106 protein-coding genes and 4 pseudogenes (2 of these 110 running past the window's edge) are annotated in these 113,192 nt (G+C 59.9%); 60 read left to right on the top strand and 50 right to left on the bottom strand.

The annotated features are described in order from the left end of the window. From cobS to fdxA, 3 genes are all read left to right on the top strand, one after another. Nucleotides 1-686, top strand: partial view of a cobaltochelatase subunit CobS gene (cobS, locus tag K2U94_RS01925; RefSeq protein ID WP_243065598.1) — the 3' portion only. It extends 310 nt beyond the left edge of the window; only the last 686 of its 996 coding nucleotides appear in the window; its start codon lies beyond the left edge, outside the window; it ends in the stop codon at nucleotides 684-686. Between the two features lie 46 nt (nucleotides 687-732). Then, nucleotides 733-2,592, top strand: a complete 1,860-nt coding sequence (gene cobT / locus K2U94_RS01920) for a cobaltochelatase subunit CobT (RefSeq protein WP_243065597.1) — start codon at nucleotides 733-735, stop codon at nucleotides 2,590-2,592. A 121-nt stretch (nucleotides 2,593-2,713) separates the two neighbouring features. Beyond that, a complete protein-coding gene (gene fdxA / locus K2U94_RS01915) occupies nucleotides 2,714-3,049 on the top strand; it encodes a ferredoxin FdxA (RefSeq protein WP_243065596.1) in 336 nt (111 codons plus the stop codon). Nucleotides 3,050-3,163: 114 nt separating this feature from the next. Here the strand turns inward: fdxA and K2U94_RS20710 are convergent, their stop codons facing one another. Next, nucleotides 3,164-3,682, bottom strand: coding sequence for a hypothetical protein (locus K2U94_RS20710; RefSeq protein WP_425332496.1), 519 nt, complete (start codon nucleotides 3,680-3,682; stop codon nucleotides 3,164-3,166). On the opposite strand from K2U94_RS20710, the gene K2U94_RS01910 reads away from it, so the two are divergent. Next, nucleotides 3,666-4,223 (top strand): CarD family transcriptional regulator, encoded by a 558-nt coding sequence (locus tag K2U94_RS01910; protein WP_425332495.1) that lies wholly within the window; start codon nucleotides 3,666-3,668, stop codon nucleotides 4,221-4,223. The two genes, K2U94_RS20710 and K2U94_RS01910, sit on opposite strands and share 17 nt — an antisense overlap. A gap of 112 nt (nucleotides 4,224-4,335) precedes the next feature. Here the strand turns inward: K2U94_RS01910 and secB are convergent, their stop codons facing one another. Next, entirely contained in the window at nucleotides 4,336-4,812 is a 477-nt protein-coding gene (gene secB / locus K2U94_RS01905; protein ID WP_243065594.1) for a protein-export chaperone SecB, read from the bottom strand. A 292-nt stretch (nucleotides 4,813-5,104) separates the two neighbouring features. Here secB and K2U94_RS01900 point away from each other — a divergent pair, with 292 nt between their 5' ends. From K2U94_RS01900 to K2U94_RS01885, 4 genes are all read left to right on the top strand, one after another. Then, entirely contained in the window at nucleotides 5,105-5,752 is a 648-nt protein-coding gene (locus K2U94_RS01900) for a Tim44/TimA family putative adaptor protein (RefSeq protein ID WP_243065593.1), read from the top strand. Further along, the gene (gene mltA, locus K2U94_RS01895; RefSeq protein WP_243065592.1) at nucleotides 5,749-6,969 is read left to right on the top strand and encodes a murein transglycosylase A; all 1,221 of its coding nucleotides are present in this window, start codon (nucleotides 5,749-5,751) and stop codon (nucleotides 6,967-6,969) included. Before K2U94_RS01900 ends, mltA begins: the two co-directional genes overlap by 4 nt. A gap of 11 nt (nucleotides 6,970-6,980) precedes the next feature. Further along, on the top strand, nucleotides 6,981-7,571 hold the full coding sequence (locus K2U94_RS01890) for a Smr/MutS family protein (protein WP_243065591.1): 591 nt from the start codon (nucleotides 6,981-6,983) through the stop codon (nucleotides 7,569-7,571). A 63-nt stretch (nucleotides 7,572-7,634) separates the two neighbouring features. Further along, complete coding sequence (locus K2U94_RS01885) at nucleotides 7,635-8,660, top strand: adenosine kinase (RefSeq protein WP_243065590.1); 1,026 nt, start codon at nucleotides 7,635-7,637, stop codon at nucleotides 8,658-8,660. A gap of 42 nt (nucleotides 8,661-8,702) precedes the next feature. Here K2U94_RS01885 and purH read toward each other — a convergent pair whose 3' ends face one another. From purH to K2U94_RS01870, 3 genes are all read right to left on the bottom strand, one after another. Continuing rightward, nucleotides 8,703-10,292, bottom strand: a complete 1,590-nt coding sequence (gene purH / locus K2U94_RS01880) for a bifunctional phosphoribosylaminoimidazolecarboxamide formyltransferase/IMP cyclohydrolase (protein WP_425332494.1) — start codon at nucleotides 10,290-10,292, stop codon at nucleotides 8,703-8,705. Nucleotides 10,293-10,490: 198 nt separating this feature from the next. Continuing rightward, complete coding sequence (locus tag K2U94_RS01875) at nucleotides 10,491-12,212, bottom strand: heparinase II/III family protein (RefSeq protein WP_243065588.1); 1,722 nt, start codon at nucleotides 12,210-12,212, stop codon at nucleotides 10,491-10,493. Nucleotides 12,213-12,307: 95 nt separating this feature from the next. Beyond that, entirely contained in the window at nucleotides 12,308-13,714 is a 1,407-nt protein-coding gene (locus tag K2U94_RS01870; RefSeq protein ID WP_243065587.1) for an RsmB/NOP family class I SAM-dependent RNA methyltransferase, read from the bottom strand. A gap of 124 nt (nucleotides 13,715-13,838) precedes the next feature. Here K2U94_RS01870 and K2U94_RS01865 point away from each other — a divergent pair, with 124 nt between their 5' ends. Together K2U94_RS01865 and gluQRS are read left to right on the top strand one after the other, a co-directional pair. Further along, entirely contained in the window at nucleotides 13,839-14,051 is a 213-nt protein-coding gene (locus K2U94_RS01865; protein WP_243068784.1) for a DUF1674 domain-containing protein, read from the top strand. A 3-nt stretch (nucleotides 14,052-14,054) separates the two neighbouring features. Next, nucleotides 14,055-14,960, top strand: a complete 906-nt coding sequence (gene gluQRS, locus K2U94_RS01860; protein WP_243065586.1) for a tRNA glutamyl-Q(34) synthetase GluQRS — start codon at nucleotides 14,055-14,057, stop codon at nucleotides 14,958-14,960. A 22-nt stretch (nucleotides 14,961-14,982) separates the two neighbouring features. Here the strand turns inward: gluQRS and K2U94_RS01855 are convergent, their stop codons facing one another. The 3 genes from K2U94_RS01855 to K2U94_RS01845 form a co-directional block, all read right to left on the bottom strand. Continuing rightward, a complete protein-coding gene (locus K2U94_RS01855; RefSeq protein WP_425332493.1) occupies nucleotides 14,983-15,513 on the bottom strand; it encodes a L,D-transpeptidase in 531 nt (176 codons plus the stop codon). Between the two features lie 222 nt (nucleotides 15,514-15,735). Further along, the gene (gene acs, locus K2U94_RS01850; protein WP_243065585.1) at nucleotides 15,736-17,673 is read right to left on the bottom strand and encodes an acetate--CoA ligase; all 1,938 of its coding nucleotides are present in this window, start codon (nucleotides 17,671-17,673) and stop codon (nucleotides 15,736-15,738) included. Nucleotides 17,674-17,830: 157 nt separating this feature from the next. Further along, nucleotides 17,831-18,460 carry an invasion associated locus B family protein gene (locus K2U94_RS01845; protein WP_243065584.1) on the bottom strand — a complete coding sequence of 210 codons (630 nt, stop codon included), beginning with the start codon at nucleotides 18,458-18,460 and terminating at the stop codon, nucleotides 17,831-17,833. A 171-nt stretch (nucleotides 18,461-18,631) separates the two neighbouring features. Between K2U94_RS01845 and K2U94_RS01840 the strand changes: the two genes are divergently transcribed. The 4 genes from K2U94_RS01840 to K2U94_RS01825 all read left to right on the top strand — a co-directional run bounded on the left by K2U94_RS01840 (nucleotide 18,632) and on the right by K2U94_RS01825 (nucleotide 21,750). Beyond that, complete coding sequence (locus K2U94_RS01840) at nucleotides 18,632-19,609, top strand: NADPH:quinone oxidoreductase family protein (protein WP_243065583.1); 978 nt, start codon at nucleotides 18,632-18,634, stop codon at nucleotides 19,607-19,609. 104 nt (nucleotides 19,610-19,713) lie between these two features. Further along, nucleotides 19,714-20,310: a LemA family protein gene (locus K2U94_RS01835; protein WP_243065582.1), complete on the top strand. Its 597-nt coding sequence runs from the start codon at nucleotides 19,714-19,716 to the stop codon at nucleotides 20,308-20,310. A gap of 10 nt (nucleotides 20,311-20,320) precedes the next feature. Beyond that, on the top strand, nucleotides 20,321-21,136 hold the full coding sequence (locus K2U94_RS01830; RefSeq protein WP_243065581.1) for a TPM domain-containing protein: 816 nt from the start codon (nucleotides 20,321-20,323) through the stop codon (nucleotides 21,134-21,136). After that, nucleotides 21,136-21,750 (top strand): TPM domain-containing protein, encoded by a 615-nt coding sequence (locus K2U94_RS01825; RefSeq protein ID WP_243065580.1) that lies wholly within the window; start codon nucleotides 21,136-21,138, stop codon nucleotides 21,748-21,750. The genes K2U94_RS01830 and K2U94_RS01825 overlap by 1 nt, the downstream gene beginning before the upstream one ends. A gap of 2 nt (nucleotides 21,751-21,752) precedes the next feature. Here K2U94_RS01825 and K2U94_RS01820 read toward each other — a convergent pair whose 3' ends face one another. The 6 genes from K2U94_RS01820 to rplS all read right to left on the bottom strand — a co-directional run bounded on the left by K2U94_RS01820 (nucleotide 21,753) and on the right by rplS (nucleotide 26,759). Beyond that, a complete protein-coding gene (locus tag K2U94_RS01820) occupies nucleotides 21,753-22,931 on the bottom strand; it encodes a lytic murein transglycosylase (RefSeq protein WP_243065579.1) in 1,179 nt (392 codons plus the stop codon). A 45-nt stretch (nucleotides 22,932-22,976) separates the two neighbouring features. Then, entirely contained in the window at nucleotides 22,977-23,582 is a 606-nt protein-coding gene (gene leuD, locus K2U94_RS01815; RefSeq protein WP_243065578.1) for a 3-isopropylmalate dehydratase small subunit, read from the bottom strand. A gap of 77 nt (nucleotides 23,583-23,659) precedes the next feature. Beyond that, complete coding sequence (locus K2U94_RS01810; protein ID WP_243065577.1) at nucleotides 23,660-24,085, bottom strand: metallopeptidase family protein; 426 nt, start codon at nucleotides 24,083-24,085, stop codon at nucleotides 23,660-23,662. Beyond that, on the bottom strand, nucleotides 24,085-24,603 hold the full coding sequence (locus K2U94_RS01805) for an OsmC family protein (RefSeq protein WP_243065576.1): 519 nt from the start codon (nucleotides 24,601-24,603) through the stop codon (nucleotides 24,085-24,087). Before K2U94_RS01805 ends, K2U94_RS01810 begins: the two co-directional genes overlap by 1 nt. A 14-nt stretch (nucleotides 24,604-24,617) precedes the next feature. Further along, nucleotides 24,618-26,036 (bottom strand): 3-isopropylmalate dehydratase large subunit, encoded by a 1,419-nt coding sequence (gene leuC / locus K2U94_RS01800; protein ID WP_243065575.1) that lies wholly within the window; start codon nucleotides 26,034-26,036, stop codon nucleotides 24,618-24,620. Between the two features lie 333 nt (nucleotides 26,037-26,369). After that, nucleotides 26,370-26,759, bottom strand: a complete 390-nt coding sequence (gene rplS, locus K2U94_RS01795) for a 50S ribosomal protein L19 (RefSeq protein WP_336606143.1) — start codon at nucleotides 26,757-26,759, stop codon at nucleotides 26,370-26,372. 540 nt (nucleotides 26,760-27,299) lie between these two features. On the opposite strand from rplS, the gene K2U94_RS01790 reads away from it, so the two are divergent. Next, entirely contained in the window at nucleotides 27,300-28,991 is a 1,692-nt protein-coding gene (locus K2U94_RS01790; protein WP_243065574.1) for an AMP-binding protein, read from the top strand. Further along, nucleotides 28,988-29,647 carry a class I SAM-dependent methyltransferase gene (locus tag K2U94_RS01785; protein WP_243065573.1) on the top strand — a complete coding sequence of 220 codons (660 nt, stop codon included), beginning with the start codon at nucleotides 28,988-28,990 and terminating at the stop codon, nucleotides 29,645-29,647. The genes K2U94_RS01790 and K2U94_RS01785 overlap by 4 nt, the downstream gene beginning before the upstream one ends. A gap of 3 nt (nucleotides 29,648-29,650) precedes the next feature. On the opposite strand, the gene K2U94_RS01780 is transcribed toward K2U94_RS01785, so the two are convergent. Then, the gene (locus K2U94_RS01780; RefSeq protein ID WP_243065572.1) at nucleotides 29,651-30,112 is read right to left on the bottom strand and encodes a MaoC family dehydratase; all 462 of its coding nucleotides are present in this window, start codon (nucleotides 30,110-30,112) and stop codon (nucleotides 29,651-29,653) included. Between the two features lie 82 nt (nucleotides 30,113-30,194). Beyond that, nucleotides 30,195-31,109 carry a TIGR01459 family HAD-type hydrolase gene (locus K2U94_RS01775; protein ID WP_243065571.1) on the bottom strand — a complete coding sequence of 305 codons (915 nt, stop codon included), beginning with the start codon at nucleotides 31,107-31,109 and terminating at the stop codon, nucleotides 30,195-30,197. 208 nt (nucleotides 31,110-31,317) lie between these two features. Between K2U94_RS01775 and hisS the strand changes: the two genes are divergently transcribed. From hisS to hisG, 3 genes are all read left to right on the top strand, one after another. Further along, nucleotides 31,318-32,817: a histidine--tRNA ligase gene (gene hisS, locus K2U94_RS01770; RefSeq protein WP_243065570.1), complete on the top strand. Its 1,500-nt coding sequence runs from the start codon at nucleotides 31,318-31,320 to the stop codon at nucleotides 32,815-32,817. 95 nt (nucleotides 32,818-32,912) lie between these two features. Next, nucleotides 32,913-34,028 (top strand): ATP phosphoribosyltransferase regulatory subunit, encoded by a 1,116-nt coding sequence (locus tag K2U94_RS01765; RefSeq protein ID WP_243065569.1) that lies wholly within the window; start codon nucleotides 32,913-32,915, stop codon nucleotides 34,026-34,028. After that, nucleotides 34,029-35,000 carry an ATP phosphoribosyltransferase gene (gene hisG / locus K2U94_RS01760; RefSeq protein WP_243065568.1) on the top strand — a complete coding sequence of 324 codons (972 nt, stop codon included), beginning with the start codon at nucleotides 34,029-34,031 and terminating at the stop codon, nucleotides 34,998-35,000. It begins immediately after the preceding gene. Here the strand turns inward: hisG and draG are convergent. Further along, nucleotides 34,974-35,864, bottom strand: coding sequence for an ADP-ribosyl-[dinitrogen reductase] hydrolase (gene draG, locus K2U94_RS01755; protein WP_243065567.1), 891 nt, complete (start codon nucleotides 35,862-35,864; stop codon nucleotides 34,974-34,976). The genes hisG and draG overlap by 27 nt on opposite strands. Then, nucleotides 35,861-36,727 carry an NAD(+)--dinitrogen-reductase ADP-D-ribosyltransferase gene (locus K2U94_RS01750; protein WP_243065566.1) on the bottom strand — a complete coding sequence of 289 codons (867 nt, stop codon included), beginning with the start codon at nucleotides 36,725-36,727 and terminating at the stop codon, nucleotides 35,861-35,863. Before K2U94_RS01750 ends, draG begins: the two co-directional genes overlap by 4 nt. 143 nt (nucleotides 36,728-36,870) lie before the next feature. On the opposite strand from K2U94_RS01750, the gene K2U94_RS01745 reads away from it, so the two are divergent. Next, nucleotides 36,871-37,758 carry an MBL fold metallo-hydrolase gene (locus K2U94_RS01745; protein ID WP_243065565.1) on the top strand — a complete coding sequence of 296 codons (888 nt, stop codon included), beginning with the start codon at nucleotides 36,871-36,873 and terminating at the stop codon, nucleotides 37,756-37,758. 171 nt (nucleotides 37,759-37,929) lie between these two features. Here the strand turns inward: K2U94_RS01745 and K2U94_RS01740 are convergent, their stop codons facing one another. The 6 genes and pseudogenes from K2U94_RS01740 to dnaK all read right to left on the bottom strand — a co-directional run bounded on the left by K2U94_RS01740 (nucleotide 37,930) and on the right by dnaK (nucleotide 44,550). Further along, nucleotides 37,930-38,553 (bottom strand): 2,3-bisphosphoglycerate-dependent phosphoglycerate mutase, encoded by a 624-nt coding sequence (locus K2U94_RS01740; protein ID WP_243065564.1) that lies wholly within the window; start codon nucleotides 38,551-38,553, stop codon nucleotides 37,930-37,932. Nucleotides 38,554-38,595: 42 nt separating this feature from the next. Beyond that, a complete protein-coding gene (dapB, locus tag K2U94_RS01735; protein WP_243068781.1) occupies nucleotides 38,596-39,393 on the bottom strand; it encodes a 4-hydroxy-tetrahydrodipicolinate reductase in 798 nt (265 codons plus the stop codon). Between the two features lie 289 nt (nucleotides 39,394-39,682). Then, on the bottom strand, nucleotides 39,683-40,384 hold the full coding sequence (gene pyrF, locus K2U94_RS01730) for an orotidine-5'-phosphate decarboxylase (RefSeq protein WP_243065563.1): 702 nt from the start codon (nucleotides 40,382-40,384) through the stop codon (nucleotides 39,683-39,685). 242 nt (nucleotides 40,385-40,626) lie between these two features. Then, nucleotides 40,627-41,196: pseudogene (locus tag K2U94_RS20705) on the bottom strand (class I SAM-dependent methyltransferase); the annotation flags it as partial. A gap of 134 nt (nucleotides 41,197-41,330) precedes the next feature. Continuing rightward, the gene (gene dnaJ, locus K2U94_RS01720; protein WP_243065561.1) at nucleotides 41,331-42,467 is read right to left on the bottom strand and encodes a molecular chaperone DnaJ; all 1,137 of its coding nucleotides are present in this window, start codon (nucleotides 42,465-42,467) and stop codon (nucleotides 41,331-41,333) included. Between the two features lie 181 nt (nucleotides 42,468-42,648). After that, nucleotides 42,649-44,550, bottom strand: a complete 1,902-nt coding sequence (dnaK, locus tag K2U94_RS01715; RefSeq protein WP_243065560.1) for a molecular chaperone DnaK — start codon at nucleotides 44,548-44,550, stop codon at nucleotides 42,649-42,651. Nucleotides 44,551-44,980: 430 nt separating this feature from the next. Here dnaK and K2U94_RS01710 point away from each other — a divergent pair, with 430 nt between their 5' ends. Further along, nucleotides 44,981-45,787, top strand: coding sequence for an OmpW/AlkL family protein (locus K2U94_RS01710; protein ID WP_243065559.1), 807 nt, complete (start codon nucleotides 44,981-44,983; stop codon nucleotides 45,785-45,787). Nucleotides 45,788-45,897: 110 nt separating this feature from the next. Continuing rightward, nucleotides 45,898-46,794, top strand: coding sequence for a hypothetical protein (locus K2U94_RS01705; RefSeq protein WP_243065558.1), 897 nt, complete (start codon nucleotides 45,898-45,900; stop codon nucleotides 46,792-46,794). A 24-nt stretch (nucleotides 46,795-46,818) separates the two neighbouring features. Here K2U94_RS01705 and K2U94_RS01700 read toward each other — a convergent pair whose 3' ends face one another. From K2U94_RS01700 to K2U94_RS01685, 4 genes are all read right to left on the bottom strand, one after another. Then, nucleotides 46,819-48,903: an ABC transporter ATP-binding protein/permease gene (locus K2U94_RS01700; RefSeq protein ID WP_243065557.1), complete on the bottom strand. Its 2,085-nt coding sequence runs from the start codon at nucleotides 48,901-48,903 to the stop codon at nucleotides 46,819-46,821. 90 nt (nucleotides 48,904-48,993) lie between these two features. Next, a complete protein-coding gene (locus K2U94_RS01695) occupies nucleotides 48,994-49,947 on the bottom strand; it encodes a bifunctional riboflavin kinase/FAD synthetase (protein ID WP_243065556.1) in 954 nt (317 codons plus the stop codon). 76 nt (nucleotides 49,948-50,023) lie between these two features. Next, a complete protein-coding gene (locus tag K2U94_RS01690; RefSeq protein WP_243065555.1) occupies nucleotides 50,024-50,173 on the bottom strand; it encodes a hypothetical protein in 150 nt (49 codons plus the stop codon). Between the two features lie 93 nt (nucleotides 50,174-50,266). Further along, nucleotides 50,267-51,052, bottom strand: coding sequence for a 3-hydroxybutyrate dehydrogenase (locus K2U94_RS01685; protein ID WP_243065554.1), 786 nt, complete (start codon nucleotides 51,050-51,052; stop codon nucleotides 50,267-50,269). Between the two features lie 176 nt (nucleotides 51,053-51,228). On the opposite strand from K2U94_RS01685, the gene ispG reads away from it, so the two are divergent. From ispG to K2U94_RS01650, 7 genes are all read left to right on the top strand, one after another. Continuing rightward, entirely contained in the window at nucleotides 51,229-52,527 is a 1,299-nt protein-coding gene (ispG, locus tag K2U94_RS01680; RefSeq protein ID WP_243065553.1) for a flavodoxin-dependent (E)-4-hydroxy-3-methylbut-2-enyl-diphosphate synthase, read from the top strand. Between the two features lie 335 nt (nucleotides 52,528-52,862). Further along, entirely contained in the window at nucleotides 52,863-54,167 is a 1,305-nt protein-coding gene (rho, locus tag K2U94_RS01675) for a transcription termination factor Rho (protein ID WP_243065552.1), read from the top strand. A 74-nt stretch (nucleotides 54,168-54,241) separates the two neighbouring features. Further along, the gene (mnmE, locus tag K2U94_RS01670; RefSeq protein ID WP_243065551.1) at nucleotides 54,242-55,588 is read left to right on the top strand and encodes a tRNA uridine-5-carboxymethylaminomethyl(34) synthesis GTPase MnmE; all 1,347 of its coding nucleotides are present in this window, start codon (nucleotides 54,242-54,244) and stop codon (nucleotides 55,586-55,588) included. Between the two features lie 12 nt (nucleotides 55,589-55,600). Beyond that, nucleotides 55,601-57,496, top strand: a complete 1,896-nt coding sequence (gene mnmG, locus K2U94_RS01665) for a tRNA uridine-5-carboxymethylaminomethyl(34) synthesis enzyme MnmG (RefSeq protein ID WP_243065550.1) — start codon at nucleotides 55,601-55,603, stop codon at nucleotides 57,494-57,496. After that, nucleotides 57,493-58,131, top strand: coding sequence for a 16S rRNA (guanine(527)-N(7))-methyltransferase RsmG (rsmG, locus tag K2U94_RS01660; RefSeq protein WP_243065549.1), 639 nt, complete (start codon nucleotides 57,493-57,495; stop codon nucleotides 58,129-58,131). The genes mnmG and rsmG overlap by 4 nt, the downstream gene beginning before the upstream one ends. A 10-nt stretch (nucleotides 58,132-58,141) precedes the next feature. Next, complete coding sequence (locus K2U94_RS01655) at nucleotides 58,142-58,960, top strand: ParA family protein (RefSeq protein WP_243065548.1); 819 nt, start codon at nucleotides 58,142-58,144, stop codon at nucleotides 58,958-58,960. A gap of 37 nt (nucleotides 58,961-58,997) precedes the next feature. Further along, nucleotides 58,998-59,861, top strand: coding sequence for a ParB/RepB/Spo0J family partition protein (locus K2U94_RS01650; RefSeq protein ID WP_243065547.1), 864 nt, complete (start codon nucleotides 58,998-59,000; stop codon nucleotides 59,859-59,861). A gap of 18 nt (nucleotides 59,862-59,879) precedes the next feature. Here the strand turns inward: K2U94_RS01650 and holA are convergent, their stop codons facing one another. The 3 genes from holA to leuS are packed head-to-tail and all read right to left on the bottom strand — an operon-like array spanning nucleotide 59,880 to nucleotide 64,079. Beyond that, entirely contained in the window at nucleotides 59,880-60,923 is a 1,044-nt protein-coding gene (gene holA / locus K2U94_RS01645) for a DNA polymerase III subunit delta (RefSeq protein ID WP_243065546.1), read from the bottom strand. After that, nucleotides 60,923-61,405 (bottom strand): LPS assembly lipoprotein LptE, encoded by a 483-nt coding sequence (locus tag K2U94_RS01640; RefSeq protein ID WP_243065545.1) that lies wholly within the window; start codon nucleotides 61,403-61,405, stop codon nucleotides 60,923-60,925. Before K2U94_RS01640 ends, holA begins: the two co-directional genes overlap by 1 nt. A 52-nt stretch (nucleotides 61,406-61,457) precedes the next feature. Then, a complete protein-coding gene (gene leuS / locus K2U94_RS01635; protein ID WP_243065544.1) occupies nucleotides 61,458-64,079 on the bottom strand; it encodes a leucine--tRNA ligase in 2,622 nt (873 codons plus the stop codon). 165 nt (nucleotides 64,080-64,244) lie between these two features. On the opposite strand from leuS, the gene K2U94_RS01630 reads away from it, so the two are divergent. Then, the gene (locus K2U94_RS01630) at nucleotides 64,245-64,949 is read left to right on the top strand and encodes a YggS family pyridoxal phosphate-dependent enzyme (protein WP_243065543.1); all 705 of its coding nucleotides are present in this window, start codon (nucleotides 64,245-64,247) and stop codon (nucleotides 64,947-64,949) included. 35 nt (nucleotides 64,950-64,984) lie between these two features. Here K2U94_RS01630 and K2U94_RS20700 read toward each other — a convergent pair. After that, nucleotides 64,985-65,539: pseudogene (locus K2U94_RS20700) on the bottom strand (L,D-transpeptidase family protein); the annotation flags it as partial. A gap of 59 nt (nucleotides 65,540-65,598) precedes the next feature. On the opposite strand from K2U94_RS20700, the gene K2U94_RS01625 reads away from it, so the two are divergent. Both K2U94_RS01625 and K2U94_RS01620 read left to right on the top strand, forming a co-directional pair. Then, nucleotides 65,599-66,285 carry a response regulator transcription factor gene (locus K2U94_RS01625; protein WP_243065542.1) on the top strand — a complete coding sequence of 229 codons (687 nt, stop codon included), beginning with the start codon at nucleotides 65,599-65,601 and terminating at the stop codon, nucleotides 66,283-66,285. 44 nt (nucleotides 66,286-66,329) lie between these two features. Then, nucleotides 66,330-66,791, top strand: coding sequence for a cyclic nucleotide-binding domain-containing protein (locus tag K2U94_RS01620; RefSeq protein WP_243065541.1), 462 nt, complete (start codon nucleotides 66,330-66,332; stop codon nucleotides 66,789-66,791). Between the two features lie 8 nt (nucleotides 66,792-66,799). On the opposite strand, the gene K2U94_RS01615 is transcribed toward K2U94_RS01620, so the two are convergent. Then, the gene (locus K2U94_RS01615; RefSeq protein ID WP_243065540.1) at nucleotides 66,800-67,042 is read right to left on the bottom strand and encodes an endonuclease/exonuclease/phosphatase family protein; all 243 of its coding nucleotides are present in this window, start codon (nucleotides 67,040-67,042) and stop codon (nucleotides 66,800-66,802) included. A gap of 93 nt (nucleotides 67,043-67,135) precedes the next feature. Between K2U94_RS01615 and K2U94_RS01610 the strand changes: the two genes are divergently transcribed. Continuing rightward, nucleotides 67,136-68,394, top strand: a protein-coding gene (locus K2U94_RS01610; RefSeq protein ID WP_243065398.1) for an IS3 family transposase whose coding sequence is annotated in 2 segments (ribosomal slippage) — nucleotides 67,136-67,475 and nucleotides 67,475-68,394 — 1,260 coding nt in all. Because the reading frame shifts where the segments join, the coding sequence is not laid out codon by codon here. 14 nt (nucleotides 68,395-68,408) lie between these two features. Here the strand turns inward: K2U94_RS01610 and K2U94_RS01605 are convergent. The 3 genes and pseudogenes from K2U94_RS01605 to K2U94_RS01595 form a co-directional block, all read right to left on the bottom strand. After that, nucleotides 68,409-68,951 (bottom strand): annotated as a pseudogene (locus K2U94_RS01605) (exodeoxyribonuclease III); the annotation flags it as partial. Nucleotides 68,952-69,051: 100 nt separating this feature from the next. Next, nucleotides 69,052-69,738 carry an outer-membrane lipoprotein carrier protein LolA gene (locus K2U94_RS01600; protein ID WP_243065539.1) on the bottom strand — a complete coding sequence of 229 codons (687 nt, stop codon included), beginning with the start codon at nucleotides 69,736-69,738 and terminating at the stop codon, nucleotides 69,052-69,054. Between the two features lie 133 nt (nucleotides 69,739-69,871). After that, nucleotides 69,872-72,352, bottom strand: a complete 2,481-nt coding sequence (locus K2U94_RS01595; RefSeq protein WP_243065538.1) for a DNA translocase FtsK — start codon at nucleotides 72,350-72,352, stop codon at nucleotides 69,872-69,874. A gap of 260 nt (nucleotides 72,353-72,612) precedes the next feature. Between K2U94_RS01595 and K2U94_RS20395 the strand changes: the two are divergent. After that, nucleotides 72,613-73,149 (top strand): annotated as a pseudogene (locus tag K2U94_RS20395) (ISAs1 family transposase); the annotation flags it as partial. Between the two features lie 19 nt (nucleotides 73,150-73,168). Next, nucleotides 73,169-73,729, top strand: a complete 561-nt coding sequence (locus K2U94_RS20390) for an ISAs1 family transposase (RefSeq protein ID WP_336606142.1) — start codon at nucleotides 73,169-73,171, stop codon at nucleotides 73,727-73,729. Between the two features lie 134 nt (nucleotides 73,730-73,863). On the opposite strand, the gene ccrA is transcribed toward K2U94_RS20390, so the two are convergent. Beyond that, nucleotides 73,864-75,267, bottom strand: coding sequence for a crotonyl-CoA carboxylase/reductase (ccrA, locus tag K2U94_RS01585; RefSeq protein ID WP_243065537.1), 1,404 nt, complete (start codon nucleotides 75,265-75,267; stop codon nucleotides 73,864-73,866). 321 nt (nucleotides 75,268-75,588) lie between these two features. Here ccrA and K2U94_RS01580 point away from each other — a divergent pair, with 321 nt between their 5' ends. Beyond that, complete coding sequence (locus K2U94_RS01580; protein WP_243065536.1) at nucleotides 75,589-77,571, top strand: protein meaA; 1,983 nt, start codon at nucleotides 75,589-75,591, stop codon at nucleotides 77,569-77,571. An 83-nt stretch (nucleotides 77,572-77,654) separates the two neighbouring features. Beyond that, complete coding sequence (locus K2U94_RS01575; protein ID WP_243065535.1) at nucleotides 77,655-78,530, top strand: undecaprenyl-diphosphate phosphatase; 876 nt, start codon at nucleotides 77,655-77,657, stop codon at nucleotides 78,528-78,530. A gap of 25 nt (nucleotides 78,531-78,555) precedes the next feature. Here the strand turns inward: K2U94_RS01575 and clpB are convergent, their stop codons facing one another. From clpB to htpG, 4 genes are all read right to left on the bottom strand, one after another. Then, entirely contained in the window at nucleotides 78,556-81,177 is a 2,622-nt protein-coding gene (gene clpB / locus K2U94_RS01570) for an ATP-dependent chaperone ClpB (RefSeq protein WP_243065534.1), read from the bottom strand. Nucleotides 81,178-81,369: 192 nt separating this feature from the next. After that, entirely contained in the window at nucleotides 81,370-82,290 is a 921-nt protein-coding gene (locus K2U94_RS01565) for a DUF4167 domain-containing protein (RefSeq protein WP_243065533.1), read from the bottom strand. 373 nt (nucleotides 82,291-82,663) lie between these two features. Further along, nucleotides 82,664-83,551 (bottom strand): peptide chain release factor N(5)-glutamine methyltransferase, encoded by an 888-nt coding sequence (gene prmC / locus K2U94_RS01560; RefSeq protein WP_243068780.1) that lies wholly within the window; start codon nucleotides 83,549-83,551, stop codon nucleotides 82,664-82,666. Beyond that, a complete protein-coding gene (gene htpG, locus K2U94_RS01555; protein WP_336606175.1) occupies nucleotides 83,548-85,365 on the bottom strand; it encodes a molecular chaperone HtpG in 1,818 nt (605 codons plus the stop codon). The genes prmC and htpG overlap by 4 nt, the downstream gene beginning before the upstream one ends. Before the next feature lie 98 nt (nucleotides 85,366-85,463). Between htpG and K2U94_RS01550 the strand changes: the two genes are divergently transcribed. Beyond that, on the top strand, nucleotides 85,464-85,727 hold the full coding sequence (locus tag K2U94_RS01550; protein ID WP_243065531.1) for a hypothetical protein: 264 nt from the start codon (nucleotides 85,464-85,466) through the stop codon (nucleotides 85,725-85,727). Nucleotides 85,728-85,868: 141 nt separating this feature from the next. Continuing rightward, a complete protein-coding gene (locus tag K2U94_RS01545) occupies nucleotides 85,869-86,204 on the top strand; it encodes a DUF2794 domain-containing protein (RefSeq protein WP_243068779.1) in 336 nt (111 codons plus the stop codon). Nucleotides 86,205-86,210: 6 nt separating this feature from the next. Here K2U94_RS01545 and coaA read toward each other — a convergent pair whose 3' ends face one another. The 7 genes from coaA to hisB are packed head-to-tail and all read right to left on the bottom strand — an operon-like array spanning nucleotide 86,211 to nucleotide 90,848. After that, a complete protein-coding gene (gene coaA / locus K2U94_RS01540) occupies nucleotides 86,211-87,200 on the bottom strand; it encodes a type I pantothenate kinase (RefSeq protein ID WP_243065530.1) in 990 nt (329 codons plus the stop codon). Nucleotides 87,201-87,227: 27 nt separating this feature from the next. Beyond that, on the bottom strand, nucleotides 87,228-87,551 hold the full coding sequence (locus tag K2U94_RS01535; protein ID WP_243065529.1) for a phosphoribosyl-ATP diphosphatase: 324 nt from the start codon (nucleotides 87,549-87,551) through the stop codon (nucleotides 87,228-87,230). After that, complete coding sequence (gene hisF, locus K2U94_RS01530; protein WP_243065528.1) at nucleotides 87,548-88,339, bottom strand: imidazole glycerol phosphate synthase subunit HisF; 792 nt, start codon at nucleotides 88,337-88,339, stop codon at nucleotides 87,548-87,550. Before hisF ends, K2U94_RS01535 begins: the two co-directional genes overlap by 4 nt. 14 nt (nucleotides 88,340-88,353) lie before the next feature. Next, complete coding sequence (gene hisA, locus K2U94_RS01525) at nucleotides 88,354-89,103, bottom strand: 1-(5-phosphoribosyl)-5-[(5-phosphoribosylamino)methylideneamino]imidazole-4-carboxamide isomerase (RefSeq protein ID WP_243065527.1); 750 nt, start codon at nucleotides 89,101-89,103, stop codon at nucleotides 88,354-88,356. Next, the gene (gene hisH / locus K2U94_RS01520) at nucleotides 89,091-89,741 is read right to left on the bottom strand and encodes an imidazole glycerol phosphate synthase subunit HisH (protein WP_243065526.1); all 651 of its coding nucleotides are present in this window, start codon (nucleotides 89,739-89,741) and stop codon (nucleotides 89,091-89,093) included. Before hisH ends, hisA begins: the two co-directional genes overlap by 13 nt. Continuing rightward, a complete protein-coding gene (locus tag K2U94_RS01515) occupies nucleotides 89,738-90,238 on the bottom strand; it encodes a DUF2628 domain-containing protein (RefSeq protein ID WP_243065525.1) in 501 nt (166 codons plus the stop codon). The genes hisH and K2U94_RS01515 overlap by 4 nt, the downstream gene beginning before the upstream one ends. A gap of 19 nt (nucleotides 90,239-90,257) precedes the next feature. Then, nucleotides 90,258-90,848, bottom strand: a complete 591-nt coding sequence (hisB, locus tag K2U94_RS01510; protein ID WP_243065524.1) for an imidazoleglycerol-phosphate dehydratase HisB — start codon at nucleotides 90,846-90,848, stop codon at nucleotides 90,258-90,260. A gap of 242 nt (nucleotides 90,849-91,090) precedes the next feature. Between hisB and hslV the strand changes: the two genes are divergently transcribed. The 15 genes from hslV (at nucleotide 91,091) to trmB (ending at nucleotide 105,752) form a co-directional block, all read left to right on the top strand. Further along, nucleotides 91,091-91,660, top strand: coding sequence for an ATP-dependent protease subunit HslV (gene hslV / locus K2U94_RS01505; protein ID WP_272884833.1), 570 nt, complete (start codon nucleotides 91,091-91,093; stop codon nucleotides 91,658-91,660). Nucleotides 91,661-91,694: 34 nt separating this feature from the next. Further along, nucleotides 91,695-92,996, top strand: a complete 1,302-nt coding sequence (gene hslU, locus K2U94_RS01500) for an ATP-dependent protease ATPase subunit HslU (protein ID WP_243065523.1) — start codon at nucleotides 91,695-91,697, stop codon at nucleotides 92,994-92,996. A 492-nt stretch (nucleotides 92,997-93,488) separates the two neighbouring features. Continuing rightward, nucleotides 93,489-94,523 (top strand): tryptophan--tRNA ligase, encoded by a 1,035-nt coding sequence (gene trpS / locus K2U94_RS01495; protein WP_243065522.1) that lies wholly within the window; start codon nucleotides 93,489-93,491, stop codon nucleotides 94,521-94,523. A gap of 101 nt (nucleotides 94,524-94,624) precedes the next feature. Then, the gene (locus K2U94_RS01490) at nucleotides 94,625-95,182 is read left to right on the top strand and encodes a NifU family protein (protein ID WP_243065521.1); all 558 of its coding nucleotides are present in this window, start codon (nucleotides 94,625-94,627) and stop codon (nucleotides 95,180-95,182) included. Nucleotides 95,183-95,225: 43 nt separating this feature from the next. Next, on the top strand, nucleotides 95,226-95,915 hold the full coding sequence (tsaB, locus tag K2U94_RS01485) for a tRNA (adenosine(37)-N6)-threonylcarbamoyltransferase complex dimerization subunit type 1 TsaB (protein WP_243065520.1): 690 nt from the start codon (nucleotides 95,226-95,228) through the stop codon (nucleotides 95,913-95,915). Further along, nucleotides 95,912-96,397, top strand: a complete 486-nt coding sequence (locus tag K2U94_RS01480; protein ID WP_243065519.1) for a GNAT family N-acetyltransferase — start codon at nucleotides 95,912-95,914, stop codon at nucleotides 96,395-96,397. The genes tsaB and K2U94_RS01480 overlap by 4 nt, the downstream gene beginning before the upstream one ends. 57 nt (nucleotides 96,398-96,454) lie before the next feature. Beyond that, nucleotides 96,455-97,285: a lysophospholipid acyltransferase family protein gene (locus tag K2U94_RS01475; RefSeq protein WP_272884832.1), complete on the top strand. Its 831-nt coding sequence runs from the start codon at nucleotides 96,455-96,457 to the stop codon at nucleotides 97,283-97,285. A 44-nt stretch (nucleotides 97,286-97,329) separates the two neighbouring features. Beyond that, nucleotides 97,330-98,778, top strand: coding sequence for a tRNA (N6-isopentenyl adenosine(37)-C2)-methylthiotransferase MiaB (gene miaB, locus K2U94_RS01470; protein WP_272884831.1), 1,449 nt, complete (start codon nucleotides 97,330-97,332; stop codon nucleotides 98,776-98,778). 2 nt (nucleotides 98,779-98,780) lie between these two features. Continuing rightward, nucleotides 98,781-99,851 carry a PhoH family protein gene (locus K2U94_RS01465; protein WP_243065517.1) on the top strand — a complete coding sequence of 357 codons (1,071 nt, stop codon included), beginning with the start codon at nucleotides 98,781-98,783 and terminating at the stop codon, nucleotides 99,849-99,851. A 53-nt stretch (nucleotides 99,852-99,904) separates the two neighbouring features. Continuing rightward, nucleotides 99,905-100,351 (top strand): rRNA maturation RNase YbeY, encoded by a 447-nt coding sequence (gene ybeY / locus K2U94_RS01460; RefSeq protein ID WP_243065516.1) that lies wholly within the window; start codon nucleotides 99,905-99,907, stop codon nucleotides 100,349-100,351. After that, nucleotides 100,308-101,387: a hemolysin family protein gene (locus tag K2U94_RS01455; RefSeq protein WP_425332492.1), complete on the top strand. Its 1,080-nt coding sequence runs from the start codon at nucleotides 100,308-100,310 to the stop codon at nucleotides 101,385-101,387. The genes ybeY and K2U94_RS01455 overlap by 44 nt, the downstream gene beginning before the upstream one ends. Nucleotides 101,388-101,592: 205 nt before the next feature. Continuing rightward, on the top strand, nucleotides 101,593-103,158 hold the full coding sequence (gene lnt / locus K2U94_RS01450; protein WP_243080223.1) for an apolipoprotein N-acyltransferase: 1,566 nt from the start codon (nucleotides 101,593-101,595) through the stop codon (nucleotides 103,156-103,158). A gap of 55 nt (nucleotides 103,159-103,213) precedes the next feature. Continuing rightward, nucleotides 103,214-103,627, top strand: a complete 414-nt coding sequence (locus K2U94_RS01445) for a helix-turn-helix domain-containing protein (protein WP_243065514.1) — start codon at nucleotides 103,214-103,216, stop codon at nucleotides 103,625-103,627. Nucleotides 103,628-103,833: 206 nt separating this feature from the next. Beyond that, nucleotides 103,834-105,030 (top strand): methionine adenosyltransferase, encoded by a 1,197-nt coding sequence (gene metK, locus K2U94_RS01440; RefSeq protein WP_243065513.1) that lies wholly within the window; start codon nucleotides 103,834-103,836, stop codon nucleotides 105,028-105,030. Between the two features lie 110 nt (nucleotides 105,031-105,140). Beyond that, nucleotides 105,141-105,752 (top strand): tRNA (guanine(46)-N(7))-methyltransferase TrmB, encoded by a 612-nt coding sequence (trmB, locus tag K2U94_RS01435; RefSeq protein WP_336606141.1) that lies wholly within the window; start codon nucleotides 105,141-105,143, stop codon nucleotides 105,750-105,752. On the opposite strand, the gene K2U94_RS01430 is transcribed toward trmB, so the two are convergent. Both K2U94_RS01430 and mutM read right to left on the bottom strand, forming a co-directional pair. Next, nucleotides 105,739-106,554, bottom strand: a complete 816-nt coding sequence (locus K2U94_RS01430) for a M48 family metallopeptidase (protein WP_243065511.1) — start codon at nucleotides 106,552-106,554, stop codon at nucleotides 105,739-105,741. The genes trmB and K2U94_RS01430 overlap by 14 nt on opposite strands. A 21-nt stretch (nucleotides 106,555-106,575) precedes the next feature. Further along, nucleotides 106,576-107,448 carry a bifunctional DNA-formamidopyrimidine glycosylase/DNA-(apurinic or apyrimidinic site) lyase gene (mutM, locus tag K2U94_RS01425; protein WP_243065510.1) on the bottom strand — a complete coding sequence of 291 codons (873 nt, stop codon included), beginning with the start codon at nucleotides 107,446-107,448 and terminating at the stop codon, nucleotides 106,576-106,578. 88 nt (nucleotides 107,449-107,536) lie between these two features. Between mutM and ubiE the strand changes: the two genes are divergently transcribed. The 6 genes from ubiE to K2U94_RS01395 all read left to right on the top strand — a co-directional run. Next, complete coding sequence (ubiE, locus tag K2U94_RS01420) at nucleotides 107,537-108,328, top strand: bifunctional demethylmenaquinone methyltransferase/2-methoxy-6-polyprenyl-1,4-benzoquinol methylase UbiE (protein WP_243068775.1); 792 nt, start codon at nucleotides 107,537-107,539, stop codon at nucleotides 108,326-108,328. Between the two features lie 18 nt (nucleotides 108,329-108,346). After that, nucleotides 108,347-109,906 (top strand): 2-polyprenylphenol 6-hydroxylase, encoded by a 1,560-nt coding sequence (ubiB, locus tag K2U94_RS01415; RefSeq protein WP_243065509.1) that lies wholly within the window; start codon nucleotides 108,347-108,349, stop codon nucleotides 109,904-109,906. A gap of 11 nt (nucleotides 109,907-109,917) precedes the next feature. Then, nucleotides 109,918-111,150, top strand: a complete 1,233-nt coding sequence (coaBC, locus tag K2U94_RS01410) for a bifunctional phosphopantothenoylcysteine decarboxylase/phosphopantothenate--cysteine ligase CoaBC (RefSeq protein WP_243065508.1) — start codon at nucleotides 109,918-109,920, stop codon at nucleotides 111,148-111,150. A gap of 1 nt (nucleotide 111,151) precedes the next feature. Continuing rightward, entirely contained in the window at nucleotides 111,152-111,613 is a 462-nt protein-coding gene (dut, locus tag K2U94_RS01405; protein ID WP_243065507.1) for a dUTP diphosphatase, read from the top strand. A gap of 105 nt (nucleotides 111,614-111,718) precedes the next feature. Continuing rightward, complete coding sequence (gene cysK / locus K2U94_RS01400) at nucleotides 111,719-112,690, top strand: cysteine synthase A (RefSeq protein ID WP_243065506.1); 972 nt, start codon at nucleotides 111,719-111,721, stop codon at nucleotides 112,688-112,690. A 62-nt stretch (nucleotides 112,691-112,752) separates the two neighbouring features. Further along, on the top strand, nucleotides 112,753-113,192 hold the 5' portion of the coding sequence (locus K2U94_RS01395; RefSeq protein ID WP_243065505.1) for an enoyl-CoA hydratase. It continues 334 nt past the right edge of the window; only the first 440 of its 774 coding nucleotides appear in the window; its start codon is at nucleotides 112,753-112,755; its stop codon lies beyond the right edge, outside the window.

Genomic DNA, 113,192 nt, shown 5'->3' with positions numbered 1-113,192 from the left:
CCCGCATCGATCTCGTCGGCAAGGATGCGATCGTCTTGCACGAGGGCAAGCAGGTGACGGAATTCCGGGACGGCATTCTGCCCTGGGCCCTACAGCACAATATCGCGCTCTGTTTCGATGAATATGACGCCGGTCGTCCCGACGTCATGTTCGTCATCCAGCGCGTGCTCGAGGTTTCCGGCCGGCTCACTCTGCTCGACCAGAATCGGGTGATCAGTCCTCATCCGGCGTTCCGGCTTTTCGCGACCGCCAATACGATCGGCCTCGGCGACACATCCGGCCTTTACCATGGCACCCAGCAGATCAATCAGGGCCAGATGGATCGCTGGTCGATTGTCACCACCTTGAACTATCTCCCCCACGACAAGGAGGTCGACATCGTCCTGGCCAAGGTCAAGCGCTTCCAAAAGGACAAGGAAGGCGTCGAAACCATCGGGAAAATGGTGCGCGTCGCGGACCTGACCCGCAACGCCTTCATGGGCGGCGATCTCTCGACGGTCATGAGTCCGCGCACCGTCATCACCTGGGCCGAAAATGCGGAAATTTTCGGCGATATCGGTTTTGCCTTCCGCCTGACCTTCCTCAACAAATGCGACGAGCTCGAACGGCCGCTGGTGGCCGAATTCTATCAGCGCTCTTTCGGCAAGGAATTGCCGGAAAGCGCGATCAATGTCGCTTTGAGCTGAAGGCTGCGCCGTCCTCACTCTTCCTTCCCAGGATTGGATTCGCAGGGTGTCTCCGTCCAACGCCAAGCCGCCTTCGCCGCGCGACGCGCCGCACGAACCCTTCAAGCGCGCAGTCATAGGATGTCTGCGCGCCATGGCGCGGACGCCCGATCTCGAAATATCCTTCACGCCCGAGAAGGCCGGGGCGGGTGGCCAGGCTGAAGGCGGAAGGATCCGTCTTGCCGAGCCGCCGCGGCATATAACCGAGCGTGACGCCGCGATTCTCCGCGGGCAGGCGGACGCTTTGGCGTTGAAGCTCGCCTGCCACGACGTGGAAACCCATCGGCGCTGGGCGCCGCAGGCGAAATTGGGGCGTGCGATTTTCGACGCCATGGAGCAGGCTCGCGTCGAGGCCATCGGGTCGCGGCGCATGCTCGGCGTTTCGAAAAATCTGGCCGCGGCGCTGGAGAATCGCTATGAGCGCGGCCCCTATGCCGAAATTCGTCAGCGCGCGGACGCGCCGGTCGAGGACGCGCTGGCGCTTCTGGTTCGCGAGAAGCTGACAGGCGCGCCGCCGCCGCGCGCCGCTGAAGCGCTCGTCGATTCATGGCGCGAAACTTTGGAAACCCGCGCCGGGGGGCGCCTGTCCCAGTTGCTCGAAACGATCGAGGATCAAAAGGCCTTCGCCAAATTGTCGCGCAAGATATTGTCGGACCTCGACTTTGCGGAGGAGGGCGAAGCCGACGATCAGGACGAAGACAATAGCGAAGAGGCTCCGTCAGCGGAGGACAGCGACGAGACAGGCGGCGGCGAGCGGGATGAAAGCCCTGAAGAGGACCGAACCGAGCGCGTCGAGGAAACGGCCGAGGAGAGCCTGGAAGGACAGGAACAATCCGTCGAAGGCGCCCCGGGCGACGAGGCTGACGATCTCGATCTCGGCGACGGCGACGAAGCCGCGACAGCTTTGCGGCCGCCGGTCTCCGGCTCGAATCTCGCGAACGGCGAATATCGCGCCTTTTCGACCCAGTTCGACGAGATCGTCCGCGCCGAGGATCTTTGCGACCCCGAAGAGCTTCAGCGCTTGCGGGCCTATCTCGACAAGCAGTTGCAAAACCTTTCCGCGGTGGTTGCGCGCCTGGCCAATCGCCTGCAGCGGTTGTTGATGGCTCAACAAAATCGCGCCTGGGAGTTCGATCTCGAAGAAGGCGTCCTCGATCCGGCCCGGCTGTCGCGGGCGATCGTCGATCCGCAGTCGCCGCTGTCGTTCAAGCGCGAAAAGGATTCCAATTTCCGCGATACGGTGGTGACCCTGTTGATCGACAATTCCGGGTCGATGCGGGGTCGGCCCATTACCATCGCCGCGACCTGCGCCGATATTCTCGCCCGGACCCTGGAGCGTTGCGGCGTCAAGGTCGAGATCCTGGGTTTCACGACGCGGGCATGGAAGGGTGGCCAGTCGCGCGAGGCTTGGCTCCAGGCCGGTAAGCCGGTCAATCCCGGGCGTCTAAACGACCTGCGGCATATTATCTACAAGGCGGCCGACGCTCCCTGGCGGAGGACGCGCAAAAATCTGGGTCTGATGATGCGTGAGGGCCTGTTGAAGGAGAATATCGACGGCGAGGCGCTCGACTGGGCCCATCGGCGGCTCCTAGGGCGTCCAGAGCAGCGCAAAATCCTGATGATGATTTCGGACGGCGCGCCCGTGGACGATTCCACCTTGTCGATCAATCCGGGCCATTATCTCGAACGCCATTTGCGGCAGAAGATCAGTGAAATCGAGACGGCTTCGCCGGTTCAACTCATCGCGATCGGCATTGGCCATGATGTGACCCGCTATTACCGGCGCGCGGTCACGATCACCGACGCCGAAGAGCTCGGCGGCGTGATGACCGAGAAGCTTGCGGAATTGTTCAGCGAGACGGCGTGACGGAATGGCTCGGTCGCTGGCCCGCGCTGGACGTAACGACTTGCAAGCCCGCGTTAAAAGCGCTAGCTAGCGACCGCATCGGTTTCATCCTACGGTTTCGGGGCCGCGCCCGGGGAAGAAAATGACCTACGTCGTCGTCGAGAACTGCATCAAGTGCAAATATACGGATTGCGTCGAGGTCTGTCCGGTCGATTGCTTTTACGAAGGCGAGAACATGCTCGTCATTCATCCCGATGAATGCATCGATTGCGGCGTTTGCGAACCGGAATGCCCGGCCGAGGCAATCAAGCCGGACACCGAACCTGATCTGGAGAAATGGTTGGCGCTGAACGCTGAATATGCTCAGCTTTGGCCGAATATCACAATCAAGCGCGACGCCTTGCCCGAAGCCAAGGAGTTCGACGGACGCTCCGGCAAATCGGATCTTTTCAGCAAGAATCCCGGGCAGGGCGATTGATCGCCAGATTAGACGCGGTCAGCGTCAGGCGGCCCATTTAACCATTTGCCGGGCGCGATTTCGCCGCGAATCAATAATTCTTTGATTCGCGCGTTAATTTGTGCTATCCGAATCCTACATCAATCGGCAATCGATCAATCGCTTCTGGATGAGATCAACGGCTCCCGCTCTGGCGTGGAGCCTGTTTTTACCTAAATGGACAATGTTCGAATGCTGGCTTCGAACGCCGGCCTTTGACGTCCCCAGACGCGTGACGATCCGATGGCCGGCCTGAATCGACGCGCAGGGATCGGTTGCGTTTTCATTCTCGTTCCGGCGAGAAATCACCATAGGGTGGGGACGTCTCTGCAATAGCTCCAGACATAGGCACAGGGTTTGGCGGTCCCCCAAAACGCCGGCCATGGCGAATGGATCATTCGTTTTGGCGCGAAGTCGGTTGGCTACGGCAGCGGTCGGACCAACCAAAAACGTTGAACCTCGAACCATCAGCGATTGGACCAAGGTGACGCAGAAAAAATCTTCCTCGGCGGCCATTGCCGCTTCGCCCGCTCCTCGTTCCTCTGATCCGAGCAAGATTGCCGTGTCCTCGTCAAAATCGTCAAGCAAAACGCCTGCCATGAAGATCGGCTTCAAGACCAGCGAATTTATCGTTTATCCCGCTCACGGCGTCGGCCAGATCGTTGCGATCGAAGAGCAGGAAGTCGCCGGCTTCAAACTCGAGCTTTATGTGATTTCCTTCGTCAAGGACAAGATGACTCTCAAGGTGCCGACCCCGAAGGTCGCCGCCGTCGGCATGCGCAAGCTGGCGGACGCCGATGTGGTCAAAAAGGCGCTCGACACCCTGACTGGGCGCGCGCGCGTCAAGCGCACGATGTGGTCGCGCCGGGCGCAGGAATATGAAGCCAAGATCAATTCAGGCGATCTTGTCGCGATCGCGGAGGTCGTGCGCGATCTGTACCGTTCCGATGTTCAGCCGGAGCAATCCTATTCGGAGCGTCAGCTTTACGAAGCGGCGCTTGACAGAATGGCGCGCGAACTCGCCGTCGTGCAGAAAATCAGCGATCTCGATTCCTTCAAGCTGATCGAGGCGCAGCTGGCGAAAAGCCCGCGTCGGTCCGGCAAGGCGGAGGAACCCGCCGTCGCCGAAGAAAGCGACGTCGACGAAGCAGCCTGAGACTCTTGCTGATAGAGTTCAAAACCCCGCCTCATCGGCGGGGTTTTCGTTTCCGGCCTTGCCCGGGAAGAGGTTGGGGCGCCGGATCGGCGCCCCAAGAAGGGCGTTCCCCTCAGGAGAACTGGGTCGGCTGCACGCCCTGCGTCTGTTGCAGACGCTGGGCATAAAGCGTGGCGAAATCGATTGGATCGAGATAGAGCGGCGGGAAGCCGCCGTTGCGGATCGAATCCGCGATGATCTGCCGCGCGAAGGGAAAAAGCAGCCGCGGGCATTCAATCATCACGACGAGATGCGTCTGTTCCTCGGGAATGTTGACCAAGCGGAACACGCCCGAATAGGTCAGTTCGAATTTGAAGAGCAGATTGGCGGCCTCGCCTGCGGAGCCCTCGATGAGGAGCTCGACCTCGAAATCCTGGTCCGCGAGCGGTTTCGCGTTGACATTGACCTGAACATTGATGTTCGGGCTTTTTTCCTGGGGGCCGAGCGAGCGCGGGGCGTTGGGATTTTCGAATGAAAGATCCTTGCAATATTGAACGAGGCAGTTCAGCGCCGGGGCGGCGTTGGCTTGCCCACCATTGGAATCCGTCATGAAAAACTCCCGCGAAAGCTTGGAATGACGGAGCAGGACCGCCATTTCTCGTTGTGTCTTGTCGCGCACGAAGGCTTTCGCATCGGGGCTTTGGCGCCTTCGAAACCGTTCGACAAGACGCGTCGGCGGTAGCATGAAACCTCTGGTGAAAACAAGCTCCGGGATGATCTGGAGAAAACGCCGCGCCAAGCTTCGCCTTGCCGGGCTCTGGCGGCGATGCTACCCATCGGCGACGGACTGATTTTGTTGGACGCGAGCCCGGGATCGCTCTCCCGCTGAAGCGAGGCCATTGATGCAACTGGATCCGGCCATTATCATTTTCGCCCTGTTGGCGCTTTTCGTCCTATGGAAACTGCGTTCCGTCCTGGGCGAGCGTACGGGCTACGAACAAAGAAGCGACTTTTCCCCCGTTTCGCCTTCCGCCGCCGCGCCGCAGGCCCGCATCGTCGAGGACGCGCGCTGGCAGGATTTCGCCGAAAGGGGAAGCCCCGTTTGGCAGGGGCTTGACGCGGTCGCCAAGGCGCAGCCGGATTTTGACGCTCGCGCCTTCCTGGATGGCGCCCGCGAGGCCTATAAAATGGTGGTGCAAGCCTTCTCCGCGGGCGACGACGCCACTTTGCGCTCGCTGGCGAGCGACGAAGTCTATGGCAGCTTCAAGAGCGCTCTGACGGAGCGAGCCGAACGCGGCGAGACGCTCGAGACAAATTTCGTCGCCTTCAACGAGGTCAAGATCGTGAGCGCGGCCGCAGACCCGGTCGGAGTCAGGATTGCGGTCAGCTTTGACGCTCAGTTCATCACGGCGACGCGCGACAAGGCCGGCGAGATTGTCGAGGGTGATCCGAACAAGCCTTCCGACATTGTCGATGTCTGGACATTCGCCCGGCGACACGACGCCAGCGGTCCCAACTGGCTGCTGGTGGCGACCGCTCCTGTCCAATGAGCGGGACGCGGCCGCAGAATTTCTTTGTTTGCGTGCGCCGCCACGCCCTTGCCCTCGCCTGTTTCCTTGGCGGGGCGCTCGCGCCCGGCGCGCTCCGATGCGAGACGCCGGCCTATCGGCTTCAACCGGCATCCTTTGCCGATCTTCCCGGCTTTGCCCAGGATCGGCTCGCAGAGGCGCTGAAAATCTTTGCAAAGACTTGCGACAGACCGCTCCGCGCATCGGTTCATGTCGAAAAGTTCGACCGAAAAGCCCAGGCCGAAGTCTGCGGGGCGGTCCGTAACGGCGAGGGCCGGACGAACGCGCTGGCTTTTTTCCAACGCCGCTTCCAACCCTTTCGTATCGTCGCCAATGCATCCGGCGACGCTTTTTTCACGGGCTATTATCAGCCGGAAATCGCCGGCTCACTTGCGCCAAGCGCAGCCTTTCCGACGCCGGTTTACGGCGTGCCGCCCGATCTGGTCGTTTTGCCGCCTGGGAAACGCACGGGCGCATTGGCGGGTCTGACGGCGGCTCGACGGGAGCTCAACGGCGCTTTGGCGCCTTTTCCCGATCGCGCCGCCATCGAGGATGGCGCGTTGGAACAGGCGCGGGTCGTCCGCAAGCTCGTCTATCTGAGGGACAATGTCGATCTCTTCCTGGCTCAGGTCCAGGGTTCTGCCCGGGTGCGCCTGACGGATGGCCGCGTGCTTCTGCTGACTTTTGCGGGTCGGAACGGCCAACCCTATACGGCGCTGGCGCGCGTTCTCGTTCAGCGCGGAATCACCACGCCGTCGGAAATGACCATGACCAGGCTTACGGCATGGATCAGGGCGCATGGCGTCGGCCGGGGTCAGCCGGGCGACGATCTGCTCCGGCTCAACCGGTCTTTCGTGTTTTTCAACGCCCGCATCGAAAAAGGGCCGGAGTCCCAGCCGCGCGGCGGCAGCGGATCGGCCTTGACGCCCTTGCGCTCGATTGCCGTCGATAAGCACGTCTGGCCTTACGGTCTGCCTTTTTTCATCGATTCCGCAATGCCTTGGCGAAGTGCGGCGCCGGAGCCGTTCCGCCGCGTGGTGGTTGCGCAGGATACGGGCTCGGCGATCGTCGGGCCGGCGAGGGCGGATATCTATTTTGGACTCGGCGACCTCGTGGGCGCGCGCGCCGCCGAAATTCGGCATCACGGTCAATTCTTCATTCTCCTGCCGATCCCGAACCGGGATCGGATCGAGCCCTAGGGGAGCGTGGAATGAAAGGCGGCGGCGAGACCAAACGCGCAGCGCGCGCCCGGCTCCTCACGCGCGAGGAGTTGGCCCTCTGGCGGCATGCCACGGCGGACGTGAAGCCGCACGACGCCAAGCGTGTCCCGGCTCCTGACGTCCCGGCGCTTGCCCCCTCGGCGCCCGGAAAAGCGTCCGCGCCGGTTTTGCTTCCTCCCGGGCCGCCGCCCGCCGAGACGGCCAAAAGATCAAGCGCCTTGCCGCCGCTCGCGCCATTGGAAAAGCGCCTGAAACGGCGCTTGGGATCGGGCAAGACGCAGGTTGATGACGTCCTCGACCTACATGGCATGACCCAGGCGCAGGCGCATCGCGCGCTCAATAATTTCCTTTGGCGCTCCGCCGAGAACGGAGCGAAGCTGATTCTCGTCATCACTGGCAAGGGGTCGTCTGCGGCCGAAGGGGCCGGCGTGACGGAGCGTGGCGTTTTACGCCGCAATGCGCCGCACTGGCTTCGGGCGCCCGAAATGCGCGCCATTGTTCTTTCAGTGGAAGAGGCGGCGCGGCCGCATGGCGGCGCCGGGGCGCTCTATGTGCGGCTGCGGCGGCGGGTTCCAAGCTGATAAAGAACTTGACCGCTCTCCGATGGGCGGGCAAGACCCAAGGCGCATCTGGAAAGGGACCCCATGTCCACGCATCAATTTGACGTCCTTGGCCTTGGCAATGCGATCGTGGATGTGATCGCGCCGGTGCATGACGAGTTTCTCGTCAAGGCTGGCCTCCACAAGGGCTCGATGCAGCTTGTCGACGAAGCGAGGGCCCAATGGCTTTACGACGCGATGGGCGCAACCACGATTATGTCTGGCGGATCGGCGGCGAATACCATTGCGGGGCTGGCGAGCCTCGGCGGCAAGGGCGCCTTCGTCGGCAAGGTCGCCGCCGACGAAGCGGGCCACGCCTTCGCCCATGACATTCGCGCGACCGGAGTGCATTTCGCAACCGCGCCTGCGGCCGATGGGCCTTCGACGGCGCGCTGCCTCGTCCTCGTCACGCCGGACGGCCAAAGGACGATGAACACTTTTCTCGGCGCCTGCCAGAATCTGACCAGCGCCGATCTGGACCCGGTCGAGGTCGCGTCCGCGCGGATTTTATATCTCGAAGGCTATCTCTGGGATCCGCCGGCCGCGAAACAGGCCTTTATCGACGCATCGCGCATTGCCCACGGGGCGGGGCGCGAAGTGGCGCTCACTTTGTCCGACGTCTTTTGCGTCGATCGCCACCAGCAGGAATTCCTGGGACTGATGCGCGATGGCGTGATCGACATTCTGTTCGCCAACGAGTCGGAACTCCACGCGCTCTACCAGACCTCGGATTTTGCAACCGCGGTCGCGGCGCTGCGCCAGGAAAAGATTCTCGCCGCGGTCACGCGCTCCGAAAAAGGCGCAATCATTGTGCAGGGCGAGAGGACCTGGGAAGTTTCCGCAGCCCCGATCGACAGTCTCGTCGACACGACCGGCGCCGGCGACCTATTCGCCGCGGGCTTTCTCGCGGCCTATACCCGTGGGCGGCCTTTGGACTATTGCGCCCGGCTCGGAGCCCTTTCGGCGAGCGAAATCATCCAGCATTTCGGCGCCCGGCCGGAGGTCGAGCTTTCGCTTCTTGCGGAACAAAGCCTTTATTTGCGAGAGGCTGAAGCGCCGCAGCGCGCCTGACGGCGGCGGCGGGCGCGCCGACGCCGCGTCAAGGCTCAAGCGTCAATGCCGGAAGTGACGGAAGCCCGTCATCACCATCGCGAGGCCGGCTTCGTCGGCGGCCTTGATCACCTCGTCGTCGCGCACGGACCCGCCGGGCTGGATCACTGCAGTCGCGCCGGCATCGGCGGCCGCCAGCAGACCGTCGGCGAAGGGAAAGAAGGCGTCGGAGGCGACGACCGAACCTTTAGCCCAGCTCTCGGCCGCGCCAGCCCCCTTGGCGGCCTCTGCCGCCTTCCAGGCGGCAATGCGCGAGGAATCGACCCGGCTCATCTGTCCGGCCCCGATGCCGACCGTCGCGCCCCCTTTGGCATAGACGATGGCGTTGGATTTCACATGTTTGGCGACACGAAAGGCGAATTTGAGGTCCGCAAGTTCCTGCTCTGTCGGCGCGCGCCGGGTGACGATCTTGAGCGGCATGTCGTCAACCACGGCATTGTCGCGCGATTGGAACAACAGACCGCCGGCGACGGAACGCACGGCGAGACCCGCTGCGCGCGGGTCGGGAAGTCCGCCGGTCAGCAGCAGTCGCAGGTTCTTCTTCGACGCGACCAAAGCGATCGCTGCTTCGTCGGCGTCGGGCGCGATGATGACTTCCGTGAAAATCTTGACGATTTCGGCGGCCGCCTCGGCGTCGAGTCTGCGGTTCAAGGCGACGATGCCGCCGAAAGCGGAAATGGGATCGCAGGCCTGGGCCCGGAGATAGGCTTCCTTCAAACTTCCGCCTTCCGCGACGCCGCAAGGGTTGGCGTGCTTGATGATCGCGACGGCCGCGGTCCGGTTTGGGTCGAATTCGGCGACCAGTTCGAAAGCGGCGTCGGTGTCGTTGACATTGTTGTAGGAGAGTTGCTTCCCCTGCGCCTGGCGCGCCGTGGCTACGCCGATGCGCTTCTCGCCGGTTGAATAGAAGCCCGCATGCTGGTGCGGATTTTCACCGTAGCGCATCGGCTCGGACAGTCTGCCGCCGACAGCCCGATATTCCGGCGTCTCGACCCCGATTTCCTTCGCGAGCCAGTTGGAAATCGCGGCGTCATAGGCGGCGGTGCGGGCATAGGCCTTTTGCGCCAGTTTTTTGCGCAGCGAGAGCGGGGCGCCGCCGCCGGACGCGTCCATGGCGTCGAGAATCTCCTGGTAATCGGCGACATCGACCACAACTGCGACGTCCTCGTGATTTTTGGCGGCGGCGCGGATCATCGCCGGTCCGCCGATGTCGATATTCTCGATCGTTTCCTCCCAGCCGGCCTGCCGGGCGACGGTCGCCTCGAAGGGGTAAAGATTGACGACAAGCAGATCGATCGGCTCGATGCCATGGGCGAGCATCGCAGCCTCGTGTTCGGGATTTTCCCGGATCGCGAGCAGGCCGCCATGCACTTTCGGGTGCAGGGTCTTGACCCGGCCGTCCATCATTTCGGGAAAGCCGGTGACGTCCGAGACGTCCGTGACGCCGACGCCGGCGTCGGCGATGGCCTTGCGTGTGCCGCCGGTCGAAATGAGGGTGACGCCGCGTTGCTCGAGCGCGCGCGCGAAATCGATGAGGCCGGTCTTGTCGGAAACGGAAAGCAGCGCACGTTTGATGGCGCGGATATCGGACATGAGCATACTCGTTTGCGGATTGGCGTGGTCCCGGCGGCAAAGCCGAACGGCCGATTTTTCGATGTCGGGCTGGGGCGTCACATTCGTTCGAAGCGGGACAGGCGCCGGTTGGAGCCTCGTCGCCGCGCGGATTAGCATGTTTCTACGTCGACGAAAATGCGCGGGGCGACATGAAAACAGGCAAATGGTCGAAAACCGTCAAGCCGGAACGGCGGCGGCCTGCAGCGAGAAGGACCAATCGATCTCATCAATGTCGGCGGATGCGCCATAGATGACGATCTGTTCGCAGGCGCGCGGTCCTTCGGGCGCGGCGAAAAAAATGCTTTCCTCGATAGCCAGCGGAAGCCCTCCGGCGTCAAAGACCAGATTTGCGCCGCTCGGCGTTTCGAGAAGGATGGCGGCGCCGTCCGAAACGAGCGTGAGCGTGACCGATGGATGGATATGAAAGCGGATCACATAATCGACATTTGCGATCGAATCCTCGTTTGCGCGGATCAGGCGATCGCGTCCCGTTAGCCGTGCGCCGTCGGCTTCGAGGCGCCATCGTCGTTCATGGAACAGCCCGTAGCTGCGCAAATAGCCGTCGTGAGACGCCAGCACTTGCGAGCCTTGCGCATCATCTTCGCGGGCGACGGGAACGTTTCGCGGGCCGGAGAGAAGCTTGTCGCTGAGCCAGCCCGGCGCGCGGGTCTGGAAACCGAACAAGCAGGAGGAGGCGTCGTCGAGCGAGAGCGTCGAATGGGCGGCGGTGGTGCGCGCGCTCGTCCGCAAATCCTTGCGTCGCGGCCCCGGATTGCCACAATTGACGACGATGCGCTCGGTCCCAAGCGAAAATTCGAAGGAAAGACAGCCGGCGTGGGCGGAGCGGGAATAGAGCGGCGGCGGCGGCGGCCCGGCGTCGATCAGGATGAGGGCCTCGCCGCCTTCGAGCCTCTGGTAGCCGGAGCAGCGCGCATTGAAGATCGGCTGCCCCCGCGTTTCTTCGTAAGACAAGCCGATCGCGACCCGGTCGGGCGCGGTGACGCCCATGCCATTGAACAGGGCGAGCGAGCCGTCGCCGTGACGAAACATGCGTAGTGCGGGGATCATGCGGTCGATCGCCCGGAGCAGTTCCGGCGGCGGCGCCTGCCCGCGCGCGGCGAAGGCCTGCCGCAAAGGCAGAAGATCGAAAAGCAGGTCAACCAGGGTCTGGGGATTTCTGTCTGTGGCGCCGCCGTCCGGCAGAATCTGCCGGCTCAGCTGATCGTTGAGGGTCTTGATCGTCTTTTTGAGCAGCGACGCTCCGCCTTGCGCGCATAGAGCGTAGGTTGTCATGGCGATGGCCGCATTCAGGCGCGCCTCGCCGGGCCACGCCGAGTCGATGCGGCGCTGCAACAGCCAATAGCCCTTGGTCAGGACGCGAAGAAAGCGGCGATAAAATTCATGATCGACTCCCTCGAGCAGCATGGGGGACTGGCTGAGCCAGGACGACGTCCGCCGCGCGACGACGTCGACGTCCCAGGCCGGGCCCCGGCGGGGCGTCGCCATCCGGGATATGAATTCCTTCACCAGCGAACGCGCATTGGCGCGGGCCAGAGCGGATTCGGCCGCGCGCATGTGTCGAAGCCAGCCAAAACCATGCAGGGCCTTCGCCCATTCCGAGGAAGGCGGCGGCAAATTGAAGGGCGATCGGCCATGCGCATTGACGATCTTGCCGCCGAAGGCGAAATAACCGCCATAAATGTCTTCGGCTATGGTGGGATCGCCGGTTCGAATGTCCTGCGGCGCGATCAGCAGGCTCTCCGGCTGACGGAAACGCCATTCGTTGAAGACGAAGACAGGCCATTTGAGCGCGGCGCGCAATTTTTCGGCGGCGCGGGCGGCGAGCAGACCGAGGAGTCGCAGACGTTCGGCGAAGGGCAAAGCGCGCGATCTCGTCAAGGGCTGTGCACACTCCCAAGGGCAGGGGCGCAAGGGTCGCTGCGGCATCGCCGCAACCCCGCGTCCGACCTTGGCCGAACATGGTTAACGATTGGCTAATCGAGGCGTTTCAGACGTGCGATGAAGAATCCGTCGAGGCCCCTCTGTCGGGACTGGTCGTGAAAGAAAAAATAGGGAAGCAGGCGCAGTTCGCCGTCGGCGTTTGCGGCCTCCGGCGGGAGGCCGAAGCATGAGGGATCGATGGGGTCGCGCGCGGCGTCGGGATTGCGCCGGAGCAGCGCTGCGATTTGCGCTTCGCCTTCTTCCGGTTCGAGCGAGCAAACGCAATAGACCAGGGCCGCGCCGGGCTTGAGCAGGGTGAAAGCACGATCGAGGATTTTGGTCTGGATGGCGGTAAGGGCCGCGATGTCGCCGGGCTTTTTGGTCCACAGCACATCGGGGCTCCGCCTGATCGTGCCGGTCGCCGAACAGGGCGCATCAAGGAGAATGGCGTCGAAGGGTTCGGCTTTGTAGGAGGCGGCGTCGCCAACCGCGATGGAGGCTTCGAGTTGGAGACGGGCGAGATTGGCGGACAAAGTCTTGAGCCGTTCGGCGGAGCGGTCAAGCGCGGTGACGCGCGCGCCGGCGGCCGCCAATTGCGCGGTCTTGCCGCCCGGCGCGGCGCATAGGTCGAGCACGCGCTGTCCCGGCTTGACCGCGAGAATGCGCGCGGGCAGCGCCGCCGCCGCGTCCTGGACCCACCAGGCGCCCTCGCCGTAGCCAGGCAATTCAGGGATCGGCGCATGCGTTTCGAGGCGGATCGAGCCCGTCGGCAACAGGCGCCCGCCCAATCTTTCGGCCCAGCTCGCGGCGTCAGCCTTTACGGTCAAGTCGAGCGTCGGCTCGTCGCGAAAGGCGGCGGCGATGGAATGGGCGCGGTCTTCGCCGTAAATGCGCCGCCATCGCGCGGCCATCCAATGCGGCGTGTCGTCATCCAGCGGGTCGGACTGGCTCAAGAACTCGTCGCGCCGCCGGATCAGATTGCGCAGGACGCCATTGACGAGATTGGCGAAAGGGGCGCTTTTCGAATCGAGTCGGGCGGCGCGGACGGCGAGATCGACCGCGGCGTGGTCCGGCGTGTCGAGAAAGAGAAGCTGGGCTCCGCCCGCGATCAGAATCCATTCCAGCGTTCCGCAATTTCGCGGCAGGCCTTTCTCCACCAGTTGGCTCAGTGCGAGCCGGATCGTGCCGAGCCTGCGCAAGGCGACGGTCACAATGGAGCGCGCGAGGTCGCGGTCGCGGCTGCTGAGACCGCCAAGCCGGCTCGGCGCGGCGTCAGGCGAGAATTTTTCGTCGAGCGTGTGCCCGCCGTGAATGATATCGCTGATGATCGCGGCGGCCGCGACCCGCGCGGCGAGGCCGGGATGGGCCAGCGCTTCCGCCTGCGTTTGATCCGGATGACGTTTTGCAGACGACTTCTGCTTCCCGGAGCGGCCGAAGGCTCTGTCGAAATTATTGTTCATTCGCCCCGTCACCGGATCGGAGTTGCAAGAAGGCGGGTTTAAACTAAAAGAATCGGCCTGAAACAATTTTTACCATAATGGCGCGCCCTTAGAAATGCAGGTTGGCGCGCATGGGGAGCGAGCGATGGCTGAACAGGAAAATCGCCCGGCCGGGATGGCGTCCTCCGAACGAAAGAAAACGCTCTCGCCCGAAGCGCAACGCGCCTTGGTGGAAGCAGAAGAACGGCGTCGCCGCGCGGAGGCCGTCGCCTTGCCGGAGGAGGTCAACGGTCCGCAAGGCCCCGAGCCGGTCCGCTACGGCGATTGGGAGCGCAAGGGCATTGCCAGCGATTTCTGATCGATGAAAGAGCGGAGCGAGGACGCCGACCCGGAATGCCGGTCCGTTTTCCGATTTGCGCCTTCGCCCAACGGCTATCTTCATCTGGGCCACGCCTATTCGGCCCTTTTCAACGTCAAATTGGCGCAAGCCTGCGGCGGAAAAATGCTCCTGCGCATCGAGGACATCGATTCGGAGAGGTCGCGCCGCTCGTTCGAAGCCGCCTTGATCGAGGATCTTCGCTGGCTCGGCTTCAACTGGACCGGAGCCCCTCGCCGGCAATCGGAACATATGGCGGATTATCGCGCGGCATTGGATCGATTGGCGCGAAGGGGGCTTGCTTATCCCTGTTTCTGTTCCCGCGGCGAAATCGCGAGGGCATGCGCCGCCAGGACGAATTGGCCGCGGGATCCCGACGGCGTTTTTCTCTATCCGGGGGCGTGCCGCGATTTGTCGGTTGGGGAACGAAACGCCCGTATCGAGGCGGGAGCCCGATGGTCGTTTCGCCTCGACATGGAAAAGGCTTTGATCGAGATCGGCAAGCCGCTGACCTACATGGAATTCCATGAAGGCGACGCGGGCGTAAAGGTCACGGCCGAACCTTCAGCCTGGGGCGACGCCTTGATCGGGCGCCGCGACGCCCCAGCCTCCTATCACATTGCCTGCGTCCTCGACGATCACGCCCAGGGCGTTACCGATGTGGTTCGCGGCCTCGATCTCGACGCCGCGACGGGATTGCATCGGCTGTTGCAAGCGCTTCTCGGCCTGCGAACGCCGCAATATCATCATCATCGTCTGGTGCTCGACGACCAGGGACGAAAATTGTCCAAGAGCAAATCATCGCCAAGCTTGCGCGACCTGCGCGCGCGCGGGGTTTCGGCCGCGCAAATCCGCGAGGAATTGTCGCGCCAGATGCAGATCGCGCTCTGACCGCGCCGAAGAAACCGGTCGGTCAGGGCTGCATCACGACCGGCGTGCCGACTTCGACGCGATCGTAAAGGTCAGCGACATCCTCATTGTACATGCGGATGCAGCCATAAGAGGCGCGGGTCCCGACCGAGGCGCGCATGTGCCGGGTGGTGCCGTGAATGGCGATCTGATCGCGGTCGAGCACTATGGCGGCGACGCCCATCGGATTGCGCGGCGACCCGCCGGGGATGAGATTCGGCAGATTCGGGTGGTCGTGTTTGACGCTCGCGGGCGGCGACCAGGCGGGATCGGTATATTTGCCGGCGACCGAGGCGGCGCCGAGCCATTCCTTGCCGGGCTTGGCCACAGCCACCGGATATTGAATCGCGCGGCCGTCAGCGAGCACATAATACAGTCTTCGCTGGCTCATGCTGATTACGATCGTGCCGGCCTCGTAAGAGGAATGGAAGGAAACCAGCCTTGTATGCGCATTCGCCGCGCCGCTGGGCATGGACAGGCCGAAGAGCGCGGCGCCAAGCAACGCCGCGGCCCGCATGCTCTTGAAATGAAACATATTCATTCTCCGACAGGGAAGTTCGTCCGACCCGACGATTCTTGGCGACCTGCCGTCAAATGGCCGTTAAAACAAGCGCCCCGCCGCCACATTTTGCCGGAATCTTGCCGGTTTGGTAAAATTTCAGCGATTTAAAATCGTTAAATTTTACGGGGATCAAAAAGTGCGAGCCGGACGAAGAATCGTCCGGCTCCATATCGAGGGCTATGTGGCAAGCTAAGCTTAGCCGCCGCGGTTCTGGATCAGGTCGTCGACCACGGTCGGATCGGCCAGGGTCGAGGTGTCTCCGAGCGATCCGAACTCGTTTTCGGCGATCTTGCGCAGGATGCGGCGCATGATCTTGCCGGAGCGGGTCTTGGGCAGGCCGGGCGCGAACTGGATGATGTCCGGGGTCGCGATCGGGCCGATCTCCTTGCGGACCCAGGCGACGAGCTCCTTGCGCAGAGCGTCGGTCGGCTCGACGCCTTCCATGACCGTGACATAGGCATAAATGCCCTGACCCTTGAGATCATGCGGATAGCCGACCACGGCGGCCTCGGAGACCGCCGGATGGGCGACCAGCGCGCTTTCGACCTCGGCGGTGCCCATGCGGTGGCCGGAAACGTTGATGACGTCGTCGACGCGACCGGTGATCCAGTAATAGCCGTCGGCGTCGCGACGGCAGCCGTCGCCGGTGAAATATTTGCCTGGATAGGTCGAGAAATAGGTCTGCTGGAAACGCTCGTGGTCGCCATAGACCGTCCGCATCTGGCCAGGCCAGGAATCGGCGATCACGAGATTGCCTTCGCAAGGACCTTCGATGACATTGCCCGAAGGGTCAACCACCTGGGGCTGAACGCCGAAGAAGGGACGGGTTGCCGATCCCGGCTTCAAGGCGGTCGCGCCCGGCAGAGGGGTGATGAGGATGCCGCCGGTTTCGGTCTGCCACCAGGTGTCCACGATCGGGCAGCGGTCGTCGCCGACGACGCGATAATACCATTCCCAGGCTTCCGGGTTGATCGGCTCGCCGACCGAGCCGAGCAGGCGCAAAGTCTTGCGGGAGGTCCTCTTCACCGGATCTTCGCCGGCGCCCATCAGTGAGCGAATCGCGGTCGGGGCGGTATAGAAGATATTGACGCCGTGCTTGTCCACCACGTCCCAGAAACGGGAGATCGACGGGTAGTTTGGAATGCCCTCGAACATCAGGGTCGTGGCGCCGTTGGCCAGAGGGCCATAGACGATATAGGAATGGCCGGTGACCCAGCCGACGTCGGCGGTGCACCAATAGATGTCGCCATCATGATAGTCGAAGACATATTGATGGGTCATCGCCGCATAGACGAGATAGCCGCCCGTCGTATGCACAACGCCCTTGGGCGCGCCGGTTGAACCCGAAGTGTACAGGATGAACAGCGGGTCTTCCGCGTCCATCTCGGTCGGGGGGCAATCGGTCGAAACCTTCGCGGTCTCTTCGTGCAGCCAACAGTCGCGGCCTTCCTTCCAGCCGACCTTGCCGCCGGTGCGCTGCACGACGATCTGGGTCTTGACGATGTCTCCGGTTTTTTCGATGGCAAGATCGGCGTTGGCCTTCAGCGGCACTTTGCGGCCGCCGCGCAAACCCTCATCGGCCGTGATGATGACCTTGGACTTGCAGCCCTCGATGCGGCCAGCGAGCGAATCGGGCGAGAAGCCGCCGAAAACGATCGAATGGATCGCTCCGACGCGGGCGCAGGCCAGCATGGCGTAGGCCGCTTCGGGGATCATCGGCATATAGATCGAAACCGTGTCGCCCTTGCCGACGCCCTTGGCCTTCAGCACATTGGCGAAGCGGCTGACCTCTTCATGGAGCTGCTTATAGGTGATTTTCTTGGAATCGTCGGGATTGTCGCCTTCCCAGATGATGGCGACCTGGTCGCCGCGGGTGGCGAGGTGGCGGTCGATGCAGTTCATCGACACGTTGGTCGTGCCGTCTTCGAACCATTTGATCGAGACATTGTGCGGATCGTAGCTGGTGCTTTTCACCTTGGTAAAGGGTTTGATCCAGTCAATGCGTTTGCCATGTTCGGCCCAAAAGCCTTCGGGATCAGCAACCGAGCGCGCATACATCTCCTTGTACTTGGCGTCGTTGATAAACGCTCGGCTCTCCCAATCCGTCGGAACGGCGTAAACTTTCTCCGACATTGACGTCCTCCCAAACAAAATACGGCCGCCGCCGGTTTGCCGCGGCGTGCGCCGTTCGATCACGCCGCATTATGGACCAACGGTTTGAAATCCCACAAGCGCTTGCGCGTCACACTTTGGTCCTGCGACCTTGGGGGCAAGGACCGGCGCCCGGCGGCTATCGGCATTCCTTGCGGACCTTGTCGAGCGCCTGGCCGAGTCCGGACAACACATAAGTGTCTGTCGTCGTCTTGCCCTTGGTCGAGGTCGCCTTCACCGTCAATCTGGAATGTCTTTTCATCGCCTCGATCAGGCGGCCTTCCTCGGCCGGATTCTTGACCCAGGCGTCGGATCCCTTGGCGATCAGGCTGAAAGACGATGAGCCGACTTCCGCCCGCGCCTCGGCGCCGTCCTTCATCGGGAAGCCCATGATGAAAGAGATCTCGCTTTTTACATTTTCCGCCGGCCGGGTCGAAATGAAGATATAGGCGGGATTGCGCTTAACCGACGCTGGCTCGCGGGTCTTGGGCTGGGCGAGGGCGTAACAGGTTTTGGATTTGCCCTGGGTCGCATAGGCTCCCCATTCGCCGAAGGTGCCCAGTTGTACGGCCTTGCTTTGTTCGGATTTGCCCGATTTGGCGCTCGTTTCCTTGCCCTTGGCTTTTTTGCCGTCTTCTTTCTTTTGAGTCTTGGCGTGGCTCGTTTTCTCCCTGGCCTGGACCGAGTGACCGGGGCCAAGCGCGAAAACGAAGGCCATGGCGGCGCCGACGAACAAAATGCGCGCGCGTTGATGAGCGGAGGCGATCATGAAGCGACCATTGGCTGAAGGTGGAGGGACGAATCAGTCGAGCGGATCATAGCGCCATCCCTGCGCTGCAGAAAAACGGCGGCGCTGGCATTATGCGGACAAACAGGCGAAAATCCGACTCTCGTGATCGGCGGACGCCGGACAAACTGCCTCGATTTGGGAAGAATTTCAATGATCGCAGCACTTTGTGAGCATTATGGTCCGCCGGAAAATCTGGTGCTCCGCGAATTGCCCGATCCGGCGCCAGGTCCCGGCGAAGTTCTCGTTGAGCCATCGCGCGTGGCGCTGAATTTTTTCGACACCCTGATCATAGAGAACAAATATCAAGTCAAACCGGACCTTCCCTTCTCGCCGGGCGGTGAATTTTGCGGAAAAGTCATGGCGTTGGGCGAGGGGGTCGAAGGCTTGGCGGCCGGCCAGCGCGTCGCTGGCTATTGCTCCTATGGCGCGGCGCGGTCGCGCGTCGTCCTGCCGGCCTCCCTCCTGACCCCGGTTCCAGACGCCCTGAGCGACGACCGGGCGGCGGGGCTCTTCATAACTTATGGAACGACCATGCACGCACTGGTCCAGCGCGCTGATTTGCAGAAGGGTGAAACTCTTGCCGTTCTGGGCGCCTCGGGCGGCGTCGGCCTCGCGGCGGTGGAGATCGGAGCCGCAATGGGCGCGCAGGTCATCGCCTGCGCCTCCTCGCGGGAAAAGCTTGATTTCGCGCAACGCCACGGCGCCCATGAGGGCCTGAACTATTCGAGCGAAGATCTCAAGGAAGGTTTGAAAAGGCGGACCGGCGGCAAGGGCGTCGACTGCATCTACGACGCCATCGGCGGCGCTTTCAGCGAGGCGGCCTTGCGCGCCATGGCCTGGAAGGGACGATTTCTGGTCGTGGGCTTCGCCTCGGGCAAGATCCCCAAAATTCCGCTCAATCTTACGCTGCTGAAAGGCTGCGCCATTCTCGGCGTCTTCTGGGGCGAATTCGTCAGGCGCGAGCCCGAGGCGCATCGGCGCAACATGGCGCGGATTTTCGATTGGGCCGCTCGGAGCGCAATTTCCGCTCATGTGGACGACGTCCTGCCGCTCCATGACATCGCGAAGGGCTTGAATCGACTCAAGGAGCGCAAGGCCCAGGGAAAAATCCTGCTTTCGATTCCCTGATCGAACCGTTTTGCGTTGGCTTGGTCGCCAAAGCCTGCCTAAATTGACGCTGTTTCGCAGCACAAGCTCCGCACCCGGCGCCTGGATTTTGAGGAAGAGCCGCCATGTCCTTTTCGTCACGCCTGCGTAATCTTGTGGCTGTCGCCCTGGTCGGCCTGAGCCTGTCCGCCTGCGGCTACAACACCATTCCAACCGCCGAGGAAACAGCCAAGGCGCGTTGGGCCGACGTCCAGAACAATTATCAGCGCCGCGCCGATCTGATCCCCAATCTGGTCGCGACCGTTCAGGGCTACGCCAAACAGGAGAAGGACGTCCTGACCAGCGTCATCGAGGCGCGGGCCAAGGCGACCCAGGTCCATGTCGACGCCTCGCAACTCACCGACCCGGACAAGCTGAAGCAGTTCCAGGCCGCCCAGAACCAGCTGACGGGCGCCTTGGGCCGCCTGCTCGCGGTCAGCGAGAATTATCCCGAGCTGAAATCGAATCAGAATTTCCTGGCGCTGCAATCGCAGCTCGAAGGAACCGAGAACCGGATCGCGGTGGCGCGGCGCGATTATATCGCCGCCGTGCGCGATTATAATCTGACGCTCGAAACCTTCCCCACCATGCTGTGGGCGATGACGGTGTTTCGCGGCAAAAAGCCGTTGGCGACCTTCACCGCGGCCGATGACGCGCAGAAGCCGCCGCAGGTCAAATTCTGACGGGGCGCTCATGGCGGGGACGAAACCGCAAAACGCTCAAGCCGACGGCGGCTTGAGACTTTGGCTGTTCGCCGTCCTGTTTTTCGCCCTGGCGCTTGTCCCGGCGGCGTTGCGCGCCGATGCGCCGGCCTTTCCGGCGCTTACAGGCCGCGTGGTCGATCAGGCCAATCTTCTGCCGGCCGAGGTCAAGCAGAAGCTCGAAGCCAAGCTCGCGAATCTTGATGAGAAATCGGGCATCCAATTCGTCGTCGCCACCGTCGATTCCCTCCAGGGCGAGGAGATCGAATCTTACGCCAATGAACTGTTCCGCCATTGGCAATTGGGGGAAAAGACCAAGAACAATGGCGTGTTGCTGCTGGTCGCGCCGAAGGAAAGGAAGGTCAGGATCGAGGTCGGCTACGGGCTCGAGGGCACGCTGACCGACGCTCTGTCGAAGATCGTCATCATCAACGCCATTGCGCCACGGTTCAAGGCGGGGGATTTCGCCGGCGGGATCACCCGGGGCGTGGACGACGTCATCACCATCCTGACGACTGATTCCAGCGAATGGACGAAAAAGCCGCAAATTCGCCCCGACAATTCCGACAGCGATTTTGATGCGATCCTTCCTTTCCTGATCGTTGCGCTGGTCATTCTCGTGATCTGGCGCAGCAGTCGCGGCGGCGGCGGACGTCGCGGCGGCGGGAACGGCGGGCCGTTCATCATCCTGCCGGGGCCCGGTTGGTCTGGCGGCGGCGGCTTTTCTTCGGGGTCCGGGGGTGATTGGGGCGGCTTTTCCGGCGGCGGCGGCTCGTCGGGCGGCGGCGGTGCTTCGGGAGACTGGTGATGGCGCAGCGAGTGGACGAGAATGCGGTGGTCGCTGCGGTGCGGGCGGCCGAATCACGCACCAGCGGGCAGATCGTTTGTGTCCTGGCGCGGCAATCCAGCGATCCCGCCGCTTTTGTCATGCTCTACGCCGCGGCGCTGGCTTTGATCGCGCCCTGGCCGTTGCTCGAATGGACCCAGGCGTCGGCGCAACTGGTATTCGCCGCCCAGATCGGCGTTTTCGTTCTCGTCCTCGCCGCTCTGGGATGGACCCCTCTCGGCGTCGCGCTCACGCCGCGGGTAGTGAAGCGCCGTCAGGCTTACGGCGTCGCCCTCGAACAATTTTTCGCGCACGGCTTGGGAAGAACGCGAAGCCGGGCGGGCGTGCTCATTTTCGTCTCCATCGCCGAACATTATGCCCGGATCATCGCGGACCACGCCCTGGACGACAGAATTTCCGATCGGGATTGGCGCGCCGCCGTCGAGGAAATGACGGCGCATTTGCGCGAGGGCCGCGTCACCGAAGGTTTTATCAGCGCAATTATCCGCAGCGCCGATCTTTTGGCGCGCGCAGCGCCGCCGGACGGTGGCGATGGCGGTAATGAACTGCCCGACAATCTCGTTCGCCTGAACTGAGCTTATTTTCCGGTGCGCAAGGCGGAGAGCAATTTCACGCCGGCGCGGCCGTCGGGCTTCATTCCAATGCGGCGCTGATAGGCGGCGATCGCCTCGCGGGTTTTCGTTCCCATCACGCCGTCGAACTTGCCGCCAATGTCATAGCCGCGCTGGGCGAGCATCGCTTGTACCTCCCGGCGCTCGACCCGCGGAATGCCGGGGTCGTCGGTTGGCCAGGGCGTCCTGATGCCCGGCCCGCCCTTGATCCGGTCCGACAAAACGCCAATCGCCAAGGCATAGGATTCGGCGGCATTGTAGGAATAGAAGGCGTCGAAATTCCGCGACACCAGAAAGGCGGGGCCATGCGGTCCCGATGTCAGGAACAGGCCATAGGAGCCGCCGCCCGCGAGCGGAGCGCCGTTGACATGGGTCAAGCCGCGGGCTGTCCAGAACGACAAAGGCCTTTTCGCACGCCAGCTCGAGGGGCCGTGATAGCCGGCGGGCAGCTTCACCTCGAAGCCCCAGGGCAGGCCTGGAACCCAGCCGGCGCGATGGAGGAAATTGGCGGTCGAGCCGAGCGCGTCGGGAACCGAACTGATCACGTCCCTGTTGCCGTCGCCGTCCATGTCCACAGCGAGCCGCAGGAACGTCGAAGGCATGAACTGGGTGTTGCCAAAGGCGCCCGCCCAGGAGCCGTTGAACTCCTCAAGCTTGACGTCGCCGCGATTGAGGATTTTGAGTGCCGCCATCAGCTCGCCGCGAAAATAATGGGACCGCCGATTGGGCGTGCAGGCCAAAGTGGTCAGGGACTGGATGATCGGCCGTCCGCCGAACTTGCGGCCGAAATCGGATTCGACGCCCCAGACGGCGACCACCGCCGCGGCGTCGACGCCGAAACGACGCTGGGCCGCGAGCGCGGCGTGGCGATATTCCGCGAAGCGGGCCCGCCCGTCACGCACCCGCTCGTCATCGACGAGGCCCGCCATGTAATCCCAGATCGGCGTGGTGAATTCGGGCTGGACGCCAAGAAAGCTCACCGCGTCATTGGGCTGAAGCCCGTCCAGCGCCCGGGCGAGGGTTGCGTGCGACACGCCTTCAGCGGCCGCCTGCGCCTTGATCTGCGCTTTGCAAGACGAAAAGTCGGCGCGGGCCGCCTGGCCTAGCGCGAGAACGAGCGAAAGAGCGAGAATCCCGATTTTCATGGCCGGAGCCTAGCGTGATTCTCGACCGTAAAGAACCAAAAAGCGTCAGATCCAGGGGCGGGCACTGGCCATCCGGGTCTCAAAATCGGCGATCTTCGGCGCCTTGACCAGGGTCTGGGCGATGTCGTCGAGGCCTTCGAGCAGGCAGTGCTTGCGATGAGGATCGATGTCGAATTTCACCACGCCGCCGTCCGGGCCGCGAATTTCCTGGGCTTCGAGATCGATCGTCAGGGTCGCGTTGGCGCCGCGCTCGGCGTCGTCCATCAGCTTGGCGAGGTCCTCCTTGGACACCTTGATCGGCAAAATGCCGTTCTTGAAGCAATTATTATAGAAAATATCGGCGAAGCTGGTCGAGATGATCGCGCGGACGCCATAATCGAGCAAAGCCCAGGGCGCGTGTTCGCGCGAGGAGCCGCAGCCGAAATTGTCCTCGGCGACCAGGATCTGCGCCTTGCGGTACGCGGGCTTGTTCAGGACGAAATCCGGGTTTTCCGAGCCGTCCTCGCGATAGCGCAATTCCGAAAACAATCCCTTGCCGAGGCCGGTGCGGTGAATCGTCTTCAGATATTGCTTCGGGATGATCATATCCGTGTCGATATTGGTGATCGGCATCGGCGCGGCGACGCCGGTCAATTTGGTGAACTTTTCCATATCGTGTCTCTTGCCTGAATTTGACACAGAACCGGCGATTTGATCCTGGGTTTAACTAAGGTGGGGCGGCGGGCAAATCAATCGGCTTCGCGCTCGATCCGCTCCATGTCCGCGTCGGAGAGGCCGAAATGATGGCCGATTTCATGAATCAGCACGTGACGGATCAGGTCGCCGAGGGTTTCCTCGCCTTCGGCCCAAATGTCGAGGATGGGGCGGCGGTAGAGATAGACCATATTGGGGAATTGCCCGGTAAGGGCGCCCTCGCTTTGCGCAAGGCCCCGGCCGCGAAACAGGCCGAGGAGCTCGAATTCCGAATTCGCGTCGAATTCCTCCAACACCTCGTCGTCAGGAAAATCCTCGATCCGGATAACCAGGCCTTCGCAGGCCTGACGAAAGCGCTTGGGCAGGCGGCGGAAGGCGGCGTCGGCGATCGTTTCGAAATCCTCCAGCGACGGCGCGATGCGTGAAATCCAGTCCCACGGCGGCGGGCGGACGCTTCCCATCAGCTCGCGGCCTCTGTTGTCACCGAGAGCGCGAGTTTCGGCGGCCGGTTCAGGGTTTGGAAGACCACGCAATAACGCTCGGTCAGTTTTGCCAGCGCGTCGATCCGCTCCTGCGGTTCGTCGGTGTCGAGATCGAAGGAGAGACGAATCTCGGCGAATCCGACCGGTGCGTCCTTGGCGACGCCAAGCGTGCCGCGAAAGTCGAGATCGCCTTCGGCGCGAACCGTCCCGCCCCTGAGGCGGAAATCGAGCGCCGTGGCCACCGCCTTCAGCGTCACGCCGGCGCAGGCGACGAGCGCTTCGAGCAGCATGTCGCCCGAACAGGCCTGGAGGCCGGTCCCTCCGGTCGCGGGGTGCAGGCCCGCCTCGATCAGCGCCCGGGAGGTCGAAACCTTGCAGGCGAGGCCGTCGCCCGAGAGATCGCCTTGCGCCTTCAAGGTGACGAGGGCGGCGCCCGCGTCGGACTTGTATTTTTCCTTCAGAGGCGCCTGAAGGGCGCGCAATTCATTGGGGTCCATCGAGACCTCCAAGCTCATTGGAGTTTACGGACATCCACAAAATGGCCGGTTACCGCCGCCGCCGCGGCCATGGCGGGCGAGACGAGATGAGTTCGGCCCTTGAAACCCTGGCGGCCTTCGAAATTGCGGTTGGAGGTCGAAGCGCAGCGTTCTCCCGGCGCCAGCCGATCGGGATTCATCGCCAGACACATCGAGCAGCCCGGTTCGCGCCATTCGAAGCCGGCGTCGATGAAAATCTTGTCGAGCCCCTCGGCTTCGGCCTGCGCCTTGACCAGCCCCGAGCCCGGGACGACCATCGCATTGACATGGGGCGCGACCTTGCGCCCTTCCGCGATTTTCGCGGCGGCGCGCAAATCCTCGATGCGGCCATTGGTGCAGGAGCCGATGAAGACGCGGTCGATCTTGATATCGGTGACGCTTTCGCCGCCCTTCAGGCCCATATAGTCCAGCGCGCGTTGAATTTTGGCGCGCTGCGCGTCGGTCTTGCCGGCGTCAACGGTCGGGACGACGCCATCGATGGCGATGACGTCCTCGGGGCTTGTGCCCCAGGTGAGGACGGGCGGCAGGTTCCCGGCGTCGAGTTCGACCACTGCGTCGTAATGCGCGTCGGCGTCGCTCGTAAGTTGCTTCCAATAATGCAGGGCCCGCTCCCAGGCCTCGCCCTTGGGCGCCATGGGGCGGCCCTTGATATAGTCGAAGGTTTTTTGGTCCGGCGCGATCAGACCGGCGCGGGCGCCCGCCTCGATCGACATGTTGCAGACCGTCATGCGGCCTTCCATCGACAGGGCTTCGATGGCCTCGCCGGCATATTCGATGACATAGCCGGTGCCGCCGGCAGTCCCGATCTTACCGATGATCGCCAGCACGATGTCCTTGGCTGTGACGCCCTCGCCAAGCTTCCCATTGACCTTGACCAGCATGTTCTTGGCCTTGGCCTGGATCAGGGTCTGGGTCGCGAGCACATGTTCGACTTCCGATGTGCCGATGCCATGAGCCAGCGCCCCGAAGGCGCCGTGGGTCGAAGTATGGCTGTCGCCGCAGACGATGGTTGCGCCTGGCAGAGTAAAACCCTGTTCGGGACCGATGATATGGACGACGCCCTGGCGGCGGTCATGTTCGTTGAAATATTCAACGCCGAAATCGTTGGCGTTGATCGCCAATTGCTCGACCTGCGCCTTGCTTTCGGGATCCTCGATCGGCTTGGAGCGGTCGGTCGTCGGCACATTATGATCGACCACCGCAAGGGTTTTCTGCGGAGAATGGACCTTGCGGCCGGCCAGACGCAGACCTTCGAAGGCCTGCGGGCTCGTCACCTCATGGATGAGATGGCGGTCGATGTAGATAAGGGCAGTGCCGTCGGGCTGGATATCGACCACATGGTCGTCCCAGATCTTGTCATAAAGGGTGCGCGGCTTGGCCGTGGTCTCAACCATTGTTTTCATCCCCGACCGGGCCCGGGCGGCGCGCCGCAGGCCGGTTGCCTAGAGCATGATCCCGGAAAGCGCACTCCGGATTTGGGAAAGATCACGCTCAAACAAAGAATTTAATGCAGAACGCGTTTCCGTGGAAACGCATTCTCTCCCTGACGAGATAGAGCCATTTTCGCGTCGCGCAAGAATCCCGCCGGCGCGAAACCGCGTTTGAATGCGAGAAGGCCGCGCTGAATCTTCCTGATTTCGCAGCGTCTTCGCGAAAACCGGTTTCCGTTTTCGCGCGCCGCTTTGGCCCGTCCTGCGACGGGCCAAGCGCGCCCCGAAAGACGGCGCTTACTTGGCTTTGGCGGCCTTGGCCTTGTAATCCGAACGTTCGGCGATACGCGCGGATTTGCCGCGACGGTCGCGCAGGTAATAGAGCTTGGCGCGACGAACCTTGCCGCGACGGACGACCTTGATCGAATCGATCAGCGGGCCGTAAACCGGGAACACGCGCTCGACGCCCTCGCCATAGGAAATCTTGCGGACGGTGAAGCTTTCGTTGAGGCCGCCGCCGTTGCGGGCGATCACCACGCCCTCATAGGCCTGGACGCGGGCGCGGTCGCCTTCCTTGACCTTGACATTGACGATCACGGTATCGCCCGGCGCGAATTCCGGAATGGTCTTGTTGGCGGAAAGCTTGGCGATCTGCTCGGCTTCGAGCTGCTCGATGATGTTGGGCACTTCTGTCTCCGTTTCGCCTTATGGCGAGCGTTTCGGAACGCTGTTTTGAATTGGGGCCGCGGGCGCGCCCGCGGCCGTCCTCTCCCCTGGGAGGGAAGGAAGGCGGCCCTATACTGAATTTTGCATCGCTTGTCGAGCGTCGTCGCCGTCAGACGTAGGGGAATCGGGCCGGTGACCTCCGGAACAGGCCATCTCAAAAGCCGCCGATGAGCAAAACGGGGCGTTGCGGTCCCCTGGACTTTCATACCTTCCGACCGGCGAAGTTTCGGGATTGCGCCCAGCGCCTGTCGCCTTGTGTTCGAAGCCATGATCGCGCGTCGTCGCTTGGCTTTGACGAAGTGAAGACAAACGTTGCATTGAACAGGAGCGAAGCAAGAATAGAGTTCCATGATTCTTGAGCGCTATCCCCCTAGAGAGGCCGAGACGAGGCGTCGGCAGCTCAGATGACGACAACTAACCGGGGAAAGCGGCTTGCCAGATCTGGGCAGAGTAGTTCATAACTAAACTAATGACGTAAAATGTGGCAGGTGGAGGAAACGAATGGCTTTTTCGGAGGAGCTTTTCGCTCAGCGACCGTGGATCGCCCATTATCCACCCGGCGTGCCCGCCGAAATTGCGCCTGAACCCGATTTGACGCTGGTGGAAATGTGGCGGCAAAGCCGGTCGCGTCATGGCGCGCGACTGGCGCTCGAAAGCTTCGGCGCGCGAATGACATACGAGGAGTTGGGCGCTGCGGCCGATCTTGTGACGGTATGGCTTCAGGAGGCGGGTCTCGCCAAGGGCGATCGTGTCGCGATCATGTCGCCAAATGTCATGGCCTATCCGGCCATTCTTCTTGGAATACTCCAGGCCGGTGGCGTCGCAGTCAATGTTAATCCGCTTTATACCTCCCGCGAACTCGAGTTCCAGATCGTCGATTCAACGCCGCGTTTTCTCTTCGTCCTCGAAAATTTCGTGGCGACCGTCGCCGCCGTCGTCGACCGGCTGAAGCTCGAACGCATTGTTTTGGTTGCGCCGGGCGATCTGCTCGGCGCTAGGGGCGCGCTGATCAATTTTGTGTCGCGCCGGATCAAGAAGGCCGTTCCGAAAGTCGCCTTGCCCAAGGCTGTCGCCTTTTCCGCGGCCTTGCGCGCCGCGCGAGGAAAAAGGCCGCGCGCCGTTTCAATTTCCGAAAATGATCTCGCCATTCTCCAATATACCGGCGGCACCACGGGGTCGGCAAAAGGCGCGATGCTGCTTCACCGCAACCTTGTCGCCAATATTGTGCAAAGCGTCGCGTGGTTCGCGCCGCAACTCGAGGGCAAGGGAGCGACCATTATGGTTACAGCTTTGCCTCTTTATCATATTTATGCTCTGACGGCTTGTTTCTGGTTTCAAATGCGGGTCGGCGGCGCCTGCCTGCTCATCGCCAATCCGCGCGACATTCCAGGTTTCGTCAAAACTTTGCGCAAAAGCACCTTCCATATTTTCGCGGGTGTAAACACTCTATACAACGTCCTCGCCGATCATCCCGATATAGGGAAAGTCGACTTCAGCCGCGTGCTGTTTTGCATTGCCGGGGGCATGGCGATGCAGCCGGCCGTCGCCCGCAAATGGCGCAAGCTCACCGGCAAGGCGATCATCGAAGGCTATGGCCTTTCCGAAACCTCGCCCGTGGTCTGCGCCAACCGGCCAGATATAGAAGAATTTTCCGGCACGGTCGGCTATCCCCTTCCGTCGACGGAAATTTCCATCCGCAATTCTGCGGGCGAGTCCGCGCCATTGGGAGAGGCTGGCGAAATTTGTGTGCGGGGGCCGCAGGTCATGGCCGGCTATTGGGACCGGCCTATGGCCACCGAAGGGGCGATGACCGCGGATGGATTCTTTCGCACCGGAGATGTCGGGGTGATGCTTCCCGACGGACAAATCAAGATCGTCGACCGGCTCAAGGACGTCATTATCGTCTCGGGCTTTAATGTCTATCCGAACGAGGTCGAGGAAGTTCTGGTCGAACATCCCATGGTGCGCGAAGCTGCGGTGATCGGCCGTCCGTTCGGCGCGAGCGGCGAGGAAGTTGTCGCTTTCGTCGTTCCGCGCGAGCAGGGCGTAACTGAGCAGGATCTGCGCCATTTTTGCCGCGAGCGGCTGACTGGTTACAAGATGCCGCGTGAATTCATCTTCCGCGAGGAATTGCCAAAATCCAACGTGGGCAAGGTCTTGCGCCGCAGTTTGAAGGAATCCCTCTCGAATTGACGCAGATATTGGATAGGGAGGCGTTCATCCGCGCGCACACGCGGTTGCTGCCGGCGCCCCATGCTCCGGAAATCTTGCTCCATCTCGCGGACGAAGCCACCGAATTGTGGCAAAAGACCGAGGAGGAGCTCGGCGAGATTGGTCTGCCGCCGCCGTTCTGGGCCTTTGCCTGGGCAGGCGGACAGGCGCTGGCCCGTCATATCCTTGACCATCCCGAACTCGTCGTCGCCAAGACGGTTCTCGACGTCGCCTCGGGCTCCGGTCTCGTCGCCATAGCGGCCGCGAGGTCGGGCGCAAGGCAAGTGGAGGCCTGTGACATCGACAACTTCGCCGGCGTCGCCATGCGGCTCAACGCCGAGGCCAACGGCGTCGTGCTTCATCCTCGGATCGAGAATTTGATCGGCCGTGACGAGGGATGGGATGTGGTTGTCGCGGGCGACGTTTCCTACGAGCGCGACATGGCGGAAAGCGTCACCGATTGGCTCGCCGCCCTTCGCCGGCGCGGCGCCGACGTTCTGATCGGCGATCCGGGAAGAACCTATCTCGCGCGCGAGAGGCTGGTGGCGATCGCCGAATATCGCGTGCCGGTCACGCGCGCATTGGAGGATTGCGAGATCAAACGCGCGGCGGTCTGGCGATTCCAGGGCGCTGGGTGAAGCTCAACTCGCGGCGGCAGCTTTCGGCTGCGCCGATTCCCGCGAGGGAACCATCACGGTCGCTTCGCCATCGAGCACGACCTTGCCGTCAACTGTCGCCTCGCAGTGCAGCTTGCAGCGTCGGCCCTTTTCCACCAGTTCGGTGACTTCGACGCTGATGGTGACCACATCGCCGATCTTGACCGGCCCCTTGAAATTCAGGGTCTGGTGCAGGTAGACCGCGCCGGGCCCAGGCAGATACATGCCCAGAACGGCGGAGATCAAGCTGGCTGTATAGAGGCCGTGGGCGATGCGCTCGCCGAAGCGGGTCTTCTTGGCGAAATGCTCCGACAAGTGGATCGGGTTATGGTCGCCCGACAATTCGGCAAAGCCGACGACATCCTCATTCATGACGGTTTTCATCAAGGATTCGCGCATGCCAACGCTGAGATCCTCGAAATAATAGGTCTTGAACGGCTCGGACATTTTCGGCTTTCCATCAGCAGGCTTGGCGCGAGAGCGACAGAAAGGCGCCGTCTCGCATATGTCTATAGGCCATTGTGAGAGGTCACCAGACGAGTCGGCTCATCCGATAGACGGGGGTCACGCCGTGACTTTCGACGAATTGTTTGTAGGCTTCCGTGTCGAGGGCGCCGGAATTGGGGCCATGCAGCTCGGTGCGATGGATGCCTTGCGTGATCAGGAGGCTGTCGAGGCCCATGGTCGCGGCTCCGGCGATGTCGGTGTGGATCGCGTCGCCGATTGCAAGGATACGATCGATGTCGAGGGGTTTTCCCTTTGCCCGCTCCAGGAGCCCGATCGCCATCCGGTAGATCGGAGCATATGGCTTGCCGGCTTGCTCGACCTCCCCGCCGAGCTCCACGTAACGTTCGGCCAGAGCGCCGGCGCAATAGACCAATTGGTCGCCGCGATAAACGACAAGGTCCGGATTGGCGCAGATCATGGGCAGGTTTTTCGCCCGGCAGTCGACGAGGACGTCCTCATAATCGGCGGGGGTTTCCTGCGTGTCTTCGACCAGCCCGGTGCAAACCACGAAATCCGCCTCCGCCAGCGCGACCGGCGCGACATCTTGCATGGTCAGAGCGCCGGCCGCCGCGAAAACCGGCCGGTCGCGTTCGGGACCAATATGGAAAGGCCGCCGCGGCGCGCGCTCGGCGATCGCCCGGGCGCAAACGTCGCCCGACGTCGCGATGGCGTCATAGCAATTGGGGTCTATTCCAAGGGCGGCCAGTTGCTCCGCCACTTCGCCCTTGGGGCGGGGGGCGTTGGTGATGAGCGTCACCGCCTTGCCGCGTCGGCGCAATTCGCGCAGCGTCGTGGCGGCGGGCGCGAAGCCGTGCTCGCCGTTGTGCAGCACCCCCCAGATGTCGCACAGAAAGGCGTCGTAACGATCTTGCGCTTGGGCGAGACCGGTCAGAGCGATAGCGTCCGCCGACTCGCGATTTTTCCAATTTCCGGTCATGGCGAGCGGCTATAGGCGTGGTGAAGGCGGAGTCAAGCCAAATTTGGCGGTCAGCCTCGGCTGCCGGTTCAGTCCGGCAGCGTCGAAAGTCGAGAGGGTTTCGCTGCGCCCGACGGCGCGCCGGCTTCGCGCCCGGCCGCGGGCGCCATCGAGACTTGTCCGCGCTCGTGCGCCCGCTTATGACAGCGCAGCCTAACGGAACGAAGCCATGAACCAATCGAAAGCCGCCTCCACTCTCGTCAAAGCCCGCCTGCCGCGCGGTCTCGCCGATCGCGGCGCCGACGAAATCGCCGCGGTGGACACCATGCTCACGGCGATCAGGCGAATTTACGAGCTTTACGGATTCGACGCCGTCGAGACCCCGGCGCTGGAATATACCGAAGCGCTGGGCAAGTTCCTGCCCGACCAGGACCGTCCCAATGAGGGCGTATTTTCGTTTCAGGACGACGATGAGCAATGGCTCTCGCTGCGTTACGACCTGACCGCGCCGCTGGCCCGCCATTTCGCGGAAAATTACGAGAATTTGCCCAAGCCTTATCGCTCTTTTCGCGGCGGCTATGTTTTCCGCAACGAGAAGCCGGGGCCCGGCCGCTTCCGACAGTTCCTGCAATTCGACGCCGACACGATCGGCTCGGCAAGTCCCGCCGCTGACGCCGAGCTTTGCATGATGGCCGCCGACACTTTGGAAAATCTCGGAATCGCGCGTGGCGATTATTGCATCAAGGTCAACAATCGAAAAATTCTCGACGGGGTCATGGAGGCGATCGGTCTTGGCGGACCGCAGGACGCTGGCCGCCGCCTGGTGGTGCTGCGCGCGATTGACAAACTCGATCGGCTCGGCCCGGATGGCGTGCGCGCTTTGCTCGGCGCCGGCCGCAAGGATGAGTCGGGGGATTTCACCAAGGGCGCGGGTCTTTCCGCCGAAGCGATCGAAAGGGTCATCGCCTTTACCGTGGCGCGCCGCTCCACCAACGCCCAAACAATTGAGGCGCTGGAAGAAATCGTCGCATCCTCGGCGCGCGGCATGGAAGGCGTCGCGGAGTTGCGCGCCATCGAAGATATGGCCCGGTCCGCCGGCTATAACGAAAGCCGCATCAGCCTTGACCCTTCCGTGGTTCGAGGTCTCGAATATTATACAGGCCCGGTGTTCGAGGCGGATCTCTCGATCGCAGCAAGCGACGAAAAGGGTCAGCCGATCCGTTTCGGTTCGGTTGGAGGCGGCGGCCGTTATGACGGGCTTATCGCGCGCTTCCGTGGCGAAGACGCCCCGGCGACCGGCTTTTCCATTGGCGTTTCCCGCCTTTACGCCGCGCTCAAAGCGATCCGCTCGCCGCTCGTCGCCCGGCCGCCGCACAACGGTCCGGTCGTCGTTCTGGTCATGGATCGTGACCGCATCGCCAATTACCAATCTCTCGTTGGCCGTTTGCGCGACGCCGGCGTGCGAGCCGAACTCTACCTCGGTTCGGCCGGAATGAAGGCGCAGATGAAATATGCCGACCGTCGCAAGAGCCCCTGCGTGATCATTCAGGGTTCGAACGAGCGGGAGCGAGGGGAGGTACAGGTCAAGGACCTGATCGAAGGCGCGCGCGCCGCGGAAGCCATCGCCTCGAACGAGGAATGGAAAGCGGCGCGGCCGGCGCAAATTTCAGTTTCCGAGGACAATATGGTCGCGGCAGTGCGGGAAATTCTCGAACGCCACGGGCTGTAACCGACCCTTGCGTTCACCGTGGACCGTAAAAGAGGATGCGTGCGTCGCGCGCTTTTGATAGCACAGCGTGAAAAATCGCGGGTTTGGAGTCATGCATGAGCGGCGGTCGAGAGCAATCAGGCGAAGCTTTCCTGCAAAAGCTCGAAGCCGCCGGCTATGAAGCGTGCGACCCGCCGGTCCTGCAGCCGGCTTCGGTTTTTCTCGCCCTGTCCGGCGAAGACATGCGCGGCCGCCTTCTACTGACCTCCGACGGCGGGGGCGGCGAATATTGCCTGCGGCCCGAATTTACCATCCCTCTCTCGCTTGCTTATCTCGCGTCGTCGCGGGTCGGCGATGCGGCCGCCTTCTGCTGCCATGGTCCCGTCTTTCGCCAGCGTTCCGTCGGTTCGCCCGAATTTCCGCAGGCCGGTCTGGAGAATTTTGGCCGCGCCGACCGCGAGGCGGCCGACGCCGAAGTTCTTGCATTGGCGCTCGAGACAGCCGGCGCCTCTGGAGGCTGGCGTACGCGCATCGGCGATGCCGGTCTGCTTGCCGCCCTGCTGGAGAAGTTGAGCCTGCCCCCGGTTTGGATGCGCCGTATCCGCGGTGGCCTCGGCAAAGGCCGGACCATTTCCGACGTACTCTCGCCGGCGCATGAGCGCGGCGATCATACCGGCGTTCTTGCCGCTCTCGATGGCGCCGATAAGGCGGGCGCACGCGCCCTGGTCGAGGACCTGCTCAAGATCGCGGAAATCTCCGCCTTGGGCGGGCGCACGCCTGCGGAAATTGCGGAGCGTTTCCTCGAACAGGCGTCGCTGCGCTCGAGCGCAGCGCTCGATGACGACAGGCGGGCTCTGCTCCAAAAATTCTTCGCCATCGAGAACCAGCCTGATCAAGCCTCGGCGCAGCTGCGCGCGCTTTTCGCCGAATCCCGCATCGATCTCGATGCGGAAATGGAGAGCTTCGATCAACGCCTCAATTTCATGGCGGCGCGCGGCGTCGATTTGGACGCGATGGTCTATTCCTCCTCGTTCGCGCGTAATCTCGATTATTACACCGGCTTCGTCTTCGAGGCGTCGCCGGAGGGCGCGGCGCAGGGCGGCTCATGGATCGGCGATCCGGCCATTGGCGGCGGTCGTTACGACCGCCTGCTCTCCACCCTCGGCGCGAAAGCCGACATTCCCGCCGTTGGCGCGGCGATCTTCCTCCAGCGCCTGAACGGAGCGCAATAGATGAGCGACAAACTCGTTCTGGCTGTTCCGTCCAAGGGCCGGCTTCAGGAAAACGCCAACGCCTTTTTCGCCCGCGCCGGCTTGACTGTGACCACGGGACGGGGAGCCCGGGATTATCGCGGCGTTCTGACAGGGGTCGAGAATGTCGAGGTTGCTTTCCTCTCGGCCTCGGAAATCGTGAAGAATCTCGCTTCCGGCGCCGCTCATCTCGGCGTCACCGGCGAAGATTTGGTGCGCGAGGCTGAAGCCCAGAGCAAGGTGGCGCTGCTGACGCCGCTTGGCTTCGGTCACGCCAATGTCGTGGTCGCCGTCCCGCAAGCCTGGATCGACGTGCGCAACATGTTCGATCTCGAGGATGTTGCGCTATCGTTTCGCGCTCGTCGCGGCGAGCGCATGCGGGTTGCGACCAAATATGTGAATACGACGCGCGCCTTTTTCCGGGAAATGGGCGTGACCGACTACCACATCGTCGAAAGCCTTGGCGCCACCGAAGGCGCGCCTGCGGCGGGCCAGGCCGAACTGATCGTGGACATTACCTCGACGGGCGCGACGCTCGCGGCCAATGGATTGAAAGTGCTCGACGACGGCGTGATTCTGCGTTCCGAGGCGAATCTGGTCGCCTCCCTCGGCGCGCCCTGGACGCCGGAGCTGCGCGAGATCGCGCGCAAGATTCTGTCGCGAATCGCCGCCGAAGAAGAAGCGCGCATGACCCGCGAAATCGTGGCGGTTCTCGACGATGAGCCGCCGGGTCTGGCCGACGGCATGGCTGCGTTCGGGGCAAAACTCCGCCGTCGCGGCGGCCATGGCCGCGCCATTTTTTCGGCGGCCAAGGCCCAGGCTCCGGCGCTTGCAGATTGGCTGATCGGCCAGGGCGCCGAGGAGGTGGTGGTGCGCCCGGTCGATTACGTCTTTACCAAGGTCAATCCGCTCTATGACCGGCTGGTCTCACGCCTGGACGCCGCGGGCCGGTAAGGCGAGCAACGCCGGGACCTGGGCGCGAATTTCCGCGACGACGGCGCGATCGAGCCGCTCCAGCCAGTTGCGGGGCAGGTCTGCGAGGCCATAAGTCGCGCCCGCTAACATCCCGGCGATCGCGCCGGTGGTGTCGGAGTCGCCGCCTTGATTCACCGTTGCGACGACGCAATCCGAAAAGTTGCCGCCGGCGAAATAGAAATGCAGAACGGTCTGCATCGTATCGACGATATAGCCGCTGGCCTGGCCGCGATAGGGAGCGAATTGAAAGGCGGATGCGGCGGCGATCAGTTCGTCGGCCAATGCGCGGACGCTCTGTTTTCCGCCGCCCATGACCAAGGCCTGAACCATGCGCGCCAGAGCGAGGGTTGCGGCGTCGGAGAGTGGGTGATGGTGGGTGATGCGGCTTTGGCCAAGCACCCATTTTTCGGTCAATTCGGGTCCATTGACTGTCGCCAGCGCGGCCGGCAGGACCCGCATGGCGGCGCCATTGCCGGCGTCGCCCTCCGAAAAATTTCCGCTGGTTGCGCCATGGACCATATAGCGGCGAATGCCGCGCCGGCAGGTATTTCCGACGTCCGGCGGATTGCCGCGCAGCCAGGCGGCGAACTCCTCGCAGACGTCGCGCGCGTCAAAGCCGCCGGAACGGATCAGCGAACGACCGAGCGCCAGCGACATTTGGGTGTCGTCGGTCACGGCTCCCGCTTTGAGCCTCAACCAGCCGCCGCCGATGATTTTGTCGTGGACCCCGTAGGCGGCGGCGATCTCGCCGCGAGTCATGAATTCGACCGTCGCGCCAAGGGCGTCCCCGAGCGCGAGTCCGAGATAAGTGGCGAGGGCGCGGTCGGCGACATTCTTGGTCATAGGCGGCGCGCCTCCGCGCGATAATCGCCGCCGATGACCAGAACTTCGCCTTCGCCCTTGAGCGGATGGGTAGGCAGCAAGTCGTTGAAGAACAGGATTTTCGCAATCGGAGCCTGAACGGTCAGGATGGTGTCGCCAAAACAGCCGGCGACGTCGCGATCGCTCGAAAATGACGCCAGATTATTGAGCCGCAACCTGACCAGGCCGTCGCCGCAGCGCTCATAGACGTAATGTTCTTCGATTTCGTTCACGCCGCGATACAGGGTCAGGTGTTCGGCTCCCGGCGCGAAGAACTTTACCAGCGCCCATTGACAGAACTCATAAAGCAGGTCGAGCTGCGCGTGGATGGAATTGTTGTGGAACCGGCTCGACATTTTCTCTTCAACATAGCTCGTCCAGACCGGGCTCGAAATGCGCCGGATCGGCTCCTTATGAAAGGTTGGAAACAGGCCGAAACGGCTCTCGACCCAGCCCTTCAGCACCGCGCCTTCCGAGCCATTGCTGTCGAAGCCCCAACCGCGGATGAGCTTGAGGAAGGATGAGCGGTAGCGGCGCGGATGGCCAGGCGGAGGCGCCTCTCTCTGTTCCGGGTCGAGCCCGAATAAGGCGTTCATATAGAGCAGAAAGGCCTGCGCCGCCTCGTCGGGATTTTCGGCCTTGGCAAGCATTTCGAACAGCTCGGGGTTGAATTCCCGCACGCCGGAAATTCTCAGTGGCAGCGGCGTTTCGTTGAAATCGCAGCTCGCGAGAAAGAGCGTCGGCACCCCGACCAAATTGCTCGAATGACCGATCCATGGCGCATCGGTTTGCTGCGTCGCAGAAGGTTTCGTCGATTTCGTCAAGGAACGCGCGGGCAAAGCCATGAGCTGGGAAGGAATGCCCGCTCTTTACAGGAAATCGGCCTAAAAGTGAATGTTTCGGGGTCCGAACCGATTTGAGGAGAGGATTTGAACTGGCGCGCGCAAAACATATATATACGCAAGAATGAATGTGAGGGGCGAAACCCATGAATCCTGACCTGGAGATTTTGCCGTTTTTCGACACGGCGACGAATACGGCGAGCTATCTTGTGATCGACCGCAGCACAAAAAAGGCGGCGATCATCGATCCGGTCCTCGATTACGACCAACGCTCCGGCAAGGCCTCGGTCAGTTCCGTGAACAAGATGCTGACGGCGGCCGTCGAAAAGGGCGTCACGATTGATTGGGTCCTGGAGACTCACATCCATGCGGACCATCTTTCCGCCGCCTGCTATGTCAAGCGGAAGACCGGGGCGCGCGTCGGAATCGGCGAACATGTCCGGGACGTGCAAAAAATTTTCCGCGCGGTCTTCAACGCCCAGGATGTCTCGCTCTCGGGCGCAGAGTTCGACCATCTGTTCAAGGACGGCGAAAAGTTCAAGATCGGCTCGCTGGAGGTAGAGGTGATCCACACGCCGGGCCATACGCCGGCGTGCATCGCCTATCGGATCGACGACGCGCTTTTCGTGGGCGACACGCTTTTCATGCCCGACTATGGCACGGCGCGGGCGGATTTCCCCGGAGGCGACGCTCGCATGCTTTATCGTTCGATCAAGCGTCTGCTCGCTTTGCCGCCCGAAACCCGCATTTTCGTCGGACATGATTACAAGGCCCCGGGCCGGGATCATTTCGCGTGGGAAACGACTGTCGCCGAAGAGAGGGCCAACAATCCCCATGTCCGTGACGGAATTAGTGAGGACGAATTCGTCGCCAAGCGCGAGGCGCGCGACGCGACTTTGGCCGCGCCCCTCCTTCTGCTGCCCTCGATCCAAGCCAATATGAGGGCCGGCGGCTTGCCGCCGGCGGAGGAAAACGGCGTGCGGTATTTCCGCATTCCAGTCACGCTGGAGCCACAACCGCTCGGAAACGCCTGAACGCATCCGCAAGTCCTTTGCCGCCGTCCGGAGCAATGGACGTGACGGCGGCTGCGGGCGATTGCGACGGGGAAGCCGCGGTCGATCCGATCGCCGTCCGGCGCCCGGCGCCGGCTTTGCCGTGATGGTCAAGTTGGGGCGGCGGCGCGGCTCATGACAGAAAGATCGGCTCTATCCGGCGAGCACCTGTTTGGTTTCGACAGTCGAATCGGCCTTCAGGCGATAGACCAGGGGCACGCCGGTGGCCAGTTCCATCGCCGGGATCGTTTTCGGCGTCAGGCGATCCAGCACCATGACCAAAGCGCGCAGGGAATTGCCGTGGGCGGCGACGAGGGTGCGCTCGCCGCGGAGCACAGCCGGAAGGATTTCCTGATTGTAGTACGGCAGCACTCGGGCGACCGTGTCCTTGAGGCTCTCCCCGCCGGGCGGCTGCACGTCGTAGGACCGGCGCCAAAGGTGGACCTGTTCCTCGCCCCATTTTTTGCGGGCGTCGTCTTTGTTGAGGCCACACAGGTCGCCATAGTCGCGCTCGTTGAGCGCCTGGTCGCGGCTGACGGGCAGGTCGATCTGGCCCAGTTCGTCGAGCATCAGCTTCATCGTGTTCTGGGCGCGGGTGAGGGCGGAGGTGAAACCCCTATCAAAGGTCAGACCCAGGGCTTTGAGGCGGGCGCCAGCGGCTTTGGCTTCGGCGACGCCCTGCTCGGTCAGGTCGGGATCCTTCCAGCCGGTGAACAGGTTTTTCAAATTCCATTCGCTCTGCCCGTGACGGACGAGCACAAGAAGACGATCTGACACTTCCTACTCCTCGCTTGCGAAGCTTTGCTGCTGCGGCGCGGGTCACAATCCGAGCACGTCGAACATCGAGTAAAGGCCGGGCTTGCGTCCCTGTCCCCACAAAGCGGCGCGAACCGCGCCGCGTGCGAAAATAGCCCGGTCCTCGGCGCGGTGAGTCAATTCTATCCGTTCCCCGGCGCCCGCGAATATCACTTGGTGATCTCCGACCACCGTGCCGCCGCGCAAAGTCGCAAAGCCGATGTCGCCCGCCTTGCGCGCTCCGGTATGGCCGTCGCGGACGCGCACGCTGCGATCGGCCAGCGCGACGTCGCGGCCTTTTGCCGCAGCTTCGCCGAGCAGGATGGCGGTTCCGGAGGGCGCGTCTACTTTCATCCGGTGGTGCATTTCGAGAATTTCGACGTCCCAATCTATCCCGAGCGTTTGGGCGACTTTTTCGACCAGGCCAGCCAAAAGATTGACGCCGAGGCTCATGTTGCCGGAACGGATAATGACGGCGTGGCGCGAGGCGGCCTCGAGCTTGGCGAGGTCGTCCGCGGTCATGCCGGTCGTGCCCACGACATGGACGATGCGCGCCTGGGCGGCCAACGCCGCGATTTCGATGGTCGCGGCCGGGGTGGTGAAGTCGATCACGCCGTCAGCGTTCAGGAGCGCCGCAAGCGGATCGGCGGTAATGGTGACGCCGATTGCGCCCAGTCCCGCCAGTTCGCCGGCGTCTCGGCCGAGGGCTTCCGAGCCGGGCCGTTCGACCGCGCCAGACAGGATCGCGTTCTCTGTCTCGGCGATCGTCTTGGTGAGCATCTGGCCCATTCGCCCGGCGGCGCCGACCACGACGAGGCGCATCTTGTCCATCGTTCAGTCTCCGGACCGGAAAGGAGGATGCGGCGCAATCGGGGTGGTCCGTTCCCGTCGCCGAAACCCTGGCCGTCGCTGTAAAGGTCTTTTCGCGGCGCGGCAAGAGATCACGTCAGCCCCGGATCGGCGAAAAGACGAAGACGGCGTCTCAAAGTTGACGACGCAATGTCACCGCGGAGTCATTTTCTCCGGCTATCGTTTTCCTGTCCAAAGGCGCTGTCCCCCAGTCCTCAGGACGTGACGCCGGGCCGGAGGTACGCCCGGCGTTATTTATTGCTCATGCGCAGACTTCGGCAATTTCCTTCTGGATCGCGAGCGCGGCCGCATGCGGGTCGGGGGCGCTGATGATTGGGCGGCCGACTACGAGATGATTGGCCCCGCGTTTCAGCGCGTCGGAAGGAGTCGCCACCCTTTTCTGATCGTCCAGCGCAGCTCCGGCTGGCCGCACGCCGGGCGTGACCAGCAGCAGGTCTGCTCCGACCAGGGCGCGCGTCGCCTTCAGTTCCTCGGGGGAAAGGATCAGTCCGGCGATCCCGGCCTCTTTCGCCTGCCGCGCGCGTAAAGCGACCAGTTCACGGACATTCAGGCGATAGCCCGCCGTGACGAGGTCGGAATCGTCATAAGACGTCATGACCGTCACCCCGAGCACTTGCAGGGCCGAGCCCCGGGCCCCGCGCGCCGCTGCCGCCAGCGTTTGCGGGAAGGCGTGGACGGTGACGAATCGCACGCCGAGCCGCGCGATTTGCGCGGTCGCTTTCTCGACCGTATGACCAATGTCGTGAAGCTTCAGGTCAAGGAAGATATGCTTACCCGCACGGGCGAGCTCGTCCACCAGCGCGAAGCCGCCGCCATAGGCGAGTTCCATGCCGATCTTGTAGAATGTGACGGCGTCGCCCAGGCGCTCAATCATGGCGCGGGCCTTCGTGGCGTCGGGAAGATCGAGGGCGACGATCAACTTGTCACGATTCGCGTCATGCATCTGCGGCGTCCGTGGTGCGGGAAAACGCTCGCTTATAGGAACTAAACTTGGGAAAGCGAAAGCAATTTTCAGGACTGCCCGTTTTTCGCGCGGGCCGCCTTGCCCGCGTCGCTGGAAACGAGACGAGCGCGAGCTTCCGCCAGTTCATCACGAATCTCACGACTGAAACGACGGGACTCGCGCAACAATTTGGCGACCACGTCCGAACGTTTCTCCCCGGAGCGCGGGCAGTCGACCTGACAATAAATAAAGATGCGTGCGGGCGGAAGGTTAAGCCAGATCGGGGCGAGGCTCTGCGTCCGGAAACGTAGTCCGGCGGCAAGATAAGAAGGAATTGGCGATTTGACGCCATAGGTGAACTGAATGAAGCGTCCTTCCCGCCCCATCAGTTCGAACCCTTGCCGCAGCAGGGACAGGCGCGTCGCTTCCGGTTTGGTGAGAAGCGGCAGGCTGGAGACGATCGCCGCAGGAGGCGCATCGAGAACTCCGGCGAGGGTGTCGCTCAAACGATAGGCGTCGCCGCGCACGACTCGGCTCGCCGGGAATTTTTTTTCCAGCAGGTGGCAAAAGGATGGCTCATATTCGACCAGGACGAGGCGTTCGGGGGCCACGCCGCGGGCGAGCAAGGCCTGGGTCACCGGGCCAGTGCCGGGTCCAAGCTCAACGATGGGACCTATAGCTTCCGGATCGACGCATTGAGCCATTGCGCGCGCGAGAAATCGTCCGGACGGAGCAATCGCGCCGGCAAGCAGAGGATTTTCGAGCCAGGAACGGATGAAGCGCGCTTCGTCGCTGAGGCGCAGTTCGATCAGACTTCTCCGGCCGGAATGTAATTTTGCCTGACCTCTTTGCGCTCTCAATTTTGTTTTTGCTCCCCGGGGCCGACGCAAGCGGCGACATTCGCTCACATTCACAGAAGCGTCAAGGAATGGCTGGCGGCGCCTGCTCAGGTCAAATCAAAAAACTCTTTCATTTTGGCAAAGAATCCAGCGGATTCTGGATGAGTCTTGGTCGTCGATTCGTTTTCGAATTCCGCCAGCAACTCTTTCTGCCTTTTTGTCAGGTTCTGAGGCGTTTCGACGTTGGCCTGGATGTAGAGGTCGCCGAAATCGCGCGAACGCAGCACCGGCATGCCCTTGCCCTTGATCTTGAACTGGCGGCCGGATTGCGTGCCTTCCTCAACCTTGACCTTGATTTCCGCCCCGTCGACGCCGTGAACCTTGACCTCGCCGCCGAGTGCAGCTTGAACCATTGAGATCGGCACGCGGCAATAAAGGTCGGCGCCCTCGCGCTGGAAAAACGGATGGGGCTTGACCGAGAGAAAGATGTAGAGGTCGCCCGAAGGACCGCCGCGCAAGCCGGCCTCGCCCTCGCCCGTCAGCCGGATTCGGGTGCCATCCTCGATCCCGGCCGGAATATTGACAGAAAGCGAACGGTCGCGGGTGATGCGGCCGGCGCCCGAGCAATTGGGGCAAGGGTTTTCGATGATTTCGCCACGGCCGTGACAATTTGGGCAGGAGCGCTCAATGGCGAAAAAGCCCTGCTGGGCGCGTACTCGTCCGGCGCCGCCGCAGGTCGGGCAGGTTTTCGGCTTCGAGCCGGCCTTGGCGCCGGAGCCGGCGCAGACATCGCAGGTAACGGAAGTGGGGATTTTCAGCGAGGCCGTCTTGCCGCGAAAAGCCTCTTCCAGCGTGATTTCCATATTGTAGCGCAGGTCCGCGCCGCGTTCGCGGCCGGAGGAGCGTCCACGTCGTCCGCCCATTACGTCGCCGAAAAGGTCGTCGAAAATATCGGCCATCGAGGCGGCGAAACCCTCGCCCGAGCCGAATCCCCCGAAGCCGCCGCCGCCTCCGCCATGTTCGAAGGCAGCGTGGCCGAAGCGGTCATAGGCGGCGCGTTTCTGGTCGTCGGAGAGAACCTGATAGGCCTCGTTGACTTCCTTGAATTTGTGCTCGGCTTCCTTGTCGCCGGGGTTCCGATCGGGATGGAGCTGCATTGCCTGTTTGCGAAAGGCGCCTTTCAGCTCGTTTTCGGAACAGGTTCGGGAAACGCCAAGAATTTCGTAATAGCAGCGTTTGGCCATTGACGACGCCATCCGGATCTCTCAGTCGGTGAATGGAAAAGTGCGCTTTCGTCCGCCGCGTAAGCGCACAAAGGCCCTAGACGCAGCCACCCGTCGAATCAACTTTTTTCAGCCGTGGATTCTTTTCGGCAAGAGGCCGGGGCGTCGACGCCCCGGCCTTTCATTCTTTCTGAGTCGCCGATCACGCGCCCTTCTTGTCGTCCTTGACTTCCTTGAAGTCGGCGTCGATCACATCTTCATTGGCGTCCGCCGTGCTCTGGCCGGCGCCCGCGGTGGCCTGCTCCGCCTTGTACATGGCTTCGCCCAGCTTCATCGAGGCCTGCGCCAGCTCATTCGCTCGGGCGTTGATCGATTCGACGTCCTCGCCCTCCAGCGCGGTCTTGAGGCTGGCGATCGCCGCCTCAATGGCGCTCTTGTCCGAGGCCGCTACCTTATCGCCGAATTCGTTCAGCGATTTTTCGGCGGAATGAATCATGGCTTCGCCCTGATTGCGGGCGTCGACCAACTCGCGACGCTTTTTATCCTCGGCGGCGTGAGCCTCCGCGTCCTTGACCATCTTCTCGATGTCGGCCTCGGAAAGGCCGCCCGAGGCTTGGATGCGGATTTGCTGCTCTTTGCTCGTCGCCTTATCCTTGGCGGTGACCGAGACGATGCCGTTGGCGTCGATATCGAAAGTCACCTCGATCTGCGGCATGCCGCGTGGCGCCGGCGGAATGCCGACAAGGTCAAATTGACCGAGCAGCTTGTTGTCCGCCGCCATTTCGCGCTCGCCCTGGAAGACGCGGATGGTAACCGCAGTCTGGGAATCCTCGGCGGTCGAGAACACCTGGCTTTTCTTGGTCGGGATCGTGGTGTTGCGGTCAATCAGGCGGGTGAATACGCCGCCGAGCGTCTCGATGCCGAGCGAAAGCGGGGTCACGTCGAGCAGCAGCACGTCCTTGACGTCGCCCTGCAACACGCCGGCCTGGACCGCCGCGCCGATAGCGACGACCTCATCCGGGTTGACGCCCTTGTGGGGTTCCTTGCCGAAGAACTGCTTCACGATCTCCTGGACCTTTGGCATGCGCGTCATGCCGCCGACCAGAACAACCTCATTGATTTCGCCTGCAGTCAGGCCCGCGTCCTTGAGCGCCTTGCGGCAGGGCTCGATGGTGCGCTGGATCAGATCGTCGACCAGAGCTTCGTATTTCGCGCGGGTCAGCTTCAGGGTCAGATGTTTGGGACCCGAGGCGTCGGCGGTGATATAGGGAAGGTTGATGTCGGTCTGGGTCGCCGAAGACAGTTCGATCTTGGCCTTTTCGGCCGCCTCCTTGAGGCGCTGGAGGGCCAGCTTGTCCTTCTTCAGGTCGATGCCGTTGTCCTTCTTGAACTCATCCGCGAGATATTCGACGAGACGCATGTCGAAATCTTCACCACCGAGGAAGGTGTCGCCATTGGTCGACTTCACCTCGAAAACGCCGTCGCCGATTTCGAGAATTGACACGTCGAAAGTGCCTCCGCCGAGGTCGTAGACGGCGATGGTGCCCGCCCCCTTTTTGTCGAGGCCATAAGCGAGCGCTGCGGCCGTCGGCTCGTTGATGATGCGGAGCACTTCCAGGCCGGCGATCTTGCCCGCGTCCTTGGTGGCCTGGCGCTGCGCGTCATTGAAATAGGCCGGGACGGTGATTACAGCTTGAGTGACCGTCTGACCAAGATAGGCTTCCGCCGTTTCCTTCATCTTCTGCAGGATGAAGGCCGAGATCTGCGAAGGCGAATATTGTTTGCCGCTCGCCTCGACCCATGCGTCGCCATTGCCCGCCTTGACGATCTTGTAGGGGACGAGGCCGATGTCTTTCTGCGTCATCGGGTCGGCGAAGGTGCGGCCGATCAAACGCTTGATCGCGAAGAAGGTTTTTTCCGGATTGGTGACCGCCTGGCGCTTGGCCGGTTGCCCGGTGAGGCGTTCGCCGTCGTCGGTGAAGGCGACAATGGAGGGAGTGGTGCGGGCGCCTTCGGCGTTTTCGATAACTTTCGGCGTGGAGCCTTCCATCACGGCCACACAGGAATTGGTGGTGCCGAGATCGATGCCAATGACTTTAGCCATGAGAATTCGTTCCTTTCTTCGCAGAACCGCCAGACCCCGAAGCGGTCCGGTATTGGGCGGAGATTGTCTCGCCCGGTTCCCGACTTCCGTTCACATTGGGATGGGGGCGACCCGTTACAAGAGCGCGCTTCATATAGGGACATGGCATTTTGCTCGCAAGCCGATTGCGTCTGCTCCGCGGGCGCACTGAATTAGGTGACGCAAAAAATTGCGTGACATTAATGCAACTGGCGATCTGTTTTTCAATGAATCGACGTTGAGCAGACGGCGGCAAGAGTCATAAAGACGCAATAAAATCAATAATAAGAGGGGTTATTCATGGCGCGGCTTGGTCATGGCGCGCGCTGGGAGAGCCGGAGCGGCGAATTGACGAGAAGGCATTCGCGCCGGATCATCATGAAAAGTTTAAATATAAACTAGGGGGGAATAAATGCAGCCGGTTTCCCATAGAAGCGCCCGCGCCTTGACGGTCGCGTTCGGTCTTTTTGCCTTCGCCGCCAGCGCGAATGCGGCCGATCTTCCGAGCCTGAAAGAGACGACCCCGGCTCCCGTCGCGGACAGTTTCCAGCCTTTTTTCGTCAAGCTTGGCTTCACCTATGGCTTGAACACCAGCAGTTCGCATATCTGGGCGCAGGATCCGACCGCCTTGGCGCATGGCGTACCGGCGGCTTTTCCGGCTGGCGTCGGCGCAACGATTACTAATATCTCGACGCTGGGCTTCGAAGCGGGATTCTTTGTCACGCGGAATATCTCCGTGGATGTGTCCGGCGGCATCCCTCTTTACGTGAAGGACAAGACGAAAGGTTACAACCCGGCTAATCCCGTCGTGACCAATGGGACGGTCCTCGGGCAAATCATGCCGGCGATCATTCCGATCACCGTGCTTTACCATTTCGACAATTTCGGGTCGATCCGCCCCTATATCGGCGCTGGCGTTGCGGTCGGATTTTCATTCGACAACAAGAACGCCTTTCTCAATGACATCCACGTTGGCAGTTCGGCGGGTCCGGTCGTGCAGGGCGGCGTCGATTATATGATCGACCGTAACTGGGGCGTGAGTCTCGACGTCAAAAAGACGTTCAACTATGTCGAATCCTATGCGAACGGGATCAATCTTCCAGGCATCGGTCCGGTTCCGGCGAAGGTCTTTCAGCATACCCATTTCGAGCCGTGGCTGTTTTCCGTCGGGCTCATCTATCGCTTTGGCGGCGGCGAACCGATCTTTGCCAAATATTGATCGCCGCCACCTGCCTGATCGGGCGTTGCGATCCGCATTTGCGAGTTGGGACTTGGGACTTGGGCGAGACGCGGTTAATATAGTTGCGTCCCGCCTGAGTTCACCTGTCGATGCGCCTCGTTTTTTTTGCTCCGGTTGTTTTCCTGATTTTTGCGGGCGTTCCCAGCCGCGCGCAGATACAATTGCCTGGCGCGGTGGGCGCGCCGACGCCCAAGGGACAGGTCATCACGCCGCCGCGTGCCGTTTCTCCCCGGCCCAGGGAAGAATACAGCGGGCATTTCACGGTGGCGAAGCCCCCAGAACTCGTTGGCGTCCTGAGCAAACCGCTTCGCCTGCTTGGGGTTCGCGGCGCGTTGCAGATCGAGAAATCCGGCGACCGACTTGTCGTTACGCGCTTCGTCGCGGCGGGAGACAAGATTTCCCATCCCAATCAACCCTGTGAGGTGTCGATGGGCGGGGAGGGACCGGTCCGGCTTAAGGCCTTGGGGTCTCCCGATGGCGTGCATCGCCTCGAACTGGACTCATCCGCCTGCCCTTTGCAATTCGATGTGCTTAACGGCGCTGTTCGGGCGAGAAGCCCCATTGGCGTTTGCGCCTTTACGCAGGCGGATTGCCGAATCGACGCCGCCGGTTTGTGGGGGCCTGCAGGGGGCAGTTTCTCTGACGCCGAGATCAAATCGATGGAGAAGGAACGCGGCGCGATCGAAAGGGCTATGCGGGCGCATTTTCGTACCTTGCTCAGCAAATACAAGAAGGATAAGCCGGCCGCCGAGACCGTGATCAAGGACCAGGCCGCCTTCTCGGCGGAGAGGGCGCAGGCTTGCCGGGATTACGATCGCGAGGAAGCGACAGGCTTCTGTGCTCTTCGCCTTACCGAGGCGCGAGATTTTCGGCTCCAATCGCAGCTTGCGGCCGAGGACGCCGCCAGGAAATCGGAGCGACCGCGGGATGAGCGGGGGCGGCTGGCGAAGCCGCATATCTTGAGAACTGTGGCTCCGCCGCCGTAATGAGGCCCCTTTTTTGCGCGCGCCTCAGTGCGTCGCCGAGAGAGCGAGCGCGCCGGTTTGCACCCGGGCGCGATCGACGTGATAGGCGGCGAGGGTCGATCGATGTCCGATCGAGACGAGAGTGGTATGCGGCAGGCGTTCGGCGAGCATTCTGTAAATCGCGTCCTCCGTTTCCTCATCCAGCGCCGCAGTGGCTTCGTCAAGGAGGAGCCAATCCGGGCGCGCCAGGAGGGCGCGGGCAATAGCGATGCGCTGCTGTTCGCCGCCCGACAGCCTCTGCGACCATATATCCGCAATGTCGAGCTTGTCCGCGAGATGAGGCAGTCGCGCGTCGGTGAGCGCTGCGGCGATGTCCCGATCATCATAGAAGCCTGATCCGGCAGGATAGATGACGGCCTCGCGGAGCGTTCCGATTGGAAGGTAAGGCTTTTGCGGTATCAGCATCATTCGCCCTGATTCAGGAAGGGCCACCGCGCCGGAGCCGAAGGGCCAGACGCCGGAGAGCGCGCGAAACAAGGTAGATTTGCCGACGCCAGATGGGCCGGTGACCAGCAGGTTCCGGCCTGGCGTCAGCTTGAGATCCACGTTCTTCAGCAGGAGAGCGCCATTTGGCAGGGCGACGGACGCATTGCGCAACGCGGGCGCCGGCGCGCCGAACTCAATGTCGAAACCCTGACCCGTCTGGGCCGCTTCGATGACGGCGTCGAAGGACGAGAGGCGATCGAGTACGGCGCGGAAGCCGGCGAGAGACGTGTAATAGGAGATGAAAAAGGTCAGCGCGCCTTCGACCTGGCCGAAGGCCTGCGCTGTCTGGGTCATCACGCCGAGTTCAATTTTTTTTGCGAAATAAAATGGCGCGGCAAAGATATAGGGGATTATAGGGCTGATTTGGCCATAAAATCCCGTGAAAGCGGTCAGTTTTTTGCGCTGGTTGATCATGTCGATGTAATTGGCGATCAACGCGCTGAATTTGGCGCCTAGCGAGATGGTCTCGGCCTTCTCACCGTTTAGCAGGGCCACCTGCTCGCTATATTCGCGCAGGCGCGCCAGGGAAAAGCGGAAATCCGCCTCGACCTTCTGCCGCGTGAACATGATGCCTACGAGCGGCCGTCCGATGAGATGGGTCACGAGCGTGCCGGCGGCGGCATAGATCAGCGCGACCCAGAACAACAGGCCCGGAAAGGCGAAATTGGTGCCCGGAAAAGTGAAATTGGCCGAAAGACTCCACAGCAGGATGGCGAAGGAGACGAGCGACGACAAAGTCGAAATCAGCATGATCGAATAATTATAAACGCCATAGCCGAAGGCGCCGCCCTCGCCGCCGCCGTCAATGAAGCGCGCGACGTCCTCGGCGATACGTTGGTCGGGATTGTCGGCCGGCCCGCTGGTCAGCGACATGCGATAATGGGCATGGCGGCTAAGCCAGTGGGAAATATAGAATTGCGTCAACCAGCGCCGCCAGCGGATGACCAGATAGGAGCTGACGACATATTCCACGACAAGGCTGCCGACATAGATGAAAGCCCAGGGCGTGAACACCCAAAGCAGCATTCGCCAGAACTCGGGGCCGTTGTGGTTTTGAATTGCGTTGAAAAAGTCGCGGTTGAAAAAATTCAACCGCACCGTGATTGCGACTTGCGCCTGGTTCAGCAAGACCAGGAAAACGACCATGCCGGTCGCGAGCGTCCGCTCCAGCGTCCTGAAGCGAAAACGGCCGAGGCCCGCGCTCGTCTCGTCGCTGGCCACGAAAAACCGATCCGCAATCCGGGTTAGGGTGCGCACCACCGGCACATGGGAGACGACGAAGACGATGATGGCGAACATGGCGACGGTGAGCGCCAAGGTCGGCGGCAGTCGCGCGTCGGCCAGCGACTTCGGCCAGAAGCCAAATCGGGCGGAAAGATCGGCAAGGCCGAAGACGATGGTTTCGACGGTAAAAAGCGCGAGAAAAATCTTCAAGAAGCGCGAAACGTCAGCACTGCGCTCGCAGCAATAGGCGGCAACCAGGCTCGCGGCGGCGAGGAGTTCGAGGGTCGGGTTAGAGCTTTGATAGCCCACGACCCCCGACAATATGCCGAAAAGCGCAACGGCGACGCCAAGAAGTCTCATTGTCTTCCTCTCTTCCGAGATCGGGCCGGCGAAGAGGCGCTGGCCAATTTTGAGGGAATATAACCCGGCTCACCGGGCTTCCCGAAAAAGTCACGCGCCCAATATCCGCCGGGCTTGCGCTTCGTCTCGGCGGATCTGCGCCGTCAATGCGTCGAGTGAATCGAATTTCTGTTCGGGACGCAGAAAATCGATGAAGAAGACCTCGATATCGCGACCATAGAGGTCTTGCGAAAAATCGAAGACATAGACTTCGAGGAGCGGCGGTCCATCATCCACGGTCGGGCGGCGGCCGAAACTGGCGACTCCATTAAGGCGCCGCCCGTTGAGGGCGATTTGGACGGCATAGACCCCGTGCCGCAGCCGGCACGAGGGATCAACCGCGAGATTGGCGGTGGGAAAACCGAGGCGCCGCCCTAGTTTTGCGCCGTGGATGACCGGGCCGGTCAAGGACCAGTGATGGCCCAGCAAAGCGGCGGCGGCGCGAACATCGCCAGCTTGCAATGCTTCGCGGGTAGCCGTGGACGAGACGGCGTCGAGCGCGCCCTCTTCGTCCGCCACGACTTTTTCAACGATCTCAACTTTTATGCCAAATCTAGGCGCCGCTTCGCGAAGGAAATCGGGCGTACCGGAACGGCGTGCGCCGAAGTGGAAATCATATCCCACGACGACCGCGCCGGCGCCAATCCGGCGCATGAGAACCTCCCGCAAAAAGGCCTCCGCATCGAGGCTCGCCAAGGCCTTGTCGAACGTCAGGACGAACATGCCGTCGAGGCCGAGCTCGGCCATTCGATGAGCTTTGGCGTCGCAATTCGTCAGTCGGAAAATCCCGCCGCCACGGCCGAAGAAATCGGCGGGATGCGGCTCGAAGGTGAGAACGGCGCAGGGTTTTGCGAGGCGTCGCGCCAGGGCTTGCGCTCTGGCGATCACCGCGCGGTGGCCACGATGCACTCCGTCGAAATTGCCTATGGCGACGACCGCGCCCACGAGGCCCGGCGGCGGCGTTTCGGGATCGATGCTGAGAAGAAAACGGGGATCTGACGGCATGGAAGATTCGGGTGCCAAAGCCTTGTGCGATGCGAAGGGCATCGCACGATTGTAAACGCCGTTCTGAACATTAACGTCAAGGCCTCACGGTGCGAATGCGGGCCGCCAATTTGTGCATTCCTTCAGTGAGGTTGACAGCGTTCATCGCCCTGGCGCAGGCTCCGCAGAGGTCGTCGAAGGAATGGCGGCCATCTTCGAGCAGATAGTCAAGGACGCTCTTGGTCATGGCGCCGTGGGCGCCGACGCCCTGAAGCGCAAGATTTTCCCTTTTTGCGGCTTGGGGGCGTCGGCACGAGTCCTTGGTGTCGTTGCGTTCGGTTCATTCGGCGGTCCAGCCGCCGTCCATCGAAATATTGGCGCCGGTGATTTGTGACGCTGCGTCGGTTGACAGGAACACGGCCAAGGCCGCGACCTGGTCGACGGTGACGAATTGCTTGGTCGGCTGCGCGGCGAGCAGGACGTCATGCATGACCTGTTCGCGGGTCATGTTGCGGGCCTTCATCGTGTCGGGAATCTGCTTTTCAACCAAAGGGGTCCAGACATAGCCGGGGGAAATGCAATTGACGGTGACGCCAAAGGTCGCGAGTTCGAGAGCAGCTGTCTTGGTCAGACCTGCTATGCCGTGCTTGGCTGAAACATAGGCTGATTTGAACGGCGAAGCGACGAGCGAATGGGCAGAGGCTGTGTTGATGATCCGACCCCATTTGCGCGCCTTCATGCCCGGAATAGCCGCGCGCATGGCATGGAACGCCGAGGAAAGATTGATCGCGATGATCTGATTCCATTTCTCGATTGGGAACTCTTCGATTGGCGAGACGAATTGAATCCCGGCGTTGTTCACGAGAATGTCGACCGAGCCGAAGTCCTTCTCGGCATGCGCGATCATGGCGGCGATTTCTTCCGGCTTGGTCATATCGGCGCCGTCGTAGATCGCTTTGACGCCAAACTCCTTCTCAATTGACGCGCGCTCTTTTTCGATGGCGGCGGCTTCACCGAATCCGTTGATCAGAACATTGCAGCCCTCTTTTGCGAAGGCGCGGGCTACGGCGAGGCCGATGCCAGAGGTGGATCCGGTGACGACGGCGGTCTTGGCGGCAAGCGACATATCGGCTCCTTCTTGCGAAGCACGTAAATGATTGCGAAGCACAGGAGTGAGCTTCACGGGAAATATAATGTGCGCCGCGAAAATTGCAGCCGCGAAATTCATCAGGGCGTCCTTGCGCGACAAGAGTGGCGACCTTTGTTATAGAGAGGCGAATTTGGCGATCATGAGCTGCTGAAATGACTGAACTTGCTTTTCCTCCGCTAAGCGAAACTGAAATTCCTGCGGAGCCTTTGATACGTCGCCACAGTGCCGGCGTGCGGGTTGGCGTAGGGCCCGGCTCGGTCGTGGTGGGCGGAGGCGCTCCGATTGTCGTGCAGAGCATGACCAATACCGACACGGCCGACATTGACTCCACGGTCCGCCAGGTCGCCAGCCTCGCCCAGGCCGGCTCGGAACTGGTGCGGATCACAGTGGATCGCGACGAGGCGGCGGCGGCGGTTCCAAAAATCCGCGAGAGGTTGGACGTCCTTGGCGTAAATGTCCCACTTGTCGGCGACTTTCATTACATCGGGCACAAATTGCTCGCCGACCATCCCGGCTGCGCTGAAGCTTTGGCCAAATATCGCATCAATCCCGGTAATGTCGGTTTTAAGGAGAAGAAGGACAAGCAGTTCGGAGAAATCATCGAATTGGCGATCAAGCATGACAAGGCCGTGCGGATTGGCGCAAACTGGGGTTCGCTCGACCAGGACATGCTGGCGGCGTTGATGGATGAGAACCACCAAGCCGAAAATCCAGTGGACGCCCGGGCAGTGACCCGCGAGGCGCTCGTGCGGTCGGCGTTGCTTTCGGCGGAGCGCGCCGAGGAGATCGGGCTGAAGCGGGACAGGATCATCCTTTCGGCCAAGGTATCCGGCGTGCAGGATTTGATTTCGGTCTATCGCATGGTGGCGCGCCGCTCTGACTATGCGCTCCATCTGGGATTGACCGAAGCCGGCATGGGCTCCAAGGGCATCGTCGCCTCTTCCGCTGCCTTGGGCGTCTTGCTGCAGGAGGGCATTGGCGACACGATTCGGGTGTCGCTGACGCCCGAGCCGGGTGGAGACAGGACCTTGGAGGTTCAGGTGGCGCAGGAAATCCTGCAGACCATGGGCTTCCGCACCTTCGTACCGCTCGTCGCCGCCTGTCCGGGTTGCGGGCGAACCACAAGCACCGTCTTCCAGGAACTCGCACGCGATATCCAGTCCATGATCCGCGATCGAATGCCGCATTGGCGAAGGATTTATCCTGGCGTCGAGACGCTCAATGTCGCGGTCATGGGCTGCATCGTGAACGGACCAGGCGAATCGAAACACGCCGATGTGGGCATATCATTGCCAGGCACAGGTGAGGCGCCGACCGCGCCCGTCTTCATCGACGGCAGGAAGGTGAAGACCCTGCGCGGCGACGGCATTGCTCAAGAGTTCGAAAAGATCGTCGAGGATTACGTCGCGCAGAGGTTTGGCGGCAAGGCGCGAACAAGCGCGGCGGAATAACGGTCGGCCTGGCGGGTAGATGTCCGCCGCTGAGGAGGGCGTCGCAAGGTTTTTTTGCGGTATTGCCGCTTCGCTCATTCGCAACTTTCCTGCTTCGGGTTCCTGAGCATAAATGGCGGGATGGATTAACGGCTCGCCGCGTGTGAGGAATAAAGCGGACCTTAGTCAAACTTCGGCGGACGCTTTACGCGACGGCGGAAAAGGGCTATTGTTTGGCTCTCTCCCTTTCAAGCGATCGCTCGGCAACATGCCCTTTCGAGGCTGCGCGACGTGATAACGGCCCTTACAGCCGAAGCCTAAATTCATCCAACATCGTGAGAAGAGCGTTCTGCGCCATGGCAGACATTGAAAAAATTGAATCCCAGAGCCGACAGAACGAAATCAAGTTGCAGGATTTGAAAGCAAAATCCGCGACGGAATTGTTGGCTTTTGCGGAAAAGCATGAAGTTGAGAACGCATCAATCATGCGCAAGCAGGAATTGATGTTTGCAATTCTTAAGCAGCTTGCCTCCCGTGACATCGAGATCATAGGCGAGGGCGTTGTTGAGGTTCTTCAGGATGGTTTCGGGTTTCTGCGTGCGCCCGACGCGAATTATTTGGCGGGACCAGATGATATTTATGTCTCGCCGTCGCAAATTCGCAGGTTCGGCTTACGCACTGGCGACACCGTTGAGGGATTGATCCGCAGCCCGAAAGAGGGAGAGCGGTATTTTGCTCTTTTAAAGGTTAATTCGATTAATTTCGAAGACCCCGAAAAAGTGCGGCACAAGGTTCATTTCGACAATCTGACGCCGCTCTATCCCAATCAGCGGTTGAAGCTGGAAATTGAGGATCCCACGCGGAAGGACCTATCGGCGCGAGTGATCGACATTGTCTCGCCGATTGGCAAGGGACAACGCGCATTGATCGTGGCGCCTCCCCGGACGGGTAAGACCGTGATTCTTCAGAATATCGCGCAATCAATCACAACAAATCATCCGGAGTGCTATCTCATCGTTCTTCTGATTGATGAGCGTCCGGAGGAAGTGACGGATATGCAGCGATCGGTCAAAGGGGAGGTGGTATCGTCAACTTTTGACGAGCCTGCCGTGCGCCACGTTCAGGTTGCGGAAATGGTGATCGAAAAGGCGAAGCGGCTTGTGGAGCACGGGCGCGACGTCGTCATTCTCCTGGACTCAATTACGCGATTGGGGCGAGCCTACAACACTGTCGTGCCATCGTCGGGCAAAGTCTTGACGGGCGGCGTGGACGCCAATGCATTACAGCGCCCGAAAAGATTTTTCGGAGCGGCGCGAAATGTGGAAGAGGGCGGGTCGCTCACGATCATCGCGACAGCGCTGATTGAAACCGGCTCACGTATGGATGAAGTCATTTTCGAAGAATTCAAAGGGACGGGCAATTCGGAAATTATTTTGGATCGCAAGGTTGCGGACAAGCGCGTATTTCCGGCAATCGACATCACGCGGTCAGGGACCCGGAAAGAGGAACTGCTCGTTCCAGCGGATATTTTGAAGAAGACCTATGTGCTGAGGCGGATCCTGAATCCCATGGGCACGGTCGATGCGATCGAGTTTCTGTTAGGAAAATTGCGCGAGACGCCCAAGGGCAACGCCAGCTTTTTCGAGTCAATGAACACCTGATCGCCTGATGGAAATGCGAAACAAATGCGGCCATGTTTCACGTGAAACATGGCCGATCTTGTTCGGGAGGGCTCATGCTATCGGCTTTGAGGCAATACGACACGATCTTTGCCTTGTCGTCGGGGGTAGGAAAATCGGCGGTGTCGATCATCCGGATTTCCGGTTCGGAATCGCGCCGAATTTTGCAGTCAATCACGTCGGGCCGCGCGGAGGCTCGATTGGCAAGGTTGGCGAGGATCATTGATCCAGAGACCGAGGATCTTGTGGACGTAGGGATCGTGATATGGTTCCCAGGGCCGAACAGCTTTACCGGCGAAGATTGTGTCGAGTTGCATGTTCATGGTTCCATCGCCGTCGTCGCCAAAATTTTCTCGATCCTACGAAAAATGGCGGGAGTCAGGTCGGCCGAGGCCGGTGAGTTCACTCGGCGCGCCATGGAGAATGGGAAGCTCGATCTGATTGCTGCGGAGGCGCTCGCGGATCTCATTGATGCCGACACGGAAGCGCAAAGGAAGTTGGCTCTCGTCCAGGCGGGAGGCTCATTGCGCGCCCTCGCCGAGCGGTTGCGCGAAAAACTTATCGAGCTGATGGCTGATTTGGAGATTGGCCTCGATTTTGCGGACGAGGTTGATAGTGTCGGCGGGATTTGTCGTCGTGTTCAGTTGGAGTTGGCGGCGGTTGAATTGGAATTGGCTGCAGTCGAGGCGGGCTATTCGAATGCCGAGCGCGTGCGCGATGGTCTTAATGTTCTGATCGCGGGGCCGCCAAATGCAGGCAAGTCGAGTCTGCTGAACGCTCTGGCCCGGCGTGATGTGGCCATCGTTTCCGAGTTTGCGGGCACCACGCGCGATCTCGTGGAGATCCGGCTCGACTTGAACGGATTTCCTGTCAACCTGGTCGACAGCGCTGGGATTCGTGCGACTGACGATCCGATCGAGCGCGAAGGCGTTAGAAGAGCGCTGGTCCGGGCGGAAACCGCGGACCTGGTTCTCTGGTTGTGTCCGATGAATGAGCCGCATGCGGCTCCGCCGCAAGATTTGGATCGTCGGGCGTTGTGGGTTTTGCGTACGAAGGCGGACCTTGGTCAGGTGGATGGTTGTCCGCCATCATCAGGTATCGAGACCCTTGCGGTATCCGTTCAGTCGGGGCTTCATCTCGAGGAATTGATTCAAGCGCTGAAGACCTTTGCGGAAAAGAACATGTCGGTTGACAGCTCGATCGTTGTCGCCAATGAACGGCAATGGCGCGCGATCGTCTCGGCGCGCGATGCTATTCAGTCTGCTCGACAGAAGTGCTTGCCTGAGGAAGTCGTCGCTGAAGAGTTGCGGCGAGCCTGCTTTTCGTTGGAAAGCCTGTTGGGCAGAATCGGCGTCGACGATGTCCTGGATAGCCTTTTCGCTCGATTTTGCATCGGGAAGTGAACTGGGTCGACCATGGTTGAAGCTTCGAAGCGATATGATGTTGTCGTCGTCGGGGGTGGGCATGCCGGCTGCGAAGCAGCGGGCGCTGCGGCGCGACTTGGCGCGGACACGCTGTTGATCACGCACAAGATAGATAGAATCGGGGAGATGTCTTGTAATCCCGCGATAGGTGGGCTTGGCAAGGGTCACCTTGTTCGGGAAATCGACGCCTTGGACGGGATCATGGGACGCGCCGCCGACTTGGCCGGGATTCAATTTCGGCTGTTGAATCGTTCCAAGGGTCCTGCAGTCCGGGGGCCCCGCGTCCAGGCTGACAGAAAGCTGTTTCGTGAGGCTGTGCGCGGGATCTTGTCGCGAACGGAAAATCTTCATTTGCTGGAGGGCTCCGTTGAGGGACTCGAAAGGTCGCCTGGTTCCAGAGACTTCCGGCTGCATTTGCGCGAGGGTTCGATCATTTGTACGAAAGCGATCGTGGTCGCGAGCGGAACTTTTTTGAATGGCGCGATACATATCGGACAGCATATCGAAGCGGCAGGCCGGATGGGAGACGCTCCGGCGCTGCATTTGAGCGATAGCTTGAAGTCCTTGGGCTTGCAGCTTGGGCGGCTGAAAACGGGGACGCCTCCGAGATTGAAAAAATCCTCAATCCGATGGGGAGAACTGGAACAGCAGTTTGGGGACGACGATCCCGAGTTTTTTTCCGCGCTGACGACATCATGTCCGAATCGACAGGTTTCGTGCGCCATTACGAATACGACGGAAGCAGGCCATGATTTGATTCGGCAGAATCTCGAAAGGGCGCCGATTTTTTCGGGTCAGATCTCGGGCCGAGGTCCGAGATATTGCCCCTCGATCGAGGATAAGGTCGTTCGCTTTTCGGACCGATCAAGCCATCAAATTTTTCTCGAGCCCGAAGGGCTCGACGATGAAACGATCTATCCGAACGGAATATCCACCTCGCTCCCGGCGTCCGTGCAATTTGAATTTCTGAGGACAATTCCAGGCCTGGAGAATGTCGAAATGATCCGGCCTGGATATGCGGTCGAATATGATTTTATCGACCCGAGGGAATTGAAAAGCACCCTTGAGCTCAAACGCGCATCCGGGGTATTTCTCGCGGGTCAGATTAACGGCACCACTGGATATGAAGAAGCGGGCGCACAGGGTGTCGTCGCGGGGCTGAATGCCGCAGCTTATGCGGGAAGCCTGCGAGAGGTCACATTTAATCGAACGGAAGCATATCTCGGGGTGATGATTGACGATTTGGTTGCCCGGGGCGTATCGGAGCCTTATCGAATGTTCACATCCCGCGCCGAGTTTCGACTCTCGCTGCGTTGCGACAACGCCGATCTTCGTCTGACGCCAAAGGGAATCGACATTGGATGCGTAAGCCCGGAACGCGCCGCTGCATTCGAAGTGCGGACTCGAGAACTGCAATCCTTGAGCGGATCGTTGAAATCACTGGAAATCGGCAGTCGTGAAGCGGAAGGTTTCGGCATTCGCCTTAACCGCGATGGCGCACGTCGGACGGCGTTCACAATTCTCTCCTATCCCCATGTCGCGTTTGAGGATCTCGTTCGAATCTGGCCCGAACTCGATCGATTCGACAGAAAGACAAAAGCGCAGGTTGAGGTCGATGCGAAATATTCAGTTTATCTCGAGCGCCAGGAAATGTCTGCCAATGCGATAAGGCGTGAAGAATCGATTCGTTTAGGCGCGGACTTCGACTACGGTCAAATAATGGGCCTGTCGAATGAAGTCCGCGCAAAGCTGACTTCAGCTCGTCCGGAAAACCTGAGTCAAGCCGGTCGCATCGAGGGGGTGACTCCAGCGGCGCTGGCGCTTCTCCTGGCCTGGGTAAGGCGGAACGGAACAGAGCGCGTCAATATTGGGGGACTCGCAGGGTGAGCAAATCGCAAAACCGTCAGGCGGACGGTTTGCCCGCGGATGTGGTCGAGCGGCTGAGCGTTTATGAAGTGCTCCTGCGGAAATGGCAGAAAAAGATCAACCTGGTTTCCGGCGGCACACTAAACGATACCTGGGAAAGGCATTTTCGGGATTCTTATCAGCTGATCCGCCTTGCCGGCGATTGGTCCCATTGGGTCGATTTAGGGTCAGGCGCCGGATTTCCTGGATTGGTCATTGGAATCGTTAATCCCGTCCCCGCTCGCAAGATATATCTGATCGAGGCAGACAAGCGGAAGGCGGCGTTTCTTCAAGAAGTTTCACGTGAAACAATGACGGCTGTTGAAATCCATGTCGGACGTATCGAAGGCGTCCTTTCCGAAATTTGCCGGCAAACAAAATTCGACGTGGTGTCCGCGCGTGGATTGGCGCCGATGAATAGATTGGTGCGTCTGGCTGAGCCGGCGCTGCGGGGTGGGGCCCTCGGACTGTTTTTGAAGGGGAAAGCATTGGGAAATGAATTGACCGACTTGGGCGCCTTCACTAGTTTTCATTATGAGATCGTCGCAAGTCAATGCGATCCGGCCGGCAAAATCGTCGCTCTCCGGTGGCTTGGGCAGCCCGCAAGCCCCGTCTGAAGGTGTCATCATGAGCAATCTTGATCAGGTGCGGGTTTTGGTCGTGGCGAACCAGAAGGGCGGGGTTGGCAAAACAACGACTGCGATTAACCTTGGCACCGCTTTGGCGGCGATCGGAGAGGTTGTGCTGCTTATCGATCTCGATCCTCAAGGCAATGCTTCGACGGGACTGGGGATTGATCGGAAGCAGCGCGAGGTTTCGACTTTCGAAGTCATGCTTGGCGAGCGCGCTCTTGATGCTGCGATAAGGCAAACTTCCGTGCCTCGGCTTTTCATCGCTCCGTCGACCCTCGATCTTCTCGGCGTCGAATTGGCGATCGCGCATGAAAAGGACCGCAATTTCCGCCTGAAAAACGCCCTTCGCGATTTGATCGAACGGGGCGCCCTTGTCGGTCGCGAAAAAATTACTTACGTACTGATCGATTGTCCGCCATCGCTGAATCTGTTGACGATCAACGCGCTTGCTGCGGCCGATAGCGTGCTTGTTCCGCTCCAATGTGAATTTTTTGCCTTGGAGGGCCTGTCGCAGCTTCTATCGACGGTGGAGCAGGTCAAGCGAAGCCTTAATCAAAAGCTGGCGATCCATGGCATTGTATTAACCATGTATGATTCACGGAATAACTTAGCCTCTCAAGTCGTTGCTGACGTTCGCGCCTTTCTCGGCGATAAGGTTTATGAAACTGTTATCCCGCGTAACGTCCGCGTGTCGGAGGCGCCGTCCTACGGCAAGCCGGTTTTACTGTATGATCTGAAATGCAATGGCTCGCAGGCCTATCTCAAATTGGCTTCAGAGGTCATCCAGCGCGAGCGAAATCTCCGCGCCGCCTAGATCGATCGCAGACTTTGATAAAGTGGGGCATCTTGTGATGGGCGAGGAAACAAAATCTCGGCTGGGACGCGGCCTGGCGGCGCTGATTGGCGACGTTGGTGGAGCGGACGTCGAGCGCGCCGAACAGCGCCCCACAAAAGCAGCCATTGAGTTCTTGCGGCCAAATCCACGTAACCCGCGTCAGGCCTTTAAAGAAGATGACCTTCGTGATTTGGCCGAATCGATCCGGGAACGTGGCATTGTCCAGCCAATTGTCGTTCGGGAGCTCTCCGGCGTCTCCAATGTGTACGAGATTATCGCCGGCGAACGACGTTGGCGCGCTGCACAAATCGCTGGATTGCACGAAGTTCCGGTCGTTGTGGTCGAAGCCGATGAGCGGCAGTCGCTCGAATTGGCGATTATCGAGAATGTTCAGAGAGCCGATCTGAACGCAATCGAGGAAGCGCAAGGCTATCAGCAATTGATCAGCGAATTTGAATACAGCCAGCAGGACCTCGCAAAAATTATCGGCAAGAGTCGAAGCCAGGTCACGAACACTTTGCGCCTACTGAAGTTGCCCGCGCAGGCTAAACAGTTTGTCGTTGACGGACTAATTTCCGCAGGACATGCGCGCGCCTTATTGTCCGTTCCTGATCCTGAACAGGTCGCGCGAAAAATTGTCGAAGAAGATCTGACGGTTCGAGATGTCGAACGGCTGGCTCAGACCAAGGAAACCGGCGCGGAAACGCCTACGCGCACTGTCAAGGAAAAGGACGCTGACACGCTTGCGCTTGAGAAGTCACTTACCGATTCTCTGGGGCTCTCGGTGAAAATCGATCATCGGAATGAGGCCGGACAGGTTAAAATCCTTTACCAGTCGATGGAGCAGCTCGACTCTTTGTGCAAACGTTTGCAGGGTTGACGCTGGCAATTTCAGTTCTCAAAATTGGCGCGGTTTCTTTTCAGAAGCCTTGGCCAATTTGATAAATTCTCGGGAAATTCTCTCCTCGGTCAGGATGCTGCTTTTCCGCGTGTCTTTGATGAGTTCATAGAAGAGTTTGACGATACTTGCGGTGTCGGCGGCCGAGCGAGAATTGAGTTCGGCTGCTATGGCTTGGGTGTGGCTATAGGCGTTGAGCGTCCGGAGAAAATTTTGAAGCGTCGCCTCGATGCCCGCGCCACCGTTCAGTTGGGCGCGAGCGTGGCTAAACGCCATGGCGATCCTTAGCATGTTATTCGCGATCGCGTTGACTTCAGAGGCGCGAGCGCTGGCGCTGTACAAATGCGAGATTGTTGCGGTTGGATCGCCCTTAAAGGCGTCGATAAATAGCTCGTCAGATTTGGTCGAAGCGTGACTCGCCAAGATTTCTATCGCATGTTCTCGGCTGATATTGTTTTGGCCGTGGGCATACAACAGAAGCTTTTCAATTTCGCGCCGGCTGAGCAGGCGATCTTCACCTAAGACGTTAAGCAATAACTCGATGACGTCATGGTCGATCGACGCGCCGGCAGCCGAAAATTCAGCCTCGACCAGTCGACGAAGGTCCTTCGGCTGATCTGCATAACATTCGATTGCAACGGCGAAATTATGCTTTTCGAACCAGGATCGAATGGGCGCGGTGCGTTTGAGCGGCCCGCCTTCGATAATGACGTGAGCTTCGAATGGAGCGCTCTTCGCAATGAGCTCGAGCGTCGGAACGAGGTTCCGGCTGCCGAGTGAGATACGAATTGCGGGGGCTGATCGGTCGAAAAGACCGAGCGAATGAATTTCGTCGAGGAGAACGCGTGGATCGGATGCGAGGGCATCGCCGGAGAAATGGAGCGTGCGCTGAGGCGAGGCGCTGAGCTTTGCGTAGCTTTGAAGCAGAAGCCTTGAACGTTCGGACACCAATCCAGCATCTGTCCCAAACACAAGAAACAAATTGCGGGACTTTTCCGGCTCCAGGACATATTGGTCCGCAAATCTATGCGCGATAGCGACCATCAGGTTTTTCGATTGTCCAGCGCGACCGCGATCCGCGTCCGTATCTGGTCCGCAAGCATTTTGGCGTTACGTATTTCGGCGTCGCGCGCGGCGCGAACATTGGACAAGCGCTGTGTCGAACGGTCATAGACAACGAACTCAGTGACATTGCCGCTTGCAATCGGTTGTTGGTCGCCGGCGATTTTGTAAAGACGGTAATCGGCGTCGACATTGACATCGCCTGCTTGCGCTTCGCCGGTGACCGAATTGATGATCGGCGTGGACAAGCGTTCGTGAACGGTTACGACGAGGCGATATTTCGGGGTGGGCGTCGAGCCCGTCCCGTTGAGGGCAAAGATCAATTCATTCTCGAGGTAATGGCCTATCCGATCTGGAATCGGTTCGACCTTGATGGCCCGGAGATCGGCGGCGACTGATACTCCGTCGAATTTTGGGCCGTAAAGAGGCTCAACGCAGCTAGCCAAGCCAACCGCCAGGATCAAGACCGTCGCCAAATTGCGAGAACGCCTTGATGGAGCCATCTTTCCGAAAGTTTTAGACGACAACATTGACGATCCTTTGCGGCACAATGACAATCTTTCGCGGCTGTCGCCCTTCCAGAAAACGCTGAACGGCGTCAAGTCCTAACACCGCGTGTTCGATTTGCTTGGATGTCGCATCGCGTGCGATGATGATATCCGCTCTCTTCTTGCCATTTATTTGAACAGGAAGGTTCAGCATATCGTTGACAATGAGAGAATGATCGAGCGTTGGCCAAGCCGATTCGGCGACGAGATTTGAAGCGCCGAGCGTAGCCCAGCATTCTTCGCCGAGATGCGGCATCATCGGGGCGAAGAGCTGGATGAGAATTTTCCCGGATTCATGAAAAGCTGCTCGGACATCATCGCCGGCATTGGTGTGATCAACATCCGCGAGGAGCGTTCTTAGTTCATTTGTCAGTTCATAAACCTGAGCGACGCAGCGGTTGAACCGCAGCCTCGAAAGGTCGGCGTCGACTTTAGCCAAGGCGGTATGGGCGACTTTCCTCACTCGATTGGCGAATTCGGACGGCAGTGTCTCATGTGCGGCGTTTGAACAGAGGTCGGCGATGTCCCCAATGAGACGCCACAGTTTCTGAACGAATTTCGCCGCGCCTTGAATGCCCTCTTCCGTCCAAATCACGTCGCCATCAGGAGGGGAATCAGAAAGCATAAACCAACGCGCCGTATCAGCGCCGAAACTGCCGATGATATCGTCGGGATCAACAGTGTTGCGTTTCGATTTCGACATTTTCTCGATCGCGCCGATTTCAACCGGTGAGCCGTCTTTCAAGGAAAACACCTGGCGCGGGGTTGACGCGTCGTCAGTCCGAATTTCCGTCGGGGAAAGCCAGCCGCCGTCTTGAGCGCGATAGGTTTCGTGGACTACCATTCCCTGGGTGAACAGTCCCGCGAAGGGCTCCTTCAGGCTCAGATGACCGGTTTCCTTCATCGCCCGCGTGAAGTAGCGGGAATAAAGGAGGTGAAGGATAGCGTGCTCGATTCCGCCGATATATTGATCAACCGGCAGCCAATGATCGACGACGGATCGCGTCGTCGGCGCGACCTCATTGGTGGGATCAGTAAAACGAGCGAAGTACCACGACGAATCGACGAAAGTGTCCATCGTATCGGTTTCCCGCTGGGCGGCGCGACCGCATTGGGGACAGGTCGTGATCCTCCAAGTCGGGTGCCGATCCAAAGGATTGCCCGGCACATCGAATGTGACGTCGGCTGGCAATGTAATCGGAAGACTTGCCCGAGGCGCAGGAACAACGCCGCATTCCGCGCAATGGATTACAGGAATTGGGCAGCCCCAATAGCGCTGGCGTGAAATGCCCCAATCCCTCAATTTGAAATTGACCTTCCTTTCCGCGCGCCGCCGCCCGTCAAGAAACTCACCTTCCATCCGGCGGACGACTTCGATCTGAGCTTCCTTTGGCGTCATCCCATTGAGGAAGCGCGAATTGATCATTCGGCCATCGCCCTCATAAGCCGCATTGTCGAGAACGAAATCCGATTCTTGGACGCCTTCGGGGCAAACCACGACGGTATAGCCAAGACCATATGCCTTCGCGAAGTCAAAATCGCGCTGATCATGCGCGGGGCAGCCAAAAATGGCGCCGGCGCCATAGTCCATGAGGACGAAATTGGCGACGTAAACCGGGAGCTTCCAATCGGGGTCGAGGGGGTGATTGGCTTTCAGCCCTGTGTCAAAGCCTCTCTTTTCGGCCGTCTCGAGGGCGGCCACCGAAGTGCCCACCCGCTGGCACTCCTCGACAAAGGAGCGCAATTCAGGATTGTTGTTTGCGAGTTCGCGGGCTAGCGGATGGTCGGGAGCTATGGCGACAAACTTCGCTCCAAATATCGTATCCGGTCTGGTGGTATAAACAGATATCTCGGCGACGGGAGCGGGTTGCGCCAATGAGAAGTGGATAAGCGCGCCTTCCGACCGGCCAATCCAATTTTTTTGCATCAGCCGCACTTTTTCCGGCCAGCGATCCAGGCCGTCCAGCGAATTCAGGAGGTCGTCGGCGAAATCCGTGATCTTGAAGAACCATTGGGTCAATTCTCGTTGTTCGACGGGAGCGTTCGACCGCCAACCGCGCCCGTCGATCACCTGTTCATTCGCCAAAACGGTCTGATCCACCGGGTCCCAATTTACTTTGGCGTTCTTCCGATATGCCAATCCCTTTTCGAGCATATCCAGAAACATGGATTGCTGGTGTTTGTAATAGCTCGGATCGCAGGTCGCTATTTCCCGGGACCAATCGATGGACAAGCCCATGCTCTGCAACTGCTTTCGCATGGTTGCGATGTTCTCATAGGTCCAAATCGCCGGGTGTGAGCCGTTCAATCTTGCGGCGTTTTCGGCGGGCATGCCGAAGGCGTCCCAGCCCATGGGGTGGAGCACGTTATATCCTTTGGCGCGCATGACGCGGGCGACGACATCGCCCATCGCGTAATTTCGAACGTGCCCCATGTGGATTCGGCCCGACGGGTACGGGAACATCTCCAAAACGTAATATTTGGGCCGATTGTCGTCGTTGGCGGTCCGAAAAGTGCTTCGTTCCTGCCATATTTTCTGCCATTTCGGTTCGACTTCGCGGGCATTGTAACGTTCAGAACGGCCAGCCATATCCATCTCGCGGCAAACAGGAATTTGGCTGCAGAGAGCATGATTTTCGCACTATGGTCAATCGCCCGCTCGCGGCCGATTCTTTTGCGACAGAGGTTTCGCGGCGCATCATTCGCTCAGCCTCAGCGGATGAAATGATCTAACCGTCGTTTGCGGAGGAATGAATTGAGTACGATAGAAACGGCGCCGGCCGCGAGTGGACTCGTCGATGTCAGGGCGCGTTTGCGGCGAGCCTGTCAGGATGTGGGACGTGTGGAAGATGCTGTAAAGCTCATCTGTGTTTCGAAGGGGTTCGGCCACCAGGATATCCTTCCCATTATTGAGGCCGGCGAGCGGGCCTTCGGCGAAAACCGCGTGCAGGAAGCCGTGGAAAAGTGGCCAAATCTTTCATCCAGCTATCCGGATATCGAATTGCATCTGATCGGGCCGCTGCAGTCGAATAAGGCGGACGCCGCAGTCGCGCTTTTTGATGTCATTCAGACCTTGGATCGACCGAAAATTGCGATGGCGGTCTCAGCGGCGATGCGGAAGACGGGTCGCAAGCCGAAATGTTTCGTTCAGGTCAATACCGGCGAAGAGCTGCAAAAGTCCGGCGTCTTTCCACGCGATCTGTCACGCTTCCTGCAAATTTGCCGTGATGAAGCAAATTTGGACATCTCGGGCTTGATGTGCATTCCGCCTGTCGATCAGCTCGCATCTCCTCATTTCGCTTTGTTGAATGAGCTGGCGCGGGAATTTCAACTCCGAGAGCTCTCGATGGGGATGAGCGCCGATTTCGAATTGGCCGTCCAGATGGGCGCGACGCTGGTCAGGGTCGGATCGGCGATCTTCGGCGAACGGCGCCAATACCTGTCGCCAATGAAAATCTGAGCTCGCGCCGACAAGATGGATTTCAGCTTGTAAAGCTCCGTTGTGTGGAGGGCGACGCAGCCAGCGGTTGGCGCCAAGTCATTTTGCGCAAAATGAAGAAAAATCGCACTACCCCGGCCGCGAATGCGCGGTCGGAAGTTAAAATTGATGACTCCGACGAGATCATAGAGATGATCGTCTCTCCACAGCGTTTCGGCGCTGAACGGATGAGGCAATCTGACGATTCGATTATATGCAAATGAGTGTGGGTCGTCGCACCAACCCGTCGACCTGGAAATCATGACGCAGCCGACGCGAAAACGAGGCTTCCGATCGAATCGAGCATACCAGTTGACGATGTTGTAATGTCCTATCGGTGTGATCGAGTCGCCCTCGATCCGCTTCACGCCGACGCCATTGCGCCCGACGGCGCAGCGCAATGAGCGAGAGCCGGCGGACAGCACGGCGCAACGCGGGCGAGCCGGCAAAAGCGGGAGAGAACGAACGAACAGATGCGAAAGACGATGGGAGCCCCTACGGTGGAATATATCCACCTTTTGACGAAGATTTCTCGTCGGCGTAGATTCTCTTTTCCCTGGAGGCTGTTTCATCCCACAACCATTTGGTATTGCCTCTCAGCCAGCCGTTTGCGCCCGTCACAGGATCATTCATGTCGCAAATCCGTCGGATTTTGATTGTCGATGATGACCCTCTTCTGCGGCTTTCCCTGGCCGAGCAATTAAGTATTCACGACGAATTTGTCGCCGTCCAGGCCGCCGACGCTTCCCAGGCCTTGGAGGCCATTCGGAACGACACCATCGACCTGGTTATCATGGACGTGGGTTTGCCTGACGTCGATGGACGAGACGCCGTCAGGCGTCTTCGCGCCGAAGGCTTCAATAAGCCGGTCATCATGCTGACAGCTCACGATTCGGAAAACGACATCGTTTCTGGATTTGATTCCGGCGCTAATGACTATGTCAACAAACCGTTTCGATTCGCGGTACTTTTGGCGAGAATTAGGGCCCATTTGCGTCAGTACGAACTGAGCGAGGATGCAACTTTCCAGATCGGAGCTTACACATTTAGTCCCAACACAAAAATGTTGGTGTCGGAAAACGGGGCAAAGCTCAGGCTTACTGAAAAGGAAACGGCTATCCTGCAATACCTCAATCGAGCGAAGGGATGTGTAGTCTCCAGGGAAGATCTTCTGAGAGATGTGTGGGGGTATAATTCAAATGTCACGACTCACACTTTGGAGACACATATTTATCGCCTTAGACAGAAAATAGAAAATGATCCTGCGAGTGCTAAGCTATTATTGACGGATGCGGGCGGGTATCGCTTGGCGATATAGATCAGTTCGGCGACCCTTTCGAAGCGAGATAAATCCGGAACGCCATGTCTGTAGGGAACAAAATAGAGGCTCTCAAGCGGCTCAAACTCTTCGCTGCATTGGAACTCGAAGCGTTGCGATTGCTTGCCTTTGCGGCGCCAGAAGTGGAATTTGGAAGCGGGGAAATCGTTTTTAAGCAGGGCGATCATCTAAAGGCGAGCTATCTGGTATTGTCCGGGGCCATTCTACTGGTCAATGATCGCGGCGGCGCGGCGAAAAACAAAATGGTTGGATCGGGCGCGCTGATCGGATCACATGGTTTGATTGCCGAAGCCGTAGCAGCAAATACGGCGATCGCGCAGGAAAATTCAGCAACGTTAAAGCTGTCACGCGATCTTTTTTTCCGTGTTCTAAGCGAATTTCCAACGAGCGCCGCCGCGATGAGAAAATCGCTGGTTCAAGAAATTGAAACGTTCGGAGCGGAGGTGGGGCGCACCCAAAGAATTCTATCGACGCCGAAATTTTAGGTTAGCAGTCAGAACTGCAAATTGAGGCTAACCGGGACATGGTCGGATGGGCGCTCCCAACCGCGCGCCTCCCGTAGAATTTCGATATTTGCAAGGAAAGGCTCCAGCAATTGCGAGGCCCAGATATGGTCGAGCCGGCGCCCCTTATTCGAATTTGACCAATTTGGGGATCTATAGCTCCACCAAGTATATAGTTTTTGGTCGAGCGGCGTGAAACGCCGCAAAGTGTCGATCCAATTCCCCCGTTTCATGATTGCTATCAATTTATCGGTTTCTGAAATAGCCCCGTAAGTCGCCGGACAGGCACTCCCACTTCGCTAAGAGGTAGGAGTAATGTGGTGTTTATGACTGGTGACAATCCGAAGAGTGAGGTCCTGCCGGGCCGAGAACGACGGCGTCGGCGCACGTCGGCGGAGAAATTGGCGATCATTGCCGAGACGATGGAGCCGGGCATGACGGTTAGCCTTGTCGCGCGCCGTCACGGCATCGCCCCCAATCAGCTGTTCACCTGGCGGCGGCTGGCGAACCAAGGCGCCCTGACCGCGACGCAGGCCGAGGAGGACGTCGTTCCGGCGTCCGCCTACAGGGCTTTGGTCGACCAGGTGCGCGAACTGCAGCGCCTGCTCGGCAAGAAGTCGATGGAGGCCGAAATCCTCAAAGAGGCGCTTGAAGTCGCCGTAGGCTCAAAAAAACGGATGTTGCGGTCGTTGTCGCTGCCGACGCTCAATCCACGGGACGGTTCGCGATGAAGGCCGTCTGCGAAACCCTCGGCGTCGCCCGCTCGAATGTCGCCGCGCGCATTGCCGGCGGCGCGGCCAAACGCATGGGCCGACCGCCCCTGCCGGAAGACGATCTGCTCTGCGAGATCAAGGGGATCATCGCCGAACAGCCGTCCTGGGGCTACGCCCGCGTGTGGGCCGACCTGCGCCGCAAAAGACGCGCCGAGGGCGCGGCGCCGGTCAACCGCAAGCGGGTTTATCGGGTGATGAGGGCGCACGGCCTGTTGCTTCAACGTCATGCCGGCGGCGGCGAAAACCGCCGGCATGACGGCAAGATCGCCGTTCTGCGCTCCAACCTGCGTTGGTGTTCCGACGGCTTCGAGATCGCTTGCGACAATGCCGAAAAAGTCCGCGTCGCCTTCGCGCTTGATTGCTGCGACCGGGAAGCCCTCGGCCATGTCGCCACGACGGCGGGCGTCAAGGGCGAGGACATCCGCGACCTGATGGTCAGCGCCGTCGAATATCGCTTTGGCCCGGTCAATCGCCTGCCCAGCCCGATCGAATGGCTGACCGACAACGGGTCTTGCTACATCGCTGGCGACACGAAACATTTTGCCCGCGAAATCGGCCTTGAGCCGCTGACCACGCCGGTCGAAAGCCCCCAATCGAATGGAATGGCCGAAGCCTTCGTCCGCACGATCAAACGCGATTACGCGCGCGTGTCGCCACTGCCGGACGCCGAAACCGTGATCCGCTTGCTGCCGTCGTGGTTCGAGCATTACAACACACGCCATCCGCATCGCGCGCTTGGCTATCGTTCACCCCGCGAGTTCATCGCGGATCGCTTGGCCGCCGAAGCCGGAGAGTGTCTGTCCGAAACTTAAGGGGCTACAACAGTTTCAACTGGAGTGTGGCTGACAACTTGCAGCAACGCGCGATGATTCCAAACGTCATTCTCGAATGGAGCTATATTTAAATCTCCTACGATGAGCGCCATGTTTTTGGTAAATGGATCCTCACACAGCAACTGGTCTATTTCTTCAAGGAAGGCCAGTTTGTGGGCAAATTTAGGATTTTTCTCGGGATCTGCCTCGTCGCCGCCAGCTGGCACATAGAAGTTATCTATCCGGACCGGCTTGCTGGCAACAATTATGGAAGCGGAAATATGCCGTGCGTCGCCAACCGCGCAAAAATTTTTTCGTTCAATGGCGCTAAGTGGCAGGCGAGAAATTATTGCGACGCCATGGTATCCCTTCTGTCCGTTGATCGCTTGATGTTCATAACCAATCTTACGAAACTCAGAACTGGGAAATTCGCTGTCGCGGCATTTTGTTTCTTGAAGACAAAGCACATCGGGACTGTGTGTCGTCAGGAAATGGGCGACCTGCGAGAAGCGGAGCCGGACGGAATTGATATTCCAGGTCGTGATCTTCAATTTCAAGGCGATGGCTCTGGACGGGACGACGGCGGTCTGTTGCGCGGGACTAAACCGAAACGGGCGCCATGATCAAGCGGGCGGAAGAAATTTACAACGATGCCGATCAATTATTTCGAGACGGCCAGAAGTTCGTCGGCGGAATTCGGAAGAGCTTTGGGTCCGGAGTGGTCTTGAGGTCGACATTATGAAGCGTGACAAGCGTTTCGTAACCCTGTGGGTCGGTGACTTCCCATTGCTGCAAGGTGAAATTTCTTCGATCGAAATTCAATTTAATGATAGACGTTCCACCAAAGGTGGAATCATCCTCGATGGTGATAATCGTGGATTTGTCGTTGGACGTTACGCCTGTAACCTTTACGTCTTTTGACAGGTGTAATTTGTCCTTGAGCAAGAATTTCAATGGCGTTTGACTGATAAAATAAAGTTGCTGCGTCTGAAGCTTGCGATCGCGAATCGCGACGGAAACGCCATCTGCGATAATCTCCATTGTCGCGGGCAAGGCATATTCAAAACGCAGCCGTCCAGGTTTTAAGACGTAAAGCTTACCTTCTGAGCGTCGTCCGTCGGCGCCGACCTGAACGAAGTCGGCTGTCATGACATGCGCTGCGTTGAAATAGTCGTTCGCCATTTGAATCGCGAGTTGCGGATCGAGCGGAACGCTTTGCTCAGCGACCGGTTGGGGCGCGGCTTTTGTAGCTCTGCTCGTCAATGCCGGATGTTTTTGCGCCAAGGCGCAATTGGTCGTCACGAAAATCGTCGCGCCGATAAGGGCTGTCCTGAAGCCCTGCATCAAATTTGTTCCCCTACGGGGCGTAATTCGGCTTAACATTTCGTCTCCCAGGAGCGCGGGCGCGTAGCGCCAAATTGGCCGCTACGAAGCGATTGCGCCGGATTAAATCGAACATGTGGCGCTATTGCGGAGGTTATTCGCCGACCTCGAACGCGCCGCGATCTATGCCGCCGCCGATGAGAATCTGGCGTTTGCCGGCGTGGTTGGCGGGGCCTACCACCCCTTCCTTTTCCATGCGTTCGACCAGCGACGCCGCCTTGTTGTAGCCGATCGAAAGCCGGCGCTGGACATAAGAGGTCGAGCATTTCTTGTCGCGCAGCACGATCGCCACCGCGCGGTCGAAGAGGTCGCTGCCCTCGTCGTCGCCGGCATAGGTTGTGGCGTCAGCCTCGTCGTCCTCGCCCTCGTCCTCCACCGTCACCGCGTCGAGATATTCCGGCTGGCCCTGCATCTTCAGATGGGCCACCACCTTCTCGACCTCGACATCCGACACGAAAGGCCCGTGCACGCGGGAAATCCGCCCTCCGCCCTGCATGTAAAGCATGTCGCCCTGGCCCAGGAGCTGCTCCGCGCCCATCTCGCCCAGGATCGTCCGGCTGTCGATTTTCGACGTCACCTGGAATGAGATGCGGGTCGGGAAATTGGCCTTGATCGTGCCGGTGATGACATCGACCGAAGGGCGCTGGGTCGCCATGATGAGATGAATGCCGGCGGCGCGCGCCATTTGCGCCAGGCGCTGGATCGCGCCTTCGATCTCCTTGCCGGCGACCATCATGAGATCGGCCATTTCATCGACGATGACGACGATATAGGGCAGGACGGCGAGGTCCATCTGCTCCTCTTCATAGACCGCCTCGCCGGTCTCGCGATCGAAGCCGGTCTGCACCGTGCGCGAGATGATCTCGCCCTTTTCGCGGGCCTCGGCGACGCGGGCGTTGAAGCCGTCGATGTTGCGCACGCCGAGCTTGGACATTTTCTTGTAGCGGTCCTCCATCTCGCGCACCGCCCATTTGAGGGCGACGACCGCCTTTTTGGGATCGGTGACGACGGGGGTGAGGAGGTGCGGGATGCCGTCATAGACGGACAATTCCAGCATTTTGGGATCGACCATGATGAGGCGGCATTCCTGCGGCTTGTGCTTGTAGAGCAGCGACAGGATCATGGTGTTGATGGCGACCGACTTGCCGGAGCCGGTGGTGCCGGCGACGAGCAGATGGGGCATTTTGGCGAGATCGACGATGACCGGCTCGCCGCCGATGGTTTTTCCCAAGGCGATGGCGAGCTTGTGGCGGGTCTCGACGAAATCGGGCGAGGCGAGCAGTTCGCGCAGATAGACGGTCTCGCGGCGGGGATTGGGCAATTCGATGCCGATGGCGTTGCGCCCCGGCACCACGGCGACGCGGGCGGAAACCGCCGACATCGAGCGCGCGATATCGTCCGAAAGCCCGATCACCCGCGACGACTTGATCCCCGGCGCCGGCTCGAACTCGTAAAGCGTCACAACAGGCCCGGGATAGACGCTAACTATGTCACCCTTGACGCTGAAATCCTCCAAAACGCCTTCAAGAAGACGGGCGTTCTGCTCAAGAGAATCCTGCGTCACCGCTCCGGTGAGCTTTTTGCCTGGGGCGAGAAGGTTGGTTGATGGCGGGGCATATGACGTCAGTGCGACGCTGCCCCCAATCGCTGAAGAGTCGGACGGGCCAATCTGGAGCCGTTTCTTTCCGTGTCCAACGGGTTCAAACCGTTTGCCTTGATTTTCAACGGTATACGATGATCCTTCGCCAGTCGCGCCCGTGTGAGCCTCGGCAATCGTTTTGGGAGGATATTCGAAGGTCGATCGCAATTCATTGAATTGTCGGCCTGCTATCTCGTGGTTCGGCTTCGCGCCTCTATGGGGCAAACGAAAAATGCTCTGCAGAAGCGACAAAGTTGAAAAAAACTTCGGGAAAGGCGTCGAATCGCGAGCAATCGTGGAATGGACGTTCGGCGGGGCTTTCGAGGAGTCGCGCTGGGCGCCGGAATCCGTGGCGTCGATCTTTTCGTCATTTTCTTGATCCGGCGCGCCTGGCCCGAGTGAGGCCGCCAAAGACAGGATGGCGATCGCAAGGTAAGTCACGCCTGAGAGCGCAAGGCCAAAGGGGGAGAAATAGCGCTTTGGCAACACAACGAGGGCGTCGCCGATGACGCCGCCAAGGCCTGTCGGCAGGGGCCAGCGATCGGTCATTGGGAGAAGGGAAGCGACAGCGGCGGCGCTGAAGACTCCGACAAACCAGTAAACAAGGAAACGCGCGATGCCGCCAACGCCGCGATGCGAAAAAACTCTCCAGCCGAACATTCCCAAAGGGGCGAGAAGGACAATCGCGCTGACGCCGAGCATTTGCATGACAAGATCTGCGACGATGGCGCCTTTCGCGCCAAGAAGATTATGCACCGCGGCGTTCGTCGCATGGTTCAAGCTTGGGTCGGAAATGGACCACGTCGCCAAGGCGACGCCGAGGGCGACGGTCAGCGCCATGACAGCGAGACCGACAAATTCCTGTAGGCGACGGAGAGCGAATTCCCGCGCCGATTCCGGCAATATCTCGCCGAAGCCGAATGTGGTCGCGCGCATGATCAAAGCCCGGGCTGTTCGTACTGAAAGGCTGCCGGAAGTCTAAAAGCTATCGGTTAACGTTTAATTAACTTTACGATGGGGAGGTTAATATTTTATTTAAGCTTATATAATGCGTTTATGCTGAAGTATTTTAAGTCTGGCGCTTGAGTGGAGCGCTGCAGAGCTGTTCAGTTCTTTAGACTTTAAAGGCGTTCCGGGATTCCCAGGAGCGAAAATGTGTGAATCTATCAGCGACAACCCGAATCGGAGGTTGTCGGATGGCGGTGTCGCTATTGGAGATTTTGCGCTCGGTCCCGGATCATCGGCGACGGGAAGGACAGCGGTTTGAACTGGCGACGGTGCTGCTCTACGCCATCCTGGGCATGGCCGCTGGCGCCAATTCCTATCGGCAGCTGCATGAATTCATTCGCGCTCACCGACGGCGCCTGAACGAAGCCTTCAACCTGAGCCTGCGTTATACGCCATCCTATTCAGGCCTGCGGCTGATTTTGCAAGGGATCGATCCAACGGCTCTGGAGGAGGCGTTTCGCCGCCATGCCGCCTTGATCGAGGCGCCGCCATCGCCCGAGGGTCCGACGGCGATCGCCGTTGACGGCAAGACCCTGCGCGGCAGTTTCGACGCCTTCTGCGACCGTAAGGCCGCGCACATGCTGTCGGCGTTGCGCCAAGCCGATCAAATCGTGCTCGGACATCTGATGGTCGAGGAGAAGAGCAATGAAATACCTGCGGCGCCGGAATTGATCGAGGCGCTCGGCCTGAAGGGCAGCCTCTTCACCCTCGACGCCGAGCATTGTCAAAAAAGCCTTCGGGCGCGTGATCGCTTCGGGCAATCATCTGCTCACGCAAGTCAAGGACAACCAGCCGAAATTGCGCCGCCGGCTCGAACTTGGATCAATGGGGCGCAAGCCGAGCGGCTCCGCGACGAGCAAGTCCTCAGGCCGCAATCGCTGGGAAACGCGGGAACTTACGGTGTTTCCGGCCAAGGCGTGGTTCCGCCACACGCCGTGGGAAAAGCTGATCAAGACCGTCCTGCGGCTGGAGCGCACCGTCTGCAAACGCGATCCCACGACCGGGCTTTGCCGGCAAACGAGTGAGGTCGTCTTTTGGGTGTCATCGCTCAACGGTCCGACGCCCGAACAGTGGAATGAATGGATACGCGGCCATTGGCCGATCGAAAACTCCAGCCATTATGTGCGCGATGTCGCGTTCGCCGAGGACGCCTCACGCATTCGCAAGAATCCGGATATCGCCGCCCGCCTGCGTTCTTTCGCCTACAACCTGCTCAGGGCCGCCGGATGCGACAACATCAAAAATGCCCGCTGGCGCGCCGCGCTCGACCTCAATCTCATCCTCGCCATGCCAGGATTGTATTGAGAACTGAACAGCCCTGGGAGCGATGTGCGACGCAGAAATAAACGTGACTTTCGCGCCGCCGAGAAATAGGGGTCTGGCGAACCGACGAATTTTGAGAAAGCGGGGCCGAAGCCCCGCTCATATCAGCAGACGGATCAGCGCGATTTACCCGCGTCGATCACATCCTCCAACGTCCGAAGGCCCGATTGCGTGGAGTTGACCAGGACGGCCATGTTGCCAGGCGCATGTTGGTTTTTCCACATCTTGGTATGCGCCAACGGAATCTGCTCCCAAGGAAAGACCTCCGACATGCAGGGATCGACGCGACGATCGACGACGAAATTATTGGCTGCGGCGGCTTGTTTGAGATGGGCGAAGTGCGAACCCTGAATTCGCTTTTGGCGCATCCAGACATAGCGCGCATCGAACGTCAGGTTGAAACCGCTCGTGCCGGCGCAAAAAACAACCATTCCGCCGCGTTTCACGACCAGCGTCGAAACCGGGAACGTCGCTTCTCCAGGATGTTCGAAGACGATATCGACGTCTTTCTTTCCGGTTATATCCCAGATCGCTTTGCCGAAACGTCGGGCTTCCTTGAGCCAGTCGTTGTATTCGGTGGAATTGACCTTAGGCAATTGTCCCCAACACTTGAAGTCCTTGCGATTGACGACGCCTTTGGCTCCCAGCGAAAGGACATAGTCGCGTTTCGACTCGTCTGAAATGATGCCAATTGCGTTGGCTCCTGCGGCGGCGATCAATTGCACGCCGAAAACGCCAAGGCCGCCGGATGCGCCCCATACGAGGACATTGTCGCCCGGCTTGAGGCGATGGGGCTCGTGACCGAAAAGCATCCGATAAGCTGTCGCCAGCGTCAAAGTGTAGCAGGCGCTTTCTTCCCAAGTGAGGTGTTTGGGGCGAACCATCAATTGACGGTCCTGAACGCGACAGAATTGGGCGAACGAACCGTCGGGGGTTTCATAGCCCCAGATCCGCTGCGAAGATGAAAACATCGGATCGCCGCCGTTGCATTCCTCGTCATCGCCGTCGTCTTGATTGCAGTGCACGACGACTTCGTCGCCGACCTTCCAACGCTTCACCTTCGATCCGACCGCCCAGACGATGCCGGAAGCGTCGGAGCCCGCGATATGGTACGGCAATTTATGCACATCAAGCGTGGAGATCGGTTCGCCCAGGGCCGCCCAAACGCCGTTGTAATTGACGCCTGCGGCCATGACGAGGACGAGGACGTCATGGCTGTCCAGTTCCCAGGTCGGCACGACTTCGAGCTGCATCGCGGATTCCGGGGGGCCGTGCCGTTCCTTGCGAATTACCCAGGCGTGCATGTTTTTCGGCACGTGGCCGAGCGGAGGAATCTCTCCAATGGCATAGAGGTCTTTGAGGACCGGCTGGTTCGCGGCATTCGCGCCGCCCGCCGTCGGCGTTTCATTGCTCAATACTGACTCCTGTCGTTCATAACCGCTTGAGATCGTTGCAGGATCGACTCCAAAGGGCTTCCGACGAGCAAACGCCTCGTTCTCCCAAATGGAATCGCCGACCATCCGCACTTTCCAAAGATTCATTCGGCCACGTGGGATCTTCCCGCGCCAATATACACAATATCTTGCTTTGGCGAGCGCCCGCACCATTTTTTGCCTTGTGCTAAAGTTGGCGCCTATTTTGTTCTCAGGATCACCCAGCGCCTGGCGGTTAAATTAAATTTGTATAATCAACTTGTTAGGTTGAATCGTCCGCCGATGGCTTCTTTGAGGCCTGCCGGCGCAAGCCGATTGTGCTCCGCACCAAAGTAAGGCAAATCTTTCATTTGAATTTTGACCCGAACGATATAGGCGGCAAGCGCCACGTTCGAAAGAGAGGTTCTGATGACGACGACAGCTCCTGGTCGCGACAAGCCCTGGATTTTCCGAACCTATGCGGGTCATTCGACGGCGGTCGAGTCGAACAAGCTTTATCGGAGTAATTTGGCGAAAGGCCAGACTGGCTTGTCCATCGCTTTCGACCTGCCGACGCAGACGGGCTATGATTCCGATCATCCCTTGTCCCGCGGCGAAGTCGGCAAGGTCGGCGTCCCGGTCTCCCATCTCGGCGATATGAACAATTTGTTCGAAGGGATTCCGATCGCGCAAATGAACACTTCGATGACGATCAACGCGACGGCTCCCTGGCTCCTGTCGCTCTATATCGCCGCAGCTGACGCGCAAGGCGCTCCCCGCACTATGCTGCAGGGCACGACGCAAAACGACATCATCAAGGAATATCTGTCCCGTGGAACTTATGTCTTTCCGCCCGGCCCGTCGCTGCGTTTGACGAAGGATGTCATTCTGTTCACGACGAAAGAGGTTCCCAAGTGGAATCCGATGAATGTCTGCTCCTATCATTTGCAGGAAGCCGGCGCGACGCCGGTGCAGGAACTTTCTTATGCGCTCGCGACAGCCGTCGCCATTCTCGATATGGTCAAAAGCTCGGGGGAGGTTTCCGACGCTGATTTTGGCGAGGTCGTTGGACGCATCTCCTTCTTTCTCAACGCCGGCATGCGTTTCGTCACGGAACTCGCCAAGGTTCGCGCCTTCACGGAACTCTGGGACGAACTCACGCACGACCGCTATGGCGTGAAGGAGGAAAAGTTCCGCCGTTTCCGCTATGGCGTTCAGGTCAATTCCTTGGGCCTGACGGAACAGCAGCCCGAAAACAACGTCTATCGAATCCTCATCGAAACGCTCGCGGTCGTGTTGTCGAAGAAGGCGCGCGCCAGGGCCGTTCAGCTCCCCGCCTGGAACGAGGCGCTGGGATTGCCTCGGCCCTTCGACCAGCAATGGTCGCTGCGCTTGCAACAGATTCTGGCTTACGAGACCGATCTGCTGGAATATGGCGATCTTTTCGACGGTTCGGTCGAATTGACGAAGAAGGTCGATGAACTCAAACGGGAAGCTCTCGCGGAGCTTGCCACCATCGACGCAATGGGCGGCGCGGTCGCCGCGGTCGAATCCGGATATCTCAAATCCAAGCTTGTCGAATCGAATACGCGTCGGTTGGAGGCGATCGAGGCGGGCGACCAAACCGTCATTGGGGTAAACAGGTTTACCGAAACGGAGCCATCGCCGCTCACGACGGGCGACGGCGCGATCCTAGTTGTTCCGCATCGTGTCGAGGCCGAACAAATCGAACGCCTCACGGCATGGCGCGAACAACGCGACGGCGCCGCCGTCGCCAATGCGCTCGCCGCTTTGCGGGCAGCCGCGCAGGAAGGTCGAAATATCATGGAGCCGTCGATCGTGGCGGCCAAGGCGGGGGTGACCACTGGCGAGTGGGGCCAGACCCTGCGCGAGGTCTTTGGCGAATTCCGCGCGCCGACGGGCGTTGGACGTAGCGCGCGGCAGTCCGGCGGTTCGCTCGACCCGGTTCGAGCGGAGGTAGAGCGGGTTTCAAAGAAGCTTGGGCGCCGCATCAAATTTCTGGTGGGAAAGCCGGGCCTCGACGGCCATTCCAATGGCGCCGAACAAATAGCGGTTCGGGCTCGTGACGCCGGCATGGAAGTGGTTTACGAGGGGATCCGCCTTACACCCGCGGAAATCGTGAACGCCGCTCTCGAGGAAGGCGTGCACGTTGTGGGGCTTTCAATCCTTTCTGGCTCGCATGTGCCGCTCGTCCGCGATGTCCTGGAACGAATGAAAGCGCTAGGAATAGCTGATGTGCCGGTCATCGTCGGCGGCATCATCCCGTCCGAAGATGAGAAACTGCTGTTGTCCGAAGGCGTAGCCGCTGTTTATACGCCCAAGGATTACGAACTGAACGCCATTATGGCCGACATCGTCCGCGTCGTCGAGAACAGCGCCGTTCCGGCGTGATCCGTGCCGAACGTGATTGAAAGCTCCTGGCGGCTTTGCCAGAACTGTCAAAGGCGCATGCTGTGATTCGGCGGGGGTGATTAATGTCGGTTGGAGCCTGCACGCAGGGTTTGGACACGGGATTCATCGAATTGGGCGCCGCCAAAGTCGCGGCGCTCGGCGTCGTTCAGGGCATAACCGAGCTTTTGCCGATTTCTTCGACGGCGCATATGCGTATCGTGCCTGCTCTTTTGGGCTGGCGCGATCCGGGCTCCGCCTTTTCCGCCGCCATGCAAATGGCCGCGCTGGCTGCGGTCGTTTCCTATTTCTGGAGCGATGTTCGGGGGTTCGCCTTCGGCTCGATCGACGCTGTGCGCCGCCGCGATTTCCGGGATTGGCAGTTCCGTTTCACGACCTGGATCATGCTCGCGACCGTGCCGCTGGTCATTTTTGGCGTCCTGCTGTCGAAATCTCTCAACGCCTGCGGGTCGTCGTTGCGAAGCCTTTGGGTGATCGGCGTCTCCAGCATCGTCATGTCATTGCTGCTGGCTCTGGCTGAAAAATTTTGTTCTCATCGTCGGACTCTCGACAATGTCTCGCTGAAGGATGCCATGCTCGTCGGTTTGGCGCAGGTTGGCGCGCTGATTCCCGGCGTTTCGCGCTCAGGCTCGACTTTGACCGCGGCCATGTTCCTTGATCTGGAGCGTGAGGAAGCGGCGCGCTTCTCTTTCCTCTTGGGCTTGCCGGCGATCTTCCTTGCAGGGGTCAAGGAATTCTATGAACTTTTCAAGGCCCATCTGCCTGCAGAGGGTTGGATGATTCTCGGCGTCGGCCTTGTGGTCGCCTCGATCTCCGCCTTCGTGGCGATCTGGGGTTTGATGCGAATCCTGGAACGTTTTTCTTCGTGGCCGTTTGTCGTTTATCGCTTTTTCATCGGCATCGTTCTTCTGGTGGGCGTCGCCCAGGGCTGGCTGAAATAGGGGCGGCCGAGCCGCCCATTGTCGATCAGTTCAGACGCGCGGGAGGCGCCTCGCCTTCGATCTTCGAAACGGACTTTCCGTCGAGCGTCAATTCGCCGCCCGTGGCAGAAATTGCGACAGTCTGACCGTCCCCGATTTTGCCGGAAAGCATCATATCGGCCATAGGGTCTTGCACGTTCTTTTGAATGACGCGCTTCAGAGGGCGCGCGCCATAGGCGGGATCATAGCCCTTGTTGGCGAGCCAATCGCGCCCGGCGTCGGTCAGGAGCAGGACGACCTTTCGATCCTCTAGCAAGCGGTTAAGCCGCTTGAACTGGATATCGACGATCGCGCCCATATCCTGCCTGCGCAGACGGTGGAAAAGGATGATTTCATCGATCCGGTTCAGGAATTCGGGCCGGAAATGAGCGCGTACAACCTGCATGACTTCGCTGTGAACGGCCGAGGAATCTTCGCCCTCGTTCTGCATGACGAGGAATTCCGACCCGAGATTGGACGTCATGATGATGACGACGTTTCGGAAGTCGACCGTTCTGCCCTGGCCGTCCGTGAGGCGTCCATCGTCCAAAACCTGAAGCAAAATGTTAAAGACATCCGGATGCGCCTTCTCGATTTCGTCGAACAGCACAACCTGATAGGGCCGACGGCGAACCGCTTCCGTCAACGCGCCGCCTTCCTCGTAACCGACATACCCAGGAGGCGCGCCAATCAAACGCGCCACAGAATGTTTTTCCATATATTCCGACATGTCGATCCGAATCAGCGCCGATTCATCGTCGAACAGGAAAGCCGCCAGAGCCTTGGTTAATTCCGTTTTGCCGACGCCGGTCGGGCCAAGGAACATGAAGGATCCGATCGGTCGATTGGGGTCCTGCAATCCGGCGCGCGCACGCCGAACCGCTGTCGAAACTGCGGCGACCGCTTCGCGCTGGCCAACGACACGCCGCGCCAATTCTTCTTCCATCTTCAGAAGTTTGGCGCGTTCACCTTCCAGCATCTTGTCCACGGGCACACCGGTCCAGCGGGACACGACCTGAGCGATATGGTCGGGTGTAACCGCCTCATCCACCAAAACCTCGCCGGATTTGGCTTCCGTATCGGCCAATTTGCCCTCAAGCTCCGGAATCATGCCGTAGGTCAGCCGGCCGGCCTCTGCGTAATCGCCATTTCGTTGCGCGATGATCAGGTCATTCCTCGCGGACTCCAACTGTTCTTTCAGCTTTTGCGCCGCGCCCAGCTTGTCTTTCTCGGCCCGCCAGCGCGTGGTCAATTCGGCTGATTTTTCGGTCAATTCGGCGAGTTCGCCCTCGAGCCGGCTCAGGCGGTCTTTCGACGCCTGATCGGACTCCTTCTTGAGGGCTTCCTGCTCGATCTTGAGCTGAACGATTCGACGGTCGAACTCATCGAGTTCCTCAGGCTTCGAATCGACCTGCATGCGCAACCGTGACGCCGCTTCATCGACCAGGTCTATCGCCTTGTCGGGCAGGAAACGGTCGGAGATATACCTGTTTGATAAGGTCGCAGCGGCGACCAGCGCCGCGTCGCTCACCCTCACGCCATGGTGTAATTCATATTTTTCCTTCAGGCCGCGGAGAATCGATATCGTGTCCTCGACCGTCGGTTCGCTCACGAAGACAGGTTGGAAGCGGCGGGCGAGGGCGGCGTCCTTTTCCACATGTTTACGGTATTCGTCGAGCGTGGTCGCCCCGACGCAATGCAACTCGCCTCGAGCCAGCGCCGGCTTCAACAGATTCGACGCGTCCATGGCGCCGTCGGCCTTGCCGGCTCCGACGAGGGTGTGCATTTCGTCGATGAACAGGATGATGCCGCCCGCAGCTGAGGTGACTTCGTTCAGAACGGCTTTCAAACGCTCTTCGAACTCGCCGCGGTATTTTGCGCCAGCGATCAACGCGCCCATGTCGAGGGCGAGAAGGCGCTTGTCGCGGAGGCTCTCCGGAACATCGCCGTTCACGATGCGCAAGGCCAACCCTTCGACGATCGCTGTCTTGCCGACGCCAGGTTCGCCGATCAAAACCGGGTTGTTTTTCGTACGACGGGAAAGAACCTGGATCGCACGCCGGATTTCTTCGTCGCGGCCGATAACCGGGTCCAATTTTCCTTCACGCGCCGCTTCGGTCAGATCGCGCGCATATTTCTTCAGCGCATCATATGCGTTTTCCGCCGAGGCGGAATCGGCAGTGCGGCCCTTGCGCAGATCCTCTATGGCGCGATTCAGGCCCTGAGGCGTGACGCCGGCGGCCGAAAGAATTTTTCCGGCGTCGCTGCTGGCGTCCATCGCAAGAGCAAGTAGCAACCGCTCGACCGTGACGAAGGAATCGCCGGCCTTTTGCGCGATCTTTTCGGCGTTATCGAACAGTCTTGCGGTGGCCGGGGCCATATATAATTGGCCTGCGCCCGAACCCTCGACGCGCGGCAATTTCGCCAAAGCAAGCTCGCACTCGCGCAGCGCCTCACGAGACCGTCCGTCGCTTTTGTCGATCAGTCCGGCCGACAGACCCTGTTCATCGTCGAGCAGAACCTTGAGAACATGGAGCGGCGTGAACTGCTGGTGCCCCTCGCGAAGCGCCAGCGACTGAGCCGATTGAACGAAGCCTTTCGCGCGCTCGGTCAGCTTTTCAATATTCATTTTGAACCTCCGTAGCCCGCGACCTTCTCCCGAACGGCAAAAAAGTCGCGTCAATCCAGCCCGAAATGGCGGCCTCCCGCAAATATGGGCATGACGGCCGAAGTTAAAAGGTCAAGGCGAAGCGAGCATGGAGAGCGAGCAAAAAAAGCGGCGAAAATTTCCGCCGCTTTCAATCATTTCAAATTACGAAACTTATTCGGCGGAATTCGCCTCGGCGACGGGAGTTCCGTCGTTCGCGTCGCCATCGCTTTCAGCGCGCGGGCGCCGCCGCCGCCGCGGGCGCAAATGGAATCGCGTATCCGACTCGCTCTGGCTTTGGGGAGCCGCTGCTTCCGACGAATGAGCCGCCGTCTCCGTCTGTTCGGGCGCACTGGCGATTTCGCGTTGCGCTGAAGCGGGAGCAATTTCATCGGACGAAGCAACGGGCGCCATCGCAGGCGCGCGCGTGGGCGATGTAATGAAAGCAGGCAAGCCGGGATTGGTGGGCTCGAAATCGATGCGCGGTTGCTCTTGCGCGGTCGGTGCGGCCTCAAAACGCCCTTGCTGTTCGCGGAATCGTTGGCGGCCGTGGTTCTGCGGTCGCTCTCCCTGCGGTCCGAACCGCCGCTCTCCTCTATTTCCGCGTTCGGGACGATCCTGGACCCGTTCTTGCTGATCGGGCGCGAAAGCGGGACGCTCAAAGAAAGGCTGCGGCTGACCTCCAAACCCCGAGGGCGCCACATTGGGTTGAGGTTGATTCAAAACGGGAGCCTGCGCGGAGCGTTCGAAAGGCGAAGCGAAACGATCCGGCAAAGCCACGAAATCGTCATCGTCGTCCAACTCTTCAAAATCTTCGGCGCTACGGTTGAAGCCCAGGTGGGCCTGCTGCTGGGCGGCTTGGGCCGCGGCGATAATACGGAAATAATGCTCAGCATGCTGAAGAAAATTTTCCGCGACGACCGGATCGCCGGACGATTGAGCATCGCGCGCAAGCTGAAGGTATTTCTCGGCGATATGCTGGGCTGTGCCTCGAATCTTGACGTCCGGACCATTGGATTCATAGGCCCTTGTCAAAGGATTTGGACCCTTGCGATTGTTCCGACCACGCATACGCTTGTTTTGACCAGGTCTCATTGATAATTCCTGATTATTCACCACTATTGCGAGAATGTTTACGCTGACGCCTCTTCGAACATAGCTTTTAGCCTGGCATCGTAGCGCGAGTGCTCCGGCGACTTGGTCTCTTTGGGCATGTTCGCGAATTCCGCAAACTCGCTTTCAGATCCGTACAGGGAGTCAGCGAACACATCACGTTGCCCACGTCGCAGGTTCTCAACCGCAGTTGGCGCGACTCTTATCGAACCGCCTCGCGGGACCTGCCTAACGCCCGTCTGCGCCGCGACATCGAAAAAGGCAACGAAGTTTTGCTCGCGTGGACACTAGACTTTTTTTGAGGGCGCGCCAAGCCCTAACTTTTGACAGGCAGCCAAAGAGGGGCGCGAGAACTTCAGATATTCCTGACCGTCACGACACGATCGCGGCCGCCGTGATCTTTGAAAACGGCGGCGTCGCGAAAACCTTCCGACGATAGGATTTCGACGACGCTCGCCGCCTGCCGCGCGCCGATCTCGAGAAAGATTGCGCCGCCCTTCGCGAGCAAGCGGCCAAAATCGCGGGCCAATAGTCTGTAGCAATCGAGGCCGTCCTCGCCGCCAAAAAGAGCGAGGGCGGGATCGTGTCTGACGACCTCCGGCGCAAGTGCGGCCGTTTCCGGGCGCGCTATATAGGGCGGATTGGCGACGATGAGATCGAAGCATCCACTGATCGCGTCCGCCCAACAGCCGCATATGATCGACGATCGGCTGGCAAGACCGCACCGATCAAGGTTTTTCGCGGCGACTTCGCACGCGGCCGGCGATAAATCGACCCCCAGTCCAAAAGCCTGCGGCGTGGCGTGGAGGACAGCGCATAAAATCGCTCCGGAACCTGTTCCGAGGTCGAGAATTTTTGGTCTTGAAAGGCGCCGCTCGCGCAGAAAGGCCAATGCGCGATCGACCAGCATTTCGGTGTCGGCCCTCGGGTCCAAAACGTCGCGGGTTACGATCAAATCCAGACCATAGAAGTCATTGTGACCGAGAATCCGCGATATTGGTTCGTCCCGGAGACGTCGCTCCAATGAAATTAGCAGGCGCGCAGCCTGCGGATCGCCAAGCGTCTCATCGGCGCGAATCACAAAGTCGAGCGACGTCAAACCCGTCGCGTCTTCCAAGAGCAGACGCGATTCAAGCGCCGCCGGCTCTTTGCCGGCGGCGGCAAGAACGGCCGCGACCCTCGCGCGGGCTTGCCCAAGAGTGACCGACGCCGAGAAAAGCGGAAAGGATTTTGCGAGCTTCAGGTTGCCAACGCCTTGCTCAAGATTCGCGTCAAACGCGCCGCGAAGGCTGAAGCGTCGTTCGGGGGAGCGCCGTCAAGCAGCCGCGCTTCGTCGAAAATCAGCCAAACCGCGTCTTCAAACAGTTCCGATTCGCTGCGCTTCATCAAAGTCTCAAGCGAAATGACGAGTGGGTGGGCCGGATTGATTTCAAGAACCGGTTTCATGTCCATAGCCGACTGACCGTGGGCGGCCAAGATCTGTTGCAATCTGAGGTCCGGACCGAATTCAGGCGCGACAAGACAGGCCAGGCTTTCGGAAAGTCGGTCGGATATTCGGACGTCTTCGACGACTGTTGCGAGCGTTTCCTTGGCGCGGGAGATCAAATCCGCGAATGCGCTCGCGGGCTCGTCAGGTTTCTTGGCGCCGTCGAGCAGTTCCACCGTTTTGATGTCGGCGGCGCCTTGCGTTGCCGACTTGAATGGCTTGCCATCGACGCCCGCAGCCGTCTGGACCCAGAATGCGTCAACCGGGTCCGATAGCAGCAATACTTCGATGCCTCTGGCGCGGAAACCTTCCAGTTGCGGACTTGCCGCGATCCTCTCTGCGTTTTCGCCGACGAGATAATAGATTGCGGTCTGGTTCGGTCGTAATGCCGAAACATAATCTGCGAGTGTCCGCGTTCCGTCCTGGGAGGTGGTTGTCGCGAAACGCGCCATTTTCAGCAACGGGTCGCGGCGTTCCGGATCCTCATAGAGGCCTTCTTTGATTACGGCGCCAAAATTCTTCCAGATCGTCAGGAACTTCTCGCGATCCATCTCGGCCAGCTTGCCAAGCTCTTGAAGCAGCCGGTTTGTGACGCCCTTCTTGATCGCCGCGAAAAGCGGGCTCTCCTGGACCATTTCGCGTGAAACGTTCAACGGCAGGTCGGGCGAATCAACCACGAGACGCACAAACCGGAGGTAGCCCGGCAGGAGATCGCTGTCGCGTGAGATCAATACACGCCGCGAATAAAGCTTGGTCCGCCCTTTGCGCGCCGGATCGAACAGGTCGAAGGGCCGCGACCCGGGTACGAAAGCGAGCACGGCATATTCCGCGCGTCCTTCCGCGCGCCAATGAACCGTGAGGGCAGGTGAATCGAACTGGCCGGAAAGCTCTTGATAGAATTCTCGATATTGTTCTTCCGTGATCTCCGACTTTGGCTTGGTCCAAAGCGCCGCGCCTTCGCTGAGGCGCCTTGGCTCGGCTGTCGGCGTGTCCAGCAGGTCGATTGGCGTAGCAACGGCGCTTGAATGCTCGCCGATAATCGATTCGACCCTGCCCGGCTCCAGATAGGCTTTTGAGTCCTCATTCAGATGCAGGACGACACGCGATCCGTGACGCGGCGCATCTTCCAGAGCGAGCGGGGAAATCTCGAACTCGCCCTTGCCGTCCGAGCTCCAGCGCCAAGCTACGTCTTCCCCGGCGCGTCTGGTCTCTACGACGACCCGGTCGGCGACCATGAATGCGGAATAAAAGCCAATTCCAAACTGGCCGATGAGTTCGGCCGCGCCTTTTCCCGACGCCGTCATCTTTTCAAGGAAAACACGGGTGCCGGAATTTGCGATCGTGCCGAGGGCGGTGGTCAAGTCCTCGCGGGCCATGCCCACGCCATTGTCCTCCACCGCAAGCGTTCCATTTTCCGCATTCAGGATGACGCGGATTGCAAAGGATTCGCCCTCGCCAAGCAGAGAAGGATTGCTGTTGGCCTCATAGCGAAGTTTCTCGCATGCGTCCGCGGCGTTGGAAATCAACTCGCGCAGAAAAATGTCCCGCTCCGAATAGATCGAATGAACCATCAAATGAAGGAGGCGTGCTACATCAGCCTGAAAGACATGGCGTTCGCTTTCCATCGTCGTGGATTCCTGCGTCATTTTTTGATCTGATCCATGGAAGGTTGACTGGGACGGGTTTGCCGCCGCGCCGCTATATTGCGGGCGTTCCGTCCTCTTTCAAGGGCGACTGGGGGCGGGAGCGGCAAAAAATCGAGCCGGCCGGAGGTCGCCGGCCGGCTCATGTCGCAAAGCTGGTTACTGGTTCGGACGCCGCTCTGGCTGGGGGGCTGCGTCAACGCGGCTGGGACCGAACCGGCGCCATGGACAAGATCGACGATGTATTCGTAAAAGAGCGGGCAAAAGGCGCGACGGCGGCGGAATTGTGATTTTGTCGCCCACAGGCGAGGCCGTGCGAGACGCGCAACAGGGCTTTCGAAGCTTGCTCTCGCGCGAGAAACAGATCATCATCGCACCCTAAGGTTTCAAGAAAAGGCGCTCACTTGAGCGAAAATCAGCCGACTTTCCATATTTTTCGCTCCCCCTCGTCGGGCGAGCCTTCCCATGAGATCGTTGGTTTCGACAGGCGCGAATTGCAGGCGATATTTGACGTTTACGCACGTATGGTCGCCCAGGGTGTTTGGCGAGATTACGCTCTAGATTTTTCGACGTCGCGTGCTATTTTTTCCATTTTCCGGCGTAGCGGCGAAGCCGCTTACTATCGCATTGTCAAAGAGCCGAAATCAGCACGAAAACAAGGAGCTTATTCGATTGTCGCTCAAACCGGGCTGATCTTGAAGCGCGGCTCAGAGCTTCGTCGAGTGCTGGCCGTCATAGAAAAAAAGCCGACCTTTGTGACAATATAAAGCAAATCATAACTTTCGTAGCGCTACTTCCTCGATGCGGTGACTTGAGCCTTTGGTCAAGACAAGGCTGGCACGGGCGCGCGTTGGTAAGATATTGTCGTGCAAGTTACGAAGATTGATTCGCTTCCAAATGCTGCGCGCGGTCTCTTCTGCCTCAATATCCGAAATATCTGCAAATTTCCTGAAATAGGAACGAGGGTCGCGGAATGCTGTCGAGCGTAGCCGCATGAAACGGGAAACGTACCATTTTTCCAATTGGTCTTCGTCAGCGTCGAGATAAACAGAAAAGTCAAAAAAATCGGAGATGAAAGGTGTTTCCTTCCCGTCGCGCGGCAGCCGGCTGGGCAGAAGGACGTTCACGCCTTCGACGATGAGAATGTCTGGCCGGTCGACGCTGACTGTCTGGTTTGGCACAACATCATAGGTCAAGTGTGAGTAGATCGGCGCTTCAATATGACTCCTTCCGGCCTTGACGTCCGAGAGGAATCGCAGGAGGGCGTTGGTGTCGTAACTCTCTGGAAAACCCTTCCGATCCATGAGGTTTTCGTGCTCCAATTGCGCATTTGGCAAAAGGAACCCGTCGGTCGTGATCAGATCGACCTTTGGCGTGTTGGGCCAACGCGACAACAAGGCTTGAAGCACGCGCGCCGTGGTTGACTTGCCCACTGCGACCGATCCGGCGACGCCAATGATATAGGGCACCTTGCCATCGTCTGCGCCAAGGAAGCGCTGTGTGGCTTTAAATAGACCCTGGGTAGCGGCGACGTACAGCGCCAACAATCTGGAAAGCGGAAGGTAAATGGCGATCACTTCTTCCAAGGAAATCGGATCGTTGATCGACTGCAATCGTTTCAGGTCATCGATCGTGAGCGTCAAGGGAGTGTCGGCGCGTAATTGAGCCCACTCGTCTCTGGTGAAATGGCGATAAGGCGAAAGGTTCGGACCGGTCGTTTTGCCGGCAAAATCGCCGGCGGTTCGGTCAAAGCTTTCGTTCAAGGCCGCCTCCGGGTCACGCGAGGCCTCCTACTGGTTCCGGGAGGCTTTTTCTTGATGACCCGATTGTCGAGTGCGCCAAGCGAGTTCGTCGAACACATCCTGCAATGGAACGCCGCCGTCTTGAAGCAAGACCAATAGATGATAGAGAACGTCGGCGGCTTCCAGCTTCAGCGCCGCCTGATCTTTTTCCGCTGCGGCGATGACCGCCTCGACGGCCTCCTCGCCGAATTTTTTCGCGATTCTTGCGGTGCCCGAATCGAGGAGGCTTTTCGTATAGGACTGATCCGCCGAGGATTCGGCGCGGCGTGCGATCAAAGAAGCCAAATCGTGAAGAGTGAAGGCATCGGTCATTGGGTTTCTGCGCCTTGAATATCCGGCGGATCCAGACGCATCGGGAGCCCGGCTTTCGCCATAAAGGCTTTTGCTTCCCCGATCGTATATTCGCCGAAATGGAAGATTGAAGCCGCGAGCACGGCGCTGGCGCGCCCGTCGCGTACGCCTTCCACGAGATGCTCGAGGGTTCCCACGCCGCCCGAAGCAATGACGGGGACGGATACGGCGTCGGATATGGCGCGCGTCAGTTCGATGTCGAAGCCCGATTTCGCACCGTCGCGATCCATCGAGGTCAATAGGATTTCTCCCGCTCCCAGCGCAACAACTTCCTGAGCGTAGGCGACGGCGTCGAGTCCCGTCGGCCGGCGTCCGCCATGGGTGAAAATCTCCCATCGTCCTGGGGCGATGGCTTTGGCGTCGATTGCGACGACAATGCATTGGCTGCCGAATTTTTCCGCCCCGCGACGGACGAAGTCTCTGTCGTGCACGGCGGCGGTCATGATTGACGCTTTGTCGGCTCCAGCGAGCAGCAGGTTTCTGATGTCTTCGAGCGAGCGTACGCCTCCGCCGACGGTCAGCGGCATGAAACAGGCTTCGGCGGTTCTTCTGACGACATCGAGAAGAAGCTTGCGTTCTTCATGGCTCGCGGTGATGTCGAGGAAGCAAAGCTCGTCCGCGCCCGCGGCGTCATAGGCGATCGCGCATTCGACCGGGTCGCCGGCGTCGCGCAAATTGACGAAATTGACGCCTTTGACCACCCGCCCGTCTTTCACGTCGAGACAGGGAATGACACGAGTTTTGAGCAAAGGAATTCTCCTGGTCAGGCGGCGCGTTTCGACTTGATCAGCTTCAGAGCTTGTTCTGGATCGAGACGGCCGTCATACAGGGCTCGGCCGGTGATCGCGCCGGCGAGGCGGGCGCAGTCCGGCTCCAACAGCCTTTCAATGTCCGCGATCGACGCAAGGCCGCCCGAGGCGATTACGGGAATGGCCAAACCATTCGCCAAGGCGAGCGTTGCTTCGATGTTAAGCCCCTTCAGGACGCCGTCGCGCGCAATGTCCGTGTAAATGATGGCCGCGACGCCAGCGTCTTCGAATCGTTTGCCGAGTTCAATCGCGGTAAGCTGAGACGACCGCGCCCAACCCTCGACGGCGACAATGCCGTCGCGGGCGTCAACGCCAATGGCGATCTTGCCAGGATGGCGCCGCGCGGCCTCGCGAACGAGACCGGGATCGCGAACTGCGGCGGTGCCAATGATGATGCGATTGACGCCTTTGCCGAGCCACGCGTCGATGGTTCGCATGTCGCGGATGCCGCCGCCAAGTTGAAGGGGCATTTTCGTCAGCGCGGCCAAGACCTTCTCGACCGCCAGCGCGTTCATCGGCTTTCCCGCGAAGGCGCCGTCCAGATCCACGACGTGAAGATATTCGAACCCTTGTCGTTCAAAAATGATGGCCTGAGCGGCGGGATCGTCGTTGAAAACGGTGGCGAGGGCCATGTCGCCATGGACCAGCCGGACGCATTGGCCGCCTTTGAGATCAATCGCAGGAAAAAGGATCACGGACGCCACCTCAGAAAATTGGAAATCAGCCGCAAACCCACTGTCTGGCTCTTTTCGGGATGAAATTGCACGCCCACGATGGTGTCCCGCCCCACGATCGCTGTCAGCGCCTCGCCATAATCGACCGTGGCGATCACATCCGTGACGTCGGAAGCCATGAGATGAAAGGAATGAACGAAATAAGCGTTCAAGCCGTTTTCTCCCGTCGGAACGCCCTCAAGCACGGCGTGCCTTTGACGTAGCTCGAGATTGTTCCAGCCCATGTGAGGGATTTTCAGACGCGGATCTTTCGGTTTGATGGGACCGACTGTTCCTTTGATCCACCCGAGCCCCGGCGTTTCGTGATGTTCCAGTCCTCGTTCAGCCAACAATTGCATTCCGACACAGATACCGAGGAAAGGCTTTCCCCGGTCGCGAACGGCTGCTTCAAGCGCATCAACCATTCCGTCGATGGCGAGAAGACCTTGCCGGCAGTCCGGAAAGGCGCCGACGCCAGGCAACACCACGCGATCCGCTCGCGAGACGGCTTCCGGATCTGCCGTGACGATGACCGCGGTCGCAATGCCGCTCTCTCGAGCGGCTCGTTCAAACGCTTTGGCTGCAGAATGGAGATTGCCGGAGCCGTAATCGATGATTGCGACATTCAAATCTTGGGTTCTCCCGACGGAAAAAGGCCCAACAGATCCATCGTTTCAACCGTCGGCGCCTTGGATATGTTCTTGTGTCCCGGCGTATCGGATGGCGGTCGCGTTGGGGACGCTAAAGCATCCTCCGTAAGTCCGCTGAAATAGACGACTTCCGCGTCGCCGCGGGAGGCGCCCAAAGCGAGAGATCGCAACGCGAAGCCCGATTTCGTGAGATGAGATTGTTCCAAAAGATCGTTTTCCAGTCCGAAGGCCGACGCGCCGATCAAATAAAGCAGAAGCGTGGTATCGCTGCTGATGCGGAATGCGAAGGCGGCGCCTGCCACGACAGCAATCCAGACGGTCCAAAGCCCGAATGCGAACCACAAATGTCTGCGAATGGCCCAGATCGGGGTCAGCAGGAAAGCCTCCCAATCGAAACCGCGCTTCACAAAAACAGCTCGCTCCAGGGCGTGGGCCGGCGAATCGGCCCTCGGGAGAAAAACCTCATAGAGATTCATGGGGCCGTTTCTCCCGACGTCAAAGCGTTCCCTTCGTGGAAGGTATTCGTTCCATTTGTCGTGGGTCGATCGCCAACGCGTCCCCCAAGGCGCGGGCGACGCCCTTGAAGCAGGTTTCGACTATATGATGGCTGTTCACGCCATAGAGCGTCTCGATATGCAGCGCAATTGCGGCGTGTTGGGCGAATGCTTGAAAGAATTCGCGAACGAGTTCGGTGTCGAATTCCCCGATTTTCGTCCGGGGGATTTCGGTGCGAAAAACCAGAAAAGGACGGCCCGATACGTCTACCGCGACGCGGGTCAGCGTTTCGTCCATGGGCAAATGAACATCGGAATATCGCGTTATTCCGCGAAGATCGCCCGCCGCGCGCTTCAGCGCCTGGCCCAGGGCGATCCCGACGTCTTCCACCGTGTGATGCTGGTCGATATGCAGGTCGCCCTTCGCGACGATCTCGATATCCATCAGAGAATGGCGCGCCAACTGGTCCAGCATATGATCGAAAAAGCCGATGCCTGTCGAAATCTTGCTGACGCCGGCGCCGTCAATCGCAATTTTCACAAAGATATCGGTTTCTTTGGTCGTGCGTTTGATTTCGGCTTGTCGCGTCATTTTCTTTCTCGCGCCGCTGCCAGGCGGCATATTTACTCGGCGTCAGCTCGTCACGTTGATCGTTCTTGCGATCCGCGGCGCATCATTCGTTTCAGGCTGTGGCGTCGCGCTGACGAGCGCATTGGCTCATAGCAAATGGCGGTCGTTCGCGCCACTCTAACAGCAAAAGACTTGTCATTGCCAGACGCACGCCATAGATGCGGACTGCATGTCGCAAGAGGCGGCTTCCTGCGGGTTATCTCATGACCGACCAATCTGGCGCGCCTTCGATGCATGCCACGACAATCATACTGGTTCGCAAAGGCAACAAGACGGTCATCGCCGGCGACGGACAGGTGAGCCTGGGCCAGACCATCATCAAGGGCAACGCGCGCAAGGTGCGGCGCCTCGGCAAGGGGCAGGTCATCGTCGGCTTTGCCGGCGCGACGGCGGACGCTTTCACGCTCTGCGAGCGTCTCGAGGCCAAGCTTGAGCAACATTCGGGGCAGCTCCTGCGGGCCTGCGTCGAACTTGCCAAGGACTGGCGCACCGACCGCTACTTGCGTCGCCTCGAAGCCATGATGCTGGTTGCCGACAAAAACGCCGCGCTCGTTCTTACGGGCAACGGCGACGTTTTGGAGCCCGAGGCGGCGTCGGACGGCGTGGTCATGGGGATCGGCTCGGGCGGCAATTACGCCCTGGCGGCTGGCCGCGCTCTTATCGACACGGAGATGGACGCCGAAACCATCGCGCGCCGGTCCTTGCACATCGCCGCGGAAATCTGCGTGTACACCAATTCGAATATCGTCGTCGAAACCATCGATTCGCTCTAGCTGCAAGCCGAGCAAAGATTCCGGGCCCTGAGCAATGACCGACCTCTCTCCGCGCGAAATCGTTTCCGAGCTTGATCGCTTTATCATCGGCCAGAAGGACGCCAAGCGAGCCGTCGCGATTGCGCTGCGCAATCGTTGGCGGCGATTGCGTCTCGAAGGAGCGATGCGCGAGGAAGTTCTGCCTAAGAATATTTTGATGATTGGACCGACTGGCTGCGGCAAGACCGAGATCGCCCGGCGTCTCGCGCGTCTGGCCAATGCGCCCTTTCTCAAGGTTGAGGCGACGAAGTTCACCGAAGTCGGCTATGTCGGCCGGGACGTCGAACAAATCATCCGCGATCTCGTGGAAATCGGAATTTCACTGGTCAAGGAGACGAAACGGAAGGACGTCGCGGCGCGCGCGCAACTGGCGGCTGAGGAGCGGATCGTCACCGCCCTGGTCGGGGCTAACGCCAGCGCGGCGACCCGCGACTCCTTCCGCCGCAAGTTGCGTGCGGGGGAGCTGGAAGACAAGGAAATCGAAATTGAAATTGCTTCGACCTCATCGTCCTCGCTGCCGATGTTCGAGCTCCCCAATATGCCCGGCGCGTCCGTTGGCGCGATATCATTAGGGGATATATTCGGGAAGGCGAATCGTTCGAAGCAGCAACGCTTGCAAGTCAAAGACGCCTATGCCCCTTTGCAAGCGGAAGAAAGCGAGAAACTGCTCGATCAGGACGAGATCGTGCGTCTGGCGATTCGTGAAGTCGAAAATAATGGAATCGTTTTTCTCGATGAAATCGACAAGATTTGCGCCCGGGACGGCCGCAGCGGCGATGTTTCGCGCGAGGGCGTTCAACGCGATCTCCTGCCCTTGATCGAGGGTACGACGGTGGCCACCAAGCATGGCGCCATCAAAACGGATCACATCCTCTTCATTGCGTCCGGCGCATTTCATGTCGCCAAGCCATCCGATCTTCTCCCCGAGTTGCAAGGCCGCTTGCCGATACGTGTCGAATTGTCTTCGCTCGACGAAGAGGACTTCAAACGGATACTGACCCAGCCTGAAGCAAGTTTGACAAAGCAATATTCTGCATTGCTTGCCACAGAGGGCATAAGCTTGGCGTTTACAGCGGACGCCATTGAAGCGCTGGCGCGCGTGGCGGTTCACGTCAATTCGAGCGTCGAAAACATCGGCGCCAGACGTTTGCAGACGGTCATGGAACGGGTGCTTGACGACGTCAGCTTTGCCGCGGCCGACCATTCAGGCCAGGTTGTGACGGTCGATGGAGCCTATGTTGAGGAGCGAGTCGGGGAACTGTCACGCAATGTCGATTTGAGTCGCTTTGTATTGTGATAAAGCCTTACGGTTTGTCCTATTGTCGAAAAACCGAGAAAAACCGTGCTGAAAGTGCGTTAATCAGTCGCGCGAAGTTTTAGGGGAATTGCAAGCGGCGCAGTTCAACGCGCAACTTTCCATGACTATATAACGGCAAACCGATCGGCCAGAATGTGGAGGATCGATGAGAAACACCGGCTTTCTGTTAATATTTTGGTTAAGTTGCTCCTTAGTGGTGTTATTCATGCGAAGGCAGAATCGATCGACGATGTTATTCTTGTTGGCGGGATGGTCAAAACGGTGGACGGGAAGTTGATCAGGATGCTCGGCGGGTTCGTGAACTGACGCCGGGCCTTGGTCGACGGTGATTGGGCAAGGCTGTCAACTTGAACATTGGCCATTCCGGCGGGACAAGAGGTGGTCCCCGGACCGCACTTCCGCCGCGACCGCCCTTGCCACGGAATTCGAGCGACGTCATAAGACGCTCAATCCTCCACTGCGCAGCGACCAATGACTTCATTTCCCGAACGCGTCTTTTCCGGAATTCAGCCGACCGGAAATCTGCACCTTGGCAATTATCTGGGCGCCATCGTCAAATTCGTCGCCCTGCAAAAAACGCACGAATGTTTGTTCTGCGTGGTCGATCTCCACGCGATCACCGTGCCGCAGGATCCTAAGGAATTGCGTCAGGCGATTCGCAGAATCGCCGCCGCTTACATCGCGTCGGGGGTCGATCCGGCGAAAAACATCATTTTCAATCAGAGCCAGGTGGCGGAACATGCGGAACTCGCCTGGATTTTCAACTGCGTCGCGCGCATGGGGTGGCTTAACCGCATGACCCAGTTCAAGGAGAAAGCGGGCAAGGATCGCGAAAACGCGTCGATAGGGCTTTTCGCTTATCCCGCCCTGATGGCGGCTGACATCCTCCTCTACAAGGCGACGCACGTTCCGGTCGGAGAAGACCAAAAGCAGCACATTGAACTCGCCCGTGACGTCGCTCAGAAGTTCAACAATGACTTCGCCGATTCTATTGCGGCGAATGGGCATCAGGGCGGTTTCTTTCCGCTGCCCGAACCGCTTATTCAGGGCCCTGCGGCGCGGGTGATGAGCCTTCGCGACGGCACGAAAAAAATGTCCAAATCCGATCCTTCGGAATTTTCGCGGATCAATCTATCCGACGATGCAGACGCCATCGCGCAGAAGGTGCGCAAAGCGAAAACCGATCCCGAGCCATTGCCGCTCGCCAAAGACGGCTTGGGCGGTCGACCCGAGGCCGAAAACCTGGTTGGGATTTTCGCGGCGTTGAGCGATTCGACTCCGGACGCCGTCCTCCAGCAATTTGGCGGCTCTCAGTTTTCCACTTTCAAGCAGGCGTTGGTCGATCTTGCCGTCGAGCGACTGGGACCAATCGGGGCTGAAATGCGCCGGCTGGAGGCGGATCCGGCCTATATCGACAGCCTTCTTCGGGAGGGTTCGCGGCGTGCGCGAGAAATCGCCGAACCGAATATGTGTCAGGTCAAGGATATCGTCGGCTTTATTCGTTGAGCCGCGCCCGATTGGTCTGCCCTTTGCTATCCTCTGGTGAAACGCCTATCTTCCAGCCAGAACCATCTCCGGCCTTGAACCGGACGATATTGGAGGCATGAATGTTCATTCAGACTGAATCGACGCCTAATCCAGCGACGTTGAAATTCCTTCCCGGCGGGCCCGTTCTCAATGGATCGAGGGATTTTCCGAGCGCGCGTGATGCGAAGGCGTCTCCGCTGGCGAGCGCGATTTTTGCGATAGACGGCGTCGGCGGCGTATTTTTCGGACCGGATTTCATATCGGTCACGAAATCTTCGGGAGATTGGCCGCAACTCAAGCCCGCCATTCTCGGCGCCATTATGGAACATTTCATGTCGGGGGAGCCAATTCTTACCCCGGGCGCCGGGGAGGCCGATTCCTCGCCAGACGAGTTTTTCGCTCCGGAACACGCGGAAACAGTGTCTCAAATCAAGGAATTGCTGGAGACCCGCGTCCGGCCGACCGTCGCGGCCGACGGCGGCGACATCGTGTTTCGGGGCTTCAAAGACGGGACCGTGTATCTTCATATGAAAGGCGCGTGTTCGGGCTGCCCCTCATCGACGGCGACCCTCAAGCGCGGCGTCCAGAACCTGCTCTGTCATTTCATAGCAGAGGTCAAATTGGTCGAGCAGGTGTAAAGCCACTCGCGAGCCGTTCGACAGGGAGCGAAACGCCGACCTAATGCGCATACTCGCGATCGACACGGCTTTGCCTGCAGTTTCTGTTTGCGTCCTTGACGATGGCGCCCGCGAACCGGTCGCAATCGAATCGATCCCGGTTGAAAAGGGTCATGCGGAAGCGCTTTTGCCCATGATCGAACGGGTCATGGCGAAGGTCGGGGGAGGATTTTCGTCGATCGGACGCGTCGCGGTGACCGTCGGGCCCGGTTCTTTTACAGGAATCCGAATTGGCGTCGCGGCCGCGCGCGGCATCGCGCTGGCCTGCGGGGTCGAGACGGTCGGCGTTTCGACGCTCGCCGCTTTCGCGGCGCCGCTTCTGGATCGGGAATCTGACGGCATCGTGGCGACAGCCATCGACGCGCGGCATGGCAACGTCTTCTTTTCGGCTTATGGCCCAGCCGGTCGTGTTCTTGCTTCGCCGCGAATCCTGCCTTTGAGGGAAGCCTGCCGGCTTCTGAGCGGCAGCCGCGTGCGCGCGGCGGGATCGGGCGCTTATCTTTTACGGGAAGAAGCGGCGGCTTTCGGTGGAGACATCGCCATCTTGAATGGCTCTCCCGCGCCTGACATTATGGCTGTGGCGCGGCTGGGGCTTGCGGCTGCGCCGGAAAACGCGCCCGCGCGGCCGATTTACCTCAAGGCCGCCGATGCGCAACCGACTGTCCAGCGCTCCCTGCCGCGTGTAACCTCATGATGGCTCCGTTTTTCCTCCGTGCGACCCCTTTTGCCGCCATTCCGCGCACCCTCCGCGTCTCGGACGCCATGGAATGTTCCCGTTTGCACCAGATGAGTTTTGCGCATCCATGGTCGATCATGGATTTTGAGGCGCTGTTGAACGATCCCGCCTGTGTGGGCGATGGCGTTGACGATAAATCTGGTCTTCTCGGATTTATCCTGTCGCGTCGAGCGGCGGACGAGGCTGAAGTGTTGACGATTGTGGTTGCGGCCGCGGCTCGACGGCATGGCTACGGGTTGAAGCTTTTGACGTCTCATATCGCGCGGCTGGCGGCCTTTGGCGTCAGAAATCTTTTTCTCGAAGTCGATGAGGCGAATGCGCCAGCTCTTAAGCTTTATCGGCGCTTCAGCTTTTCGGTTGAGGGAACAAGAAAGGGATATTATGCGAAAAATCAGGGAAAGCGGAGCGATGCTTTGATTATGCGTCGTAGTTTAAATTGACGTTGCGGCCGTCAGCCTCGTCATAAATATGTCGTGACAACTCCTTAACGGGCGCAAATGCCCTATTTCCGCGCGATTTTGTTGATTCTTGTCCTTTGCGGGTTCTACGGGATCGGCGTGCCAATTCAAACCCTGGCGCGCCGTCGGGGCTGGGCCTTGTCTCGAAAAATTCCGGTTTTTTTTTCCCAGACCGTCTGCACGCTGCTTGGCCTTCGGGTCCGTTTCGAAGGTGAGAATTTAGGGCCGAAACCTCGCATGATCGTTGCCAATCATGTTTCATGGAGCGACATTCTCGTTCTTGCCAGCCGCGAAACACCCTGTTTTGTCGCGAAGAGCGAGGTCGCGGATTGGCCGGTCCTGGGCGCCTTCGCGCGCGTGCAGGACACTATTTTCGTTCGCAGGGAAAGCCGCGCCGACGTTCCCCGAGTGAACGCAGCCTTGGCGCGAAAAATGATCGGCGGAGAGGATATTTTGCTGTTCGGGGAAGGAACCTCGAGCGACGGCGCGGGCGTTTTGAATTTCAAACCGTCCCATTTTGCCGCCGCGCGCGACGCGCTGCGTCTTTCCCCTGACCTCGCCGAGATCACGGTCCAGCCCGCTGCGATCGTTTACACCCATGCGCGCGGGCGCAAGCTCGACGCCAACGGCCGCCGGGCGTTGGCGTGGTTTGGCGACGCGGATTTGGCGCCTCACATCTGGTTGTTGCTCAAGAGCGCGCCGATCGATTGCGTCGTGCGCTTTGGCGGCGCGATTTCGTTCAATGCGGACAGCGACCGAAAAGTCGTGGCCTACGAAACGGAACAGGCGGTGCGCGCGTTAACCGGTGGCGAAATCGCGGCGCTGGGAGGCGGTGATAAAATGCAGGAAATTTCGGGTGGAACCGGGTAGGATCAACGGGTAAATGCGTCGATCCCTACTGCCGCGGAGGAAATTTGAAGCCCGATCTGGAAGTTGCCGCAGCCGATGTCAATCGAGCGCCTGCTCGACCGGATTTCGCGGATAGGCGAGGCGGAAAGGTTCTCGTCAAATCCTATGGCTGCCAGATGAATGTCTATGACGCCGCCCGTATGGCGGACGTCCTGGCGCCGGAAGGTTTTGCCGAAACGAGCGAGCTGGACGAAGCCGATCTGGTCATTTTGAATACTTGCCATATTCGTGAGAAGGCATCGGAAAAGGTTTTCTCCGAACTCGGTAAGCTCCGCCAAATCAAGAATGCGCGCAGAGCCGAGGGCAAGGAATTTCGAATTGCCGTGGCCGGCTGCGTCGCGCAGGCGGAGGGCGCGGAGATTTTACGCAAGCAACGCGCGGTGGACATTGTAGTCGGCCCACAGAGCTATCATCGCTTGCCTGAATTGGTGCGGTTGGCCGCCGATGGACCGGTGATCGACACCGAATTTCCGACTGAAGACAAATTCGATCATCTTGGAACGCCATCCGACGACCGGATCAGGCGGCGTGGCGTCAGCGCTTTCCTGACGGTTCAGGAAGGTTGCGATAAATTTTGCTCCTTCTGCGTTGTCCCTTACACGCGCGGGGCTGAGATGTCGCGCGACGCGGCCAAAATCATTTCCGAAACGGAAACGTTGGCGCGAGCGGGCGTGCGCGAGATCACTCTGCTGGGTCAGAATGTCAACGCCTATCACGGGCGAGGCGAATCGGGCGGCGAATGGTCGCTGGCGCGCTTGATCGAGCGCCTGGCGCGGGTGGAGGGGCTGGCGCGCTTGCGCTATACGACCAGCCACCCCAACGACATGACCGATGATTTGATCCGTGTTCACGGCGATCAGCCGGAGCTTATGCCTTTCTTGCATCTTCCCGTGCAATCGGGCTCCGATCGCATTCTCGCCGCGATGAATCGGAAACATGGCGCCGACGATTATTTGCGGCTGGTCGAAAAAATCCGGACCGCGCGTCCTGACATCGCGCTGTCGTCGGATTTCATCGTCGGTTTTCCCGGCGAGACGTCGGAGGATTTCGAGGCGACTTTGGCGCTGATTCGCGCCGTTGGCTTCGCTTCGACTTTTTATTTCAAATATTCCCCCCGTCCGGGAACGCCAGGCGCAGAAATCCAGAATCAGGTTCCGGAAGAGGTCAAGGCCGAACGGCTCGCGCGCTTGGGCGAATTGGTCGAAGCGCAACGCAGAGCCTTCAATCTCGCGCTTGTCGGCCGAACGGTCGAGGTCCTTTTTGAGAAGCGGGGCCGAAAACCTGGGCAGATCGCGGGAAAATCTCCCTATCTCCAGATGGTTCAGGTCGACGGGCCAGACCATCTGGTCGGAAAAGTCGCCGCGGTTGAAATCGTCGAATGCGGCTCAAATTCCCTCTTCGGTCGGTTGATGAGCGAGATCGAACCTGGGTCCGGCGCCGGGGAGGCGTGTTAGCCATGTCATCGTTCAACGATGCGCTCGAGAACGCCGAACGCGCCGAGGATGGCGTCGCGACGGAATCAGGGCTGACCCTTGACGACAATCGCATGGCTTCACTGGTTTTTGGTCAATATGATCAGAATCTGGCGCGCATCGAGCGGCGGCTGAATGTCTCGCTCAATGCCAACGGCAATCAGGTCGTCATCAAGGGCCAAGCCGAAGCAGTAGGCCATGCGCGCCGAGTCTTGCAGATTCTATGGGCGCGGGCGCGTTCCGGACATCCGGCGACGATGGGCGATGTCGATGGCGCAATTCAGGAATGCGCGCTTCAGGGAAATCTCTTTCCCAAGGAGAGTCCGCAACCGCGATCGACTTTCGAACAAATATCGACACGGAAGAAAGGGCTCGTCCGAGCCAGGACGGCGGCGCAAGACCTCTATCTGCGCGAACTCAAGCGGTTTGAACTGGTTTTTGCGGCCGGGCCGGCCGGCACGGGCAAGACGTGGCTTGCCGTGGGCCATGCGGTGTCCTTGCTCGAGCAGGGCGTCGTCGAGCGTTTGATCTTGTCGCGGCCCGCGGTCGAGGCCGGAGAGCGGCTGGGATTTCTGCCGGGGGATATGAGAGAAAAGGTCGATCCCTATCTGCGCCCGATTTATGACGCGCTCCAGGAATTCATGGACCCGCGCATGGTCGAAAGGGGGATGCAGACTGGAATGATTGAGGTCGCGCCTCTTGCCTTCATGCGCGGGCGCACCTTGAGCAATGCCTGCGTTTTGCTGGATGAGGCGCAAAACGCCACATCCATGCAGATGAAAATGTTCCTGACGCGTCTCGGCGAGGGATCGCGTATGATCGTAACGGGCGACCCGACCCAGACCGATCTCCCCCCGGGACAGAGGTCCGGTTTGGGCGAGGCGGTCGAACTGTTGAAAGGCGTCGAAGGCGTTGGCATCGTGACGTTCGAGGACGCCGATGTCGTCCGCCATGATCTCGTGCGGCGGATCGTCGGCGCCTATGAGGCGGCGGCCAGGCGGGAGAGGGAAAAGGTGGTTCCCCGTTCGAACATTGACAAGGACTGGTCTCCATGAGTCCCGTCATCGAAATCGCGGTCGAATGTCCAGCTTGGCAGGAGCTCGGCGATTTGGAGATCATCGTCGCCCAATGCGTCGATCTTGCTTTGCGAGAGTTGGGAGAAAAGCTGCTCAAGGGGGCCGAGGTCAGTCTGCTTTTTTGCGACGACGCGCGGATGCGAGAACTGAACCGGCAGTTTCGGGGCAAGGATAAGGCGACCAATGTGTTATCCTTTCCGGGCGTCGATCCATTGGACTCGGCGCGTTTTCTGGGTGATATCGCGCTCGCCCATGAAACGATCGCCCGCGAAGCCGAGGAACAGGGGAAATCATTCGAGCATCATGTCCGTCACATGATCGTCCACGGATTCCTCCATCTTCTCGGCTATGATCATGAGGCTGAGGCCGAGGCCCTGGAAATGGAAGCGATGGAGATTCGTATCCTTGAAAGACTAGGGATCGAAAATCCTTATCGTGAAAACTTTGAACGTGAGTCTGATTGCAATGGCCGTCTCTGAACGGGATAAGGAAGAGCCTCCTTCTATTGAACGAAGTCCGGGGAAACAGGGTCCGTCGCTGATGGAGCGGCTGAGGGCGCTGTTCGGACTGAGCGGCGCATCGATCCGCGATGATATTGAAGACGCGCTCGAAGACGCATCGATCGCGGATGGCTTCAGTCCGCAAGAGCGGACGATCTTGAAGAATGTGCTCGGCCTGCACGAGATCAGGGTGAGCGACGTCATGGTGCCAAGAGCCGATATTGTCTCGGCGCCAGTTGACGCGTCCCTCGGGGAAGTGCTGTCAATATTTCGAACCGCGGGGCATTCGCGCCTGCCCGTGGTCGGCGAGACGCTGGATGATCCCCGCGGCATGGTTCACATCAGAGACTTCGTCGATTTTGTCGCGGCGGACGCCGAATCGAAGTTCAATCGAAGATCGAGCGCGGCCGCGGGTGGCTCTTCGTCGGCAATTTCGTCGCGGCCGGACGCCCTGCCAAATGAGCGCCTGCTGGCGATCGATCTGAGCGTCTCGCTTGAGGCGGCAGGGATCCTGAGGTCGGTTCTTTATGCGCCGCCTTCTATGCCGGCATTGGATTTGCTTGTCAAAATGCAGGCGACGCGAACCCATATGGCGCTGGTGATAGACGAATACGGCGGGACGGACGGTCTCGTCTCGATTGAGGATATCGTCGAGATGATTGTCGGCGACATCGAAGACGAACATGACCTCGATGAAAGTCCCAAGATTGAAACGGCAGGGTCCGGGATTTTCATCGCCGATGCGCGCGTGGGCCTTGAGGAAGCGTCGGAGAAGACAGGGCTTGATCTGATCGGGCTCGGTGAGCGCGAGGAAGTCGATACTCTGGGTGGACTCGCGGCCGCTTTCGCCGGAAGGGTCCCGATTCGCGGCGAGGTTGTTGCGAGTCCCGATCGCGATTTTGAATTCGATATCGTCGATGCCGATCCGCGACGCGTTAAACGCCTGAAATTGAGGGTGACGGGCCTCGGCTCGGCGGGCGAACCGACCTCGGACGGGGAAAAACCCGCCTCATGACGCCTTTGCCGCACGGGCCTGTCATTTTTCCATCGCAGCCTTTGCCTGGGGAAAGGTCCTTTCCTAGGTTGCGGGACGTTCGCAATTGCGGGATTGCCATCTTAGACTCGAAGCGACGCGCGACGCGCGCGTCGCGGCCCGCCGTCCCCCGTGCGGACCATTAAGCAAAGTGACGTCCCCGCGCCGTTTTTGTCGGGAAGGCCCGATGTTCGCACTTCAGCAATATGTCGTTCTCGCCGAAGGGTGGCCCCGGCGCCTCGTCGCATTCTGCGCCGGCGCTTTCGGCGCTTTGGCGCTGGCTCCGGTGAATTTCTTTCCGGCGCTCGCCATATCCATGGTCGTGTCCGTCTGGCTTTTGGACGGTTCGACGGCGAGCACATTTGGGGCGATTTTGCGGCGTTCCGCCAGCGCTGGCTGGTGGCTGGGCTTCGGCTATTTCGTCGTCGGCCTGTGGTGGCTTGGGGCGGCTTTTCTCGCGGATGGCGATCGATTCGCGTGGGCCTTGCCGCTTGGTGTCGTTGGCTTGCCCGTTTTTCTGGCATTTTTCACGGCATTGGGTTTCGTTTTCGCGCGGCTTCTGTGGTCGCCGAGCCCCTTGCGCATTTTCGCGCTTGCGGCAGGGCTGAGCGCTTCCGAATGGCTCCGAGGCTCGGTTCTGACAGGCTTTCCTTGGAATGACTTCGGGATGGTGTTGGGCGGAAATCTTTACCTCGCGCAAACCGCGTCGATCTGGGGATTGTATGGCCTGACCGTATTGTCGGTTTTGATTTTCGCGTCGCCTGCGCTGTTCTTTCAAAAGGGCCGGAAAAATGTGCCGGTTGGAGGGATTCTTTTTCTTGCCCTGTTAGGACTTTTCGGCGCGGTCCGCCTGTCGGCGCCGGAGCGCTTTGTCAAGGGAGCCCGACTGCGCCTCATCCAACCCGACGTCGCCATCGCCGATTTTCGCTCCGACCGGAGGAATCAGCTTCTAGAACATTATTTGTCGCTCTCGGACCGCGCGACGTCTCCCGATAGAAATGGCGTCGGCGACGTCACGCACCTATTCTGGCCGGAATCGTCGTTTCCCTTCATACTGTCTCAGGACGGCGGGGCTTTGTCCTTGATAGGATCGCGGTTGCAAAACGCCATCCTGCTGACGGGAGCGGCGCGCGCGGAGGGAGAAGGGCCGCGCGCAAAATATTTCAATTCCATTCAGGTGATTTCCGGCGGGGAGGTCAAGGAAAGCTACGATAAGATTCATCTCGTTCCGTTCGGGGAATATATTCCCTTCGGAGATATCGTCTCTCGCCTCGGGCTCACGCAGTTCGTCGATATTCCCGGCGGCTTCAGCCACGGCCGATCTTCCCGTCTTCTGACCGCTCCCGGTCTGCCGCCGATCTTGCCGTTGGTTTGTTACGAATCGATCTTTCCCAATGAAATTGCGGATCGAATCTCTTCGCAGGCCGTGCGTCCCGGCGTGATGTTGAATGTCACGAATGATGGCTGGTTTGGAAAGACGTCGGGGCCCTATCAGCATTTCGAACAGGCGCGCCTGCGCACGATCGAGCAGGGACTTCCGATGATTCGCGTCGCGAATACGGGAATTTCCGCGATTCTCGACCCCTTTGGTCGGGCGACCGCTTACGCACCGCTTGGTGTCGAGGCTGTGCTTGACGGTGAATTGCCGAAAGCTTTGCCAGCAACAATTTACTCGCGTCATTGGATCATTTTGCCGCTGATCTTGTGGGTTGCGGTTTTCTTCGTTTCCCTGGTGGGGCGGCGAAAGGTTTGACTTTAGGTCATGGGTTGGTGCAAACTAAGGTTGTAAATCGACGGGTTTCGCGCACGTGACCAAAATTCCCAATCCAATTGACAGGCATGTCGGCGCCCGGGTGCGGATGCGCCGTATGCTTGTTGGAATGAGTCAGGAAAAGCTTGGCGAAGCGTTGGGACTGACCTTTCAGCAGATCCAGAAATATGAAAAGGGAGCCAATCGGATCAGTGCGAGCCGGCTCCAGCAAATTTCCGAGGCGCTGAACATTCCGCTCGCCTATTTTTTCAAGGGCGCGCCAGTGTCCGATGGCGCGGCCCAGGGAGGCTTGGCGGAGGCGAGCGCGGAAGACAATTTTTTCAGCGATTTTGTCATGACTTCGGAGGGCCTCAGCCTTAACCGCGCCTTCGCGCGGATATCGGACCCCAAAGTTCGGAAGCGGATCGTTGATCTCGTCGCCACTTTAGCCGAAAACGAAAATCGGGTTTGAGGCGTTTGTTTCGTTCGGTATAACGAACGAAATTATCGATTTCGCTTGACCAAAAGAACGCCTCCCTTATAGACGATCCCGCTCTGAACAACATTCCAGGCCGGGTGGTTGCGCGTCGCGAGCAACGAAAACCAACCTCCCTTCAACCGCGTACGGGCAGGCTCAGCCAAATGCAGCCGCCCTGACTTTGATTTTGGAGAGCTTTCGTGGCCCGTAGCGATTTTCTGTTCACGAGTGAATCGGTTTCCGAGGGGCATCCGGACAAGGTCGCCGATCGGATTTCGGATGAAATCGTCGATCTTTTCTTCCGCGAAGGCGAAAAAGCCGGCCTTGACGGCTCGCAAATTCGCGTGGCGGCGGAAACGCTGGTCACGACTAATCGCGTCATCATTGCCGGCGAGGTGCGTGGTCCGGAAATTTCGCACGCACAGATCGAGCAGGCCGCGCGGAACGCGATCAAGGATATCGGTTACGAACAGACCGGGTTCCATTGGGACACAGCCGAAATCGAAATCCTGCTCCACGCGCAATCAGCCGACATCGCCCAGGGCGTGGACGCCGCCGGCAACAAGGACGAGGGCGCGGGCGACCAGGGCATCATGTTCGGATATGCTTCGAACGAAACCGCGGATCTTATGCCGGCGCCCCTCTATTACGCGCATAAAATTCTCGAATCGCTCGCGACAGCGCGAAAAGCTGGCGAAGGCGAGGCGATCAAACTGGGGCCGGACGCCAAGAGTCAGGTCACAGTAAAATATGTCGGCGGTCGGCCGATCGGCGTTACGCAGATCGTGCTCTCCACCCAGCACGTCGATGAGGATTTGACCTCGGAAGACGTCCGCAAGATTGTGGAGCCTTATATCGTCGGGGCCCTGCCCAAGGGCTGGATCTCGGACCAGACGATCTGGCACGTCAATCCGACAGGCAAATTCGTGATCGGGGGCCCGGATGGCGACACCGGCCTCACTGGACGCAAGATCATCGTCGATACCTATGGCGGCGCGGCGCCCCATGGCGGCGGCGCCTTTTCAGGCAAGGACCCGACCAAGGTCGATCGGTCAGCCGCCTATGCCGCGCGCTACCTTGCTAAAAATGTAGTGGCGGCGGGCTTGGCCGATCGCGTGACGATCCAGCTTTCCTATGCGATTGGCGTGTCGGAGCCATTGTCGATCTATGTCGACGCGCACGGCACCGCCAAGGTCGACGAAGCTGCGCTTGAGGACGTCCTCTTCAAGATCGTCCGTCTTTCTCCGCGCGGCATTCGCGAGCATCTTCAGCTCAATCGCCCGATTTACGCGCGCACCGCGGCCTATGGGCATTTTGGCCGCAAGCCGGACGGCGACGGCGGATTTGCCTGGGAAAAGACGGATCTGGTCGAAAAGCTCAAGGCCCATTTCGCCTGAAGTCAAAGCTGATGACGTCTTCTGAATATGACGGCCCGCGTCGCGCGCGTCGCGAAGCGGGCCTTTACGGGCGGCGCAAAGGCAAGGCGCTTCGCCCGCGCCAGGCGGAATTGGTCGAAAATCTGTTACCCTGCCTTCAGATCGATCTGTCGCGACCCATCGACCTTCCTGCCGAGCTGTTTTCAAATCGGCCAAGTGAATTGCGGCTTGAAATTGGCTTTGGCGGGGGTGAGCATCTTGCTGCTGACGCTCTTGCCCATCCCGGACGCGGATTTTTTGGTTGCGAACCATTTGTCAATGGCGTCGCCAAATTGTTGGTGGAAGTCGAGCGGTTCGGACTTGAAAATGTTCGCATCCATCCAGGCGACGCTGGCGAGTTGATCGACGCGTTGCCAGACAATTGTCTTTCCGGCGTTTGCCTGCTTTATCCCGACCCATGGCCGAAACGCCGCCACAAGGAGCGGCGCTTCGTTTCCGATCCGATGCTCGCGCGGTTGGCGAGGGTCATGCGGCCGGGCGCCGAACTGCGCTTTGCAACGGATATTGACGATTATGCCGGATGGACGCTCGCCCGCATTTTGCGCTCGCCGGATTTTCTGTGGCCGGCACGGTCGGCGCAGGATTGGTTGACGCCATGGGAAGGATGGGTTGGCACGCGCTATGAGGCGAAGGCGCTGCGCGAGGGGCGGCGACCAGTCTACTTGACCTTCATTCGGCGTTGATCGCCGGCGCCTCGTCCGCGACGGCGCGTCGGCCGTACCGATGCAATTGCGCGCCGTGCGCCTTAAGCCAGGCCTCCGCCTCTTCGGTCCTTGGACAAAGACTTTTCGTCAAGGCCCAGAAATTTTCCGAATGGTCGTGATGGCGAAGATGCGCCGTTTCATGAGCGGCAAGGTAATCAAGGACGAAGGACGGCGCGAGGATCAGCCGCCACGAGAAATTCAGCGCGCCCTTGGCGGAACAGGAACCCCATCTGCTGGATGTATCCCGCAACGAAAGGCTGATCGGGCGGCGCCCTGCTTTGGCGGCATGTCGAGACACCGCCTGTTCGATGTCACGACGCGCTTCCCGCCGAAGATAGTCCGCCACGCGCCGTTCGAAATGGACCGGCTCGCCGCTCGCGCAAATTGAGAGCGCGCCGTCGACCCGTTCGACCCAAACCGGTCCGGTTCGTTCAGCGCGCTTGGGGCAATGGTGAAGAATATGCTCGACGCCGCGCAGCGGAATCCTGGCGCCTGGCAGGAAGGGGGTTCGTTGCGGTATCCGCGCCAGCCTGTTGGCAAGCCATTCGGCGTGACGTTGGGCAAAGTCGTGCGCCTGACGGAGGCTCGCCTTTGTGGGAATCGTCAGGACGATGTCGCCGGTCGTTCCCCTGATCCTGAGCGTGAGCCGTCGCGCCGCGGCGGCGCGCTTAACCACGACTTTGAAGACCCGATCCCTGTGCCGGACGTCGATGGAATCGATTTCATCGGGCGTTTCACGATGAAACGCCTTGAGAAAGCTTGTAAAAGCCGTCGTCTTCATGACGAGTAAACTCTCCCGCATTCATTTCTGGCATTGCGGACAAAAGAACGTCGAGCGTCCATTTTGTATGCGACGTTGGATGATCCCCTTGCATTTCGGCTTGGGGCAAGACTCGCCGGTTCGACCGTAGACGCCGAAATTATGTTGGAAATAGCCAAGCGAGCCATCGGCCTGGCGGTGATCGCGCAAGGATGAGCCGCCGGCCGCGATCGCCTCTTCCAGAACGGCGCGAATGGCTCTGACAAGGCGCTCTGTCTTTCCGGTCGGCGCGCTTTCCCGCGCCGCTATGTCCGACGCGGGACGGTCGGGCGCGAGACCGGCGCGATGCAAAGCCTCGCAGACATAGATGTTTCCGAGGCCGGCGATCAGCTTTTGGTCGAGCAGGGCGGCCTTGAGCGATGTCTTTCGCCCGGCGAAGAGCTCGGCAAGGGTTTCTGAATTGAAATTGTTCGACAAAGGCTCGACGCCAAGATTGGCGAAAAAAGGAAGCGCGTCCAATTGCGCATGATCCGCCAAGGTCATGAAGCCGAAGCGCCGCGGATCGTTGTAGGTCACCAAGCTATCGTCAAGATGAATGACGACGTGGTCATGCGCTGGGTCCTTCGAGTGCGGCGCTACGAAACTCCCGACAGGATCGGCGGCGTTTTCGACGCGGAAAGAGCCGCTCATCCCGAGATGGGCGATCAACGCCTGGTTGTCGTCCAGGGCGGCGATCAAATATTTGGCGCGTCGCTGCAAGGCTGTGATTTGACGCCCTTGCAATCTTTCGGCGAAGCGCTGAGGAAAGGGGATGCGCAAATTCTCCCGGCGCATTTCGACCCGCGAAATTCGCGCGCCCACCAATGTCGGAGCCAGTCCCCGTCGAACGGTCTCAACTTCGGGGAGTTCCGGCATCTTTTTTTCTCCAATCCGGGCATTCGAAGCGATAGATAGCCATTGGCTGGCGACCGCGCTATGGTCCGCCAACTTTCGGGAGTGGCAGATGCAGGATGCGCAACCGCCGGAAACGGTGACGAATCAGTACGCCGAATCGACAACACATTTTGGCTATTCGGAAGTGCTCCTCAACGAAAAACAGGGGCTTGTCGACGAGGTATTTCATAAGGTCGCGCATCGGTACGATCTGATGAACGATCTGATGTCGGGCGGCCTGCATCGGGTTTGGAAAGATATTCTGGTCTCCAGGATCAGACCATCGACGCGAACCGCGTTCAAACATCTTGACGTGGCGGGTGGCACCGGCGACGTTGCTTTTCGTGTCGCGCGCGCAGGTGGCGACAAGACTGAGGTCACTGTTCTCGACATCAATCCCGATATGTTGGCGGTCGGGCGCGAACGGGCCCGGAAGGCCGGTCTTGAAAAGCAATTGAATTTCGTCGAGGGCAATGCCGAAGAATTGCCTTTGCCCGACGGCGAATTTGACGCCTATTCGATCGCATTCGGCATTCGCAACGTGCCGCGCATCGACAGGGCGCTTGCGGAGGCCTATCGTGTGCTCAAGCGCGGCGGACGGTTTCTGTGCCTCGAATTTTCTCACGTGGAAGCGCCCCTGCTGGCGCGGCTATATGAAAGCTATTCGTTTACGATGATCCCGATGATGGGGCGATTTGTGACGGGCGACGCCGCGCCTTATCGTTATCTGGCCGAATCGATCCGACAGTTCCCCGCAGCCCAGGATTTCTCAGCCATGATCGAAGGCGCCGGCTTCCAACGCGTTGACTTCACGCGACTGACCGGAGGCGTCGTCGCCATCCATTCCGGCTGGAAGCTCTAAGGGGACGGGCGCGCTTTCGTGCTGGGGACTCTTGGTCACATCCTTCGCCTCGGCCGCGCTGGTTTCATTTTGGCGCGGGAAGGGGTGTTTTCGGGCGTCGACGCCGCGGCCGTGCCAGCCGAGGCGCGCCCGGCGCTATGGCTGGCGCGATTGCTGGCGCGGCGAGGCGGCGGCGTCGCCCGGCTTGCTCCGGCGGTCGCGCAATTGGGCCCATCCTACGTCAAACTGGGTCAAACCCTAGCGACCCGGCCGGATGTGGTCGGAGCGGCCGTCGCGCGCGAGCTCGAGCAGCTGCAGGACCGCATGGAGCCGTTTCCCTATGCGGTCGCGGCGGATGTGATCGAAAAGGCGTTCGGCCGGCCGATCAGGGAATTATTCACGGAACTGAGCGAGCCCGTCGCGGCGGCGTCGGTCGCCCAGGTGCATCGCGGCAAGGTCATCGAGGATGGGGTTGCGCGGCCGGTCGCGGTGAAGGTTCTTCGCCCAGGCATCGAGCGCCGGTTTCGCCGCGATCTCAGCGACATGTTTTTCGCGGCGCGCCTCGCTGAGCGATTTTCAGCCGAGGCGCAGAGGCTCAATGTCGTGGGGGTGGTCGAAACCCTGGCCCGATCGGTCAAGGTCGAAATGGATTTTCGCCTGGAGGCGGCGGCAGCGTCCGAATTTGCCGAGAACACACGAGGAGACGAGGATTTCCTTGTGCCCAAGGTCGATTGGGACCGTTGCTCCCGCGAGGTCATGACCCTGGAATGGATCGAGGGGACTCCGCTGTCGGATATTGAAGCCCTGCGACGCTCTGGGGTGAATTTACCCAATCTCGGGCGGATATTGATCCAATCCTTCCTGCGTCACGCGGTGCGGGATGGTTTCTTCCACGCCGACATGCATCCGGGAAATCTGTTCCTGACGCCAGAGGGTCGGTTGGCGGCCGTCGATTTCGGCATCATGGGCCGTCTCGGACTGAAGGAGCGACGGTTTCTCGCCGAAATTCTCTATGGTTTCATTGTAAGGGATTACCAGCGGGTCGCGGAAGTTCATTTCGAGGCTGGCTATGTGCCGCCGCATTATCGCGTCGCCGATTTCGCCCAGGCGATTCGCGCCGTTGGCGAGCCGATTCATTCGCGTCGGGCCGACGAAATCTCCATGGCCAAGCTTTTGACCTTGCTGTTCGAAATAACCGCTCTTTTCGATATGCGGACGCGGATCGAACTGGTGATGCTGCAAAAGACGATGGTGGTGGTCGAAGGCGTCGCGCGATCGCTCGATCCGCGTTTGGATATGTGGTCCACCGCCGAGCCGGTCGTCAAAAGCTGGATGGAGGACAATCTCGGTCCGCGCGCCAAGATCGCGGATGCGGGACATAGTCTGGCTGCGCTGGGGCAGATCGCCGTCCAGACGCCGGACATGCTGGTCCGCGCCGGACGAATCGTCGAGAAATTGGAGCTCATCGCCGAAAATGGACTTGCCCTTGCGCCGCAGACAGTCAACGCGATCGGCAAAGCCAACGCCGTGAGCCATCGTTTTTGGCGCGTTGGCCTTCTATTCGCCTGCGCCGTCATCGTTTACCTTCTCTGGCGCTGAGGGCTCGGTTCATGGCGACGCCGCAAAGGAACTCCTCCGTTCTGCTGATCGTGGGCGGCGGAATCGCTGCATATAAGAGCCTCGAATTGATCCGCCTCCTGCGCACCGCCGACATCGCGGTCCGAACGGTCCTGACCAAAGCGGGGGCGAATTTCGTCACCGCGCTGTCGCTGGCCAGCCTGAGCGGCGAAAAGGTCTATGAGGACCTATTTTCCCTCACCGATGAGACGGAGATGGGTCACATCCAGTTGAGCAGGTCCACCGATCTGGTCGTCGTCGCGCCGGCGACCGCCGACCTGTTGGCGAAAGCCGCGCAGGGCCTCGCGAACGATTTGGCCTCTACGCTTTTATTGGCCTCCAACAAGCCAATATTGGTCGCGCCGGCAATGAATTGGCGGATGTGGGAACATCCCGCGACAAGGCGAAATTGCGCGCAGCTGCGAACGGACGGCGTGATGTTCGTCGGCCCCAACGAAGGCGCGATGGCCTGTGGTGAGAGCGGATTCGGCCGCATGGCGGAGCCCGCGGAGATTTTTGACGCCATTCAGGATCATTTCGCGGGCGGAACGAATTTGCGCGGTTCGCTTGCGGGCAGGAAGGTCGTGATCACGGCAGGGCCAACCCATGAGCCGATCGATCCCGTCCGCTATATCGCCAACCGTTCCTCCGGCAAACAGAGCTACGCGATCGCGCGGGCGGCGCGGGCGGCGGGCGCGGAAGTCGTTCTTGTTTCGGGCCCGGTCAATCTTCCGGCGCCCGATGGCGTACGCGTTCTGCGCGTTGAAACCGCGCGACAAATGGCGTCAGCGGTTGATGCCTCATTGCCTTGCGATATTTTTATCGCCGCCGCGGCGGTCGCGGATTGGCGCGTTGCGGATGATCAAAATGAAAAAATAAAGAAGGGCGCACATGGCCCGCCTGAGTTGAAGCTCGTCGAGAATCCGGACATCCTTGCGACCATTTCCCGCCATGTGTCGGCCCGACCCAACCTGGTCGTCGGCTTCGCCGCCGAAACCGAAAAACTTATAGAACATGCGCGCGAGAAGCTAGCGCGAAAGGGCTGCGACCTGATCGTCGCAAATGATGTGAGTCCGGCGGCCGGCGTGATGGGCGGGGACGAAAATACAATGGTCATCATCACGTCGGACGGCGAGACGGTCTGGCCGAAACGGGACAAGGACGCCGCGGCGGCCCAACTGGTCGAGCATTTGGCCTTGCTGTTGACGCAGCGGGAAGGACGCTGAATTGGAAATCAAGACCAAGAGACTGCCGCATGGCGAGGATTTGCCGCTCCCCTCATATCAGAGCGCCGGGGCCGCCGGCCTCGATCTGGTCGCCGCTATTCCCGCCGATGCGCCAGCCGTTTTGCGGCCGGGCGAAAGGCGCGCGGTTCCGACCGGGCTGATCCTGGAGATTCCGCTGGGCTTCGAGGCCCAGGTCCGGCCGCGATCCGGCCTTGCCTTGAAGCATGGCGTGACGGTTCTGAATGCTCCGGGAACGATCGACAGCGACTATCGTGGCGAAGTCGGCGTCCTGTTGATCAATCTTGGCGATGAGCCCGTCCAGATCAATCGAGGCGACCGGATCGCGCAATTGGTCTTTGCTCCGGTGGTCCAGGCGCGCCTGTCCGTCATTGATGAGGTTTCGGAAACGCGCCGCGGCGCTGGCGGATTCGGCTCCACCGGCCAAGGCGCCGCATTTGCTTAGATCGTTCGGCCAAGGCGAACTGATGGAACGCGGCCTTCATCGACAGGCATTTTGGGGCTAGTCAAATTCACTACTGAAAGAAATTCCTTCGCGGGGAGCAATGCGATGACCAATTCCGACAATATGAAAAAGCCGGGTCGCGGCCGAATTTACAATTCGGTGACCGAAACCATCGGCGACACGCCGCTGGTGCGGTTCGATCGCATCGCCGCGGCGCGAGGCGTCAAGGCGCATTTGCTGGCGAAGCTCGAATTCTTCAATCCCATCGCTTCGGTGAAAGACCGCATCGGCCTTTCCATGATCGACGCGCTCGAAGCCGACGGCAAAATCATGCCCGGAAAGACGGTCCTGATCGAGCCGACGTCGGGCAACACAGGCATTGCCCTGGCTTTCGTTGCCGCGGCGCGCGGCTACAGGCTCATTCTGGTCATGCCGGAGTCAATGTCGATCGAACGGCGCAAGATGCTCGCCCTGCTTGGCGCTGAACTTGTCTTGACGCCGGCCGCGCAGGGCATGAAGGGCGCAGTGGCTAAGGCCACCGAAATGGTCGCCGCGACGCCCGACGCGATCACCCCGGCGCAGTTCGAGAATCCCGCCAATCCGGCGATTCATCGACTGACGACCGCGGAGGAAATCTGGAACGACACCAACGGCGAGGTCGATATCGTCATTTCCGGCGTCGGCACCGGAGGGACCATCACCGGCGTAGGCCAAGTCCTGAAATCGCGCAAGCCCGGCGTCAAAATGATCGCGGTGGAACCGGCGGAATCGCCTGTTCTATCCGGCGGACAGCCCGGTCCTCACAAGATACAGGGCATCGGCGCCGGCTTTGTTCCGCCTGTGCTGGATCGTGACGTCATCGACGAGGTGGTGACCGTCGATAGCGCGACGGCATTGGAGATGGCGCGTCAGGTCGCGCGGATCGAGGGCGTCCCTATCGGCATTTCTTCCGGCGCGGCGGTCGCGGCGGCGCTTCAGGTGGGAGCGCGCCCCAGTTCGCAAGGCAAGAATATCGTGGTCATCATCCCGTCTTTTGCCGAGCGCTACCTCTCGACGGCTCTTTTCGAGGGCCTTTGAGCCGGTCTTTTGAGCCACAAGCCACCATCCGCCGAGCACCGGCGGCGTCGCAAAGGTGATCCATGTCTTATCAAAACATCCTTGTCGAAGCCGATGGCGCCGTCGGGCTCATCCGGCTCAATCGTCCGAAGGCTTTGAATGCGCTGAATTCACGATTGATCCAGGAATTGAACGTCGCGCTCGATGAATTTGAGAAAGATCCCGAAATCGGCGCCTTGGTATTGACGGGGTCGGATAAGGCGTTCGCCGCCGGCGCCGACATCAAAGAATTGCAATTGCTGACTTATATGGACGCCTATCTCAGCGATACGATCCGCAGCTGGGAGCGTTTATCCTATTTCCGTAAGCCGGCGATCGCCGCTGTCGCGGGCTTTGCGCTGGGCGGCGGCTGCGAGCTTGCCATGATGTGCGATTTCATTCTGGCCGCGGAGACCGCAAAATTCGGCCAGCCTGAAGTGAAACTCGGCATCCTGCCCGGCGCTGGCGGCACGCAGCGCCTGTC

The sequence above is a fragment of the Candidatus Rhodoblastus alkanivorans genome, from assembly GCF_022760755.1.
Taxonomy (GTDB): Bacteria; Pseudomonadota; Alphaproteobacteria; order Rhizobiales; family Beijerinckiaceae; genus Rhodoblastus; species Rhodoblastus alkanivorans.
Note: the sequence above shows the minus strand (reverse complement) of the source record. Positions and strands in the feature narration are given on the sequence as shown.

What these genes read in the sequence shown, in the direction of transcription:
- fdxA (WP_243065596.1), top strand. Translation starts at nt 2,714, where the DNA reads ATGACCTACGTCGTCGTCGAGAACTGCATCAAGTGCAAATATACGGAT.
- K2U94_RS01910 (WP_425332495.1), top strand. Translation starts at nt 3,666, where the DNA reads ATGAAGATCGGCTTCAAGACCAGCGAATTTATCGTTTATCCCGCTCAC.
- secB (WP_243065594.1), bottom strand. Translation starts at nt 4,812, where the DNA reads ATGACGGATTCCAATGGTGGGCAAGCCAACGCCGCCCCGGCGCTGAAC.
- K2U94_RS01900 (WP_243065593.1), top strand. Translation starts at nt 5,105, where the DNA reads ATGCAACTGGATCCGGCCATTATCATTTTCGCCCTGTTGGCGCTTTTC.
- mltA (WP_243065592.1), top strand. Translation starts at nt 5,749, where the DNA reads ATGAGCGGGACGCGGCCGCAGAATTTCTTTGTTTGCGTGCGCCGCCAC.
- K2U94_RS01890 (WP_243065591.1), top strand. Translation starts at nt 6,981, where the DNA reads ATGAAAGGCGGCGGCGAGACCAAACGCGCAGCGCGCGCCCGGCTCCTC.
- K2U94_RS01885 (WP_243065590.1), top strand. Translation starts at nt 7,635, where the DNA reads ATGTCCACGCATCAATTTGACGTCCTTGGCCTTGGCAATGCGATCGTG.
- purH (WP_425332494.1), bottom strand. Translation starts at nt 10,292, where the DNA reads ATGTCCGATATCCGCGCCATCAAACGTGCGCTGCTTTCCGTTTCCGAC.
- K2U94_RS01870 (WP_243065587.1), bottom strand. Translation starts at nt 13,714, where the DNA reads ATGAACAATAATTTCGACAGAGCCTTCGGCCGCTCCGGGAAGCAGAAG.
- K2U94_RS01865 (WP_243068784.1), top strand. Translation starts at nt 13,839, where the DNA reads ATGGCTGAACAGGAAAATCGCCCGGCCGGGATGGCGTCCTCCGAACGA.
- gluQRS (WP_243065586.1), top strand. Translation starts at nt 14,055, where the DNA reads ATGAAAGAGCGGAGCGAGGACGCCGACCCGGAATGCCGGTCCGTTTTC.
- K2U94_RS01855 (WP_425332493.1), bottom strand. Translation starts at nt 15,513, where the DNA reads ATGTTTCATTTCAAGAGCATGCGGGCCGCGGCGTTGCTTGGCGCCGCG.
- acs (WP_243065585.1), bottom strand. Translation starts at nt 17,673, where the DNA reads ATGTCGGAGAAAGTTTACGCCGTTCCGACGGATTGGGAGAGCCGAGCG.
- K2U94_RS01845 (WP_243065584.1), bottom strand. Translation starts at nt 18,460, where the DNA reads ATGATCGCCTCCGCTCATCAACGCGCGCGCATTTTGTTCGTCGGCGCC.
- K2U94_RS01840 (WP_243065583.1), top strand. Translation starts at nt 18,632, where the DNA reads ATGATCGCAGCACTTTGTGAGCATTATGGTCCGCCGGAAAATCTGGTG.
- K2U94_RS01835 (WP_243065582.1), top strand. Translation starts at nt 19,714, where the DNA reads ATGTCCTTTTCGTCACGCCTGCGTAATCTTGTGGCTGTCGCCCTGGTC.
- K2U94_RS01830 (WP_243065581.1), top strand. Translation starts at nt 20,321, where the DNA reads ATGGCGGGGACGAAACCGCAAAACGCTCAAGCCGACGGCGGCTTGAGA.
- K2U94_RS01825 (WP_243065580.1), top strand. Translation starts at nt 21,136, where the DNA reads ATGGCGCAGCGAGTGGACGAGAATGCGGTGGTCGCTGCGGTGCGGGCG.
- K2U94_RS01820 (WP_243065579.1), bottom strand. Translation starts at nt 22,931, where the DNA reads ATGAAAATCGGGATTCTCGCTCTTTCGCTCGTTCTCGCGCTAGGCCAG.
- leuD (WP_243065578.1), bottom strand. Translation starts at nt 23,582, where the DNA reads ATGGAAAAGTTCACCAAATTGACCGGCGTCGCCGCGCCGATGCCGATC.
- K2U94_RS01810 (WP_243065577.1), bottom strand. Translation starts at nt 24,085, where the DNA reads ATGGGAAGCGTCCGCCCGCCGCCGTGGGACTGGATTTCACGCATCGCG.
- K2U94_RS01805 (WP_243065576.1), bottom strand. Translation starts at nt 24,603, where the DNA reads ATGGACCCCAATGAATTGCGCGCCCTTCAGGCGCCTCTGAAGGAAAAA.
- leuC (WP_243065575.1), bottom strand. Translation starts at nt 26,036, where the DNA reads ATGGTTGAGACCACGGCCAAGCCGCGCACCCTTTATGACAAGATCTGG.
- K2U94_RS01790 (WP_243065574.1), top strand. Translation starts at nt 27,300, where the DNA reads ATGGCTTTTTCGGAGGAGCTTTTCGCTCAGCGACCGTGGATCGCCCAT.
- K2U94_RS01780 (WP_243065572.1), bottom strand. Translation starts at nt 30,112, where the DNA reads ATGTCCGAGCCGTTCAAGACCTATTATTTCGAGGATCTCAGCGTTGGC.
- K2U94_RS01775 (WP_243065571.1), bottom strand. Translation starts at nt 31,109, where the DNA reads ATGACCGGAAATTGGAAAAATCGCGAGTCGGCGGACGCTATCGCTCTG.
- hisS (WP_243065570.1), top strand. Translation starts at nt 31,318, where the DNA reads ATGAACCAATCGAAAGCCGCCTCCACTCTCGTCAAAGCCCGCCTGCCG.
- K2U94_RS01765 (WP_243065569.1), top strand. Translation starts at nt 32,913, where the DNA reads ATGAGCGGCGGTCGAGAGCAATCAGGCGAAGCTTTCCTGCAAAAGCTC.
- hisG (WP_243065568.1), top strand. Translation starts at nt 34,029, where the DNA reads ATGAGCGACAAACTCGTTCTGGCTGTTCCGTCCAAGGGCCGGCTTCAG.
- draG (WP_243065567.1), bottom strand. Translation starts at nt 35,864, where the DNA reads ATGACCAAGAATGTCGCCGACCGCGCCCTCGCCACTTATCTCGGACTC.
- K2U94_RS01750 (WP_243065566.1), bottom strand. Translation starts at nt 36,727, where the DNA reads ATGGCTTTGCCCGCGCGTTCCTTGACGAAATCGACGAAACCTTCTGCG.
- K2U94_RS01745 (WP_243065565.1), top strand. Translation starts at nt 36,871, where the DNA reads ATGAATCCTGACCTGGAGATTTTGCCGTTTTTCGACACGGCGACGAAT.
- dapB (WP_243068781.1), bottom strand. Translation starts at nt 39,393, where the DNA reads ATGCGCCTCGTCGTGGTCGGCGCCGCCGGGCGAATGGGCCAGATGCTC.
- pyrF (WP_243065563.1), bottom strand. Translation starts at nt 40,384, where the DNA reads ATGCATGACGCGAATCGTGACAAGTTGATCGTCGCCCTCGATCTTCCC.
- dnaJ (WP_243065561.1), bottom strand. Translation starts at nt 42,467, where the DNA reads ATGGCCAAACGCTGCTATTACGAAATTCTTGGCGTTTCCCGAACCTGT.
- dnaK (WP_243065560.1), bottom strand. Translation starts at nt 44,550, where the DNA reads ATGGCTAAAGTCATTGGCATCGATCTCGGCACCACCAATTCCTGTGTG.
- K2U94_RS01710 (WP_243065559.1), top strand. Translation starts at nt 44,981, where the DNA reads ATGCAGCCGGTTTCCCATAGAAGCGCCCGCGCCTTGACGGTCGCGTTC.
- K2U94_RS01705 (WP_243065558.1), top strand. Translation starts at nt 45,898, where the DNA reads ATGCGCCTCGTTTTTTTTGCTCCGGTTGTTTTCCTGATTTTTGCGGGC.
- K2U94_RS01700 (WP_243065557.1), bottom strand. Translation starts at nt 48,903, where the DNA reads ATGAGACTTCTTGGCGTCGCCGTTGCGCTTTTCGGCATATTGTCGGGG.
- K2U94_RS01695 (WP_243065556.1), bottom strand. Translation starts at nt 49,947, where the DNA reads ATGCCGTCAGATCCCCGTTTTCTTCTCAGCATCGATCCCGAAACGCCG.
- K2U94_RS01690 (WP_243065555.1), bottom strand. Translation starts at nt 50,173, where the DNA reads ATGACCAAGAGCGTCCTTGACTATCTGCTCGAAGATGGCCGCCATTCC.
- K2U94_RS01685 (WP_243065554.1), bottom strand. Translation starts at nt 51,052, where the DNA reads ATGTCGCTTGCCGCCAAGACCGCCGTCGTCACCGGATCCACCTCTGGC.
- ispG (WP_243065553.1), top strand. Translation starts at nt 51,229, where the DNA reads ATGACTGAACTTGCTTTTCCTCCGCTAAGCGAAACTGAAATTCCTGCG.
- rho (WP_243065552.1), top strand. Translation starts at nt 52,863, where the DNA reads ATGGCAGACATTGAAAAAATTGAATCCCAGAGCCGACAGAACGAAATC.
- mnmE (WP_243065551.1), top strand. Translation starts at nt 54,242, where the DNA reads ATGCTATCGGCTTTGAGGCAATACGACACGATCTTTGCCTTGTCGTCG.
- mnmG (WP_243065550.1), top strand. Translation starts at nt 55,601, where the DNA reads ATGGTTGAAGCTTCGAAGCGATATGATGTTGTCGTCGTCGGGGGTGGG.
- K2U94_RS01655 (WP_243065548.1), top strand. Translation starts at nt 58,142, where the DNA reads ATGAGCAATCTTGATCAGGTGCGGGTTTTGGTCGTGGCGAACCAGAAG.
- K2U94_RS01650 (WP_243065547.1), top strand. Translation starts at nt 58,998, where the DNA reads ATGGGCGAGGAAACAAAATCTCGGCTGGGACGCGGCCTGGCGGCGCTG.
- holA (WP_243065546.1), bottom strand. Translation starts at nt 60,923, where the DNA reads ATGGTCGCTATCGCGCATAGATTTGCGGACCAATATGTCCTGGAGCCG.
- leuS (WP_243065544.1), bottom strand. Translation starts at nt 64,079, where the DNA reads ATGGCTGGCCGTTCTGAACGTTACAATGCCCGCGAAGTCGAACCGAAA.
- K2U94_RS01625 (WP_243065542.1), top strand. Translation starts at nt 65,599, where the DNA reads ATGTCGCAAATCCGTCGGATTTTGATTGTCGATGATGACCCTCTTCTG.
- K2U94_RS01620 (WP_243065541.1), top strand. Translation starts at nt 66,330, where the DNA reads ATGTCTGTAGGGAACAAAATAGAGGCTCTCAAGCGGCTCAAACTCTTC.
- K2U94_RS01615 (WP_243065540.1), bottom strand. Translation starts at nt 67,042, where the DNA reads ATGAAACGGGGGAATTGGATCGACACTTTGCGGCGTTTCACGCCGCTC.
- K2U94_RS01600 (WP_243065539.1), bottom strand. Translation starts at nt 69,738, where the DNA reads ATGCAGGGCTTCAGGACAGCCCTTATCGGCGCGACGATTTTCGTGACG.
- K2U94_RS01595 (WP_243065538.1), bottom strand. Translation starts at nt 72,352, where the DNA reads ATGCGCGCGACCACATTCGGCTTCGGCGAGATATTGCCGGAATCGGCG.
- ccrA (WP_243065537.1), bottom strand. Translation starts at nt 75,267, where the DNA reads ATGGTCGGCGATTCCATTTGGGAGAACGAGGCGTTTGCTCGTCGGAAG.
- K2U94_RS01580 (WP_243065536.1), top strand. Translation starts at nt 75,589, where the DNA reads ATGACGACGACAGCTCCTGGTCGCGACAAGCCCTGGATTTTCCGAACC.
- K2U94_RS01575 (WP_243065535.1), top strand. Translation starts at nt 77,655, where the DNA reads ATGTCGGTTGGAGCCTGCACGCAGGGTTTGGACACGGGATTCATCGAA.
- clpB (WP_243065534.1), bottom strand. Translation starts at nt 81,177, where the DNA reads ATGAATATTGAAAAGCTGACCGAGCGCGCGAAAGGCTTCGTTCAATCG.
- K2U94_RS01565 (WP_243065533.1), bottom strand. Translation starts at nt 82,290, where the DNA reads ATGAGACCTGGTCAAAACAAGCGTATGCGTGGTCGGAACAATCGCAAG.
- htpG (WP_336606175.1), bottom strand. Translation starts at nt 85,365, where the DNA reads ATGGTTCATTCGATCTATTCGGAGCGGGACATTTTTCTGCGCGAGTTG.
- K2U94_RS01535 (WP_243065529.1), bottom strand. Translation starts at nt 87,551, where the DNA reads ATGACCGATGCCTTCACTCTTCACGATTTGGCTTCTTTGATCGCACGC.
- K2U94_RS01515 (WP_243065525.1), bottom strand. Translation starts at nt 90,238, where the DNA reads ATGAATCTCTATGAGGTTTTTCTCCCGAGGGCCGATTCGCCGGCCCAC.
- hisB (WP_243065524.1), bottom strand. Translation starts at nt 90,848, where the DNA reads ATGACGCGACAAGCCGAAATCAAACGCACGACCAAAGAAACCGATATC.
- hslV (WP_272884833.1), top strand. Translation starts at nt 91,091, where the DNA reads ATGACCGACCAATCTGGCGCGCCTTCGATGCATGCCACGACAATCATA.
- hslU (WP_243065523.1), top strand. Translation starts at nt 91,695, where the DNA reads ATGACCGACCTCTCTCCGCGCGAAATCGTTTCCGAGCTTGATCGCTTT.
- trpS (WP_243065522.1), top strand. Translation starts at nt 93,489, where the DNA reads ATGACTTCATTTCCCGAACGCGTCTTTTCCGGAATTCAGCCGACCGGA.
- K2U94_RS01490 (WP_243065521.1), top strand. Translation starts at nt 94,625, where the DNA reads ATGTTCATTCAGACTGAATCGACGCCTAATCCAGCGACGTTGAAATTC.
- tsaB (WP_243065520.1), top strand. Translation starts at nt 95,226, where the DNA reads ATGCGCATACTCGCGATCGACACGGCTTTGCCTGCAGTTTCTGTTTGC.
- K2U94_RS01480 (WP_243065519.1), top strand. Translation starts at nt 95,912, where the DNA reads ATGATGGCTCCGTTTTTCCTCCGTGCGACCCCTTTTGCCGCCATTCCG.
- K2U94_RS01475 (WP_272884832.1), top strand. Translation starts at nt 96,455, where the DNA reads ATGCCCTATTTCCGCGCGATTTTGTTGATTCTTGTCCTTTGCGGGTTC.
- K2U94_RS01465 (WP_243065517.1), top strand. Translation starts at nt 98,781, where the DNA reads ATGTCATCGTTCAACGATGCGCTCGAGAACGCCGAACGCGCCGAGGAT.
- lnt (WP_243080223.1), top strand. Translation starts at nt 101,593, where the DNA reads ATGTTCGCACTTCAGCAATATGTCGTTCTCGCCGAAGGGTGGCCCCGG.
- K2U94_RS01430 (WP_243065511.1), bottom strand. Translation starts at nt 106,554, where the DNA reads ATGAAGACGACGGCTTTTACAAGCTTTCTCAAGGCGTTTCATCGTGAA.
- mutM (WP_243065510.1), bottom strand. Translation starts at nt 107,448, where the DNA reads ATGCCGGAACTCCCCGAAGTTGAGACCGTTCGACGGGGACTGGCTCCG.
- ubiE (WP_243068775.1), top strand. Translation starts at nt 107,537, where the DNA reads ATGCAGGATGCGCAACCGCCGGAAACGGTGACGAATCAGTACGCCGAA.
- coaBC (WP_243065508.1), top strand. Translation starts at nt 109,918, where the DNA reads ATGGCGACGCCGCAAAGGAACTCCTCCGTTCTGCTGATCGTGGGCGGC.
- cysK (WP_243065506.1), top strand. Translation starts at nt 111,719, where the DNA reads ATGACCAATTCCGACAATATGAAAAAGCCGGGTCGCGGCCGAATTTAC.